Genomic DNA, 115,343 nt, shown 5'->3' with positions numbered 1-115,343 from the left:
AGGATCGACGGTTCATCGTCAACAAAAAGTACCGCGCTCATGATATCTTCTCTATCAGGACAATGGCTACTCCGGGTTGATCAAAACAACGGAACGTCGTGCAACGCACATCATAGTCTTTCCCGCCGTCTGTCCAATCGAAACGAACCATCTGTTCCTCTTCCAACATATCGATTATCCGGTTAAATTCGTCCGGCAGCGCAGCGCGCCGGTCGCTACCGAAGAACCCCCCTTCAACAGAGTTGAAAATCTCCGCGGCTCTACGGCTGCCCTGGACGATCATTCCGTTGATGTCGATACCTACCACCGCCACGGGCAAAGCATCGAGCACGCACTGGGAAAAGGTCAAGGCGTGGTTCCTCAGTTCCAACTCGGAGGTCCGTTGCCGCACTTTCTGCTCCAGTTCATCGTTGGCGCGGGACAACTCTGCCATGAGTTCACGGTTGCGTTTCTGCAGGGCATACCGCTCCAAAGCATTGGCAACGGTAACCCGCAATTCATTATCGTTCCAAGGCTTGGGTATGAACTTGTAGATGCGTCCCTCATTGATGGCTGAGACGATAGCCGCGGTATCGGCGTAGCCGGACAGAACAATGCGCACTGTGTCGGGCCAGCGACGGTATACCTCCTTGAGGAACTCCACCCCATCCATGGCCGGCATGCGATAGTCGGAGATGACAACCTGAAACGGCCCGTTGTTCTCCAAGATGCGCAGCCCCTCTTCCGCAGAGGTGGCGGTAAGGATCTCGTAGTCGTCATCGAGGAAGATCCGCTCCAGGGAACGCAGGACATTCTTTTCGTCATCTACGCAGAGAATAAGGGTTTTTCCCAAAAATTCCATTGGCACCTTTCTACAACCTCAGGGTATAGAAAATATCACTCCTAATCACATCTTAATCCTGAACGCCGTTGATTGGAATCCTGACCGTGAAGGTTGTCCCTGTGCCGATCCCGCTTTCAACCAAAATCTCGCCGTGATGTTTCTTGATGATGTCATAACTGATCGAAAGCCCCAATCCGGTCCCTTTACCTACTTCTTTGGTGGTGAAGAAAGGCTCGAAGATGTGCTTCTGGTTTTCTTCCGATATACCACAGCCGGTGTCGGAGACTGACACGCAGGCTTCGTCGCCATCCTGCCAAGTCCGAACCCTGATCTCGCCCTTTCCCTCGATGGCATGAGCCGCATTGACCAGGAGATTCATGAATACTTGGTTAAGTTGCTGGGGATAACAGAGTACCGGTGGAATATCGCCGTAGTTCTTTGTAAGCGTGGCCACATACTTGATCTCATTCCAGGCGATGCCGATCGTACTCTCGAGACACTCTTTGAGGTCGGCGCGCTTTTGCTCGGTATCATCGACGCGGGAAAAGCTCTTCAGATCCTGAACGATCTTGCGGACCCGCTGGGCGCCGTCCAAGGACTCGGCAATCAACTGGGAAGAATCGTCGAAGATATAATCAATCTTGAGGCTCTTTCGTTGCTCATTCACCCCGGCAAGGTCGGCATCGCCCGCAGTTTCGACAAGCGCTGCGGACAGGATGGCAACAAACTCCTTTGCGCGCTCAAAATATTTGCCCATTGTCGTAAGGTTACTGGAGATGAAACCCATGGGGTTGTTGATCTCGTGGGCTACACCTGCCGCCAATTGCCCAATGGAAGCCAGTTTCTCCTGTTGGAAAACCTTTATCTGGGTGGTCTGCAATTCGTCGTAGGCCTTCCGGAGTTCCTCGGTTACGGAACGCAGCTCGGTCGTGTCCACCAGTGACATAACCCTTCCCGTTACCGTATCGGCGTCAGGCGACGTGATGTCATAAATATACAGATTGTAAAAGCGATTGGACGATTTATGGATAACTTCTCCACTCGTTCCATTCAATAGAGAGAATGTGAAACCTGCCTCGGTGAGGATATCGGGCCAGTCAATACCGATTATTTCATCGTGCGATTTATTGGCAAGCTGGTAGAGAAGACGATTGCAGCGGCGGACCTTGCCGGTCGGGTCGGTCAAAATCACCATATCGCGCAGGCTGTCAAGGGTCTGTTCCCATTCCACCTTGGCTGACTCGACCCACGTGAAAAGCTCCTCAAGTTCGGCGTGCTTGACTTCCAGTTCCGCTTTGCTCTCAGTCAGCGACTGCTCGGCTTGTTTACGCGCCGTTATGTCCCTGAGTATTCCGATCGCATGCCATTGTCCATTGATTTGCACGCTCGACATCGCAAGTTCGACGGGGAACTCATCCCCGTTCTTTCTCAAGCCGAAGAGTTCCAACACCTGTCCAACGGCCGCACCTTCTCCGGTCGTCAAGAATTTTTTAAAAGCCTGGGCGTGCTGGTCTAGGTAACGTTCCGGCGCGATAAGCCGGTGAAAATCCTGGCCTATGGCTTCCTGGGGCGAATAGCCGAAGATGCGAATAGCCGATTCGTTCCACATGGAAATGGAGCCATCGGGGTTAAGCATGATAATGGCATCCTGGGCAGAGTTGACGAGCTTGTTGAGACGCGCTTCGCTCTCGTTGAGCGCCATCTCCACCGCCTTGCGCTCGGTTATGTCCTCCTTGCTCGCCAAGTAGCCCGTGATCAGGCCCTCCTTGTCGAAAAGCGGCGATATTGAGGCAAACTCCCAATAGAGTTCGCCATTCTTACGCTTATTGTGAAACTCTCCGTGCCATTCGTTACCGGAGGATATTGTTCGCCATAATTCGACGTAACGCTCCGGTGATGTCTCTCCCGATTTCAAAATGCGATGTGTCTGGCCGACAGCCTCTTCCCGGGTGTAACCAGTAACCTGACAGAACCGAGGATTGACGTATTCGATGCGGCCCTCCGTGTCGGTAATCACGATGCTGACCGGGCTCTGCTCGACAGCCAGCGACAGCTTGCGAACTTCCTCCTCCAGGGCATGGCGTTCCGTGATGTCGATGAAGGTTCCCACCAACCCGGTCGGGTTGCCCTTTTTGTCGAAAAAAGGGGCCTGGGTCACGATGATCCTGCGCAGGGTGTTGTCGGCGCGCTCCAGAAAGGACTCATAGGTCTGGGGGACAGCCGAACGGATGCACTCGAGGCTTGTCCGGAAGCGTTCCTCGGCATATTCGCCCGGAATAAGATCGCATATGGTCTTACCGAAGATATTTTTCTTCGGGCGGCCGATGAACTCCTCGAAGGCACGGTTTGATCCAATATAGCGCCCAAGGCGATCCTTGTAATAGACCGGGTTGGGGATGGTATCGATAATCTCTTGCAGGAAACGGAATTGGTCGTTGAGTCTCTCCTCGATGCGTTTGGTATCGGTAGCGTCCTCGAAAGTCTCCACCGCGCCCACAACCTCTCCGGTGCCGTTCCTGATGGGCGCCGCGTTGAAGCGGAGATAATGGCGGCCGGCGCTGCCCAAATGGTACCACCCCTCGGCCTGAAAGGCGCCTTCTACGAGGGGTGAAGGGCGATAATTGTTGTAAAGATTCGGGAGCGACCCCTGGGCGTGGTCCAGAACCACATCCGCCAAGGTGGGACGCTTTTCCGGGTAGAAAACCTCCCACTGCCGCGTGGTCCCTTTCATATCATCGGCTTTGTATCCGCTCAGCTTTTCCAGGGCCTTGTTCCAGTAAATAATACTGTGTTCCCTGTTCAGGACAAAGATCGGCGCGGCCGAATTCGTGACCAGACTCTCGATGAATGAAATTTCCTCGATTATTTTGTCCTGATGTTCGTCGATCTTTTGAATCATGGCATTGAATACTTGAGCCAATTTGCCGATCTCGTCCCGCGAGTCGATACGGACTAGGCGGCCTTGGCCCTGCTTTGTGTCGATGGCGACAACATGCTCGGTCAGCTTGATAAGCGGTGCCGTTATGCGCTTCATAATGTATCGGATGACCAGCGCAGAGATGACTCCGACACACAGGATGATCAGCAGGAAGTAGAACACTGCCGTATAAAGAGGCTGATAGGCTTCGTTGATCGGATAAAAGGTGCCCAGTATCCAGGGGGCGGCACTGAGACTTTTGTAGGAACTCAGGCCTTTCACGCCCTTTGAATTTACATTCTCCATGGTACCTTCGAAACCTTTGAGGGCCATTTCGAGTCCCCGGTTGCTGCCCGGTTTAAGCCTTTCGTAGACCCTCTTTTTGTCGGGATGCATCACGATGTCGCGGCCCTTGTCAATTATGACAAAGTACCCTGATCTGCCAATGCGGGCGTCGGCCAGTCCGCCAAGGAACTTGTCGGACCACAGCTTTTGCCTGCCGACCAGTATGGCGCGCAACGTGCCGTCCCCGCTCAGGATCGGGACCGTAAATGCGATCACCGGCTCTCCGGAGAGCGTATCCCGGTATGGGGAAGAGATGTACGGCTTTTTGCCGGCCAGGGTTTCCTGAAAATATTCGCGGTCCCTGGGAATAGTCGTCCCGATCCGCTCGGGATGGAAGGGATACTCGGCCATGACCTTTCCGCTTTGGTCGATGACGAGCATGCCGGCATTGAAGTAGACGCGCAGGTCATCTTCCTCATTGATCTGGCGTTGCAGTCTGCGGGGGTCGTCAAACATCTCCGTATTCAGCTGTGCAAAACGCTTGAGTTGCTCGTGGACCAGCGCCAAGCGGTCATCCAATTGCTGGCCGAGGGTGTTTATCAACGCGGCCTGCTGAGCGGTGATGGATTTCTTAAGTTCAGCATGGGAGTAATGGTAGGTCAAAGCCGCAATGGAGGAAAGTATCGCCATTCCCAGGAGGGTAAAGGTCAGGGTTATCTTTGCCTTGAGGCTCGAATTGAATGGCATGGCAACGGTATCCTTTCTCCATTCTTGAACCTAATCATCCTGGTTGAAAGCGAGGAAATGGCTGTCTAAATACCACTGAATCGGCATACTGGGAGAAAAATGACCGTAAAGTAAAAAAGAGCATAAAACCGAAGCTTTATACTCTATTTTTTACACTTTTATAATTGGTATCCTTCAAAATGGAATATCATCATCCTGAAAGGGTGGTTCCTCGAATCCTCCACCATTAACCGGTTCCGAGGTCACGTCTCCTCCACGGCGCTCGCCCTTGGGCGAAAGCATCTGCATCTTTTCGCCGACAATCTCGGTGGTGTAGCGTTCATTACCGCTGTTGTCCTGCCACTTGCGGGTCTGCAGGCGTCCTTCAATGTAAACGGTCTTGCCCTTGGAGAGGTATTCGCCGGCGATCTCGGCCAACTTCGACCAGAGGGTGACCCGGTGCCATTCGGTGCGCTCCTCCCATTCGCCGCTCTTGCTTTTGAAGCGCTCGCTGGTTGCCAGGTTAAAGCTGGCAACGGCAACCCCGGCCGGGGTATAGCGCACCTCCGGGTCCTTACCCAGATTTCCGATCAGCATGACCTTGTTCAGGCTTGCCATGTTCGTGCTCCTTTTGTGTGAATTAGTAAAAGTTAGTGTCAAAATGGTAAAAGTTATTGTCAAAGTTGCAAATGTTATTGTCAAATCCTATTATTTCAACATGTTACATGTGCCACACTTAACGTGAAATTTGATTTTGAATGCTACATCAAATCTTATAAGTCGCAAAGCAATATTTAACATAACCATACCTGAAAATAATGGATTGGGTAAGCGGTGATCGATCGGACTACCCCGGGGCCAAGTAAATCTCTAGCTGGACCCGCGTGCGAGCTCACTCAGGATGTCATTGCGATGCCACCTCGAATTTGCCAATATCGCTGATATTCCACGGCTCATAATCCTTATGGCGCCGTCCATATTGGCATGACCGGCTTTGCCGCACCATAGATAGGAGAATGTTTCCAGAGTTTGATGGATTCGATATGTCGAGATTATTTTCTTCATGGGATAATCTGTCCGAGCCAGCAACCTTTATGTAAATAGTCATATTCATGTCATTTGCCAAGCGCTCGACAACTTTCTGGTGGAATCGAACATATCGATCATCCCTCAAACTTCGATAATTTTAGAAATTTTTGGTTCCCGATACTCCGCTCCCGCCGTGTGAACTCGCAGATTTGCCAGGATCTCTGCCTCTCCCTGGCTGTGCACATGCCCACAGTAGACATCTATTTGTGACATCGGCTTCTCCTCGGCGAACTTTCGCAGAACATCACCCGTGGCTTTGCAGCCGAAGTGTGGGAGGTAGTAGTCGTCTGTGTTGTGCCCCATATGCCAGCAGGCCTCCGGAAACGGGGGCACGTGCAAGGCCACGAGAATATGAGAGTATCCAGCTGTGGTTGCCATCTCCAATTGATGCAGGAGGTGTGCGGCGGCCTCATCGCCCAAGTGGTGTTGGACCTGCAACCGGGCTTCCTTTGTCGGCTGTACCAACTCTTGAATATGGTAGTAATCATTCAAAATTACTGTTGACCCCTCAGGATTACCCAACCGCCCGTCGGCCAAACCCTCGTGGCCTATCAGGCACGTATCAGGTGAAAGTTCAATAGGACCATGACACACCGATAGCCAGGTCAAATACAGGTTTTCAGACGCCATTTTCCTTACAGTTTCATTCACCTCACGCACCGAACTGCCGTAATAGTCATGGTTACCAAGCACAAAGAAGATCGGCATTTTCATGTTATCTGCGAGTTCATCGAGGTAGCGAGTGAGGTTGTACGATGTGGCAATGTCGCCGGTAATGAGCGTAGCGTTGGCGCTAGACGTACGGAGAGAAGCGCATAGATGACTAAACTCATCGCGTCCTACAAAATTGAGGTGCATGTCTGTTAGCCACGCTATTTTCATTTTTTGCCTTTCACGTTGTCCATCCAGTCTCTTAGCCCCCTACGTAGCCGGGAGCAAGGTGCAAGTTATCGACGCCATAGAGAGCTGGGGAGTTGCGCAGCCAAAGGTGGAACTCGTGGCCTCTGCTGCTGTGATCTGGAGAACAGTCAACGGACCATCTCCTGAGTAGGTAGCCTACCAGCGCGGCCCGGACCTTGAGATTCAGCACTCCGTCCGTTAGACCATAGTCGGCTTCAACGGTAGCCGCATATTTCACGTTCTCGGGATGGGGGACCAATTCGAGTTCCACAATCCGATTCCATTGAATGTCCTGATCTGAAGTTTCAAGTTCATCTATTTCTCCATTTATAATATGCGCTTCCACTATCCTGGTGAGAATCAGGTCGATAAACCCCTTATTATTTCTATCGAACCCCCTTACATGCCAGCGGAATCCATTGTCGGCAAGAGCAAACGGGACGAACTCCCTTGTCGAGAGACCGCTGGTCATCGATCTGTAGGACATCTCGACTGCCTTCTTCTTGTAGATTGCCTGGGTCAAAACGGAAAGAGTGAAGAGCGATATGGAATTTACCGGCCCGAATGACGCAGACCTGACCAAAGGTCGTTCCCGCTCGGGGTAGCCATCTCCGTAGCCCCGCGAAAGCCAGGCAAGAACTCTATCCGCGGAAAACTTAAAAATGGGCTGGAATTCCCTTCCCTGCTTATAGACCCTCACCTTTGCATCATACTCCAGGTTTCCAGGAGCAAGATGTCGGTATAACGAAAGGTCGCGGGTCGCGGCAGCGACCTGAATGCCGAATCGCGAAATAAGATCTTGCCGCTGAATCTCCCCGAAAAAACGGATGCGCAGCTCAATGAAAGCCAGCCGGTCGCGTTGCGATTGCACAAGCTCTTGTATTTCCATTAGTTATCCCCTTTTAAGATAAAAACCACGTCGCCTAATTTCAACTATACAGCGAAGCACAAACAGTGTCAATCATTTTTATCTTGTATTAGAATCTTTTTGATGATATAATTAAATTATTAAGATCGCAATAGGGAGTGGGCGATGGGAAGCAGAAGCCGGAAACCGACGATGAAACTCGTGCAAAAATGGATAGCCCGGGGGTATGGGCAAGGAGAAGGTTTAAACTATCGTCCCTTTTTCCACGTACGGGACGTTCCTTCAAAAGGACGGTCAGCAATAGTGGAAGGTCTCAAAACGGGCCGGATTCACCATTACCTGTCCGATGTTGAATACCAGCACCATGTTTTGGCGGAATTTTCACAAGAGGTTGTGGACATCCGGGAGCAATATGCGCTGCTACCGTGGGAAGAGACCCAGGAGATCGCCAGGGAACTCGGAATACAACATCCCGTCTATCCTTGCACGAATACCCCGATCGTAATGACTTCTGATCTTGTGCTGACCTTACTGGACAGTAATTTGGCGGTGATTTCGGTCAAACGCGCTGCTGACGTGAGAGGAGCGGCCAGCGCTCAGGAACGGACATTGGAAAAATTGCGTATCGAGCAAGAATATTGGAAACGGCGCCGCATCCCGTGGGTGTTGTCGACGGAACTGGACATCTGCCAAGCGCGAGCAAAGAATCTGGCGGCACTCCGAACCGCTATGGTCTCAAGGGAACTCGACCCGGTAATGGCACACTTCCACAACTTTGTTGCCGTCTTCTTGGAAAAGTGGGAACCGAACAAAAACTTGAACTGTATCCTTGCCGAAACCGCGGAAGCTTTGGGAGGGCTGTCCGCTGACGTCACTTTCTGTCTATTTGGACGAGCCGTGTGGCTGCGCCGGCTCCCAGTGAACCTTGACATCCCAATTAATCATTTTTTACCGGTTGCTCTCGTCTGGAGTTGAAAAGGAAGAGATATGCTCGACAAGAATGCGATATTTTTTATCTCGCCAAAATGGATTGGACGACCTTTTGTAGGGCTCGGCAGATTTCTCGCTGTTGACGACGAAGGTTTCGTTGCCTTAATCAAAATTCCCGTTGAGTCCGGCGACTCCAAGAAAGCAAAGCCTAAACCGCTTTGTGGCCCTGTGAAGGTTCCTCTTGCCGAATTTCTTCTTCAGATAGAGCAAGGTCAGGTTACTCCTGCACAATACAGTCCACCAAGATTGATCGCGAGCGGCCTATCCGAGGCGGAGAACCGGGAATTCGAGAAAAACAAAGCCATTATCTGCTCACTAGACCTAGACGATTCCATCCTTTTCAGCACTGAAGCAATGGCCAGGCTTTTGAGAAAGGCGAGCGAGGGGAATAAGGTGTCGGAGCGGAAGATCAGGAGATTGTTGTACACGTTCTATGCGCTTGGGCAGACAGAGCTTAGCCTTATTCCCCAACTGAATAGGCGAGGAGGTCCAGGGCAGGAGCAGAGGGCAGGTACCGCCAAGCGCGGCAGGCGCGCGGCTAGCATGGCATTGGAGGGAAGAGACATTCCTCTGCCCGTGGTCAGAAAAGAACTAAGGGATGGAGTTGAAAAGCATTATCTGCCCGGAAAGAACACTTTTCGTGAAGCTTTCGTAGAAACCTTGAAGGAGCACTTTCACCGTGAAGGCGCCGATCTTAAATCAAAAGAGTTGAACGCCATACTCCTTCCAAAGGAACAGCTGCCGACAAGATGGCAGTATCTCTACGTCATTCAGACTATGGAGAAGGAAAACAAAAAACGGGCCGCAATTCCGGGGAGAATGCGTCAACCGGATGAGCCCGAAGAAATACGTGGCCGGGCAACCGACGGTGTTCTTGGGCCAGGTCATCGTTTTGAAATTGATGCAACAAAACTACAGGTACAGTTGGTGTCGAGGTGGTCGAGGACGGAAGTGGTGGGTAATGCCACGCTTTATATAGTGGTCGATGTATGGTCAAGTGCAATAGTCGGATACTATTTCTCTCTCGAAAATGCGAGCTGGAGGGTGGCTGCCTCGGCATTGGCAAACACTTTCAGCGGCAAATGGCAAGTTTTCGAAAGATTGGCGCTCGACTATTCAAAGGAAGACTGGCCATGTCATCATCTTCCCAGCATCTTAATGGCTGACCGCGCCGAACTACTGACCGACAGCAGCATAGGCGTCCCGAAGGTGGGGATGAAGGTAGAAATTGCTTCTTCGTGGTGCCCTGAGATGAAGGGGACCGTGGAAAGCAAATTCTCAGAGATAAAGAAAGCACATTACAGGCTCCCCGGTTCTTACCCGAAGGACAGGCAACGCGGGGAAAAGGATGGCAAAGACAATGCAGTCCTGACGATCGACGAAGCTGAGCGGATTCTGGTCCAGGCAATTATTGCCATCAACAGGCAGCCGGTATCATCCACGCGGATCCCACCGGAGCTCTTTGAAAGCGGTGTTGAGGATATATCCCGAATAGGATTGTACACTTGGGGCCTTAAGTGCAAACCTGGGCTTACGCGGACCATGTCGGAAGACGATTACAAATACTATCTGCTCTCCCCTGGCACGGCATCGATTGACCATGAAGGCATAAGATTCAGATCCCATGTTTTCAGACCCATATGCTCAATGCTTGAGATCTTATCGATGAAAGAAAACAAGGTCCAAGTACGCTACAACGAGCACAACGCGCAAAGCGTCTATTTTTTCAACCGTTCCTCAGGAGCATGGGAACAGGCATTCAACATGAACCAAAACATCATGAGGAGAGCCTTGGCTTTCTATGAGTGGGACCTCTTCAGGAAAAAATACGAGACATTGGAAGAGGCAGCGAGGATGCAGAACGCTCATGAGGTGGCAAGGAACAGGGATGATGCCAACGGCATCATCCGCATAGCAAAGAAGGAGAAGAAGGCACAAGCCGCCATATCGAAACCTAGCAAAAGCCGTCGTGCGATCAGGCAACATAAGGCTGAAGAGAAAAACGCGGTTCGATCAGACGCCACCCACCAGCTATTACCTGGCTCAACTCCAGAGCCACTGAAACCAATAGTGATTGATGCTAAACCCCGGCCAGCCACAAAATCTGTCGCAGCGATAACTGCGGACCTTTGGGAGGACGAATGAGCGAACTGATTTATACCCCACACCCTTTGCCTGAATTTGCTGGCAATCCACTTGTAGAGGTTCTCAAACCCCTTCCGGCTGATGTAGTCGACAAGATAAAGTTATTAAAGCGTCGGCCGGATTTTAACGAGCATGAGTTGAACCTTAACAGTTCAATGCGGAGACTGTGCACCGCCAGGCTGAAGAACTTCATGTTCCCCATGGATAAACATGTTGAAATTTTCACCAACATTCACAGCCTCATCGTCGGCGGATACAAGGATAGAAATCCGTTGACCGCACAAGGCCAGCAGTCACTGTACCAACAGTCAGCATCGCCATCGACAGTCACATTCTTAACGGGTCTTTCTGGTGCGGGAAAATCCGCGTTGATCCGAGCGATTATGAGGACCATGGGACCACAGGTTATCAATCACAGTGAATATAACGGCAAGCCGTGTCCGTACACCCAGATTTTGTACGTCATGCAAAATGTGCCGGTGAATTCGACAGCGAAAAACATGTGCATGACCCTTGGCAGCGAAATGGACAATCTCCTCCAGAGAGAGATTGTCACCCCGATATTTTCAAAAAACAGGACGCACACCGACTTCATCCTCGGGCTAAAGAAGTCGGTGAAGCATCTGCGTCTCGGGGCTATAGTCATAGACGAACTACAAAATGTGAATCTGAGAAGGGGCGCCAACAAGGATGAATTTCTGGCCATGGTCAGTAATTTCCGCGATGAGCTGGGTGTCCCGATCATATTGGTTGGTACAACGGCTGCGAAGAAGATTTTATTCGCCAATAAGAATATTAGTGTGCAAAGGCGGTTTTGCGACGGAGGGTTTGAAGAACTCGACCCCCCAAAATCCGCGCAAGAGGATGACTGGTACAAGTTTTGTAAAACGATGTGGCGTTACCAATGGGTCAAGGATCCGGTAGGATTTTCCGATGAAATATGCGAACTCCTGTACGACCTGACCCAAGGCGTCACGGGAATCCTCCTCACTCTTTTCATTAACTGTCAAATGGCAGCTATTGGAGGACAAGAGCGTGTAGACGGGCGGTTGGTGGAAAACGTCTATCTGGAGCAAATGAAACCACTCCACGCGGCGCTGGACGCCTTACGCTCGAAAGACCCAGTGATGATTGCCAAATTTGACGATCTCTATTTCAGTGCGGCAAACGAGGTCACGAATTTTGCTGATTGCAGAATGGGCGAGGTGAGCAAATTCGAAAAAGAGGCCTTTGTGGAAACCTCCGCCGTCGAACCAAAATTTTCTGGCGCTCGAAGAAAAAAGGCGAACCCGGAAAGAGTTGCCCAGTTGCGGAAGGAACTGATAGGCGAACAGCAGCACCATCAAAAATTTGACAATATTCTCAATGGATAGGCCCACAATGACTCGTCATTTCCCATCCTTTCCACTACCTGCGGAAGGAGAAACCATTTTCTCCCTCTTTACGCGCTGCAAGGCGACGTCAGGCTTTCCCGCCGATGCGATAGTTCGGGAACTGACGGGGCAGAAACTGAAGTCGCGCCTCATAGCGGCACTGCCTGCGTACCTCCCTACCATGGCAGCGAAAGTTCACAAGAACCATCCTTATAGTGATTCACTCAATGTCGTCAGACATTACAGCCTGTTCCCCTACCTCTCGTATTTTATGCCTGCGCCGATACGTACGGAGCTCGAAACGAAAATAGCTTCGACTGACGTGACCCAGCCAATAGGTCTTGGCATGGGGCTAGCGAAATATCCTGCCAACATCGCGACTGCACCCCGCTATTGCCCTTCTTGTATCGAGGAAGGGATCAAAGCGGAGGGGTTTCAGTATTTTCGTCGCGAACACCAACTTCCTGGCGTTTATATCTGTTGGAAGCATAGACAGCCTCTTTACCATGGATGTAAACTGTGCGGGGAGTATCCGCTCCGTAACAAGACTCTCACTCTCGCGGGAGAATGCAATTGCGAGTCAGGCATAGAGCCTCTCCCAGCCGCTTTGGTGGAAAGCCCTCCATCTCCTTCGCTCTTATGGTTGGCAGAACAGAGCGCTTACCTTCTTACTTCTTCCGGCACGAGGTTCGGCAATTCATCGGCTGCGATCGGGCATAAGTCCGCATCGCAGGCAAGCAATCGGCATGGCACAGTCGATTATCGCGCTGTTGCAGTAAAAATAATGGATTTCTTTGGGGACAATACCCTGAGGTTGCTGAACGTCAATGTGCTAACGAGCGGCCAGCCGGCTCCCTGGATACGAAAATTTTTTTATGGAGATCGCGGACATCGGCCTACGCTGCTTTACCTGCTCCTCATTGGCGCTTATTTCGATTCGGTCAGCCATTTTGAGGCCGAGGGATCAGAGAAAGCAGGCGCGAAGCAGATCGCCCCAAGAAAGGTTGTAAATGCAGCCGGCCTCCTCAGCAAGCATCGCGGGACGCTGACGAAATTGATAAAGGAAACACCCGGGTTATCCCGTAGTGATTTTCAGAAATATGCACCAGGGGCTTACGACTTTCTGATTCGGTATGATAAAGACTTCTTCCAATTACAGCTTCACCGAGCGATGGCCGTAGATGCCCCGCGCGGGCGCAGTATGGGTTGGGCCGCCTTGGACTCGACGAAGGCTTGCGAACTCGAAGAACTTTTTACGCAGGAATATAACAAGATCGAAAAACCTGTTTATATCACTCCGACTTCAGCTCTTCGTTCATGCCGAATTTTCGAAAAATTTCGGGCGGACTCCTCGCGTTTCCCGGAGGTCACCAAGGTCCTGACCAAGAACCTTGAAGACAGAGACAGTTTCCATAAAAGGCGGCTGCGTTGGGCGATTACGGAGATGAGACGGACAGGCACACCGATATCGGCGAACAGGCTACGAAGGGTAGCGGATTTCGAGCTCAAAGTGTTGCACCGTCACCGGGATTTTATTCTCGCTACAATCCAGGAACTAGGCGCGGATGTTGATGATAGATCTTTTCTTGCTTGATTAGAAAATGTCAACATGCCCCGTCTCCTGTCATTCAAACAAAACTAACAGTGATTGACTTAGGACCTGCTTCTTAAATAGCAAATATACAAAATAATAATAGAAAAATCGTTCACAATATTTTTGATAGCCAAATATCATATTTTCTAATATTATTTTGTATTTATACTTATTTGTTTCTATAAGTATGTTTAACAACATTATTTACAAATATTGTTTTAATATATTTATAATTTTAAACATGTTTATACATTATTTTTGATACAAGAGAAGTATAATCACTTGGGGTATTCACGTTATAAAATGACAACTCTACATTAGATATTGAGTCTAGTTTATCAAAAGTAACAAATCTAGTCCGAATACGGTCCAATAAGTTCAGCAGTTTTCGGTCGTTCTGTTTAATGGCCTGTTCTACAGCCAAAAGGCAACGTCGATTATAAAGGGCATATATGGGTTCTTTGCCATCTGAACTAATCGGCACTATAGCGTCATATTCACCCATATCAGAACAGAGCAATCGTATCACATCTGGATTAATGAAAGGTACATCGCAAGCCGTAACGAATAACCATGCATTAGAACTAGCTGTCAGGCTCGCATGCAATCCAGAAAGAGGGCCGAAACCATTATGAATATCATTAACTTTATGGCAGGGTAGAAATGAGTAAACTTCTGGAGTATTAGTAACCAGTATCACGTCCTTAAAAATCTGGGCCATGGTTAGATAAATAATTTCTATCAGGGATAACCCACAAACCTTCAGTAGAGCCTTATTTGTCCCCATGCGACTGGAGGCTCCACCGGCCAAAATCACTCCAGTAATGCTATCATATAACTTCCCAGTGCCACCTTGCACACAACCAACTATTTCACCTAGCTCATTTGCCCGTATGCCGGGCAATTTGCATGAAAAACGCCCTCCGCAATCGCTCTGGTCGCCGCAGATCTTCTCCACGGCATGGCCGATGACCGACCAGAATGCCTCCAGGTTCTCTAGGGCCCCTTTGGGGCTGCCCGGTAGGTTGATGATGAGCGTCTGGCCGCGAACCCCCGCAACCGCCCTGGAAAGGGACGCCATGGGGGTCTTCTCCAGGCTCCTCAGGCGCATCAGCTCGCCGATGCCGGGGATCAGGCGCTCCACGACCTTCATGGTCGCCTCGGGGGTCACGTCCCGGGGCGAGACCCCGGTGCCGCCGGTGGTCAGAATCAGGTCTACCTTGCCCCCGTCTGCCCAGGCGCCCAGCACGGCCACGATCTGCTCGAAATCGTCGGAGATCACCTGGGCCTCCACCGTGCTCACCCCTTTCTCCGCCAGCCAGGAGGCCAGCGCCGGGGCGCTTTCGTCAACCCGCTCGCCCCGCGACCCTTTGTCGCTCAAGGTCAGAATGGCCGCTCTCAACGTTCCTCATCCCGGCGGTATGCTCCACTTTTGCCGCCTACCTTGTATAAGAGCCGGATGTTGTCGACGGTGACGGATTTGTCGCTCCCCTTGCACATGTCGTAGATGGTCAGGGCCGCCACGGCCGCGCCAGTCATAGCCTCCATCTCGACCCCGGTGCGTTCGAAGGCGCGCACGGTACACATGACCTCGATCCTTCCGCCGGCCTGGTCCTGTTCGAAATCCACCGCCACGGAATGGAGGGCCAGCGGGTGGGAAAGTGGGATCAACTCCGGCGTTTTTTTTGTCGCCATGATACCGGCCAGCCGCGCGACCCCCAGCACATCGCCCTTGATCACGGCACCGGTCCGGATGGCGGTCAGCAGTTCCCCCGACATGCGCACCTCCGCCGCTGCCGTGGCGGTCCGCATAGTCGCCTGCTTGGCGCTGACATCCACCATGACGGCATTACCCCGAATATCGAAGTGGTTGAATTCCATATTAGTTATAAATTTTCCTTAATATAAGGATTACACATAGGCTGCCATAGCTCCTTATGTGAGAATGTGAGATGGGATTTGAATCACATTTGATCTATATGATTCCCATAAAAGTGTGCGTCAATCTCATCACCAATGGCAAAATATGTCTTCTCGAGTGAAAGAACGGCAAGGGCTTCGGCATCCACCATGGTCCTAAGGATTGCGGTTTGCTGATTCCCGGCCGACGTTGCGTACCAGCGGCCGTCTTCCCGTTCAAGACGGATACGTGCGATCTGGACCTTGCCTGGTTTTTTGTGCAACTCTTCTCGCAAGATGGCCTTGAAGAGCGGACGCAACACCCTACGATAGCCCTGCATCTTGAGTAAAGCCGGCCGCACGAATTCCTCAAATGTAATCATTGTGGAGACCGGGTTGCCGGGCAGAGAAAAAACTGGGGTTGAGCCATGTAAGGCAAAGGCCGTCGGTCCGCCGGGTTTGACGCCCACTTTCCAAAAAAGCTGCCGCGATCCAAGTTCTGCAAGGACATCACGAACGAGATCTCGGTCACCAGCAGACACTCCAGCTGAAGTAATCAAAACATCGGCTTTCAGCCCTTCCAGAAGTTTCTCCAAATGGCTTTCACGCACATCCCTTGCAATGCCAATGACCAACGGTACCGCACCAGTTTCCCGCACCGCTGCGGCCAAGGATAGGGTATTGCTATTAACAATTTCGCCCACCCCTGGAGTGGTGCCCAACTCCACTAACTCGTCACCCGTAGAGAGAATTGCTACGGAGGGTCGTCTATAGACAGGCACCAGGGCAATCCCAAAAGAAGCCAGCATATTTATTTCAGGAGGTCGGATGATCGAGCCAGCTTGAATAAAAGCAATACCTGCGTGGACATCCTCACCCTTAAATCGGATATGCTGCCCCTTTACAACCGGCTCCCGCAGGGCGATCTCGTGGTCGTTTTTATCAGTTTCCTCCAGTGGTACTATCGCATCACACCCATCGGGGATCGGCGCGCCTGTCATGATCCTGATGGCGCATCCTTGCTCCACACACACGCCACCAGCATTGGTGCCGGCAGGCAAAAATGCGTTTACCCGCAACATTCGGGGTACAATGTCGCAATCAGCGAATTTGACCGCATAACCGTCCATCGCTGAGTTATCCCACAATGGCATGTCCCGTGGTGCTATCATGTCCTCAGCAATTACACGTCCAGTGGCGTCCAATAAATGTACTCGCTCTGTACCAACAGGAGACACAGAGGATAAAATGATGTTTATTGCCTCATCGAATGAAACCATCCAATTTCTCCTGATCATGCTTGTAATCTGATACACATATCGGCCATGCTAACCCGCTGATACCAATATTCAGGCCTCGCAAAGCTACAAAGCTGTCCCAATATAATTAACTTGAAAACTCTGCAACCAAATTGTCGTTTAATTTTCATTTTTGTCAGAATAGGCTAACTTCCGTAAGTTCAGACTGACAGTAACCATCTCAACTTTAAACTATTGGCTGACTTATATATTCTTCGAAGGTCCGGTCATACATTTTTATATGTACGAGCCAGAGCAAGCGAATATGAGCTAAATCAGCGACCAAAACTTCGTGGCCAACAATGGAGCGGTGGTGAAGTTCAGCGGTGCTGCTGAAGATGAATCGATGATGGGCACAATGTTCCATGGTTCTGGGAAAGCCAACCATATCCATGCAAACATTCTCGGAAGAAACATGGTTCACTATATTTCCCAACAAAAAATCAAACTCAGTTGTCAAATTACGTCCTGGTTGGTTACTGAGAAGTTCGATCATTTCATCCAGTTTGCCGATGATGCACCTATATCGGCTATCGCTGATGCTATTTACCTCGCAAATTTCTTGTACATCCCTCAGCATTTCCTGTGTAGGTTTGCTATATTCTACGTAAGTATGAAATTCCATGATCAATGCCCTTTGGCTTGAATCGAAATTCCCCGTTAGATAGCCAGGTGCTGCCGTCTGGTAATAAAATATCGGGAAATATGGCCTGAAGTTATGCTCTTTAATAGGCTGCATAGCAAAATTATCTGAATATGGATTGTGTTATTAATCAATACACCTCACCTGATCAACAGGGCGAATAGTCCCGCCAATAAGGACCTTGGCGAAGATACCCTCCCTGGGCATAATGCAGTCTCCAGCCTGGTTGTAAATGTTGCAATGAGTATGGCAATCCTTACCAATCTGGGTAACCTCCAGTAAGGTTTCACCCACCTGGAGACGGCTCCCCACGGGGAGCACAACCAGCTCAATGCCCCTGGTAGTGATATTTTCAGCGAAATCACCCGCGCTCACATCCAGTCCTAGCGCCCGCATCTTGTCAATGCTCTCCTCGGCCAACATGCTTATCTGGCGGTGCCAGTCGCCGGCATGGGCGTCCCCCATGATTCCATGATTTTCCTGGACTTGGACCTCAGGCACCGGCGTTTTGCGCTCACCCTTTTTTTCACTGATGCAGATAGCGACGACCTCCGCCATTCTATCCTCCAATCTGTGCCATCATAAAATTCTCGTACCCGTGCCCGATAAAGGAGATATTATGCCGCACAGGTTTAGCCTTGACGATGTCCCTAATGGTATTTTTCAGTTTCAGGCTATCCAAAGGACGCAGACAATGGAGCAGGTCAGTCTTGTCGTCAGAGAACAGGCATCCCTTGGCCTGGCCGGTGGAGGTCACCCGGATACGGTTGCACTCCTCGCAGAAATGGTCCGACACGGCGGTGATGATGCCGATGGTGCCGCGGGCGCCGGGGATTCGGAAGTCCCGGGACGGGCCGGCATAGGCGCCCTTGCATACGTGCTCCAGCGGGTAGCGCGCCGCGATGCGCCGGAGGATCTCCTCGCCGGGAATGGAGTAGCGTTGCCACCCCTCATCTTTGATCACCGGCATGTATTCGATGAAACGCACCGAATTGCCGCGGTTCCGGGTCAGTTCGGCAAAGTCGAGGATCTCTCCGTCGTTGACCCCGGCCATGACGACCATGTTGATCTTGGGGGGCGGGAAACCGGCTCGTTCGGCCGCATCCAGTCCCCGCAGCACCGCATCCAGATCGCCGCCCCGGGTGATGGCGCCGAAGGTCTCCCGGTTAAGGGAGTCGAGGCTGACGTTCAGGCGTTGCACCCCCGCCGCGTGCAGGTCGGCGGCCATTCGCTCCAGCAGGAGGCCGTTGGTGGTGAGGGCCAGGTGGCGGAGGCCGTCGATCCTGGAGAGGCGGGAGAGGAAGTCCACGATGCCGGCCCGAACCAGCGGCTCGCCGCCGGTGATGCGGATCTTCTCGATCCCCAGGCCCACGGCGGCCTCGGCGATCAACAGCAACTCCTCGTAGCGTAGGACCGCGTCGTGCCCCTGGTCGGCAACACCCTCTGCGGGCATGCAGTAGGAGCAGCGCATGTTGCAGCGGTCGGTCACCGACAGGCGCAGGTAGTTTATGGTTCTCCCCAGGGAGTCAGTCAGTTGCACGGATGATCCGCTCCTCCACGAAATCCGCCACCTGTGCAGGGTTGTTCAGGTCCAGCACCGGCACGTCCAGGTTCAAAGGTTCATCGCTGGCCACCGCCAAAAGGCTCGGGTCGTGTTCCTCGCCCCGGCAGAGCAGGGTATCGCTTCGCTCCCGGCGATGGACCTCGATCTTGGGGAGGCCGCTTTTCTTGAACCCCTCGGTCAGGACCAGGTCCACGTCGCCGAAATAGGTGGCGATCAACTCCTCGATGGGTGGGGAGGCGTCGTGTTTCTTGATGACGGCCAGTTTTTCCGGCGAGGAGATCAGCATGGTGTCGGCGCCGGCCTGGGTCAGGCGGTGGCTGTCCTTGCCCGGATGATCGATATCGAAGCGGTGGGCGTCGTGTTTGATGACCCCCAGCCGGTAGCCCCGGCCCTTGAGTTCGGTAATAACCTTCTCCAGCAGGGTCGTCTTGCCGGTGCCCGATTTTGCGACGAATGAAACGGAACGGGTGGTCATGGATTCCTCTTAAGCCGTCTTAAGCCGATTTAATATCGGCATTCACGAACAGGGGTAATAGAAAACACTTAAATCATTAGAAAACGTTCTACCACCGCCATATTCAGCTATTTATCGCTACACTTTGAATTGCCCCATATACATCTTCAGATCTTCTGCTAGATTTGAAAGTTGATTGGTAGCAACTACGGACTCGTTACCACTTTGAGCGGAATGCTGCATCGCCTCGCAAATATGCTGGATGTTCCTGCTAATTTCGGCCGTGGTGGCGCTCTGTTCCTCAGCAGCCGTGGCAATCTGGCTGATATGGGTGTTCACTGAGTTTACCTGTTCTTGGATAACCCGAAGCGCTACACCAGATTTTGCAGCTTCATCCATTCCTCTCTCCACCTCTGAAATCCCCTCATTCATGGCGAACACTACCTCAGCTGTCTCGCCCTGGATGGCCTTGATCATATCGCTGATCTCGTGGGTTGCAGTAGTCGTTCGTTCCGCAAGAGCTCTGACCTCGTCGGCTACAACTGCGAACCCACGACCCTGTTCACCTGCACGTGCAGCTTCAATGGCGGCGTTCAGAGCCAAAAGGTTGGTCTGATCAGCAATATCTTCAATTGTACCTATAATTTCACCTATTTGGTCGCCACAGCTCCCTAAGCTTTGTACTGTTTTTGCGGTTTTCTTCACCCGGTTAGCGATGCGGTTCATGACCCGAACGGTATTTTCAACGACATTCACACCATTTTCGGCAGTTTGGCTAGCCTGTAGCGCCTCAAATGCTGCGGTCTGGCAATTCCGAGATATATCGCCACTAGTGGTAGACATTTCCTCGCTGGTTGTTGCTAGCGAATCAAATTGTGTGGCAATCCCTACGGCTTCGGCGGTCATCTTATCGGCAAGGTCAAGCAACCTGGCGGCTTCAAAAGCCACGCTGTCGCTATTAATTGAAACTTTAGAGATGATGCAATTCATTTTTTCAATGGTACTGTTCGCCTCATAGGCCAACATACCAATTTCATCCTTTCCAACGATGTTAGAACGGGCTGTAAGATCTCCCCCTGCCGCGGCCTGAAGTGTTTCTCGGGTTGTTTTGAGTGGTCGAGTCATTGAATTGGAAATCATATTGCCAGTGATGATGGATATAACTATCAGTATGACAACAATAGCAAACAGCATAACGTTCATACGTGAAAAACTGAGAGCTCCCAAGGTAGCAATTAGTAACAATCCGATACAGTTAATTATCGCAAAGGCCATAATTTTGTTTCTTGTCTTTATATTAATTAATACATCCAATTTTAGTTCCTCGCATCTGATATAAATACAATTTATTAACAAGAAATAAGTATTTAAACATTACTTATAAATAATTCTGTTTTGTTATTTGATAAATTTTGCTAAATACTACTTTAATTTGTTATTTATCCTGATTTATAAATCGTTTTATTATTTATATATAATATACTTTATTAAAAATTGTTTGCGGCGTAATAGGCTTTTGATATTGCTAAGTTTTTAAATTCTTGTGCACGATCAGGATAAGCATCAACGCCTTCGATCACGATTGCTTCAAAGCTGTCAACCCCCAAAAACTGCATTAATGATTTAAGATACGGTACTGAGTGGTCCTCATCTTTCCCATAATGAAAACCGCCAGAAGAATGAATATGGAAACACTTTTTACCCTTATTTTTCAGAAGCCCTATAGGGCCAGTTGGTGTATAAGCAAAAGTTTTACCGGCCACACAGATCGCATCTATATACATTTTGAACTCAGCGGGAAACCCAAGATTATACATTGGAGTCACAAATACATATTTGTCTGCCGAAATGAACTGGTCAGCATGATTCGAAATCTGTTCAATTTTTTGTTGTTCAGTCTGCGTTAGAGAATCAAAGTTTCCGCCGCATCGCATTTTTTTCAAGCCATTTAACACATCAGCATCAATTTGTTGTATCTTGTCACGATAAAGATTCAGAAATTGCACTTCATCCTCAGGATTGTGCTTGATGTATTCTTTCAAAAACTCTTTTCCAACCGTAAGGCTGCAAGATAATTCTTCAGATTTCAAATTACATGTAACATAAAGTAGTTTTGCCATATTTTTCCCTATCAATATTATGTATTATTACACAATAAAACAGTTTGCTCTGTACTTATTTTGTAGATATTCCAAACATTTTAAAGCTAAGCCACATACAAATCGGATCGACAATGATGCTCACGACATAGCACGGACCCCACAAGAAGGGAATTGGTCGAAACCATGCATTAAGTAACAAGTCAAGGTCGGTTGGAGGCCTCAAAACCGACGCTCCCATCATAGCTTTCGCTCCGCTAAATGGGGCGCCAAAATAATAATGAGTGATTGCCGTGATGGCAAAATTCATGATCAACAACATGATGGTAATGACGGCCATATTACGAATAAGGACCTCGCCGGGGGTTCCCGGCTTTGCTCCAAGCTTGTGTGCCACTACAGTACAAAATCCTCCCACATTAAATATAGTTGCAAACAACGATCCGACAACAGTACCTATTGCCGTACACATAGGAACAACCATTTTAAATGTTGTAATATCTACAAAACCATCAAAAGCAACAGCCATATATATACTAACTACAACTGAAATTATAATAGATACCCAAACATTAATTGAAAGTATGAAAAACAATTTTTTAAATCCTGTCATCATTAAGCCCCCCGAATTTGATAGTTATGATATTCATTCAGTTACAATTAATTATTAATATTGATTTTTTATATTGAGTTTTTTTGATGTACTTTATGCTCTTTGAGTTACGACGCTGACGGTTGCCTTTGTGAGTACCACAACATCGAAAGTGGCGTAAGCTTATAGCTTCATTCCTGGAACTACGGCTATACAAGAGCTTTACCGATCTACTTAGTTCATTGAAGTGTTCAGACCAGCAGGCGACAGAGTGCAGATTTACCATGTACAACCTCCTCCCCCGCCGCAAGCAGCGGGGGTTTGCAGACTTGGTTGATATTTGAATTTTCACTAGCGTCTGATAATCTGGCCCACTAATATTCCATCCCTAAAATGGTATGGCGAACTCCGTGAACACCATATCGCCCTTTGCGTGGTTTCGAGCTTCAATATCATGCCACCAAAGAATATTCACAAATGCTCCAGGTTTGATAAAGGGAAGCATAATTCTTGAAGCAGGACCTATCCCTGTAGCCCCGTATAGGTTATCTTTATTCCACCCGACATCACTGCCAGAGTCTTTTGTGATCTGCTGAACATTATAAACAGTGCCGCCTAGGTTAAAATTCGGAGTGAGTTGGTAACCAAAACCAGCCTCAGTGGTCAGATTGTCACCTGGTTTTATATCGTAACTAGACATCTTTGTTGATGTTTCATAGGTTTCCATCAACGATAAAGATAAATCCCTATTCTTATCAAGCCAGTATGTCCCGCGGAGTTGGAAATCAAATGACCAAAAATCTTTTGCATAATTGCTTGCTCTTGCTTTGCTGTAATTGCCAATGCCTGCGAATAAACCAGCGCGAGTACTGATGGCAAATTTGTCAAACATCCACCCCTGCATGAATTCGATACTCGGGTCGCCTATGCTCATTGTGTATTCATCTTTTAATGGTGCGCTACCATTAAACTTGGTTGCCGTATAGGCAGCAGTGGCTGCGACGTTGAAGCCTGTAGTGCCACCAAGCAGGCCTTGTTTGAACATATGTATATATCGCAACGTTACAACCGCAGCATTAAAGTCTGGACCCGGTGTTAAGTCTCCGCTATTTTTTGTCGACTTATCGAACGTATAATATGGCAGTGCGATTAAAAAATAATCACCCGGAGGGTTCATAGCTCCGTTGATAGCATTTGGTCCGATATTGTAGTGGCCCATTGGTTGTGCCATCAGTGAACTAGCAAAAACTAAACCAGTATTAGATAACAATATTGTTAGTGCTATACTGATATTTATAACTAGATTTTTCATTTTATCTCCTGTCAATTTAATATTTATTACATATTAAATATTACTATTTCATAATTATATTTTTATATTTTCAATATATACACTTTTGTTCAATTCTACATTAACTGATTTTGCTATTTTATTATCTACAATAATATCCAAAGTATATTGTCCGCTATTTTCATCAAGCTTATCGAATTTAAAATCACCATAATTATCTGTAAATATGCTAGCTAACACAGTTTGTTTTCTTTTAAGAACAATTTTAGCACCTTTAACACAATCCACCTTGTCCCCGCTTTTCATAGCAACACTGCCTGCTATAAATGCTTTAGTGAATCTGTACAGATTCTTATATAGAGTCAGTGGGCCCGTTTTCAAATTCGGCTTATAGGCTTCCAGCTCCTGAGACTTTATAAGGTTTGAGCGTTCTTCATCGGTCATATACTCAAGACGCAGTGCACCTGTTGGGCACACCTGGGCACAACGCGTAGTTTTCCACCCGTCATCAAGCAAGTGAGCACACAATGTGCATTTTTGCGGTAGTTTTTCCGCATCATTCCAAACTATCGCGTCATAGGGGCACATTTTCACCAATTCAGGCTGCATTTTAGCTCTGATCGGATCAATAAGAACAACACCGTCGGGGCGCCGACTAATTGCGTTGTTTTTTGCTTTAGTGGTACATGGGGCTTCAGCACAATGCATACAGATGTGTGGTCTGAATACTACGTCTATAAGAGAGCCATGCCCCCGCTCGTTACGCGGCAACTTTATCCAAGCATGATTGTTTCTTGGTTGTTTTGCGCTATACCCTGGAAAAGTGTTGTCACTGTATTCATCCTTACATGCGAGGTAGCAACTGCCACAATCCTCACAGAGAGCTGGATCAATAACCATAAAATGTTTTTTTGATGACATAGTTAGGCTTTCCTTTCTTTCCAGTGTTCAATCTGTACTAAACAAGTGTTAGCGGCATGAGAGTGGCTGTTCGTCACGATGTGGCGCTTGGATGTCAGAAGATTCAGGCAACCGCCTTTATCAGCAGAAAAGCCTGGCTCACCAATCGGATCATAAGTTGCACAGGATTCGTAACCATGTACGGCGCCTGGACGAATACGATTTGTAATCTGTGCGGCACAGATAACTTCACCACGATCGTTGAATACCCTAATGAGATCTTTGTTCTTGATATTTCTTTTCTCAGCATCTTCGGGATTCATCCTGAGACTCCAATAGTAATAACCGTCGACAAGGGTGCGATGATCCTCTATGTCATTTATAAAACTGTGCTTGCCGTCAGAATGCGAATGATAGGAATAACGTGGGTGGGGCGTCATCAATTGAAGTGGATATTTTTGAAATATTTCGCCGCTGTGAGCACCTTCCCATGATGGAATCCAAGAGCACATTGGCGGGCGTTCCTTATCGTTCGGGTCAAATGCCATCAAACTTGACGATATGAACTCCACTTTCCCGCTCTGCGTCGACATGCCTTCTTGAAATGTATCGTTGTATTCTGACGGGAACGGTGTAGGTTCAGGGGTATTTTTCTTTTTGCCCTCATAATACCAACGCGTTCCAACTGGATCCCGTTGAGCATTGTTTGGTGCAGGCAGGATGTAATAACCTTTCTTTACAAAGTCCTTCCACTTGATATCGTGGACCAGGTCTGTACCTTCAAAAAGCCTGCGGCACCAATCGTATTGCGACATCCCTTCCGAATAGTACGCTGAGAGCCCAAAACGTTTTGAAAGCTCAAAAAGGATATCGTAATCTGATTTTGATTCTCCCAGGGGCTCAATACATTTGTGCTGCATAATAAATGTCCTGTAGTTCATACCGAGGAAACTATGTTGGACGTATCCGCCACAGTTGGCAGCTTCACCTATGTCCCAGCGCTCAAAGTTTGTGCAGGCGGGCAGGATAATATCGGCAAATTTTGTTTCTCCCTCCATCCAGACGGCTTGATTGACCACGAACTCCAGGTTGTCATTGCGATAGGCTTTTACAAAGCGGTTTGTTTCATTCATTGTTCCGATGAACGAACCGCCATACCGGTAATACATTTTGATCTTTGAATGTCCCGGCGTTGGATACATTATTTTACGGAACTGGCCGCGTATAGTCATGGAGTCGGTCATCCAGGCATCTACCGGTTCACCCATCAATGCTTCTGGAATCTTAAGACGCGGAATAGCCTGATACACCGTGTTGACACTTGGGAGCTGGGGCATTTTTTGGTATAGGTTGAAGATCATGCCCGAAGCAAAAAGGTCGCCTGACATCCCACCTTCCGCATAACCAGGGAAGTAAAATTTGGTATCCAGTGGCGTACCCATCTGCATACCGCCCATATTGACCCCCGGCTTGCCGATACCTTGCATGGCCATCAGCAACACCATGGATCGGGCCCATTCAATACCGGTCGCACAACGGCATGCGCCACCGACCATGTTGCCTGTTCCACCGCAGCTCAGATAGGTTTTTTTGCTGCCCCACTCCCTGGCAAGGGCACGTAGATCCTTAGCCGGCACCCCTGTTTCCTTCTCCTGCCATTCCGGAGTTTTGGCAATGCCGTCCTCCCCCTTGCCCAAGATGTAGTCCCGCCAAATTTCAAACCCGGTAGTACGATTCTCAACGTACCACTTGTCATACAAATTTTCGGTAATCCAGACATATGCGATTGCTAGCGACATTGCTGCACCTGTATCCGGGCGCGGTGAAAACCATTTACCGCCGGTGAGCTTGGCCGTGTGATTGAGATATGGATCGATATGCACAACCTTGATGCCGAGTTCCTTCAGCCACAAACGACGCGAGGTCCCTTCCATGGAGTGGTAAATCCCGGCGGTTGACTCAGGGTCGCTCGACCAGAAAACAACCATCTCGGCTTCCTTCATAAGGTCTTCTACAGTGCTATATGGCTCGGCACACCCTAAACGCGCCGCATACCCCCAATGGTGCATAGCTCCCCAGTGCCACCCTTCCCAACTGTCGGGGTTATTCACAACTGCGGTATGCCCCAACGCATTCATCATCCGCCCAAAGGCGCTAATCCAATATCCTGTCGATCCCCACATATGGTGCGAAGGGTGGCAGGCCAACAGTGACCCGGGCCCATATTGCTTTTTGCCACGTTTTATCTCATTGGCTACGATATCGAGGGCCTCATCCCAGCTGATTCTTTCGTAACCCGAAATTCCGCGATTTTTGCAGTTACGCTCACCATTTGGGTCAAAATCCACGCGCTTCATGGGATAAAGCAGCCTATCCGGCGAATATATTGTGGATTTCATATTCATGGTGTGGTTGTTGATGGTAACTTTCCGGGGGGGAGTGAAGGTTTTGCCGCGTGCCTGAATGCTCCAGCCTGGAGCGTCTTTATCGTCCAAATCAATCGGTGTGATTCGAAGAATTTTATCGTCTTTCACGTAGACAAACACCGGACCGCCATTGGTAAGGTTGGTATAACGCTTAACCCCCTTACCCATGTCGATGCCATAGCCCCCACCCAAAAGAATCGGAGCTTCAGCCATTAGATTCAGAATCTCGGAAAACCAAGCAGCAACCTCATGTGAACCATCTGCACTCAACTGAAAGTTTTTCATGGCATGAATACGTTCCAAAAAATCACGCGATTTCAAAAAAGAGCGCATAGCTACTGCGGGAGTCTCCCAACATATTGTCAAATCGGGATTCGGATGAATGCCTGCGGTTGAACTGAGCTGCCCACGTTTAAAGACCAAATACCTGCCTGCCTCGGCATTCTTGACACGCATTTGAACAACAGCATCACGTTCCTTCAATTTTTCCGCAAAAGCCGGGTACTTACGTGCAGTCATACCTATGGCTTTAGGTATGGCAAACAGCACTAACTTAAACCCCTTCATTTCAAACATCATAAATTCCCCCCGTTCATTTTTGTTAACCGGTTAACAATTTATGTATGCGCTATTTTGGGTTTTGTCAAGTTTTTTTACGAGGGTTCAAATCAAGGGGCAAACATGAGGGATATTGGATGGTTATGCTTTTATCTTTACTTTTTTTGTTTACCAGTTTACAATATTAAATGATTCAAAAAAATTGTCAAGAAATTTATGCTGATTTTTTACTGTTAATGGGAGGGAGTGGGCTACGGCTTAATATGAAAGCAGATATAGCAAGATAGTAACTGCCGGTTCCATTATGGTCTTCTGAAGCTGCCACTAATTTTGACGGTATAATCATATATATTATTGTTAATGTGAATTAGTTATAAACCTTATTTAATGTTTATTCCTTTTATACTATTAAATTTAATATAAAATTAACTTACACAATCATTAATAATATATAAATTGTTTTAAAGTATAACTACATCAATTGGGGGTATTTAACTTGACAATATCAGTCAAACGTGAAGAGATCGTAAGAGTTGCATTGGAACTAATAGCTGAAAAAGGCTTTCATGGCGCTCCAATTGCGCTCATTGCAAACAAAGCAGATGTTTCGGTAGGAACAATCTATAATTATTTTGAAAGCAAGGATGACCTCATCAATGTACTATTTCGCGAAATTTACGATAAAATCGTAATTTTTCTACGTCACGGCTATTCCTCCCAAAAACCGATTAAGCAACGCTATCTCCATCTCGCTAAAGCCTTACTCTGTTATTTTACCACTCATCCTCTTGACTTCAGATATATGGAGCAGTTCTACAATTCTCCATATGGTGTTGCTTATCGCAGAAATCAATTGGCAGAAAATACGTATTACAATAATATATGCAATAAACTGTTACTTGAAGGCATCAAATTCAATGTATTAATTGATTTGCCAATACAGGTATTAATTAATTTAGCATTCGGCCCTATAATTACATTAACACGAGATCATATACTTGGTTTTATTGAACTTGATGATAACATCATAAATATATGCATAAATTCATGTTGGAAATCCATAACGTTGTAGTAAAATATACAACTTATTCTTTACTCCAGCGTAATTTTCGGCATTAATACTAATTATTTATTATTATATTTCATTTAAAAAACGAGTTATCGATTTAAGTTCTTCACCACTAAACTTTTTAAATACGTTGATATATTTTTTTACAATTTGACCGTGCACTTGTTCGTGTGCTAATGCTAGTTCAGCACCACTTTCAGTCAAAGTATAATATTTTTCTTTTTTATTATCAGCTAACATTATCTCATCAATAATTTTTTCAGATAATAGTTTTTTAATTATTTTAGTTACAGCTGCTCTTGATATATTAAGACTGTTTGTCAGCAATGCATTATTAACTTTATTTTTCTTTTTTATAATTGCAATAGTGTGGAGTTGAGTAATATTCCACAAACGAGGATCTACAGGACTTCCCTTCTTGTTTTTTATCTTTATTCTTTCCTTATTACGAATTTCTTGTGTTATTATAAAGTGTTCCATCGCCTTTAGTAAATCATCATAGTTTTCCATATAAAAATACTCTCCTTTCAGACACCCTGATCACCCACATATTTGGTGACCTAAGAAAAACCTACTTCGAGGGCTGGAAACAATAGATCAATGAGATGTTCAACGACATCCTCTTAGTTAAAAGTAATCACTTGAATCGTTATGTAAAATTACAATTCTACATGCCGGATTATGTTAAACGACTCAAGTCGAGCGATTGGCTATTATGAAAACTTCCTTTAGATGCTTCCCTTACGCCACGTTGTAGTGGTTTCGCTACTGAATCTCGAAAACATCTATTGCGTTAACCTCGCTAAGATACATCTATCGGGACATTACCAAGCAGCCTAATAACCCTATATTTAGGGATCTTTTTATATGCTAGCTTAGCATTTATAATGCATCCCCGTGTTACAACTCAATGATTTTGTCTGTAATCTCCGTGAAGGCAATGTCGTGGCTGACCAGAAAGAGCTGATCGTACCAATGTTCGGTCAACTCTTCGCGCCCCACGTCGATGGCGCGGAAGGCGTGGGCAAGGTTCTCGCGACGGACGGCGTCAAGGTTGGAGGTCGGTTCGTCAAAGAAGGCAATCCGGGCGCCGATGGTCTGAAGCAGGGCCAAGCGTAATGCCACAACCGCACTCATCATCTGCCCTCCTGACAATTGATCATCGCTCCGCTCCCGGACAACCTCATCCTGCATGTCCCGCAGGGTAATTTGGTAGTTTTCGCCCCAGTACAACTCCTCATCCGAATCAGCAATGGTGCGGTAGATGCGGTCGGCATGAAGGCTGATCTCTTCCCGGAAGCGCTCCGAGAGTTGGGCAGAGACATTTTTGAAGACCTGGTTGCGTAGGAACTTGACCAGTTTTTCCTTCTCCACGAAACCTTTGATCTCGGCCTGTTTGGCCTCGATGTTTTCTTTCAGCCGAATGAGTTGGACTATCTCCGCTTCCAGTCGCTTGACATTCCTAGCCATGTCAATGATCTGCTGACGTAACGTTGCTGTTTCAGCAACAAGGCGTTCCTTTTCCTGACGGGCCTCCCGGTGCCCATCTGGCTGATAGGATTCCTTCTGCTGGGAGAGGCTGGCCTGTTTAACTTTAAGCTGTTCCTTGAGCTCTCCCAGCAACTTCTCCATATCCTTCAGTTTCTGTGTACGGTTGGCAAGTTCGAGGGCATCCTTCTGGTTAGCATTGAAGGCATCCCTGGATGCTTGATGCTGTGAACGTTCGTTCTCGGCCCGCTCTATCTCCTGGTCCAGTCCAGCAAAGGCTTGCAGCGCACCCCTGCGGGTGTCTGCCAGCTTTGTCGCGCCAGCTTGCTGGGTTATCAGCCGTTCCATGCCGTCAGATCGTTCCTGGTTCTTTCTGCGTCGCTCATCAAGGGCAAGGACCTGTTTGTCGAGTTCCTGGAGTCGGATCATGCCAACGGCCAGTTCTTTTTCGGCTGCCTCAGCCTCCTTGATTCGACGTGACTGATCTTCAATCTGGTCCTCTAATCCCTTCATCTGGCGGTCCAGGTCACTGATACGGCTGGTGAAAACGTCGCGGGGTGCGGTGCCGGCGATGTTTCGGCACTCCTCCTGGAAAAATGGACATACACCTTCGGCCAGCTTGTCTTTGCCCTCCAGCAGGCTTTCGCGTCGTCCTTCCAATAAGGAGCGTTGTGCACTCAGACGTTCGGCTTCCTGCCGCAATCCGGGAAGTTTGCTAGCTAGGTCAGTGAATTTAGCATCTATCTGCAATTCCTGGCGTGCCTGATCTAGCTTGGTCTGCTCCTCGGCCAATTGCTTGCTGGTTTTCCCGATCTCGGTGCGTTCGTGCCCAAGCATCTGGGTCAGGCGAAGAGCCTCTTTTTCCAGGTTGGAGACCTCCAACTCAATGACTCTGCGCTCCTGAACTCTTCGGTGCAGTTCTATCAGGAGAGCCTCAGCCTTTTCGAAGACTTCTTTTCCAGCCTTGGATTCATCAAGAATCTTTTGGGCCTTTTCTGATTCCACAATCCGAAACTTTTGATCAGCAATCTTCCCTTCGCCGTCCTTGATGCGGTTTTCAAGAATTTGTATCTCGCTGGAGAGGGCGATGATGGCCTTCTCCCGGTTGTCCAGGTCAAGGAGTTGTTTTTCAAGCTCCTTGAGGCCGGCGTCCCTGTCTTTCAAGTTTTGTTCCTTGACGGCGATTTCACCGGTGATTGTTTTGAACTCGGCTTCTTTCTCGGGCAGCATGGCAAGCTGTTCCTGTTTCGAGGCTACTTCAGCGGCAAGAATATTGATCCGCTCCTGAACAGCCGAAAGCAAGCCGCTGGTCCCTCTGTAGGTCTTACGCCAGGCATCGATGCCAAGGATTTCGTCAAAAGCCTCCTGCCTCTTGGTAGGCTGCTTGATGACAAAGGGACCAAGAAAGTCGTTCTGGAATGGGCCAATCACCAGTTTGAACTGATCCGCCAGGGAGCGGCCGTTATCCAGACCGAGCAACCCGGCAATACGCGCCTCGGTCTCTTCGACGCGTGCGTGGTCTTCCACCTCGAAGCTGCCGCAGACCTCTCTGGCCAGTAGCCACTTAGCCCCTGTCCCAACAGTGCGGCTCACCCGCCAGGCCTCATCGTCATCCGTTCGGAAGACAACATTGATCTCGCCCTTCTTGGCGCCGATAGTGAGGAAACGGTCAACGTTGGAGACAAAATCTTTAGCGTCCACCCCAAACAGGGCATAGCCGATGGCCTCGAAGATTGTGCTCTTGCCAACCCCGTTGGGACCAGACAACACATTGATCCCGGAGGTGAAAGACAGTTCAGTGTCACGGTGTGACTTGATGTTTTTGAGATGTATGGAAAGAATCTGCATGACTATGGCTCACGCGAAAGGAGGCTCAGCAGTTCATCTCCTTCCACGTCCCCCTTCAATACGTGATCACGGATGGCCAGGGCCAGGCTGACCAGTTCAGCCTTCCGCTCCTTATAAGCACTGTTGGCGCTGATCAACTCCCCAAGCACATCCTTTTCGATCTCGGCTAAACTCTTTTTGACCTCTTCGCCATTTCCGCTGCGAGTGACCAGCGAGAGATGGTTCTTTATCTCCACGTGCAGTGGGTTGCAGATTTCATCCAGAACCAATCGCAAGCGTTCGCGGCCCAGCTCGAAAGGATGGAAAGCAACCCGGCCGGCAAGCCTGATCTCCAGCAATGGTTGGCGACCGTCTCCATCGATCAGTTTTTCCGCTATCTGGATGCGAAAGCTCTCCAGGGCCTGTCCGGCATTTTCTGCTCCGTCCAAGCTGATGGTTGCCACCAGCATTGGGCGAGGTGAAGTTTTGCGGAATTCGTGGCTGAACGCCCCCTCCTCCACAGTAACCAGGAAATAGCCCTTGTCATGTTTTTCCTCACCGAAGTTGACTCGCTCCGGCGCGCCGGGATTGTAAGCGTAGTTGCGACCGTCGAGTGTGGCGATGACATAGGATTTATGCCCATGACCCAGTGCCACATAGGCGAATTTGTCCGCAAGGGGCAGCGCTTCGTCCGGCTGCATGTTACCGATCTCCACCGGCGAGTAGGTCCAGACGCCCACATGGAACAGCAGCAGATTGTTCTCGGTCGTTACCGCTTCGCAGATACGGGCCACGTGGTTGCCCGCCTGGGTGCCGATATACCCCAGGCCGTAAATATTCAGCCCCTTGATCCCGATATGGCCGCCCATGCCGGTCTCGGGATCAAACGGCTCGAAACAATAGCCGCCGCTCTCCGTGCGCGACGGCCGCAGCAGGCAGATGTAACCCATCTGTGAGAGCGCCTCCATCCATGAAATGCTGTCGCGGCGGTGAATCCAATCATGGTTGCCTTCCACAGCAATACAGGGGATACCGGCATCCTTGAGTGGTTGCAGGGTTTCGATGGTGCGGGCAAAGGTGCGTGGGAGAATCTGACCGGTATGGAACAAATCGCCGGCGATCAGGACGAAATCCACCTGTCTGGCGATGGCATCGGCCACAATACTCCCGAGCATGCAAAAGAAGTCTTCGTAGCGTTCGGACTCGTTAGCAGAAGTGCGGTATGTTTTGCCGAGGTGGATGTCGGCGGTGTGGAGGAAGGAAATTTGCATATTTATGTCTTTGCATTAAGTAATTGTTTGACACCGTTTTGAATTTCGAACTTATAGTTTGATAAATGGGTATCGGCCCTTGATATTGGCGTTAAGGTATTGGCCCTTTGAATCCGCATTCATCATACTCTCATACTCATGCTCTGGAACTCCCGTGTACTGGTACACAGAACCATGGTTGAATTCAATTTCGAGAGTCTGGCTGTCCGGGTCATATCCGATTGCTCGAATATTGCTTGAGGTAACAGGTATTCGTTCCATTTTTCCTCCCTCCTCTCATATTTTTTTCTTGTCTGGTTTTGCTGTTGGTGCCGCAGCCTCCTGGTGCGCATCCTGTTTCCGCCAAGCCTCAACAAGAGTTTTGTAGTTCTCATCCTTGACTATTTCTGTCCACCCGCCCGGCCTTAAACGCTTTCCGTCTGGCCCCTTTGGCACGACAACCAATGGGTCTTCGCTATCCGGCCACCTTCCAGCAGGCGGAAGGTTAATCCTAGCCCTAATTGGCATATTCACGGCCTCGCCTACGATTAAGGCTTCATGTGTTCGCAGAATTGGGAGCATCGAGAACAAACCTTTGAGACTATCGGATGATATGGATGAGATTTGGCTACGATCCGCCTCATTTGTTAGCCGAAGTGCTACCGTCGTTCCACACTGAGATAGAATTGTTGTGTCAACCTCCGATGGCCGCTGACTGACTAGCATGAGGCCCACACCATACTTCCGGCCCTCTTTCGCTATCCGGCGAGCTGCGGCGGCAGCCCCACCCCGTGCTACCCCAGCATGCTCCATGTTGCTCTTGCTGAGATACCTATGAGCTTCCTCAAGTACAACGAGCAGCGGTCGCAAGCGTCCTCCAACGGGTAGGGCACGTCCCCAGAATGCAGCGTCAAACAGGATGCGCAGAACAGCACCAATGAGATGGTCCAGCACTGAAGAGGGAATCCCAGAAAGGTCCAAGACCGTTATCGAACGCTTGTTGCACATCCAGGATGCAAGCAACGTATCGAGATCCTCTTTCGTAACTCCTTTGGAATCGGGCGTCCAGTTGCCTGGCGCAAACAGGAACTGAAGTTGCTGATCTCTAAGACGTGAGTGAAGAAGTGTCATCTGTTGGCGTAGGTTGGACCCTTCATTCGCTGATGATACGTGCTGCTCCTTAGGGCCAGTGCTCTTATACGTCCGAAATTTTGGTTGAATAAGATTTTCTGCGTCACCCGGTTGCTCCGCTTTACCCCCTTCACTCAGAAGAACCAAAGCATCGACTACGTCATCATCCGATCCACCTTGTTTTTTTGTCACCATCCGATATTCACGGTAGTGCTGGCGAAACCAGAGTTGCTTTAGACTGAACGGTACCGGTGTATCAACGGTAACTTCTTCGGTAGATATCTCCATCGATTTGCCTGTAGCGACAGCAGCGGCAATCGCGTCCTGTTTGAGAGCCACCATTAGGTCCGCTATCACAGAGCGCTGTTTGTCGTCAACACCGCCTAAACATATGGGCACTAATTCATCAAAGGCCAGTGCCCAAAACGGAATACACAGTTTCTGTTCCTCCGTGCCCTTTCGAGGGTTGAGTCGGAAGACCGTCGCATTTTCACCGAGTGCCTTTGCATACTCCCCGTGTAGGTCAAGCAAAACGACGCGCGCACCAGGCAGGTTGCCGGAATCCGAAATAGCAGCCAATAAACTTGCAACGGCTGTGGATTTCCCTGAACCGGTGCTTCCTACCACAGCAGAGTGACGACTGACAAGCCGGTTCAAGTTAAGATATGCACGGATGGACTCTGCACTCGCCACTCTCCCAACCGCGATATACCCTTCCTCGTCACCTGGCGCATATATGGTTTTTAGGTCCGACTCTGTCATCACATGGACTGGATCACCGATTGAAGGGTATTGCGATATGCCTCGCTCAAATCTCGAACCTCTCCGACCTTCCCCAATAAGTTCTACTCGAAACCACCTATTTCCAAGCTGAGGCGCAAGTTCCGGTGGTCCGGGGGCTGCGCCCGCACCAACCTCCGAGATCAAGCCATACAGATCGACATAGCCCGACGGAATACGAATGAATCCTCCAACTTGGCCAACCCTATACGCCTCCCCATTGACAAACAATAAACCGCCTGGTGTATTTTCAGAGAGCTTTACGCTAATGCTCGAACCGTTAACGTCCTCAACGGTTCCAAGCCTGGAGGGGTCTGAGCTAAAGGGACGTGTGTGCATTGTAGCTGTGCCCCCCTCCGCAAAGCTGTTCGAGAAAAAGTCCAAAGTAGTGAAAGTCCCCCAAACAGCATTTTGTAGACTTATCAGGTTTAGTGGAGTCGGTAGTACTAATATCCTCCTCATATAGCCATGGTCTGTGTTCGTCACCTCCGGCGGTTTCTGGTCGATACAGACCCACACGAGTCCCTATGACCGCACCGTCCTTTGCGAGAACAGTGAGATTCCCCTGCTTCATCGCATATTCAACGGCCCGTGGATGATCTGATAGGTTTGAGTACATCAGTGCAAAGCACTGAGCATTACGATTACCGCGCAAACCATCGAGCAGAACTTCGTTGATATGCTCATCAAGGAAAGAGTAGCCACACACTATCATCCGCGGTGCATCCTCATCCCTGTTTGCAGCATCACCACGTTTCCTTATCACCTGCCCATGGAAAAAAGCTCGGAGCCTGTCAAGCATTGCTAAATATGGCATTCGCCGACTCTGATCGTATTTGAGGTGTGATGGGAAAATCATCACCTTACCGGCTTTTGCTTCACGCGTGACACGTACAATGCGTGTAACATGGGTACCATTTACTGTTTCTTCAACCTTCTCCCAATTTATGGACCCGTGGAGTTTCCATAGCCGCGTCCATCGAGCGGGAATAGCATCGTGTTCGATAGAGGCAAGATCAAACCAAGGTTCTCGCGAGCCAACAAACCCATCGAAGTGCGGGAGGGGGTGTTGTTCAAAAGCCTGCTCAAAAAGCAGGTCATAGTTTGGAGTAAAAATCTCTATTGGCGAGAGGCTATGTAGACCACCGATCCACGATGCGAAACGATGATACGAACAGCGATACGCAGGGAGAGACTTCCTCATGAGTTCCGTAACAAGGTCACAAATCTTCATGTCGAGATCCGTTAAGACTTTTTTCGTCATTCCAAGAACCAATGAACTGCCTCGGCGGTTGGTTAGAGTGCGAAGTTCAGTAAGTATGTCCTCAATAGTGGGTGTTTTCCCATCGGCTGACTTGCATTCTTCGCAGAGCGAGTCCCAACTTTTTCTGTAGGTTGAAGTTGATCCATCGGCCTTATCACAGGCATCTAGACTATTTGCTACCCGTTTCGTGAGTTCCACGATTGAAGGTATGAGGACGACACTCTCCTTTCCTTCTACGTCGTAAATGCCAAGAGGACAACCGGCACCGAGGAAACAACCAATGCGTAGTTTATCGTCTTGGAGTACTTGGCGCAGATTTCGAGCCTGCTGGGCGGCATCGTGGATTGCAGCAAGCGATGGTTTATCTGGTGCCACTGCGGCAAGTGGCGATGCTCCGGGAGCAGAAGTAGTCACTGAAATGGAACCTTTGACCATGTGTCTCATCCTCCCTGCTTGATTCCGATCTTGGGCATTTTCATGGCAGCTTTTCCCTAACCGTGCTTCTACTCCACCTAAAAACAAATTTCAACGTAATATCAAAATGTTAAAAAAACTAACATTTCATGGCAAGATGGACATCTCCTTAATATCAAAGCAAAAAAGGCACTTGAAACATGTTCAGGTGCCTTAATTTGCGCCATTATGATACAAAAATATCGCCATCTGTCCCCGCTAAAAATATCCAAAAGACAACACCATTTATTATTCATTTATTAATCTGCAATATAATATAATACATTGAAATATAATAAAATATTGTGAATTTTATTATTCAATAATTACCCATCTCGCGCGCACAGCACTTTTGGTCGCAGCGTAGATCCGTTGTGGCCGACATGTTCTATTTTGTGCGGGCATAAGCTTCAAGTCGCATAGGGGCAAAGGAAATGACAGCGGAACGTGCTTGATGACGCCTCTAGCTAAGATTTCACTTTACGCGCCTTGATTCTGTCAGGCTAGGACTGATTTCTGCTCTGCCTGACGCTTTCGGCGCGATTCCCTGGGCTTTAATCTGACACGCCAGCCGTTAGCGTGCTTTATTTTCCGAATTCTGAAGCGCCCCCAATCATCGTTGACAAATCACGACAAGCTAACATGTACCATTAAGCAATTTATGCAGTGTGCTTAAGGCTCCGTTGCTGTCGAGCTTTGAGGCCGCATAATCAGCGCTTAAAAGCTCATCAGCAAGAAACAGATCGTATTTCTCGCATGCCTTATTTGCCACCGTCCGGGCTAATTCGTAGGCATCCGGTAACCCCTCTTTTATCAATGTCTCCAGGTTGTTCCGCAACTCATCCGGCGAGGCATCGTGAGCGACAACCGCAATCCCCTCATTGGCAGCCTTCGTGCCTTTTGAGCGGAGCATAGCAGCTAGGGTATCCAGAACCCGATCCCCCATCCAGCAGAACAGATACGTGGTACTTCCCTGCACAAGCATACTCCTATTGGTCAGGCCATAACGTTTGAAGCTTTCCCGTGCTTCCACCAGCATTTCTTTCGCCTGAGCATCCAGAAATACCGGGATATCTTTCTCCGTATAAACAGCGAACATCTCCTGGCGAATACGGTCGTGGGTCCAGCCTGCCTCTCCACCAAAGACCGGCGCCTTTCCTCCCTTAGCTGGTTGCAGCACAATGACCTTTTTAGGCGCATCAACCTCCAAAACGAGCCAGCGTTTTCCGCCGAAGATGAGTAGAGAGCCTTCAGCCACTGGACGATCAATAGGGAGTGTCCCAAGGGTCCGGTCACCGGATACCAACCGATACTCTTCTAGGGTCGTAAACGCAGTATAAAACGAAAAGTGGTTGACAATTCTCTCCCCCAACTGACCATGGAGAATCAATCCATCACTTGCCTGCATGATGAGTTGCTGGTTACCAAGGCTCCGCAAGAAGTCAGCAAACATCTGCTGAGTAACAAGCGGAAACGGGCCGTTCTTACACAAGACATGGTACGCCTGGGCTGCTGTCACCCCACCGTACTGGGCTATCAACGATAGCATCTGCTGCACCATGGTCGAGAGATGCAGGCCACCTGTAGGCGGAGGTTCGTACCACTTCGACAGCAGAAGCCTCACCATGGCAATAGTTTGTACCAGGCCAGCCCGAAGGCTGTCGGAAGGGGTAGATTTCTCGGTCAGTTCCTCTTCCTGGATGAAAATCCTCAGGATGGCAGGGTCGCCTTCCCGCCGCCCGGAGCGGCCAAGTCGTTGGCGCATGCTCGCCACGGAGGGCGGAACTCCAACCTGAGCAATACTAACCACCGACCCTATATCGATGCCCATTTCCAAGGTCGAGGTACAGACGATGCTCACAGGGCGAGACTTGTCCTTTATAGCTGTTTCCGCATCCTCGCGCAGCTCTTTCGAGAGGCTACCATGGTGGGGCCAGAATTCGTTCGGCAGGTGTTGGTCTTCACACCTCCTCCGCAGATAGTCCGCAAAAAACTCAACCTGGTTGCGACTGTTGGGGAAGATAAGATTGCTGCTCCCCCGCAGGGTCTTAAAGAGGTGGTCCCCAATATCTAACAGGCTTCCGTCAACTTGTACCTCTTCTTCTTGCTCACCTGTTTTTGTAAGGACTGGAGGCTTCTGGAGATATCCTTTGAGCAGGAGCCGCAGTTCTTGAGCAGTGGCTGTGGAGACAATCATCTCCACTTCGGAGTCGTTGTCAGGTCGGAGGAAACGTGCAGTGAGCGGCATATCTCCGATAGTGGCGCTTAGACCAATGCGGGGGACTTTTCGTTTGATGGCAAATTCGATGCGATGAAGGAGTGACTGTAACTGCTGGCCCCGTTCGGAGCCGATAAATGAGTGGAGTTCATCCACGACGATGTAGAGGAGACCACTAAAAAGCTGGGGTATGGCGGTACCGTGATTGACGAACAAGGATTCCACGGATTCCGGCGTGATAAGGAGGATACCACGTGGAGCGCTCAGGAATTTCTTTTTCTTGCTCCCTGAGATATCGCCATGCCATGGGTGTACCGGAATATCCAACCGTTCACACAACTGTTCCATGCGGGAAAACTGGTCATTGATGAGGGCCTTCAATGGACTCAGGTAAACAACGCAGGCGGTTTGCTCTTCTTCCGATAGTAGCCTTGAACAGATAGGGAGAAAGGCCGCTTCAGTTTTGCCGCTGGCAGTCGCAGAAGCAATGATGACATCGGTGTTCCCGGCCAGGATAGGAGGAATGGCCCGCTCCTGGGCGTCGCGAAGATTATTCCAGCCTTGGCCCCAGACCCAGCGCCGGATCCTTTCGTCGAGCAGATAGAACGCCTGAGATTCAGAGCTTGAAGGTTGCAAGGCTCTCCTCTTCTTCTGCTGGCAGCAAGGCAGCAGAAGGTGTCTGTACCGCTGTTTCCTCCTGCGGGATATCCAGGTCCGGGTTGATGTCGGGCTTGATATCCACGGTTCCAAGGACGCCCTGCCACGTTGCTTGTCTGTTTTGCTCTAAAACCGACAGAAAGTTGACGAAGGAGGTAATGGTATTGCGGGGCGTCCTGAAGTATGCATCGCCGATTTTCTTGGAACAGTGCTCCATAAAAGCCTTCAACGCTTCATCAGGAATAAGATAGTCGGCAGGATTGCCGTATGCAAAGACGTGCCGGATTTTTCCTAAAAGGATATAGAAATCTTCAGGGCTTAGGTTGCTGAGACGCAGAACCGGCCCGCTGTAATCCACCAATCCCTTTACGGCAAATGTATTCTCAGCCAAGCGTGACTGGAGCGCGGAATAACTGTAGAGGCCCCGACGAGTATCCATGAGAAAGTCAGGGGTACCCCCCATGATGACGCCGAGTCCCACTGAGGTACCTTGTAACGAATCGTTCAGGATACGGAGAATTTGTTCATAGTTGGCGTTCCGGGACTGCACATTCGACAGCTTGTAAAGGTTCACGAGTTCATCCAGGCAGGCCAGCAGGCCCGCAAAACCTGCCAGTCGAACGAACAAGGCCATCAGCTTGAGATGGTCATAGAAAGAGCCATCATCGATAATGGTCCTCACCCCAAGGGCATTGCGAGCATCGGTTTTCGTGGTGAATTCCGCCCTGAGCCAGCGTATCGCATCTGCCTTTAACTGCTCGTTGCCCGAATCATGCCCTTTCCAGTAGGCCGCAATCACCTGAGCAAAGTCGTAGCCGCCAACCATCTCGGAGAGGATATTCATCTTTTCGTGAATTACCACTTCCGGGTCTCTACCTGAAGCTTTCGCTTCCTTTAGGGCTTCAGTGACAAACCGCTCGACAATGCTTTGCATTGCCCCGCCATCCGGCTTGGAGCGGGTCGAGATGTTGCGCATCATTTCGGCATAGAGTGAGCGGGCCTGGCCGCCAGTGGCATGTAACCGCCGGTCAGGGTTGAGGTCCGCATGGATTGTTACCAGGCGTTTCTCAAGTGCGATGGCCCTTACCAGATTGAGGAAAAAGGTCTTGCCTGAGCCGTACTCCCCGATGACGAAGCGGATGCACGATCCGCTGTCGGCTACCGTTTCTATATCCTTATTGAGTGCCGCGATTTCATTGAACCGTCCAACCTGAATTAGGTGCTGGCCGATGCGGGGAACGACCCCGGCCCGCAGTGACTGAATAACAGCATCCCGATCTTTCGGACGTATTGCGGTGGTCATACTGCTATCTCCTTGGCATAGTCGGCATTGATTTCAATGGGGTCTTCACCTTCGAAAAAGGGTCCCCCGAAGTAGTCAAACGATGCATCATTAATGCTGTCGAGGGTACCGTCCAGCATCAGGTTATAGTCTACAGCCAACTTCTCCAGTTCCTCACGTGCCCAAGTATGCTTTGAGGCCAGTACCCGCATAAAGGTGAAATGTTCTGGGTCGAGTCCGGCTATGGTCACTGTATCAAGTTCAGGTTCGGCAGGCGCAATTTGTGACATTTCGTCGTCTGTGAATATATCCTTCAGCAGTGCCGAGACGGCAACTGTTTCCGCCATTTTTGCCTCGACGGCCCCCATATCCAGACTAACCCCATGAGAAGCGGCCTGCTGGGGTGGCATAGGTATGGTAAATGTTGGTTTGACAATGTCCGCAACCTGCACCGTCACTGGCTCAACTGCGGCGGCATGAGCATGGCTGTACAGATTTTGAGTGTCGAGGCCCAGCAGGTCATAGATTTTGGTCAACATTTTTATTTCAGTGGGATCGATATAGCCATCGGCCTGAGCCACGCCGACCAGGAATCTCCCAATGGAATCTTTTTGTTGCTGATTGAGCGATTCCAGCCGTTTCTTAAGTCCGTTCAGCCCGGGGAAGGACTGGAGAAGCCATTGTGTATGCGCCTTAAGTCGAGTTCTTTCGTCAGGGGAAAGATGAAGCCAAGTTTCCAGGTACTCTTCCAGGTGACGTTTTTCTTCTGGAGCTACGGAGCCGTCAGAATGTGCCACTGCGGATGCCAGATGCAACAGAATGGTTGCAACTGAATACTCTGAGGACGGTGCAAGCGGTGCTTGGTCAGATAACTTGAACAGGACGACTTCCTGACCGTTTTTGGGCAAAAAATTGCCAAACCGGGCATCAGGCTCTATCCCGGTACCCATACTGGCGAGAACTTGCGCTAGGGCCGTTGCTTCACGCTTTCCAAAGGAATTTCCACCTATAGACGGTACAAGTTGCAGCAGCTCTGAAAAATTAACTATTACCGGCTGCTCTTCAATTCTTTGCGCTTGCAGCCATGTCGAAAGGTTTTTGTACTCATTCCCACCATGTCTTTCACGCAACACTTGGGGGAGCAATATCACCCCTTCAATGGAATCTCTTCCAGAGGTCTTGCGCCCCAGGTAGCGGCTGTACGCATCCAGTTCATTCGAACATGCGTCGGCGATCATTCGAAGCGTCGTAACGGGTTCTTTCAACACGGTCACGTCGGAAAGGCCATCCAGAGGCACTTCGAGTTGCCCCCCGAACGATGCACTCGCCGGACGATAGTAGTATTTGATCTTCGTTTTGTTCTGCTTGAGCTTAGCCCCTTCGCCATATTTTTCAGCATATTTGAGGCAAAAGAGCTTACCAAATTCCTCACGACAGCGATGAACTGGGGTCCGGCGCGGCGTCAATGGGTCGGTCAATACCCAGGCGAGTGCCCATTCTGCCGGGAGGAGTTTCCCGTCAGCGGCCATTTGTCCCAAGCCATTTTTTACTGAGAGAGGAATTTCGCAATTATAGGAAGGAAGGCTATAGGCTGGCGATTTATCGTACAACCGCTCTTTCACGGCTGATGACTGGATGACATCAATGAACCTGGAACAGTACCCAGCGAAGGAGCCGTTTTTCCCGTAGATTGAGAGAAGGCGCTTCGCTTCCGCAAGTATGATGTCGGTTTCAGCGCGAGCTGAGACTAAATTCTTGGCATCGGCCAATACCCGCCGTTCAAGGCCATAGAAATAGATGAACACGTAGCCAATGCATGCATTTGGGTCTTTTCGTCCAGTGGATAACCATTCGAGAAACGCCGCCCTTGACGAAGGAGGGATTTCATAATAGGAAGGCCAGTAGGACATGTTCATGCCTTCCTTGTCGGGGTTGTTCCTGTCTATTGTAAGAGTTGGGTCAATGAGTGCCGGTTCCGGCCCCCATCCTCGAAAATTCTTAAGACCGGTACCAGAATAAATGAGCCCCCCAGAGATGGAATAACCTTGGATTGAAACGGCCTGGCCTTGGGGTATCCAGACGGAATCAGGAGAAACACTCTGGGCGCTAGCGCCGTATATTGCAGAGTCGTATTGTTCGTATGATGATTCTTGTGGGCGGGAATAATTGGTGGTTACTTCAATTTTAAGAGTCGGGATAGGAGCAGCGACTTTCTTTGGCTGAGTTGATTTAAGGGCGTCGAGTGAAGAGTTCTTTGCGCTTATTACCGGCTGTGTTCCGGATGAACCTTTTATGAGCTTTACGATACCCCACACTATCAAGACAACACTTCCAATCGATAGGAAGGCTTCCCAGTATTTTATTATCATGCCGAGAAGTATTAGACCAACAATGGCCACTCCGCCACTAGCTGAATTTTTTGCCATTTTGATTGCCCTCTAGGCTCATTCCACACCTCCCGGCGAGATCAGGAGGGATTTCATTTAGGGGAATTAGGGGGAAACCTTCTTAATTTTGTATTCAATTTAGGTCAGACCAGCCTTTTGAAAACATGGTGCACACAAAATAGGCCCCTCTTTCTTCTACATCACGTAAACACAAATATCAACGCGATTTCAGAGTGTTAATAGAATTAACACTGGAACAGCAATAGCCTTATCCCCTTGTAATTACATCAAAAATGGCACTTAAAATCCGATCAAGTGCGGTTTTTTGTATCATTTTGACACAAAATTTATTCTAGCTCGGTCGATGGTCATGAAGTGAAAGGGGTATTCAAAACGCATAACCCAAGGACTTCTTACAGTATAATACTTTAATATCAATAGGTTATGCCTTGACAATAACTTTTACTACCAATTTTTGACAATAACTTTTACCATTAATAAAATTTAATCCATTAAGATGGCGTTATCGATTTTGGAATCGTCGGAAATTAAGATCAAGATAGGAATTGATTTAGAGGCGTTGGCAGGCTGGCAGGGGAATAAAAACTATATATATTAAATAGTTATAGCATGACAATAACTTTTACTACCCAAATTTGACACTAACTTTTACTAATCGTCATTTGGTGAAATGTGACTGTCGCAGGGTAGGCAATTCGAATACCCAACGTATTCCTGTCAAGCGGATGAAGAATACATCATCTCAGCCGCCAGGGCAAGGATTCGTATCCGAGGCTGGTCTCACCCAATTTCATGTCCCAAAAACCGCCCAGCATTTTGAGGGCGGTTCAAAAATAGAAAAAACAGTGCGTACACGATATGCAAGTCGATATAGCCCTTGAAGCCACGGCAGTTTTGACTTACAGTTGTGTCACGTGTTTACAGTATCCATAATTCCATAAATACGGGGTCTGCCCATGAAAAAACCGCTTCTCCTGATGATCCTCGACGGCTGGGGGATTAACGCCAATCCCGCGAATAACGCTGTGGCCCTGGCCCATCCCCCCAACCTGACCAGATTGCTGGCGGAATATCCCCATGTCCAGATTCATACCTCCGGTATGGCGGTTGGACTGCCCGACGGTCAGATGGGCAACTCGGAGGTCGGTCACCTCAATATCGGCGCCGGGCGAGTCGTGTATCAAGATCTGACCCGTATCACCAAATCGATCCGGGACAGCGACTTCTTCGCCAACCCGATCCTGCTGGAGTGCCTTGCCAAGACCAAGGCCAACGGCGGCAGGCTCCACTTGGCAGGTCTGCTTTCCGACGGCGGGGTACATTCCCACAACAGCCACCTGTATGCCCTTCTGGAGTTGGCCAAACGGGAAGGGGTGAAAGAGGTCTTCGTGCATTGCCTGCTGGACGGCCGCGACACCCCACCCCAGAGCGGTATCGATTATCTGGCCCGGTTGGAGGCGGAGATAGGACGGATCGGCACCGGACAGATCGCCACGATTATGGGGCGCTACTATGCCATGGACCGGGATAATCGCTGGGAGCGAGTCGAAAAGGCTTACAACGCCATGGTGTACGGCGAGGGAGAACGATGTGCCTCCCCCCGGGAAGGCATCGAGGCCAGCTATGCCGCCGGGGTACACGACGAATTCGTCGTCCCGGCAGTGATCACCAAAAACGATGCGCCGGTAGGCACAATCAAGGACGGCGACGGCTTTATATTCTTCAACTTCCGCTCCGACCGAGCCCGGGAGATCACCCGCGCTTTGGCCCTCGACGAGTTTGACGGTTTTCAACGCCGTTCCCGCCCGAAGCTGGCCGGTTATGTCTGCATGACGGAATACGACGCCACCTTCGACCTGCCCATAGCTTACGGACCCGAGCAATTGACCAATATCCTGGGTGATGTGCTGGCCCGAACCGGATTGAAGCAACTGCGCATCGCGGAAACCGAAAAATACGCCCATGTAACCTTTTTCTTCAACGGAGGCGTGGAAACACCGTTCCCCGGCGAGGAGCGCTGCCTGATACCCTCCCCAAAGGAGGTGGCCACCTACGACCAAAAACCGGAGATGAGCGCCTACCCGGTGACTGAGGAGTTGCTGAAACGTATTGACCAGGATCTCTACGATGTGATCATCCTCAACTTCGCCAATTGTGACATGGTCGGACACACCGGTATTCTGGACGCGGCTGTCAAAGCGGTCACGGTGGTGGACGACTGCGTGGGGAGGATCGTGGCCAAAGTGCGGGAAAAGGAAGGCGCAGTGCTGATCACGGCCGACCACGGCAATGCCGAACAGATGGCGGACGACAACGGCGAACCCTTCACAGCCCACACCACCAATCCGGTGTGGCTGCTGCTGGTGGACGAAAGCCGCAAGGGGACTACGTTGCGTGAAGGAGGCCGACTGGCCGACATTGCACCGACCATGCTGAAGATGCTGGGTCTGGCCCAACCCACGGAGATGACAGGAGTAAGCCTGCTATGAAAACCGCAAAGATACCCGCCACGGACAACGAATATCTGATCGGCAAGATCCTCTGCATCGGCCGCAACTATGTGGATCACATCAAAGAATTGGGTAACGAGACCCCAACTGCGCCGGTGGTCTTCATGAAACCTGCCACCGCCGTTGTGGATGACGGCGGCACCGTGGTCATTCCCCCGTACAGCACGGAATGCCACTATGAGGCGGAACTGGCGGTACTGATCGGTACGGACGGCAAGGACATCCCTGAGGTCGAGGCACTGTCCCATGTGGCCGGTTATGGCGTTGCCATCGACATGACCCTGCGGGATGTGCAGGACGCCCTCAAGAAGAAGGGGCTGCCCTGGGAAATCGCCAAGGGGTTTGACACCTCCTGCCCCTTATCGGAGTTTACCCCGGCGGCACAGATTCCAAGTCCGCAAGACCTGACCATCAGGCTGTTGCTCAACGAAAAAGAACGTCAGAACGGCTCCACCGGCCTGATGATAAATCCGGTGGCCAGGATTATCAGCTATCTGTCCACCATCTTTACGCTTGAAGAGGGAGACGTGATCCTCACCGGCACCCCTTCCGGCGTCGGCAAGGTCCAGACGGGAGATCACATGGTTGCTGAAATTGCGGGAGTAGGGCGACTTAGCGTTACCGTCAAATGATCTCCTCTTACGGGCATGCGGGGCACCATGGCAAAGGGTACTCCAATCCGGCATAACAAGCGCTTGGTGCGGATGTTGCGCCTGTTCAAACACATCCGCTTCGTGGGTCGGCCGGCCACCTACCGGCGCAACCGGGTGGTGCTCCAACCGGACGGCCCTCATTTCTTTCAGGCCCTCTTCAGCGCAATCCGTTTGGCCGAGCGCTACATCCTCCTGGAATATTACTTGATCCGCAACGACGCCACCGGCTCCGCCTTCGCTGCCGAACTTGCCGATGCGCACCGGCGCGGCGTACAGGTATTCCTGATCTACGATTACATCGGCTGTGTCGAAACCCCCTCCGCCTACTTCAGAAGCCTGGCCCAGTACGGCATCAGCCTCGTGCCCTTCAACAAACCTTCGTTCAAGCGGGGTATCCACTGGTTTGATAAACGCGACCACCGGAAAATGGCTCTCATCGACGGCCGTGAGGCATTCCTGGGGGGCTTCAATATCGGTGACGAATACGCCGGCCTTATTTCAAGCCCTTTCACGTTCCGTGATGTTGGTTTCAGCATCACCGGCAGCGCTGTGCGCGAGCTGGAACGCATCTTTTCCGAAACGTGGCAGATGGAGCGGAACGAACCGCCCCGGATACCCGTCGGCGGTGAGGAACCTGGCGCGCTCCACCCAGGACAGGCCAACGTCATTATCGTCAGCGGGGGGCCGCACCACCGCAGCTCCTACATCCGTAGTGCCTTTCTGGCCGCTATCACGTCCGCCTCGGAGAGTGTCCTCATCGTCACACCCTATTTTGTCCCCGGCCCACGCATCATCCGCTCCCTGTTGCGGGCGGTCCGGCGCGGCGTGCTGGTGCGCATACTCCTCTCGGCCAGAAGCGACGTGCCGCTGATGCGGCTGGTGGGACGCAGCTACTATTCTGCCTTGCTCAAGGAAGGGATTCAGATCTACGAGTTGGAACGGCAGATACTGCACGCCAAGGTCATGCTGATCGACGGCGAGCGGACGGTGATTGGTTCGGCCAATATGGACCAGCGTAGTTTCCACCGCAATTTCGAGATTAACGGAATTATTGACAACAACTCCTTCGGCAGGCAGATTGGCCGGATGTTGGAGCAAGACTTCCGGGATTCGAGGGCTGTCATCCTGGAAGATCACGAACGCCGAGGCAAGCTTTCGCGACTGCTGGAGAAAATGGTTAACCTGTTTGCCTGGTTTCTGTAGCCGGCCTCCGGGAACTTCGGAGAAGCATGTAACGGAACCAGATCCGGACCACTGCCGCTGCCGTCACTGCTGCGGGAAAGGTGCTGAAAAACCGCTTCAGGCGGCCTTCATACAGCCGAAGCCAATGGGATTCCACCTCCCCCACCCCCTTCCCTCCAGCAAAGGCACGGCGGGCATCCTGCCAAAAGAATAGCTGCCAGGCGTTGGCCGCCACATGATGGCCCGTGGTGCGCCAAAAGGCGCGGCGCCAGCCCCTTGAGCGGCGCGACAACAACACGCGAATGCCGTCAAGGATCGGGTAGAGTGAGAGGCGGCCGGTATTGGCATCAAAGCGATACAACCCGGAAAGGGCGGTGAAAAACTCCGTCCACTCCGCCACAAGGCAGTTGACGATAATGGCGTTGAGCACCTGCCGCTCCCAGAGCCCTTCCGTTTCAAAACGACGGGCAGAGGTGCCGATCTCAGCAGGGAGCAGCAGCCAATCTCCCCGTGCCGCCACCGCCTCCACGAAGCGGACGTCTTCCAGGAAGGGCATCTGCTCGTCAAAACCGTTGAGGGACCGGAAAAAGGAGCGGGAAAGCATGAAAGCCTGATCGCCACGGATACACTCCTTTCGGGGAAGCCGAGTCTTTGCCTCGTAGAAGAAATAGGCCAAGGACGGATCGTCGTTACTCCGGCGGAAGCGTAGCGCAAAACGCCCGGCGACCCTATGGGACCCAACAACGGCCTGTTTGGCCTGAAGCGCTGAAAGCCCGCGGACCAAGGTATCGTTCGTAGCAAACGTCGAGTCGGCGTGCAGAAACAGTAGCGTATCGGCGTGGGCAGTGCCAGCGCCGGCATTCATCTGGCGGCCGCGACCGCGGGGCGCCCGGATGACCTCTGTGGTGAACAGGGCCTGTAGGGCCAGTTGAGTCGCCAATTGCAGGGTGCCGTCGTCCGAACCGCCATCGCAGAGGATCAGTTCAAAGCAGAGCCCCTGCTGAGTGGACAGTATTGCAAACAACAATGGCAGTTGGGCGACCTCATTGAGGACCGGCACAATAATGGAAAGTTCAGGTGTGTGACCGTGCGTCATGGGCGACTCCGGGAGAAAGAATATCAGTGTATCCGAATCAGTTACATGCACAATCCGAAATCGGTACGGGATTGATCGATACCCACTGCCACCTGGATTTGGCACCCCTTATCACGCACCTGCCGCAGGTGCTTGCAAGGGCTCACAAAGCCGGCGTGCAGCGCTTCGTGGTGCCGGGTGTACACCCTGACGGCTGGAGCCGGATCATGACACTGGCCGCAGTGCATCACGAAATCGTGCCTGCCGTCGGCGTCCATCCCATGTATGCTGCTCTAGCTGACGATGGCGTGCTCACCACCCTGGCAGGGGCGGCCACCGGCAGCGCCGCCATCGGCGAGATTGGCCTGGACCCGGCATACCCCGTCCCCCTCGAAATTCAGGAGATGGCATTCCGCCAGCAGCTCAGGCTGGCTGTTTCCCAGAGCCTTCCGGTGCTGGTGCACTGCCGTCGGGCTTTTCAACGGACATTGCAGATTTTGCGGGAGGAAAAGGCCGATAATGTGGGGGGCATCATGCATGCCTTTTCAGGATCGCCAGAGATGGCGCGTGAGTTTATACGCCTCGGGTTCGCCATCGCATTGTCCGGTACCCTGACCTGGCGGGGTGCAGTACGTCCCCCGCGCCTTGCCCGTGAAATCCCCTTGGAACATCTCGTCTTGGAAACAGACGCTCCCGACATGCCCCCCCAAGGGCACCGGGGGGAGGCCAACCAGCCTGCCTGGCTGGTCGAGACGCTGTCCGCCCTTGCCGCGGCCAAAAACATCACACCGGATACTGTTGCGACTGCCACGCACGAAAATAGCGTCAGGGTACTGGGCCTCGTTTGAGAACGCAACGATTATTGACTCGCTTTATCCCGTAGCCGTACCGTCCGGCGAAACGGTAAAAGATTGCACACTTTTGTGTTATTGAACAGTTATGGAAGGCTTCCCTCTCAGCAATCGTTACCCTACACGTGATTTAGCTGGACCGCACCGATTTATCTATCCATATTTGTTGCACAATCCACAAATATTGACAAATCTCTTTTTGCACCTATCCCACAGGCACCGTTAAAACCTTACGTCCCGCATAATTGCAATATTTATTGCAGCCCCATCTCGGCCGCCACCCACTCCCTTCGATAACAGCCTTATATCATTGCTTTAATTATTTTGGCCTGATAACTGCAATTTTATTCGCAAAAATCAAAAAAAGGCTGGGGCTGTTGTCCTCCAGCCAACCTCTACGATCCAACAAAAACAGTGGGGAGGTACTAGCATATGACAAGGGAAAGATTTGCACCTTTGGTGATAATGTCGCTTGCCTGCGCGACACTCATATTTGGAGGATGCGGCGGCGATACAACCAACAATTACAGTTCAGGGGGTTCCACAACCAGTGCCTCACAGAATCCGCTCAACGCCAAAACCCTGGTAAAATTCAAGACTCCGCTCATCGAAATCCCCATAGCTCCGGTCACGACTGCCGACACCTACACGGTAACGGCACGCCAGAATGCCGATTGGGACTTCGGCCTGCGGGTCGTGGACGGCGTGACCGGCCAGACCATACGGCCCAAAGACCCAGTCACCGGCCAGACAATAACAACACCGACGTGGTATTATGATGTCAACGATGCCCCTCTCGGAATTTATGGTGCCACCATCGAGTCGACGAGTAACAATCCGGTGACTGTCACCTACGTGAATGACCTGCGGGACGAACAGATCAACCCCAACGCGACTGGACTGGTCAAAGGAATCAAGGGCACCGGCCCGCTGCTCACTAAACACCTCCTGACAGTGGATGCAACAGTAGACGGTATGAATCAGGGAGAACCTGAGGTACGAACCGTACCCCACCTCCACGGCGCGCATGTTGATTGGCGCTATGACGGCCATCCCGAGGCATGGTTCACCAACATTCCGGCCAGCCAGCAGACCACCGTCAAGTACGGGCTGGCCGCCGATCCTTCCCGGGGGTTTCCCGGGCGACCGTCCGACAATCGGGTCGTCTACACCTATGCCAATGACCAGGATGCCACTACCCTCTGGTTCCACGACCATTCCTACGGCATCACCAGGCTCCAGGCCTATGCAGACTTGGCTGCCTTCTACATCATCCGGGATGACTTTGAGAACACCCTTACCCCCGCTCTTCCCAAAGGGCCACTCGGCCCTAATCCGGTGGTCCCAACGCTCAAGTCCTACAAATATGACCTTCCCGTCGTCATCCAGGACAAGGCATTTACCGCCGATGGGCATCTGATCTTCCCGACCTTTACCAACCTGGGGTTATATACCTTTAGCGCTCTGCGAGACAAAAACGGCAATACAACGGACACCATACGGCCCGAGATGTTCGGCACCGTCAATGTCGTCAACGGGTCTGCCTGGCCGGTCAAGACGGTGGAACAGACAGCCTACCGATTCCGCTTCCTGAACGCTGCCGATTCCCGGGTCTATAATCTTTGGCTCCAGGATGCCGATACCGGAGAGGTCATTGATCAGGAGATGGCCGACACGGCGGCGCAGGCGGCCGGCCAGCCGGGACTCGCATGGCCGATCATCCAGATCGGCGCGGAACAGGGACTTTTCCCCAAGGCCGTACCGGTCATGACCGGTAGCCGCAGCCTGGGGCTGACCCTTGCCAATGCCGAGCGGGCTGACATTGTGATTGACTTTTCCCACCCTGTATTCAAAAACAATGGCGTCGGGCGCCGACTTATACTTCGCAATGACGCCCCCGCCCCCTTTGGCGGCCTGTTTGGCCCCGCCAACGAAGACATGTCTACCCTGGATCCGAACACCACCGGCAAGGTCATGATGTTCGCGGTCGATGCCGGAACCGCCTCGGCATCCTACGACACCCAGATAAAATCATGGGATGCTTCGTTGCGCCCCTTCAATCAGCAGGGCGGAGACCTGAACAGCGTGGTTCCCGACAGGGTCAGGTACATAGACCTGCAAGAACGCAAGGACGAGGCCTACGCTTTTTTCGATCCGATAGCGAACAGCACTGTTTACCGCACCGAACTACTCATCAACGGCCTTCAGTTTTCAGACCCGATCACGGAGGTTGTCTCGAAAAATTCGGTTGAGGAGTGGGTGATTATAAACACCACCCCCGACATGCACCCGATCCATCTCCATCTGGTCAAGTTCCAGATTATCGAGAAGGGGCACATCAAGGCCGGACCGGGCGGTACACCGCTCACGGACGCAGAGCTTGCGATTCTGGGGCTGCCGCCGCAACCGGCTCCTCCTGACCCACCAGCTTCCCCTCCAAACTACATTCGAGCAGACGGTGTGGGGGCCTTGCCGGAGCCGGTTTCCAGTTACACGGCCTACATGCCGAATACTGATCCGCGCGAAGATCCGTCGGGCACCCCAACCGGCACGTTGACGCCAGATACGCCGGGCAACTCGCTCTATGCCCGCTCAGGCAACGAAATCGGTTACAAGGATATGGTTAAGGTACCGCCGGCGATGGTCGCCTACGACCCGAATGGCGGCGGCGAAGTGGTAAATCCGGGCTATGTCCGCATCCGGGCCAAATTTGACCTCCCGGCTGGCGCCCAGGCCCCTGCAACCTACATGTACCATTGTCATATTATTTCCCACGAAGACATGGAGATGATGCGTCCCTTCACGGTCAAATAGCAGCGGTACTGATATGACAACACCAGCCGGACCGGGTGGACCTCGGCCCGGCTGGTTAGCAAAGAGGGAATATATGATCAAGGAAGGTTTCGTGTATCGGAAAACTGGGCTATTCATGGTGGGGTGTTTGCTAGCAGGGCTTTGCGGTTGTTCAAACAAGGCCGATTTGAGCGGAAAATGGGGGGGCAGGATGACGCTGCCGGAAACCGGCAAATCCCTAAGCGACTTGGAATTTGAGCTTACCCAGAAGGCTGGAGAGATTCACGGGATTATGAACTTTACCAAGGTGGCCGGCGCAAAGGTGAAGCTGAGCGGGACGCGAAACGGTGACGAGTTGAAGTTTACAACCGAACACAAACGAGGCCTTTCTGTCAGTTTTACCGGAACAGTGAAGAGCGGTTCCCGGATCAATGGCAAAGCCATCCTCGCCTATTCCGATCCGAAAGTCCCGGTCAAACAGGACTCCGTTACTCTGGAAATGACCAAAAAATAGTCTTGGAGACCATGCCAGCATCGCTAATGAGCGACGGGAGACACGAACTTCCGGCGTTCATTGCTTTCGTGGTCTCACTCTTTCCCACCCGGTCTTTTCAGGCCCGGGGGCCTGCAGAGGACCGGCTCGGCCGGAGTCTGCCGCGCCGCAGGTCGCGCTGCTTCATCAAAACAAAGATCACCGGGGTCATGACCAGGACGTGGATGGCCGAGGTGACCATCCCGCCGATCATGGGCACGGCGATGGGTCGCATCACATCGGCGCCGGCGCCGGAGGACCACAGCAACGGAGCCAGGCCGAGCAACGCCACCGCCACGGTCATCAGCTTGGGTCGCAGCCGCAGGACCGCCCCCTCACAGGTAGCGTCGATGATGTCCTGAGCGGTTACCGCCCCCTGTTGCAACTTGCGGTCAAGGGCCTCGTGCAGATAAATGACCATGACCACGCCAGTCTCCACCGCAATACCGTACAGTGCGATGAAACCGACCCATACTGCCACCGAGAGATGGTAGTGCATGAGGTACAGCAAGTATACCCCCCCCACCAGCGCAAACGGCACTGAGAGCATGACCATGGCCGCTTCCAGGGCCGACGAGAAGGTGAAATAGAGCAGCACGAAGATGACCAGCAGGCCGAGCGGGATCATGACCTGCAACCGCTCCCGGGCGCGAACCTGATTTTCCCATTGCCCTGACCAAGCGATGGAATACCCCGACGGCAGGTTGATCCCACGGTTCAGGGCCTGCCTGGCCTCTTCCACAAAGCCCCCCATGTCCCTGCCCCGAACATTGAGGAATACCAGCGAACGGAGCATACCCCCCTCGCTGTTGATCTCGGGCGGCCCGGACAGGGTGGTGATCTGGCTCACCAGCGAGAGCGGCACCAGAGTACCACCCGCCCCCGCCACCAGGACATGCCGAATTTTCTGGATGGTGTCACGCTGGTCGCGGTTGTAGCGGACCCTGATAGGGAAGCGCCCCCTTCCACCCCCCATACCCATTGCCTCGGAAATCATCGCGCCGCCGAGCGCTGTTTCAACGACATCTTGCACATCCTGTACCTGAACACCATACCGAGCAGCCGCCAAGCGATCAATGGTGATGTCCAGGTACTCGCCGCCGGTGACCCGCTCGGCCACCACATCGGCCGCGCCGGGAATCTGCTTTAGGATCGTCTCCGCCTGCGTGGCCAGGTCCCTCAGAACGTTGAGATCATTGCCATATATCTTTACCCCCAAATCAGTCCTGATTCCGGTAGAAAGCATGTTTATCCGGTTGATAATCGGTTGGGTCCAGCCGTTGCGCACGCCTGCCTGTTGGAGCTTGCCGTCCAGTTCGGCCACGATGTCATCTTTCGTGACGCCGGGCCGCCACTGTTCCCGAGGTTTGAGATTAATGATGGACTCAAACATGGAAACTGGCGCAGGGTCGGTGGCGGTCTCCGCTCGTCCCACCTTCCCAAGTACCGAAGAGACCTCAGGCTGCCCTTTGATGATTGCATCCTGTACCTGGATCAGGCGCTTCGCCTCGGTGATGGCAATATTGGGAAGCGTGACCGGCATGTAGAGCAATGACCCCTCGTCCAGGTTGGGCATGAACTCGCTGCCGAGGGAGAAAAAAAGCGGAATAGCCACGAGTAGTGCCGCGACGTTGAGGAAGATGACCGTTTTCTTACAGTATAGTGCCCAGCGAATGACCGGGTCGTACAGCCGGATAAAAAATGATGAAACCGGATTGGCACTTTCCGGAGACATTTTTCCTCGCAGCAATACGTACATCAGAACCGGCACCAACGTAATGGCGCAAACCCCCGATGCCAGCATGGTAAAGGTCTTCGTGAATGCAAGCGGATGAAAGAGCTTCCCCTCCTGGCCTTCCAGGAGAAATACCGGGACGAACGAAAGGACAATAATCGCCAAGGAAAAAAATATCGCTCTTCCGACTTGGCACGACGAAGAGATGATGACCCCCAGTCGGCGCTCTTTTCGCTCCTCGGGTGGAAGTTCCGCAAGATGGCGATAACCATTTTCCACCATGATAACACCGGCGTCTACCAGTACGCCGATGGCAATGGCGATACCACCCAGAGACATGATGTTGGAGCTGATGCCCATCAGCTTCATGGGGATAAAGGCGCAGATGACGGCTACCGGCAGCGTGAGGATAATAACCAGGGCGCTCCGCAAGTGCAGAAGGAATACTAGCACGACCAGCGCCACGACCACAGACTCCTCGGTCAGCACCCTCTTCAGAGTGGCAATGGCCCGGCTGATCAGTTCCGAGCGATCATAGGCCGTAACGATCTCAACCCCCTTGGGAAGTCCTTTTTGCAGGGAGGCGATCTTTTCCTTCACCTGCCTGATGACTTGAGCAGCATTCTCACCGTAGCGCATAACGACGATACCACCCACCGCCTCGCCTTCGCCGTTCAAGTCGAGCAGGCCGCGACGGAACGCCCCTCCCACCTGCACGATCCCCAGGTTTCGGACCAGAACCGCAACGCCGTTTTGGCCGATCATAACAGGGGTATTCCCGATATCTTCAACGGATGCGGCAGCGCCCTTGCCCTCGATAATGAATTCCGCGTTAGCCTGTTCCACGACCCGGCCGCCAGCTTCGCTGTTGGAACGTTTGAGCGCTCTGATCACATCAGCCGTCGTCACACCGTAGGCAAAGAGACGCTTGGGGTCCAACTCGACCTGGTACTCCCGCACGAAACCGCCGATGGAAGCCACCTCCGCCACCCCCTGGACCGTGCCAAGTTGATAGCGCACAAACCAATCTTGCAGGGTACGTAGCTGCTCCAAGGTGTACCCTCTGGCACGAAGGGTATACCAGAACACATGGCCAACGCCGGTGCCTTCGGGGCCGATCCGGGGGGCAACGCCGGGGGGAAGAAATGCAGAGGCGTAGGCGAGGCGCTCCATGACGCGCGTCCTGGCCCAATAGATATCGGCCTGATCATCGAAAATGACATATATCATGGAAAAACCGAAAGCCGACGAGGCCCGGACCGCTTTGACCCGGGAAAGCCCCTGAAGGTTGGTCGCCAGTGGGTAGGTCACCTGATCCTCAACGACTTGAGGAGAACGCCCGGGAAATGCGGTGTAGACGATCACTTGGTTGTCCGACAGGTCGGGAATTGCATCGATGGGAGTCGTGCGGAGCGCCCAGACACCCCAGCCGATGACAACGGCAAAAGCGAGCAGGACGAGGATTCTATTCCGGGCCGAAAACGCTATAATTCGCTCAATCATGCCGCATCATGCCCCGTTAGCGCTGCTTTGCTTTTTTTGCGCCCTGCGACGTTCCGGAGGAGGGCGGAGACATGTCCATGTCATCCATATCCATGTCGTTTTTTGTGCCGGACAAAGGGTTGCCGCGCCGTACCACAGGGTCGTGACCGGGGGAGGAAACTATTGCCGGGACGGTATCCTGGCTACCACCTATGCGAGTGCCGCCTGGCCTGAGTTGGGCCTCCGAATCAACCAGAAAGGCCCCGTTGGCGGCCACGGCATCGTCCTTCTTAAGGCCGGCCAAGATCTGGACATCATTGCGATAACGCACACCTATCGTTACCTCATGGGGAACGAAGACTCCCTGCTTTATCTGCTGCCAAACGAGATTCCGGTCACCGGTATTCACCACAGCCTCGGCAGGCACCGCCAGACCGGTGCCGAGCGGCACCTGGATCGTCGCATTGATAACCATGTCCGGCTTAAGCAGTAACTGTTTGTTGGTCACCGCTACCCGTACACGATTCGTCCTGGTCTTCGGGTTGAGGAAAGGATACACATAGGTGATACGGCCAGTGAATTCCCGCGAAGGATATGACCTGCTGAGCAACGCTACCTGCTGGCCTACCTTTAGATAAGGGAATTCATCCTCGTACACGTCAAGCTCACCCCAGACCTGGGAAAGATCGGCAACACCGAACAGGGCGTCTCCCACCTTGACATACTGCCCCTCTTGAACGTTTTTTTCCGTCACAACCCCGTCCATGGGAGGATAGACCGGAATGCGTACCACCGGCTTGGATACCTTTTCAAGCTCTCTGAACTGGGCATCCCCAAAGCCTAGCTGGACAAGACGAAGTTTTGCCCAATACAATGGAAATCCAGTATTTCTGAGCCGTTCTACGCGCTCCTGCTGATCCGCCTCCATGAACAGACTGAGATATTCCTCTTCAGCGCTGGCAAGTTCAGGAGAAAAGATTTCGGCAACGGGCTTGCCCTTTACCACACGCGTTCCAACCATATCAGCATGAAGTTTCTCAATGCGGCCCGCAACCCATGCGGAAATCCTTGCCTGGCGGGTCTGATCGTAGTTTACGATTCCTGCTGCCTCGATTGATTTGAAGAGCGGCTTGTATATGACCGTTACCACCTCAAGGTTTGCCATCACCTGTTGCGACGGCGAGAGATAGACGTGTTCCTTGAGATTCAGATCCCTGACGTCGGCGTTCCCCGGGACCTTCCGCACCAGTTCCATATTACAGATCGGGCAGACCCCCGGTCGGTCCTTGATGATGAAGGGGTGCATGGGGCAGGTGTATTCCACAGAGGTTTTCCCTACCGCCGCCGTAAACGTCGTTTGATGTCCACTACGGATTAGGATAAAGAAGGCAGCAACGGCGATAAGCACCAGAGACAGCACGAGAAGTAGTCTTCGTTTTGTGATGACGGCCATGGTTCCGGCTCCCGTTGCTGGCGTATACCCGTGGAGAAACGAGGTGACCCTCACCTTCCAGGCGATGATGAAGAGATATCTTATCATAGCGGTGTCGAATTACAATAGAACCAAGCTCTTTGAGGGCAATATTCGTGCTGCTTAGGGATTAAAGCCGGGCGGGAATTGTGGACGGTCTGACGTACGTGCGGATAGTATGCGCTTTTCTCCTTTATCTTGCCGAAATGACTTGCGCAAGCATGGATCAGGAGGTAATCTCTATAATTATCGTGCCTGAGGAGCTTCATCATGAGAGTGTTTGTTGCCTTTGCCGCATCGGCCCTAGGTATGGCCCTCTGTGGCTGCACCATGTTCAATGCTTGGAAAAGCATCCCGCCGCCCGGCGGCTGCGACCAGTGCCATACCGTAGCGATCTCCGCAAATTGGCAGGTCACCTACCAACCTGCCATGGTGTCTGACGAACGCGGACGGCAATACTTCCAGACTCCGGAATACAATCTCGCCCTGAAGGGCAAGCAGGAATCGCCGCTCGACGCCAAAAAAGTCGAGGAACTAGCCTGCTTTGATTGCCACAAAACGCCGACGCCGGCACACCAGGGTCGTAAAGGGCGTTTTCATCATTGACTCAATGGAGTATTCTCAGAGATGATTTTCAATGGGCATATTTAGTTTGTGCTCTAATTATTTTTTCTAAAAAACAGCCCTATTTGCATCAAAAAAATATTGACATAAAATTTTTAGCGAGTATATTTCGTGTTTGATTTTCAAAACCATGCGCTTAGCGTTCAAATGGTGAATTCTAACAGAAAGAGGTGACACAAATGAAAAAACTGATCTCCCTGACACTGGTCCTGGCCCTTGCTACCGTTTTTGCTGCCGGCTGCAAGAAAAAAGAAGAAGCCCCGGCTCCGGCCCCGGCTCCGGCAGCTGCTCCGGCTCCTGAACAGAAGCCGATGTCTTCTGCTAAAGCTCCGGAAGCTCCGGCTCCGACTGCTCCGGCTGCTCCGGCTGAGCCCGAGAAGAAGTAATTCGCTTTCCCTGTGTGGATCGCATAAAAGCCTGCGAGGTTTCCCTCGCGGGCTTTTTTTATAACCAAGCCAGTTTCTCCAAAAAAGTAGCAAATTCAGGATGAATAACCACACCCATCCGAAGGAGCCCCCATGCACGAGATGTCCATAACCCAAGGAATCATCGAGATCTGCGAACAACACGCCAGCGGCAGGCGGGTACTCTCATTGGATGTGGAGATCGGTGAACTGAGCAGTGTCGCCCCCGACGCGGTGGAGTTCTGTTTTGAGGCATGCAGTCACGGTACGCTGCTGGAGGGAGCGCGTCTGAACATCGTGCGTATTCCGGGCCGGGGGCATTGTCTGGATTGCGGGATAGACACGCCCCTGACGGCGGCCTTTGGATCATGTGCCCGCTGCGGCGGCTACCGGGTAACCATAGAGGCGGGCGAAGAAATGCGTGTTAGGGAAATAGAGGTCGATGAATAAAAGCGGGCGGTGCCGATGGCAGCGCCCGCTTTTGTCATGATTCCCCGAACGTCTACAGAACCTCGGCAACCTCCTTCGGAACAGAGGCCTTATATTTCTCGAAATTTTCCCTGAATAGAGCGACGAGCCTCCCAGCAGTTTCATCGTAATGAGCCTTGTCAGCCCACGTGTTACGCGGATTTAGCACCTCAGCCGGCACCCCGGCGCAGGCAGTGGGGATATCCAGGCCAAAGAAGGGATCCTTCTCGTAGCTTCCGGAGACAAGGGTGCCATCAAGGGCGGCATTAACCAAGGCGCGAGAGTAGTCGATCTTTATGCGGGAGCCGACGCCATAGGGGCCACCGCTCCAACCGGTATTGACCAGCCAACAGGAAACGTTGTGCTGGACGATTTTTTCCCGTAGCAATTCACCATATACCGCCGGATCAAGAGGCATGAATGGACCGCCGAAGCAGGTGGAAAAGGTGGCCGAGGGTTCCTTGACTCCGGCCTCGGTGCCGGCGACCTTAGCGGTGTAGCCGGAGAGGAAGTGGTACATGGCCTGCTCCTTGGAGAGCCGCGCAATGGGCGGCAGCACACCGTAGGCGTCGCAGGTCAGCATGATGATATTGCTGGGGTGACCGGCCGTCCCTGAAAGCACGATGTTGGGTATGTGGGTCAGGGGATAGGACGCCCGGGTGTTTTCGGTAAACGAGTCGTCGTCCAGGTCAATCCTGCGGCTATGGGTGTCGATGGCGACGTTCTCCAGAATGGTGCCGAACCTTCGGGTTGTTTCATAAATCTCCGGTTCGGCCTCCTTGGAAAGCCTGATGATCTTCGCGTAACACCCTCCCTCAAAGTTGAAAACCCCCTTGTCATCCCAGCCATGCTCATCATCGCCGATCAACGAACGGTTGGGATCGGCCGAAAGCGTGGTCTTTCCGGTACCGGACAGGCCGAAGAAGATGGCCGTATCCCCCTTGAGCCCCACATTGGCCGAACAATGCATGGAGAGGATCTTTTTTTCGATGGGGAGGAGATAGTTAAGGATGGTGAATATCGACTTCTTGTTTTCACCGGCGTAGCCGGTTCCGCCGATGATAATCAGCTTCCTGGCGAAGTTGACGATGATGAAGGTCTCCGAGTTCGTGCCGTCCACCGTCGGTATGGCGTGAAAATTCGGCATATTGATGACGGTAAACTGGGGGCGCATGGTTTCGAGTTCTTGCGGGGTGGCGCGCACGAACATGTTGCGGGCGAACAGGGAGTGCCAGGCCTTCTCGGTGATAACCCGGATCGCGAGGCGGTGCTCACAATCGGCGCCGGCAAAGCAGTCCTGCACGAACAGGTCCTTTCCGTGCATGTAGGCCAGCATGCGGTTGTAGAGAGCGTCGAACCTAGCCGGGGCAAACGGCTTGTTGACCTTGCCCCAGGCAATATTGTCGTGGGATGCGGGTTCATCGACGATGAATTTTTCATTGGCGGCACGGCCGGTGTAGTGGCCGGTTTTGACGGCAATGGCCCCCAAGTGGGAGACAAGCCCTTCTCCCCGCTTGATGATCTGTTCGTAGAGGACCGCCGTGGGCGGGGTCCAGAAGATCAGGTTCGCATTGGTGATGCCGTGTTCCTCCAGCCCGCTGCCGCGGGTGACATCGTTGAATTTCATCGTTCCACCTCCGGTATGGCAAATGGCGACCATTTCGTGCGGGAACGGAAAAGCCGGACAAGAAACCATAGGAGCATGGTTTCTTGTCCGGCTTTTCCATTAAAGGCCTTAGTCCATCGTTACCTCAAGACCAGGATTCAGCAGCCATAGAGGCTCTTATCCCTATTCATTCCACCCTTCGGGATTGACTTCACCAATCTGCTCCCAATGCTCCGGGGAACGCCACAGGCTGGAGAGGATCAACTCGCGGATATGGAGGAACTCCTTTGGTAGTCGGTCGTACATCTTGACAAACAGCTCCTCGTGGGAGATGACCTCATTCTGCCACACATCCCGGTCAACCGACATCAACTCATTGAACTTCTCGCGGGACATGTCCAGCCCCTCCCAATCCATATCCTCGTAACGCGGCATCCAGCCCAGTGGGGATTCAACGGCGCCCCCCTGGCCCTGAACCCGCTCGACAATCCACTTCAGGACCCGCATGTTGTCGCCGTAGCCGGGCCAGATGAACTTGCCGTTGGCATCCTTGCGAAACCAGTTGACGCTGAAAATACGCGGCGGACGGGGCACTGTACGGCCAAACTGTAGCCAGTGAGCAAAATAGTCGGCCATGTGGTAGCCGCAGAAGGGGAGCATGGCGAAGGGATCGCGACGGACATTGCCGGTAGCGCCGACTGCTGCCGCCGTGGTCTCGGAACCCAGGGTGGCGGCAAGGTAAACGCCGTAATTCCAGTTGAAGGCCTGGTAGACCAGCGGCACTGTATCCTTGCGGCGTCCGCCGAAGATAAAGGCGCTCATCGGAACCCCTTTGGGGTTTTCCCAATCCGGGTCGATACAGGGGCACTGGGAGGCCGGCGAGGTGAAGCGTGCATTGGGGTGGGCAGCCGGACGGCCGCAGCCGGGCGTCCACTCGTTCCCCTGCCAATCGGTAAGCTTTGCAGGAGCCTCGTCGGTCATCCCTTCCCACCACACGTCGCCGTCCTCGGTCAAGGCAACGTTGGTGAAGATAGTGTTCTTCTCACAGGAGATCATGGCATTAGGGTTGGTCTTGTAGTTGGTGCCGGGGGCCACGCCAAAATAGCCATATTCTGGATTGATGGCGTACACCTGCCCATCGGCAGCCGGTTTAATCCAGGCTATATCATCACCGATGGTAGTGATCTTCCATCCTTTTTCCTGGAACGGTTTGGGTGGAATGAGCATAGCAAAGTTGGTCTTGCCGCAGGCGCTAGGGAAAGCGGCTCCGACGTAAGTCTTCTCGCCTTTCGGCGACTCCACGCCAAGGATCAGCATGTGTTCGGCCAGCCACCCTTCATCCTTGCCCTGCTTGGAAGCGATGCGCAAGGCGAGGCACTTCTTGCCCAAGAGGGCGTTGCCGCCGTAGCCGCTGCCGAACGACCAGATCGACCGTTCTTCCGGGAAATGGACGATATATTTTTCCTTGTTGCAAGGCCAGACGACATCCTTTTGGCCCGGTTCAAGCGGGGCACCCACGGAATGGAGGCAAGGGACGAACTCGCCGTCGCCAAGCACGTCCAGGACGGCTTTACCCATGCGGGTCATGATCCGCATATTGACGGCAACGTAGGGGGAGTCGGATATCTCAACCCCGATCTTGGCTATATTGGAACCCAACGGTCCCATGCTGAACGGGATGATGTACATGGTGCGCCCCTTCATGCACCCCTTGAAGAGCTTCTGCAGGGTTTCCTTCATCTCCTTGGGAGGCGTCCAGTTATTAGTGGGGCCTGCATCCTGCTTGGAAAGGCTGCAGATAAAGGTACGATCCTCCACACGGGCCACGTCGATTGGGTCCGACCAAGCGAGATAGCTGTTGGGGCGTTTCTGATCATTCAGCTTTTTGAAGGTGCCGGATTTGACCAGAAGACCGCAAAGTTCGTCGTACTCCTCTTGGGAACCATCGCACCAGTGTATCCGTTCCGGCTCGCAGAGGGCGGCGACCTCTTCAACCCATTTCAGCAGCCTTTCGTTCTTCGGAACTTCGTAACTCATACCACTTCCTCCTCATGTCGTTAAGTTTCATACCTAAAACCGAAAAAATCTTGGTCACGATAGGCAGTATGAACTGATCGTACTGACGTTTAGCAGTGCATGTGCGGTGGGAACGGCACCAGGAAGAAGGGCGGACAAAAACAGTCATGCTCAAACTTGTCAGGGCAATTGACCGGGGTTCCAGATGAAAACCAGTTACAGGTCTGCGCGACCTCGCGACCACAGGTAAACACCGTTGAATTTTGCTGTCCTGCTCCCCATAAAACAACATCAAAAAATTTATCGGTAATAAATACCACAGGGATTCCGAAAATGCAAAAGCGTTTTACTAAATAAATAGCGTAAAGAACTCATCCGGTCCCGACAGATTTAAGCCGTGGAATCCTTTTGCGGAGGTCCAAACTGCTGTCAGAATAGTCGCCGACCGGTTTTAGGCAAAATAAAGGGAACGGACATACTACGACAAGTCTTCCCATTCCCCGTACAACTCCTCCAATCGGCTATTCAGGGCCGCGTGACGCTCTCCAGCCTCGACGCCCCGCTGTGGGTCGTCGAAGAATCCGGGGGCATTCATTTCCACCTCCAGACGGGAAAGTTCAGCCTCAGTACGGGAAATTTCGCCCTCCACAGCGGCCAACTGTTTCTGGCGCCCCTGTTCCTCCCGCTTGCGCTGCTTCTCCTCCTCGCGTCCCTTCTTCCGCTCTTCTCTGGTCACCTCGGGGGGCGGTAGCGGAGCAGCCTCGACGGGAACGGACAGCCGATGGGTAGCACCGGCGCGTGCCGCGTCCAGGGTTCTGGCCTGTACCCCTTTTTCCTTTTTTTCCAAGTAATATTCGTAATTGCCATAATAGCTGGTCAGAGTCCCTCCCTCAACCTCTACGATACGGGTTGCCAGGCCGTTGACAAAATAACGGTCGTGGGAGACGAACACCACCGTGCCGTCAAAAGAACGCAAAGCGTCAAGGAGCACCTCCTTGCTGAACAGGTCCAGGTGGTTGGTCGGTTCGTCCATCAACAGGAGGTTAGAGGGCCGCAGCAGCATCTTGGCCAAGGCCAAACGATTGCGCTCGCCGCCGGAGAGAACGCCGACCTTCTTATGGATGTCGTCCCCCGAAAAGAGAAAGGCGCCCAGAATGTCCCGCAACCTGGGAACCATCTCATAGGGGGCACCGGCATAGAGCTCATCGTAGGCCGTGCGCGTGACATCCAAGACACTAGCTTGGTCCTGGGCAAAGTAATCCATGATCGCATTGTGCCCTTCGACCCGTTCACCGCCCTGGAATTTGGCGCCGGCCAGGACCGACATGAGAGTAGACTTGCCAGCCCCGTTATGGCCCACCAGAGCAACACGCTCACCCTTTTCGATAACCAGATCCACTCGGTCGAGGACTGCATGGTCGCCGTAGGCCTTGGTCAGCCCTCTCAGTTCCATGACGATCTTGCCGCTTTTAGGGGCAGAGGGGAAGTAGAAACGTATCTTTTTCCGTTCCGGAGGGAGGACGATCCGTTCAACCTTTTCCAGTTGCTTGATACGTGACTGCACCAGCGAGGCCTTGTTGGCCTGGTAGCGGAAACGGCGGATAAAATCCTCGGACTTCTCGATTTCTTCGTCCTGGCGACGCTTTGCCTCCCGCTGGGCCGTGACCCGCTCCTCCCGCTGGACGAGGTAGTTGGAGTAACTGCAATGGTAGTCGGTGATGGCATGGTTCCAGACCTCGCTGATCCGGCTGCAGACCCGGTCCATGAAGAAACGGTCGTGGGAGACCAGGACCACCGAGCCGGGGTAGGAACAGAGGTATTCCTCCAACCAGTTGCGGGCTTCGATATCCAGGTGGTTGGTCGGTTCGTCCAGAAGCAGTACGTCTGGCTTCTGCAAAAGTAACCTGGCCAAGGCGATGCGCATTTGCCAGCCGCCCGAGAACTCGCCGCAATCCCGCTGCCAATCAGCTTGGGAAAATCCCAGTCCCTTCAGCACCGTCCCGATCTCGGCCTCCATCGTGTAGCCGCCCTGGTGGCGGAACTGCTCTTGAAGTTCCCCGTAACGCTGGAGGGCAGTCGCATGTTCACCAGAATCATGTGGGAGCCTCTCCAATTCCTGCCCCAAGCGGTGCAACTCCTCTTCCATAGCCAGCAGTTCCGAAAGCGCCGCCCGCGCCTCATGGAACAAGGTGTGTCCGCTCGTGACGATGCCGTCTTGGGGCAGATACGCAGCCTTGGCACCCCTGGCAAACTGAATCTCGCCCGAGGAGGCTTCATTGAGCCCTGCAATGATCTTCATGAGGGTGGATTTGCCCGCGCCGTTCTCGCCTACCAGCGCAACCCGTTCACCCTTTTTCAGGTGCCAGGAGATGGCCGTAAAGAGCGGGGTGCCAGCAAAGTCTTTGGAGATATCTATGAGTTGGAGCATGGCACTGTTGTAACACAGCAAAGGCATCATCGGCAAGTGACGCGCGTGGTCCGGGGGACAGATCAGCCTTGGTGGTCTTGCAGCGTTATTTTGCATTCGCATTCTTGGCGATACGATGATAAAGTTTAGAGATCTATGCACTATTCCGACAAGCCGACCAACAGGCGTCCACTCGACGAGTTACGCTTCGGACGCGGACGAAACCAGCCATGAACATGCCATCGCTCACAAAATTTTTCCTGGGACGCCAGCCAATCCTGAACATCAACCAGGAGATCGTAGGCTACGAACTTCTCTTCCGCTCGACCGAGAAAAATTACAGCGAATACAAAAACCAGGACCAGGCCAGCATGAGCGTAATCTCCAGCGCCTTGGCCAACTTTGGCCTCAATAGCGTGCTGGGAGACAAGGATGGCTTCATCAACGTCACCCACGACGTACTCTTCTCGGACATGGTCGAAGTCCTGCCGCCCAGACAGACCATCCTGGAACTGCTGGAATCAGTGGAGTTGACCGACGTGGTTAAAGGGCGCTGCATCGAACTCAAGGCAAAAAACTATCGCCTGGCCCTCGACGATCACGTTTATTCACCGGAGCATCACGACCTGTACCGCTTCGTGGACATTGTGAAGATCGACCTCCTGGAGACAGACCCCGCCAGCCTGCCCGAGGTCGTGGCCGCGCTTCACCATTTCCCGGTCACCCTTCTGGCGGAACGTATAGAAACGCAGGAGCAGTTTCAGGATTGTCTCGAACTAGGCTTCGAACTGTTCCAAGGATACTTCTTCGCCCGGCCGGCGGTGCTCAAACGAAAAGGGCTTGAGCCATCCAGACTGGCAATGCTGCGGTTGCTCGGCTATCTTCAAACTGAGACGGATTTCGGCAAAATCGAGGAGATATTCAGGGATCATCCGGAATTATCGTACAACATGCTGAAACTGGTCAACTCGGTGCATATGGGTCTGCGGGAGAAGATCAACAGCCTGCGGCACGCCATCATGCTGCTCGGGCTCGACAAGCTGCGACACTGGGTTCAACTGGCCATCTTCGCCAGTGCCGACAGCCGGGGAATCAACAACCCCCTGCTGGAGATGGCTGCCGTTCGTGGACGTCTTCTGGAGTACCTGGTCATGGAACGTTACAACCTGCCTCGTGGCTGCGAACAGGTGGAGTCGGCCTTCATGCTCGGCATCCTGTCACTGGTTGATGTGCTCTTCGAAACGTCCGTCGAAGGAGTTGTACGGGAATTACGGCTTAACGACGAGATCGCCGCTGCTCTGGTCAACCGCGAGGGAACTCTGGGAGCCCTCCTGGCACTGGCCGAAACGCTTGAACAAACCAATTTCGGTGAGGTTCATCACTTGACCGAAACCTGTGGCATCCCCATCTCCACCCTGCTGACCGCACAAATGGACGCCTTCAACTGGCGAACCAGCATCTCAAAAAGCGAATAGGAGACCAGCCCGCCCCCTTCAATCCAACTCCATCTTCAAAGAGACCGCGGCACGCTGATAGACTTGAAACGCTTGTTCATTATACACAACGAAGACTATCCGTTCCAGCGCCGGGTTATGCCCGGCGGCCTCCTGGGCCACAGACAGCGCTATCAGTGCTCCTGCCTGCATTGGATAACCGTAAACGCCGCAACTGATGGCAGGGAATGCGATACTGTGCAGGCCATTTTCCGCGGCGACCTCAAAACAGCGCTGGTAGGCGCTCCTCAGAAGTTTCGGCTCTCCCTGGTCTCCGCCGCGCCAGACAGGACCAACGGTATGAATGACATGACGCGCCGCCAACCGGTAACCCCCCGTTATCTTGGCGTCGCCGGTCTCGCACCCCCCTAGGCCGGCGCATTCCGCCACCAGTTCCGGCCCCGCCGCCCGATGAATGGCGCCGTCTACCCCGCCGCCCCCCAGCAGGGTGTTGTTGGCGGCATTAACGATGGCGTCCACCGCCATTTGCGTGATGTCTCCCCGTATAATCTCGATTCGTGGGTTCATGGCCTTGCCCCCGGTAGCTGGATATATGCTTTACGGGCAAGTATACCATAAACAGGGAACAGAAACGACCCGAAGGCTTTCCCCGCCATCGGGCCAGCCTCTTTTTCCGGGCAGGAATTATTTCACTCCCACCCTTGGCCGGTCCGCTCCGAAAAACACCATCAAAAAACTATCCCTTGATCTGACCCTGGATGCCGATGGTAACCTCGTTGTAGGGTATCTGCTTGCCGCTGGCGACGATGGCCTGCCGGGCAGCCACGGCGATCCCTCCGCAGCAGGGCACCTCCATCTTCAGCACCGTGACACTCTTGATATCGGAACGGGTGAACAGCTCGGTCAGTTTCTGCTGGTAGAACTGGTTGTCGTCCAGTTTGGGGCACCCCATGACAACGGCGCGCCCCTTGAGGAAATCCTCGTGGTAGCCGGCATAGGCCACCGGCACACAGTCAGCCGTGATCAGCAGGTCGGCACCCTGGAAATAGGAGGCACTGGTGGACACCAGGTGCAGTTGCACAGGCCATTGGGCCAACTGGCTCTGGCGACTGCCGGAGGGTTCCGAAACGGCGGCCTCCTGCGTGCGGGCAAAGCTCATGGCGCGGGAGCCGGGACACCCGCCCCCGTGGTGGTGATGGCCGGCCGCAGGGGCCGAGGCTGTATGGTTATGGGTCGGCGCGGGTCGGCCCTGGGCTGCCAGGTGGTGCGCAACGGCCGCTTCATCAAATCCGTCGGCCTCCCGCTCCTCGACGGTGATGGCGTCCCGCGGGCACTCTCCCAGGCAGGCGCCCAGGCCGTCGCACAGGTTTTCCGCCGAAAGCTGCGCCTTGCCGTCAACGATCCTGATGGCGCCTTCCGCACAGGAGGGGACGCATAATCCGCAGCCGTCGCATTTGTTCTGGTCTATCTTCACGATCTTTCTCAACATGATTGTTCTCCCCTTTTTTCAGAATTTCCGTGTGGTTATTTTAGATTCAAGCTTTATCTCTGTGTTCCTCTGTATCTCAGAGTCTCTGCGGCAGGTTCTGATCTCGATTTCAGAAAAAATAGTGCCAGATGTAATCGAGCCTCCCCCTCAGCATCAATTTTTTACCGGAGTAGGCCATGATCTCCTTCACCTTTGCCAAGTTCGTTTTGTTGTAGCAATGGACCCGACAGTGCTTGCAGGTCGGCTTTTCGGCCTCTAGCGGGCACTTTATCCGCCTGGCGACTGCATACGCCATAAATTCGGCGCACTCGGCGCACATCCGGCGCTCCCCCAACCCAGCCGGAAGGCAAAACGTCGAATGTTCGCCGGCACCGTGTTTGCCGGCGCAGTAGACCTCGACGAACTTGCCGATCAGCCTGATATCCTTTTTCTGAAGCTTTGTAAGCGTTTCCATGGTTGTCATCTTGACTCTTTATTTCTGATCATTACATGACAAAGGTCAAATAAATTCCTTTTGCGGCGCCGTCCAATTTTTCCTTTGCCTCTCCCCCCGAATTGCAGGTAATATGACCTGATTTCATCACTACACGGATTGTGAATTCGAGCCTTATAAACCCAATGGCAGAGCAAAAAAAAGAAAAACTCACCAAAGAATTGCAGGGAATGGCGCTCGCCACGGTTGGCGTCTTTATTCTGCTGGCATTCACGACGTTCAACGCCGGCGACGTATCCTTCAACAACTACTCCAGCGAGGGCGCCATCCACAATCTGGGGGGACGCTTGGGAGCCCAAGTGGCCGACCTATTCTTCATCTGCTTCGGCCTGGCCTCCTATCTGGTCCCCCTGGCACTCCTGTACATGGCCTACACCCTGTTCCGGTTTAAGGAAATCCGCCTGCGCTCTTACAAGCTTTTGGCGTTTTTCGGACTGATATTCACCCTTGCGGCCTTGTTCGCCTTCTTCCGAGACAAGACCCTGTTCCTCGGCCAACAGGTACCCACTGGCGGCGCCGTGGGGGTGATCACCGCACGCCTACTCAGGGGGACGGTCGGCATAACCGGCTCCATGCTCGTGCTGCTGCCGATGCTGGCGGCTTCGATCATGATCCTGTCACGTTTTTCCTTTATCCTCTTTGCCGGATGGTGGCTGGAAACCCTCAAGCACAAATGGCTTGCCTGGCAGGAGCGTCGCGCCCACGGGCGCGAGGAGCGCCACCGAGAAAAGGCCAAACAGGAGGGAATACCGGTGGTGGCCGCCTCTGCCGGACCGGTCATCAAACCGGGCGCACCGCCCCCGGCCCGGGCCAATACCTTTAAAAAGGAGAAGGCCCGGAAAAAGGAAGCCGAAAAGAACGCCTCGGTCCAGGAATCCTTCGAGTTTATCAAGGCCGACGGCGACTTCCTTACCCCCCCTTTCTCCCTGCTGGACGTCCCACCGGCCACCGAAAAGCAACTGGACCGGGACGCCCTGACCATGAACGCCCGCCTATTGGAGAAAAAACTCAAGGATTACGGTATTGACGGCGAGGTGGTGGAGATTTGCCCCGGCCCGGTCATCACCATGTACGAGTTTTCCCCGGCACCGGGCATCAAAATCAGCCGGATCGCCGGGCTGTCTGACGATCTTACCATGGCGTTGCAGGCCATGTCGATCCGCATTGTGGCTCCCATTCCCGGCAAGGGGGTGGTGGGGATCGAGGTTCCCAATCGCGACCGCGACATGGTCTTCCTCCGGGAGATTTTCAACTGTGAGGAGTTCCATCACCACAAGATGAAGCTCCCGCTGGCCCTGGGCAAGGATATCGCCGGTACGCCGGTGGTCACCGATCTGGGCAAGGCGCCGCATCTGTTGGTGGCCGGTTCCACCGGATCGGGCAAATCGGTTTCCATCAACACCATGATCCTGTCCTTGCTCTACACCGCCACACCCCATGACGTGCGTATGATCATGGTCGACCCCAAAATGCTGGAATTTTCCATGTACGAGGGCATTCCCCACCTGCTGCTGCCGGTGGTGACCGAACCCAAAAAGGCATCCCTGGCCCTGAAGTGGGCGGTCAACGAGATGGAACGCCGCTACAAGCTGATGGCCGACAAGGGTGTGCGCAATATCGAGTCCTACAACAAGAAGCTGGCCGGCGAGGCTCAGGAACTGGAAGACCTAGGTGCCATTCCCGAGGCCGAGATCATCGAAGAGTTGGAGGAGATCGTCGAGGACGGGGAAGCTATTGTGGACCCGATCCCCTTTGTCATGGACGCTGGAGAGGAGTTGGAACACAGCCACCTCCCCTACATCGTGGTCATCGTGGATGAGTTGGCCGACCTCATGATGGTGGCCGGACGCGAGGTGGAAGAGCATATCGCCCGCCTGGCCCAGAAGGCCCGTGCCTCGGGCATCCACCTGATCCTGGCGACCCAGCGCCCGTCTGTGGACGTGATCACCGGCCTGATCAAGGCCAACCTGCCGTCGCGCATCTCCTTCCAGGTATCATCCAAGGTCGATTCGCGCACCATCCTGGACTGCAACGGCGCCGAGAGCCTGCTGGGTGCCGGTGACATGCTCTACATGCCACCCGGCACCTCCAAACTGCAACGCATCCACGGCGCCTTCGTCTCCGACGCCGAGGTCCAGCGGGTGGTGGATTTCCTCAAGAAACAGGGCAAGCCAGTCTACGAAAAATCGATCCTGGAAATGAAGGACACAGACGACAAGGCCGGTGACGGAGAGGAAGAGGAACAGGATGAACGATGGGAAGACGCCCTGCGGCTGGTGGCCGACACCAGACAGGCCAGCATCTCAATGGTCCAGCGCCGTCTACGCATCGGCTACAACCGTGCCGCGCGCATCATCGAGATGATGGAACGTGAGGGTATGGTCGCCCCCAGCGACGGCACCAGCAAGCCCCGCGAGATCTACACTGACATCATCAATGCCTATCTGAGCTCCCAACTGACGAGGTGAAACGAAAATGAGTTCAATACGGGCAACTGCCATCCAGTTCAACGTCAAGCAGGGGGACGTTGAGGCCAACTTGGCTCACGTCCGCAGGGCGTTACAGCGTGCCGCGGCGCAAGGCGCCAACCTGGCCGTGCTGCCGGAGATGTGGTCCAGCGGCTTTGCCTACAAGACCCTCAACGAACTGGCCCTGCGCACCGCCGGAATCGTGGAAGAACTTCTGGCCCTGTCGCGGGAGCTTAAGTTGGTGATTGTCGGCAGCATGCCCGAACCCAACGGCGACAAGGTTTTCAACACCGTATTCCTGGCCGACAACGGCACCTTGGCCGGAGTCTACCGCAAGATTCATCTCTTCTCCCTTTTGGGCGAGGACCGCGCCTTTTCCGGCGGCGACCGCTGGCTTTTGGCCGAGACATCCATCGGCAAGATCGGTGTAATCATTTGCTACGACCTGCGTTTTCCCGAACTCTCCCGGCGGCTAGCCGTGGAAGGGGCACAGGTGATCTGCATCCCGGCCCAGTGGCCCAAACCGCGTGAGGAACATTGGCGCACCCTGGTCCGCGCCCGCGCCATCGAAAACCAGCTCTTCGTGATTGCCTGCAACGCCTGCGGCCCCATCGGCAAGCTGGACTTCTTCGGCATGAGCATGATCATCGATCCCAAAGGCGAGGTTCTGGCCGAAGCGGGCGATGGGGAGGGTGAAATCGCAGCCGACCTGGACATGCAGGCCATGGCCGACTGGCGTGCCCAGATACCCTGCTTCAGCGATCGCAGGCCCGAGTTGTATTGATATAATGCCACGGAGCCACAGAGGCGCAGAGAAAATCAGAGAGAGTAATACTCAGGGCCTTTAACCCAGAATCCCTGCCTTGCGTTTCGGTTTTCTCTGTGTTCCTCAGTATCTCTGTGGCAGATTTTCAAATTTAATCTTTCTTGGGAGTTAGTGACATGTCCGTAGCAGAACAGATGGCCGTCATCAAGCGCGGCGCCGTTGAGATCCTGATCGAGAAGGAGCTGGAGGAAAAGCTCGAAAAGTCCCTCAAGACCGGCGTTCCCCTGAAGATCAAGGCAGGCTTCGACCCGACCGCCCCGGACCTCCACCTGGGCCATACCGTACTGATCCACAAGCTACGCCAGTTCCAGCAGTTGGGGCACGAAGTAAACTTCCTGATCGGCGACTTCACCGGCATGATCGGCGACCCCACCGGCAAATCCGAAACCCGCAAGGTGTTGACCCGCGAGGATGTGCTCAGGAACGCCGAGACCTACAAGGAACAGGTCTTCAAGATCCTCGACCCGGCCAGGACCAAGGTGGTCTTCAACTCCGAATGGCTTAACAAACTGGACGCCGGCGGCATGATCGGCCTGGCCTCCAAGTATACCGTGGCCCGCATGCTGGAACGCGACGACTTCCACAAGCGCTTCACCACCCAGCAGCCGATCAGCATCCACGAATTCCTCTATCCCCTGATCCAAGGCTACGATTCGGTGGCGCTCCAATCGGACGTGGAGTTGGGGGGCACCGACCAGAAATTCAACCTGCTCATGGGACGCGAGTTGCAGCGGGAATGGGGCCAGCCGCCCCAGTGCATCCTGACCATGCCGCTTCTGGAAGGACTGGACGGGGTTAACAAGATGTCCAAGTCCTTGGGCAACTACATCGGTATCAGCGAGACTCCCGACGAAATTTTTGGTAAGGTCATGTCCATCTCCGACGACCTGATGCTGCGCTACTACGAACTGCTCTCCGACATGCCGCTGGCTGAACTGGAACAGCTGAAGGCGGGGCTGAAGGACCATTCCATCCATCCCATGGCGGCCAAAAAGGCCTTAGGCCGTGAGATCGTCTCCCGCTTCCACGGCGCCGGGGCCGGCGAGGCGGCGGAAGAACATTTCGTCAAACGCTTCAAGGAGAATGAGATTCCAGAAGAGATGCCCCAGGTAAGCTACTCCCTGGCCGACGGCCCGGTGCTTTTGGTTAAGGCCATGACCGAGGCGGGCCTGACCAAATCCAATGGCGAGGGAAGGCGTTCCATCGACCAGGGAGGCGTCAAAATAAACGGCGAGAAGGCCAGCGACACGAATCTGGAGTTAACCGCCAACGGCGAGTATATCGTCCAGATCGGCAAGAGAAGGTTTGCAAGGATTCTGGTCGGTTAGACGACTACGACATACATGAATGTCATGACGACAGGGGAGGACCGATGAAAAGGTTGTGGACTGCACTGGCGACGGTAATGCTCTGTGCCGGGTGCACCTCGGTAGGCAGTGTGGGCATGGTGACCAAAAACATGGGCGACCCCGGCGCCTTGCTGAGGAACGGCCAGCCGTACACAGAGATCGGCACCGCCGAAGGTGAAGCATGCCGTTTCTTTTTATTGAACGTAGTTCCCTTTGGCAACTCTTCGTTTTCCGCCGCCGTGGAAGAAGCATTGGAGGACAGCAAGGGTGATGCCTTGTTGAATGTCACTGTTTCCAGTAGTCTTTATGGCTTCATACCAATCTACAACATCTTTTCCTATACCTGTACCAATGTCAGAGGCACAGCTATCAAATTCGAGAAGAAACCTTGATGCCCAGGATCCCGGTGCCCTTTCACGGGAAGTTTCATGCTCTCCCCTTGCTCCTCCGTGGTAAAATGATGAGTAGCCGTAGAACGTGAGAAAGGGGGGACATGTATGACCACGCGTATCGAAAAAGACACCTTCGGTGAGATGGAAGTCCCGGCCGAAGCGTATTACGGCGCCCAGACGGCACGGGCAGTGCGTAACTTTCCCATCTCCGGCCTGAAACCCCACCCCGCCTTTGTGTGGGCCACGGTTGCCATTAAGAAGGCCGCTGCCAAGGCCAACATGGCCGGCGGCAGGCTTTCCGCCGAGATCGGCGGCGCCATCGTGGCGGCGGCCGACGAGGCGTTGGCGGGGAGATTCGACGAACAGTTCGTGGTCGATCCTTTCCAGGCAGGGGCCGGCACCTCCCACAACATGAACATCAACGAGGTCCTGGCCAACCGGGCTCTGGAGCTTCTGGGGCGCACGCGGGGAGACTTTTCCATCCTGCACCCCAACGACCACGTCAACATGGCCCAGTCCACCAACGACGTGATCCCCACCGCCATCCGCCTGGCCTCGCTCAGAATGCTCGACCCGCTGCTGGAGGTGCTGGAAGGGTTGGAAAAAGCCCTGGCCGGCAAGGCGCGGGAGTTTGATCCGATCCTCAAATCCGGGCGCACCCATTTGCAGGATGCGGTACCGATCCGCCTGGGCCAGGAGTTCGGCGCCTATGCGGAGGCCGTGCGCCGGAGCCGCGAGGGATTGGAGGGGTGCCTTCCGGCGCTTCTGGAACTGGGTATCGGCGGCACCGCCGTAGGCACCGGCCTGAACGCCGAGCCGGATTACATCAAGCGCGTCATAGAGGAGTTGGCTGCTGATACCGGCCTTCCGGTCACTGCCAGTGGGAACCTGTTCGAGGCAATGCAGAACATGGAACCCTTCCTGGCCCTCTCTTCGGCCTTGCGGGGAACAGCGGTCGCCATCGGCCGCATCGCCAACGACCTGCGCCTGCTCTCATCCGGCCCGCGCACCGGTCTGGACGAGATTCGTCTGCCGCCAGTCCAGCCCGGTTCCTCGATCATGCCGGGCAAGATCAACCCATCCATGGCCGAGATGGTCAACATGGTCTGCTTTCAGGTGATCGGCTGCGACCAGGCGGTAATGCTGGCGGCCCAGGCCGGACAGCTGGAGTTGAACGTGATGATGCCGCTGATTGCCTACAACGTGCTGTTCGCCATGGAACTGCTTACAAACGGCGTGCGCAAACTCACCGAATCGTGCATACTGGGGATACGGGCCAACGAGGAGCGTTGCCGTCGCTATCTGGAAGATTCACTGGGGCTGGTCACGGTGCTGGCGCCCTACATCGGCTACAACGCGGCGGCCGACGTGGCCAAGGAATCGGTGGCGACCGGCAGATCCATTCGGCAGATCGTCTTGGAACGCGGCCTGATGCCGGAGGCGGAACTGGAAGCAGTCATGAAGCCGGAACATCTGACCGAGCCGGGGCTGCCATTGCGCTGAAAGGGCCTAAGCGAGGAAACACAGGGGTGAAAACAGTTTTGCAAGGATACACGGGATGAGAGGCGTGAGGCGGTACAACCTTGCCCCATCCTGTCCTGGTGGTTCGGTTTTCATGATTTTGTGGCATTACACATACCAAAAAGGAGAGCAACGATGAAAGCAGAAGTCGAAAAGGTACTTGAAATGGTGCGGCCCGGCCTGCAGGCCGACGGCGGCGATGTGGAACTGGTGGAGGTGACCGACGACGGCGTCGTCAAAGTCCGCCTGAAAGGGGCCTGCGGCAGTTGCCCCATGTCCACCATGACCCTCAAAATGGGTATCGAGCGGGCCGTGAAGGAACAGGTCCCCGGCATCAAGGAAGTGGTGCAGGTATAGCACGGCTTAGGCCACGGAGACGCAGAGGAAATCACAGGATTTTCCTCGTAACGCCATAATCACCGGAATAGAGAGACTTCAGGGATTGTGGCGTTACATTTTTCTTTTATTACCCCTGTGACTCTGCGGCTCTGTGGCAAATACTTTTTTCAGGCTCGGCGGTAGGAAACGATCAGCACCGCCAATAGAATCACCCCGCCCCCGGCAAAGAACGACAACGACAGATGTTCTCCCAGCACCAGCCACCCCAAGAGCGCCCCCACCACCGGCTGCAGGAAGAAAAAGATCGAACCGGTACCGGCTTCCACCAGGCTCATCCCCTTGTTCCAGAGATAGAAGGCCCCTGCGGTTGAGACGACCCCGAGGTAGAGCACCGCCCCCCAGAGCAGAGGATTGCCCAGGCCGCTGACCGGCAAGAAGCGCCATTCGATGATCATGGCCGGGGTCGTCATCAGGGTAGCCCAGAAGATGGCCCACGTAGTGATGACCAGAGGAGACAGGCCTGCCGAGAATTTTCGGGCCAGGACCGATAGAAGCGCCCAAGTGACGGCGGCGCCGATCAGGGCCAGATTGCCGGCCAGCACCCGGCCGCCGGTCGCGGTGGAGTCCCAGCCGACGACGATGAGAACCCCAATGCTCGCCAGAAGGACGGAGAGCAGCTTGCGGGGGGTCAGGCGCTCCCCCAGCATGAACCACGCGAACAGCAGGATAAAGGCCGGGCTGGCGGAGGTGAGGATGGCGCCGTTATGTGCTGAGGAAAGACGCGTTCCGATGAATTGCAGGCCAACCGAGACGAAGTAGCCCACAAATCCGATGGCGATGAAGGCCCGATGGTCGCTACGATTCAGCGGTGCGGCCTGCTGGCGCCGGGCCAGCGGGTAGAGGGTGGCAAATGCTGTAACATACCGTAACCACAGGAGAGTGAAGGGAGGAATGTAGTCCAGGGTGTACTTGCTGACCACGTACATACCGCCCCAGATCGAGGCTGCGGCGGCCAGTGCGCAGCATCCGCGGAGGGCTTGACGGTCGTTCGAAGGCATAGGTTTCATATTACGTTTCATGTTACGTTTTATATTACGGTAACCTTCCGTTTTGGGTTCTGTATAGCACGGAACGCTTTGCTCAAATCAAACAAAATCGAATTGGTCAAACAATTCGCTTGCAGACATAGTGTTTACTGTGATAAAAAGCAGTGCCCTTCGTTGTAAAAGATTCATTTAATCAGATACTTTACTCCTTGACGGGATGACCTGCATGTTTCTGCAACAACTCATCAACGGTATCGCCCTCGGTTCCACCTATGCCCTGATCGCCCTGGGATACACCATGGTGTACGGCATCATCGCCCTGATCAACTTCGCCCACGGCGAGATCTTCATGATGGGCGCCTTCGTCGGCCTGCTCATGGTGGGCGTGTTCAAGCTCAACATCTTCGTGGCCATGGCCTGCGCCATGATCTTCTGCATGGTCCTGGGCGTGGTGATCGAATTCATCGCCTACCGTCCCCTGCGCAAATCCTCCCGGCTCTCGGCGCTCATCTCGGCCATCGGCGTTTCCATCTTCCTTTCGTCCCTGGCCCTCATGATCTTCGGCGCCAACGCCAAGGGCTTCCCCGACCAGGCCTTCCATTCGCGGCAGGTCCACATCGGCAAGGCGGACATCTCGACCCTGCAGATCCTCATCATCGGCGTTTCGGCGGCCCTCATGATCGGCCTGGAATTCATCGTCCAGAAGACCAAGATCGGCAAGGCCATGCGCGCCACCTCCGAAGACTACAACACCGCGGCCCTCATGGGGGTCAACGTCAACTTCGTCATCTCCTTCACCTTTGCCCTCGGCTCGGCCCTGGCGGCCGCCGGCGGCGTCCTGGTGGGGATGCTGTTCAACGCCGTCTCCTTCAACATGGGCCTCATGGCCGGCCTCAAGGCCTTTGCCGCCGCCGTCCTCGGGGGCATCGGCTCCATACCGGGCGCCATGCTGGGCGGCCTCCTCCTGGGCGTCACCGAAGTCTTCGGGGTCGCCATCGGCTACTCCTCATACCGCGACGCCATAGCCTTCGCCATCCTCGTCCTGGTGCTGCTGGTCCGGCCCACCGGCCTTCTGGGCCGCAAAATCCTGAAAAAGGTCTGAACATGCTGCACGGCCTCGTCAACTCCATAGACCCCTATTTCCTCCAGATCCTGGTCAACATCGGCATCGGCATCACCCTGGCCCTGGGTCTCAACATCATCACCGGCCTCACCGGCCAGCTCTCCCTGGGACATGCCGCCTTCATGAGCGTCGGCGCCTTCACCGGGGCGCTGCTCACCCTCAAGACCGGCACCCCCTTCTACCTCAACCTGCTTGCGAGCGGCCTCTTCACCGCCCTCGTGGCCGCCGTCATCGGCTGGCCGATCCTCAGGCTGACCGGCGACTACCTGGCCATCTGCACCCTGGGCTTCGCCGAGATCGTCAAGGTCGTCTTCCTCAACCTGGAGATCACCAACAAGGCATTGGGACTCACCGTCCCCACCCCGCAGACGTCGCTGCCCATGCCCGTAATCGTGTTCATCGTCGCCGTCCTCATGATCATCGCCTCCACCTTCATCCAGAACTCCCGGCTCGGCCGCGCGTTCAAGGCGATCCGGGACGACGAGATCGCGGCGGAATCCATGGGCATCAACATCGCCCGCTACAAGGTCCAGTCCTTCGCCATCAGCGCCTTCATGGCCGGGGTCGGCGGCTGCCTCTACGCCCACTTCCTGGGCTACATCAACCCGTCGGACTTCGGCTTTCTCAAATCCGTGGACATGCTCAGCATGATCGTCCTGGGCGGCCTGGGGAGCATCCCCGGCGCGGTCTTCGGCGCCTCCATCCTCTCCGCCGCGCCCGAATTCCTCCGCTTCATGTCCCAGTACCGCATGCTGGTCTACGGCGCCCTCATGGTCTTCCTCATGGTCTTCCGGCCCAACGGCCTCCTGGGCGGCGTCAACTTCACCGACCTGGCGCTGCGCAAGCTGGGGATCAAGCCGCGCGGCGCGGTCCGCGTCCGGGAGGAGAAACACTGATGGCACTGCTCAAACTCGATAACGCCACCATCCGTTTCGGCGGCCTGGTCGCGGTGAACGGCGTCAACCTGGATGTGGAAGAGGGCGAGATCATGGCCCTGATCGGTCCCAACGGGGCCGGCAAAAGCACCATCTTCAACCTCATCACCGGCATCTACCCCCCCACCGAAGGCGGCATCAGCTTCAAGGGCAAAAGCATCGCCGGGCTGCCCCCCCACGTCATCGCGGGCGGCGGCGTCGGCCGCACCTTCCAGAACATCCGCCTCTTCAACGAGCTGTCCGTCCTGGAGAACGTCCTCATCGGCGCCCACACCAGGGGCACCTGGAACCTGACCGGCGCGCTGCTCAAGCTGCTCCCCCCGGTGCGCAGGGAAGAGGGACGCCTTCTGGAACTGGCCATCCGCTGCCTGACCCAGGTGGACCTGGCCCACAAGGCCTACGAGCAAGCCTGCAACCTCCCCTACGGCGAACAGCGCCGCCTGGAGATCGCCCGCGCCCTGGCCATCGAACCGGCCCTGCTCCTCCTGGACGAACCGGCCGCCGGCATGAACCCCCAGGAAAAGCAGACCCTCCTGGAGATGGTGCGCAAGATCCGGGCCACCGGCGTCACCGTCTTCCTGGTGGAGCACGACATGAAATTCGTCATGGGTCTCTCGGACCGCATCGCCGTCCTGGATTACGGCGTCAAGATCGCCGAAGGCAAGCCCGAGGAGGTCCGGGCCAACCCGGCCGTGATCGAAGCCTACCTGGGAAAAGGAGCCAGCCACTGATGCTGTCGGTCGAGAACCTTTCCGTCAACTACGGGGCCATCCGCGCCCTGCACGATGTCTCCTGCCGCGTGGAGCAGGGGGAGATCGTCGCCCTCATCGGCGCCAACGGCGCCGGCAAGACCACCATCCTGAACACCATCTCCGGCATCGTCCCCTCCGTGGGCGGCGTCATCGCCTTCGAAGGCACCGAGATCACCCGCATGGCCCCGCACCTGATCGTGCAGAAGGGCATCTGCCAGGTCCCGGAAGGCCGCCGCGTCTTCGCCCGCATGAGCGTGCAGGAAAACCTGGAGATGGGCGGTTTCATCCTCCCCGGCAAGCACGAGGTCGCCCAGGGCATCGAACGCGCCTTCGCCCTGTTCCCCCGCCTGGCCGAACGCCGCAAGCAACCGGCCCGCACCCTCTCCGGCGGCGAACAGCAGATGCTGGCCATGGGGCGCGCCCTCATGTCCAACCCGCGCCTGCTGCTGTTGGACGAGCCCTCCATGGGTCTGGCCCCCATGCTCGTGGAGAAGATCTTCGAGATCGTCGTGGAGATCAACAAGGCCGGCACCACCATCATGCTGGTGGAGCAGAACGCCTCCATGGCCCTCTCCATCGCCAACCGCGCCTATGTGCTGGAAACCGGCGAGGTCGTCCTCTCCGGCGACGCCGGGGAACTGGCCCGCAACCCCGAGGTAAGGAAGGCCTACCTGGGGGAATAACCGCCCTTTGCATATCGATATTGACGCCCTGCCGGGACACCGGCGGGCGTTTTTTGTTTGTTACGTATCCCCTCCCCCAGCGGGGGAGGGTTAGGGAGGGGGAAGAGGGGCTATCTACCACCCCCTGCCCCCTTTAGGCCCCAGAGGGTCCTCCTGAACCAGGAGGGGGAAGCGTTGGGCGGTGCTTTCCTCCCCTCCTGGTTCAGGAGGGGCCGGGGGTGGTCGCCGTCCTCAAACAACCCTCAATACCGCGATTGTCCACGAGAAGCACGAAAACCACGAACAACCATAACGCTTGACGTTAATAACGGATAGAGTTATGCTTTTCCCATGATCCGCAGTTTCGCATCCAAAGAGACAGCCGCCATATTTACCGGCCTTGCCGTTCGTCGCTTGCCGCTCGACATGCAGCAAACGGCGCGTCGCAAGCTCAAGCAGTTGGACGCCGCCCGGATGGTCGACGACCTGCGCATCCCTCCCGGCAATCGGCTGGAGACGTTGAAGGGCGACAGAAAAGGATTATGGAGCATCAGGATCAATGACCAATGGCGTATCTGCTTTCGCTGGGAGGATGGGAGCGCCGAAGACGTGGAAATCGTGGATTATCACTAGGAGCAGCCGTAATGACAATCAAGCGCGAAGATTTGGAAAAAATGGATTATTCGGATGTATCGGACGGGACGAAACTCGCCCCTGTTCATCCGGGAGAGGTGTTGCAGCATGACTTCATGGAGCCGTTGGGGGTGACCCAGCACCGGCTGGCGGTGACTATCGGGGTGCCTCCCCGCAGGATCAACGAAATCGTGCACCACAAACGGGGCATAACGGCGGATACCGCCTTGCGTCTGGCGCGGTTCTTCGGCACGACGCCGGATTTCTGGACATCGTTGCAGGCGTCCTACGACATGGAACGTGTCCGCCCCGCTATTCTGGAGCTGCTTGACGCCATCCCCCGGCTTGTTCAAAGCCCCGCTGCAAAAAATCAGAGAATGGCAGCGTAAAACCTTCCTGCCCTGCGTACCAACGCCCTGCCGGGATACCGGCGGGGCGTTTTTGTTTTTGGGGTGGTAGCCAGCCTTAAAACCAAGGCCGGTCCACGAAAAGCACGAAAGACACGAACAAGGCCTGACGATTATGGACAAAAGCGGCTAACCTTTTCGTGTGAACGGTCGATTTTTTCGTTCATCCTCGTGGTTCGTTCGCGTTCGTGTTTTTCGTGTCTTTCGTGGACAGATGGTGTTTTGGGTGCGGCGCTTGTGTGGGAGGGTGTGGGTCAATATGATACAAAGGCGGGCTTCCGAATGGGATTCGGGGGCTTTTTTTGTGTGATGTCGGGGGGTTGGGGGCAAGAGGGCTGAAATGGTCTTTTTATGTTAATTTTTTTAACATTTTCGGGGGAGTGTTAATTATTTTAACATATTGATTTTGTTGTTGAAACCTGTGCTTGTGGGTGTACAATTGAATCGATTTTATTAAGGTGTCTTTATAAGAGCGAGGTTGCAAATGGCAGACCTGCGATGTTTCATTCCATTAGGCATGCCCTCGGAAGCCGCTCTCATGATGGAGAGGTGGCTATAATGCCTTCACAATATAGTCCTCCCCTTGCGATTCACTTCATTTGGCACCCGTCGGACAACGATGTTATTGATCCAATCCTCAAAGCAGTCTCAAAATACCTTTCTAGAGATATTAATCGACCATTTTCCCGTAACTTGAATATCCCCATCTTTTTTTATAGCTCCAATAATCCGATTATTGTACCAAACAACAACCCACAGGAACTCGCAACACGGAATATATTATTTGTATTTACAAGCGTAAACACGAGAGGACGTGCTTCGTGGGACAGCTATATAAGCAATCTTCCATGTAATGAGACAATGCGAGTTGTTCCCGTAGCGTTAACTCGCGAAGGGCTCGGGCACGGCGGAGAGGGATGCCTTAAGGATATTAATTTCATTCGCGCATACGAATGGCATTACGAGTCTGTGGTTCAAAATACGATACTTACCATGGCACATGAAATTTACCGTCACGGGTTTGTTGAAATTGGAGAAGGTGACAAGGGCAAATCGTCTTCCATAAATATATTTCTTAGCCACGCCAAAAGTGGGAACACTGGCCGCCTTCATGCGGAGACGATCAAGCGGTTTATTGAAAACACAAACATGTCGCACTTCTTTGATGCAACAACAATTTCCCCTGGATTTAAGTTCAATGAAGAGATAATCAAACACATTGAAGACTCAACAATGGTGGCAATTTGTAGCGATGACTACTCTTCACGATATTGGTGCCAACGGGAAATTTTGTGTGCAAAAAAGTATCACCGGCCAATGATTGCTGTTAACTGTTTGGAAAATTATGAAGACAGAATCTTTCCAGCAGGTTCAAATGTGCCATGCGTACATATATCGCCTAAGCCGCCGCTTAGTGAACCAGAAACTCTAAAGGTTCTTACCACTGCAATTTTGGAAACTATTCGTCATTGCCATGCTCTGAAATCGCTTGAGCACTATCAAGTACGTGGGTGGATTGGTGACGATTGTGCAATCTTTTCTCGCCCTCCGGAAATTCGTCAAATCCTTGCGTTGAAAGCAGAAGGTACGTTTACGAAAATCTGCTATCCAGAACCTCCTATTTACTCTGAGGAGGCAGATTGGCATCACCAGCTTGAAATTGACACGTTTACTCCTCTATGGAGTAGCTCTGAAGATCACTCTTTAAATGGTTTGAGAGTAGGCATTTCCATATCAGAAGTTCCAAGTGATGGATTCCAGGAAAATCATCTTCCATTAAATCAATCTATAAGACTTGCTCAAGACCTTGCTCGGCACCTGCTTGCCAGATCAGCAACTTTGATTTATGGAGGAGACTTGCGTAAGAACGGTTTTACAGAGTTTATCCTTGACGAAGCTATTGCATTAAAAAACCGCCTAAACACCGACGTCATCCATGTAGAGAACCACTTGTCGTGGCCAATCCACAAAGCTGACAAAGAAATGACCGCGTGGCGCGCAAATTATAAGGCAGTCATGGATACTGTTGAATACGACATTCCGGATGATATTGCCAACGATATCGATAAGGATAATTTCCTGCCACCGTCCACGCCTCAAAATAAATATATCTGGTCGCGATGTCTCACAGAGATGAGAGTGTTATCTATAGACTCCTCCCATGCTCGTATTTGTGCAGGTGGAAAGCTTTCGGGATACAGCGGGAAAATGCCGGGGGTTTTAGAAGAAATCCTTATCGCTATTGACAAGAGCAAGCCCATTTACCTGCTGGGCGCTTTTGGTGGTGTCGTGGGCGATGTTTGCAAAGTGCTACGCAAAGCGCCATATCCAGACTCACTTACAGAAGCATGGCAGAACAGCCACAACGCCGGATACGTTGATGTCCAAACAATCGCATCAAAATATGGTATGCACGCGGATTACAGACAGGTGAAGACGGCCCTTGAGGGAATCGCCATCCCCACTCTATCGAAAAATTCTGGGCTTGATGAATTAACCTATTTGCGATTGATGGAAACACCCTTTGTCGATGAATGTATTCATTTGATTATGCAGGGTCTAAAAAACTTATCTCTTTAAAAGTTATGGGTGAAATGCATCTGATTTCATAAATGGAGAAATAAAAATGAATCAGACAAGAAATGTATTTATTAGCCATCATCACAAAGACGATAAGCATGTTGATAGTTTAACTGATTTGCTTGCTAATAATGGATGCAACATTCGAAATAGCTCCATTCGTGCTAAACCAGCAAATCAAGAACGATTAGATAAGGGGCTTGTAGAAGATTCAACCATCAGGAGACTACTCAGGATGAAAATGTCGTGGGCGGGCACAGTGATAGTTCTCATTGGAAAGGAGACTCATGAAAGAAAATGGGTCAATTGGGAGATTACTGAAGCCGTTAAGCAGGGCAAAAACATAGTTGGAGTTTATGAACAAGGACTTAAAGACAAACCTGATATTCCCGAAGCATTGTCTGCCCTTGGGACATCAATAGTTGAATGGAACCCCAAGTCAATTATTGATGCAATTAATGGTATTACTTCTTTTCAAAACCCAGACGGCAGCCCAAGCCCGAGAAAGGACGGCGCTCACGTGAGGTGCGCATAAACATGATGAATTATTTATACATCTATGTTGTTGATAGAGATTTTGGGTTTGCTCCAAATCCATTTCACGGGTATTGCACTCTTGCAACTTGTAAAGCCAGGATAAGGAAAAGCGCACAACTTGGAGATTGGATCGTTGGAGTTGGTGGCGACCGACTGAACGCAGTTGGTAGATGCATTTATCTTATGAAGGTTACTGAAATACTGAGCTTTAATGATTATTGGTTTGACTCACGTTTTCAAAGGAAAAAGCCTCAGAGAAACGGCAGCTTAGTGATGATGGTTGGTGACAATATATATCATAAAGAAGAAGGAGATGAATCTTGGAAACAAGAGGATTCACAGCATAGCAATCCTGACGGCTCACTAAATCATGACAATGTTAGAATCGACACCTTCTCGGATAATGTATTGATTTCAGATTTTTTTTATTACTTTGGTGAGGATGCCCCGACGGTAAAATTAGAATTGATAGAATACCAAAACGGAAGAAATTACCAAAAAATGCAACTTAGTGATAATAACATAGTTGCCTTTATCGATGATATAGAGCAGCGCTATTCCAAAGATAGGAATCGGGTTATCGCTTTCCCGTTTAACTTTTTAAAAGCAGCAAAAAGAGTTGATCAATCAACCAGTAAAATCATTTGATAAAACTAATGGAGTGTTCTGATATATGGCTTTTTGGGGTACTGATACTATAAGAATCAGACAAGTTTCAGACTATTTAGTACTGCCATTTGATAATACCAGAATAAGTAATGGCCAATACCTATTGAGTGTTGGCCCTGAGTCATTTATAACAGTAAATGAAGTAAAAACTGTTATGAACAGTAATTACGGTCAAATTAGTATCGAGCCTGGTCAATTCGCAATAATATTGACTGAAGAGACCGTAACAATTCCTAAAAATTCGATAGGATTTATATCAATTCGTGCTGCCATTAAATTTCGCGGATTAGTTAATGTTTCAGGATTCCATGTGGATCCTGGCTTTACGGGACGGCTAAAATTTGCTGTGTACAACGCAGGCCCGAAACCAATTGTTCTAGAAAGAGGTCAAGCCGCTTTCCCAATTTGGTTCGCAGATATGGATAATGGTAATTCTGATGAATACAATGGAGTCCATAAGGACCAACGTCACATTACAGCAGACGATGTAAATATGTTACGAGGCCAAATTGCTTCACCCAATGCACTTAAAAAAGAAATCGATGATCTCCGGCATGAATACGAAAAAAAATACATAAAATTAGAACATTATATTACTATAATATACAGTGTGGGTGGTTCTCTGTTAGCAATATTGAGTGCCATTATTTTAAAGTTTCTATTTGCTAAAATTAAATAGTAGGTGAACATTTTGGACATGCTCAGTGGCGATTTATTTGTTTTTGAAGGGCCGGATGGCACGGGAAAAACAACTTTTTCCAAGCAGTTTTCTGCCCATCTAAATTCAACAGGTAAAAAATGCAGCTACTTTTCTTTCCCTGGCAGCAGGTCAGGCACACTCGGCAAGCACGTCAATGAAATTCATCACAAAATTTATGATGGTGATATCAACACCATAAATGCAACAAGTTTGCAGATGCTCCATGTTGCAGCCCATATAGATGCAATTGAGTCAGAGATTTTACCCTCATTACGTGCCGGCAATTCAATTGTACTGGATAGGTTCTGGTGGTCAACGATTGTTTATGGTAGTCTATTTGGAGCTAATTTCGACTCACTCAAAAAACTAATCGAAATCGAAAAATTGCACTGGGCCGAATTTCAGCCAGTATGTATTTTTTATTTAAAGCGTCAAAATAGCTTGAAGCCCTCAGAGGTCAAACACTGGGACCAATTATTAGACGCATACGAAAAGGTTGTTGCGCATGAGCGTAACCACTCAAAAGTTGAGATCATAACAAACGAATTATTACCTCAGGACACATTAGCACAAATAATCGAAGTATATGAAAACTTCGCAAAGGAAAACCGTGATTAGGAAACGTTCACCTGAACAATATCAACTGAGCCTTGACCCGCATGTAGCCATCCCGCCACCAAAAATTGAAATCATCAGTAAGTTATTGCCAGCAAGGGCAACTGTCGTCTACGAAAGTTATTGGCGCTTTGCCGCTGAGAGGCAGGAAATTTTTTTTGCACGAATGAAAAACTCACTTCCTCCTTGGACCTCTGACCCAATTTTGCGGGTACACAAATTTACCAATTGTTACCGCGCTTCTGATCGCGTAAGCCAGTATCTTATAAAAAACGTCATATACTCAGGCGATCAAAGTGCTCCCGAAGTTTTCTTTCGGACCATGCTTTTCAAGTTCTTTAACAAAATTGAAACGTGGGAGCGGCTTACTCATGCGTTTGGGGCTGTATCCTTTGCTGAGTATTCTTTTGATCGTTATGACGCTGTCCTGACAAAAATCATCGAAAGTGGCTCAAGAATATATTCGGCAGCTTACATCATGCCATCAGGCGGCCCCAAATCACCATACTCAAAAAAGCATCGAATGCATCTCAAGTTGCTCGAGCAAATGATGGCAGACATACTTTATGCCAAGTTGTCGGATGTACAGTCTATGGCAAAAGCGTTCGCATTGTTGCGTTCTTATCCTTCTATTGGAGATTTCCTTGCCTATCAGTTCGTTACTGATTTAAATTACAGTCCTTTACTGAATTTTAGCGAGATGGAGTTTGTCATGCCAGGGCCTGGCGCGCGTGACGGCATTCGCAAGTGTTTCAGCGATCTGGGAGGGCTTGATGAGTCAGATATTATTAGGATGGTGACGGAAAGGCAGGATATCGAATTTGAACAACTTGGGCTATCATTCAAATCGCTTTGGGGGCGACCCTTGCAGTTGATTGACTGCCAGAATATATTTTGCGAGGTTGACAAGTATGCGCGAGTAAAGCACCCAGAAATTGCAGGAATAACGGGTCGCTTGAGGATTAAGCAAAAATTCACTCCGATAGCAAAATCTATTGACTATTGGTATCCACCGAAGTGGGGCTTAAACCATAAGATAGGACTAGGCACAACCCCATGATAAGGGCCTTTTCTGGAAAAACTGCTGATGACGTTTGGCGTCAGGCAATCAGCACATTGCAAAGTGACGAACTGAGTTCTTTTGAGCAAAGCCGTTTGGGAGCAATGCGTGAAATTCTTCATGCAAACTTGTACATAGAGAATCCAAGACAACGATGGGTTACCTCAAGATTGCCTGCGATGAACCCCGCCTTTGCAATTGCTGAAGTGTTTTGGATATTGTCAGGCAGCAACGATGCTAGCTTTATAAATTTTTGGAATCCTGCGTTGCCCAAATTTGTGGGAAACTTCGAAAAATACCACGGAGCATACGGATATAGAATAATAAACCACTTTGGCGTTAACCAGCTTGAACGTGCTTATCATGCCTTAAAAAAGAATCCTACCAGCAGGCAAGTCGTGATCCAGATTTGGGATGCCAAATCAGATTTGCCAAATGAAGACGGTGTTCCTGTTTCGTTAGATATACCGTGTAACTTGTTTTCAATGTTGAAGATCAGAGAGGGTAAGTTGGAATGGACGCAGGTGATGCGCAGCAACGATCTTTACAGAGGAACCCCATACAATATCGTTCAATTTACGATGCTACAGGAAATACTTGCAGGGTGGCTTGATTTAAAATTAGGCGGTTATTATCAAATTAGTGATAGTCTCCACATATATGAAAAGGATTGTATTGAATTAAAAGCTTCAATTAAAAAATCAAATATTGAAAACTCTGATAATTTATCAATTAGTAAAAATGAATTCGATATTATTTTTAAAATATTGCTGGATAAATTTATTATTTTATCAAAAAAATATTTAAGTATTTCTGAGTTCAAACAAGTGGTAGAAACAAACAATATTCCAGATTCTTATAGAAATTTATTGTTGACTGTTGCTGTTGATAGCGCGCGTAGAAGAGGTTATTTTCCAGAAATGAATCTATTATTGGATCAGTTTACAAATCCAATGCTTTTTTTATTATCTAATTCATGGATTGAGAGATTTAAGAAAGGAAATAAGCGAGGGTCAAGTCTACATCCTACACAAAAAGAGAAAATCTAGGGGCAGGCCCGCCTCTTTTTCCTTACCCGAAAAAAACATGAGGGAACTAAAACAGGCACACTCCCCATTTAACTGAATTCGTCTGCACCAGGGATGACGAGACGGATGCGGGCATACAGGGTGTAACGTGGTTGCGGGGGTGTCGGGCATACAGCCTTCTTCAAACGATGATACATCAAAAGCCGCTCTCAATGATGAGACCGGCTTTGCACATAACTGCATAGTTACATGATCTTGGGACGTTGTTATTCCATCTCAAGTTTCGTCTGTATGTTTTTGGTCGCTGCCCTCGAAGCCGCCCTCAATTCATGGCAACTGTTGTGAGTAACCGCTGAATCCAGGCAGCTCTTGACGTTGGCAGGTATTTGACCTCTCCCTATTACAACGTCAACCCCGCTTCCTTTGGTGATGTGCAGCGATCCACCGTAATCGACCTTGAAGCCGTCTTTATATTCGCACCTCATATGTTTCACCTCTTTCCTTCTTACATTATAGTGAATCGCGTACAAAAAATCCATGAGGGCCAATCAGGGGTCAGGCACCAAATACGTCCAACCTGCCTCCCCACTGCGGCCTCTCCACCCCGCCCCCACCGCCGCGTCACCTGACGCGGCAACCACCATGCAGAGATACATGGAACCCACAATTCTGTTGACAAATAGCTACCCTCAAATTATTTTGTTGATACTATCAACAATATGCGGCGGGGTAACGAAATGTCCCAGATATCCAACATCAGAAGCGAATTGCGTTTTTTAGTCAGGGAGTTGGGTTTGCTTGGCAAAAATTGCTGGCAGTCGAACCTGTCCTTGTTGCAGGCGCATATATTGACCTACCTGGAGCGCAACGGCGCCACATCTTTTTTCGAATTGTGCAAACAGCTGAATATCGAAAAGGCGTCGTTAAGCAGGGCGCTTAACGCTCTGGAGGCAAAAGAGTATCTCGCCATGATCAAAAGCCCTGCCGACAAACGGCAAAAACAGCTTTCTCTTCTTCCGCACGGCAGAGACATGCTTGCGAAGGCAAATCATGCCGCCGACCGTGAGGTTTCGGCACTATTGGATGGACTCGACGGGCACGAGATTGGGATCATTCTGGACGGGTTGCGCCTGCTGCGCATGAAGGCGTTCAGGCGAAATTTTGTCGAAAGCGGAATGCGCCTGACGCTTGAGAGGATGCAACCGACATATCGCGATGAAGCTATTGCGTTTATGGCCGATGTTTTCTCGAAGGAACAGGGTATTCCCGAAGATCTCATACCTATTCCCCGTGAATATCCCGTGCAATGGTGGTGTGCTCGCGCCGGCGAGTATGTTGTCGGTGTCGTCGCGTGCTGGAACGAACAGGGGCAATGGCACTGGGGGAGGTTTGCGGTCGAACCAAAATTCCGCGGCCTGGGGGTCGGAAAGCAGCTCGCCCGTTACTCGCTCGACGATTTCTTCTGTCATACCGGCGATTCGCTTGTCAGTGACGCCCGCGATACCACGGTCGCGATCTTAACGAATCTGGGCGCAAAGATACGTGCCCAAGCCTCCGATTTCTACGGGATGCCGGTCACACCGGTAACACTCGATAAATCCGACTTTTACCGGGCCGCCGCCAACACAGGGGGTACCTGAAAGGATCAGTTCCGACATTTGGAACCAAGGCGCCAAATACGTCGCGAATCGATCATGTCCCCTTATGGGAGAAACTAGGGACACTCCCCATATTTCCACCACTCAATCGGTAAATCCTTTCACAGCCATTGCCTCGCTATTCTTGAACAACGCCATGCCGGTCTTCATCGTGCGCATGCCGAGGGTGCGGTAGAACGCCTCTTTGCCGATGGAGGCGTACAGGATGACATTGCAGTGGGAGACGCGGGAAAGGATGTTGGTCATTATGGCGCGGCCCAGGCCCTTGCCCTGGAATTCCGGCAGTATGGCCACATCATAGACGGCCGCCTGGTAGACCCCATCGGAGATGGCCCGGCCAAAACCGACCAACCGGCCCCCGTGGTAGGCAAACACGACCGTATGGCTTGCCTCGAACGCCCTTCGGTGGGCGTCCGGCTCGAAGTGCGCCATGCCGACTTTTTCGAGGGTTTCCGCGACCAGCGGCCAATCCACCCCATTGCAATCAAATCTGATGTCGAATTCCATCATACGCCTCCGTAAGGTAACAGGATCGCCGCCCGCCTGTGGCAACGCGCGCCTCCACACCCACCAACCGGACTCTGCAAACGGACAAAGCCCCTCCGATGCAGAGGGGCTTTGCCGGGTAATCCGGGGTAATGCCGGGGCCGGGCTGCCGGGCAGGCACACACAGCCGGTGGAAAGTCGGCAGCCCGTTAGTAGAGGTACGCCGCTCCGCCGTTGCTGGCCGAGATGTCGGCCTGGTTGCCGCCGATGCCGGTGGCGCCGCCGTGCTCATGGATGGCCCCGGCCGCCAGGGTGCCGCCGTCGCCGGAAAGGGCGATGCTGCCGCCGAACCAGTCGTCTTTCCCGGTGTTGGAGGCTTTCACATAGGCCTGCTGGCTCCAGGCGGTGCCGTTGCGGGTGAAGACGTAGGCCGCGCCGCTATTAATGTAGTTAGAATTGTCGGTCTGGGTGCCGCCTATGCCGGTGGCGCTGCTGGACTCCCCTATCGCCCCCACGGCCAGGGTGGCGCCGTCGCTGGACAGGGCGATGCTGTAGCCGAACAGGTCGCCCGTCCCGGTGTTGGAGGCCTTGACATAGGCCTGTTGGCTCCAGGCGGCGCCGCTGCGGGTGAAGACGTAGGCCGCGCCGCTTTGACCGGCCGAGTTGTCGGCCTGGTTGCCGCCGATGCCGGTGGCGCTGCTGTCCTCATAGGCCGCCCCGACCGCCAGGGTGGCACCGTCGCCGGACAGGGCGGCGCTGTAACCGAACCGGTCGTCCGCCCCGGTGTTGGAGGCCTTCACATAGGCCTGCTGGCTCCAGGCGGCGCCGCTGCGGGTAAAGACATACACCGCACCGCTGCCGACGGCCGAATTGTCGGCCTGGTTGCCGTCGCTGCCGGTGGCGCTGCTGGACTCGCCGACCGCCCCGACCGCCAGGGTGGCGCCGTCGCCGGACAGGGCGACGCTGGTGCCGAACCAGTCGCCCGCCTCGGTGTTGGAGGCCTTCACATAGGCCTGCTGGCTCCAGGCGGCGCCGCTGCGGGTAAAGACATACACCGCGCCGCTTTGACTGGCCGAGTTGTCGGCCTGGTTGCCGTCGATGCCGGTGGCGCTGCTGCCCTCATAGGCGGCCCCGACCGCCAGGGTGCCGCCGTCGCCGGACAGGGCGACGCCGATGCCGAACCCGTCGCCCGCCCCGGTGTTGGAGGCCTTTACATAGGCCTGCTGGCTCCAGGCGGCGCCGCTGCGGGTAAAGACATACACCGCGCCGCTGCCGACGGCCGAATTGTCGGCCTGGTTGCCGTCGATACCGGTGGCGCTGCTGGACTCGCCTACCGCCCCCACCGCCATGGTGCCGCCGTCGGCGGACAGGGCGATGCTGCTGCCGAAGTTGTCGCTCACCCCGGTGTTGGAGGCCTTCACATAGGCCTGCTGGCTCCAGGCGAGGCCGCTGCGGGTGAAGACATACACCGCGCCGCTGCCGACGGCCGAGGTATCGCTCTGGTCGCCGCCGATACCGGTGGCGCCGCTGGACTCACCTATCGCCCCGACCGCCATGGTGCCGCCGTCGGCGGAAAGGGCGATGCTGTAACCGAAGAAACTTTGGGCCCTGGTGTTGGAGGCCTTCACATAACCGACCGCGGCGGCCAGGGTGCCGCTGACGGCAACCGGCGCGGAGTCGGTGCACGCGTCGCTGTTGCACGCCCGCAGGATATAGCTGGCGTTGATGCGGCCGGGCAGGGAGGCCGCCAGGTCGTAGCTGGTGGCGGTGACGGCGGGGGCGCCCACCTGGGTATAGCCGGAGCTGCCGTCGGGGTTTTCCAGCAGCCGGTACTCGGTCGCGCCGCTGCCGCCGGTCCAGGTGAAGTGAAAGGTCTTGACGCTTTGCGGGGTCAGCGTCAGGGTCGGCGCGGTCAACGTGGTGCTTCCGGTGCCCCCGGTTCCCCCGCCGCCGCCACCGCCGCCGCCGCCGCCGCATGCGGCCAGAGTTGCGACAACAGCGATAAGCGCTCCGATTGCCAGACAATTTTGTATTCGTTTCATCGGTTTATCCCCCCAAAGTCGGCACCTGTACCGTTCAACCGGGGCAGCTTCCGGCCCAGGGCCGAAAGAGTGAAACATCCCGAAAGCTGAAAATCGGACAGCGATCGCTCCTCTGAATAAAACTTTTCCCGGCTCCCTTTGCGGGCATATCCCCGTATGTGCCCGTTCGTTGAGACTGATGTCTATTTAAGTTTACCTCGACACGCAATAATTTCAAAAAAAATTTCAATATGTTAATAAAATATTACCATTCAAAAACGCACCGGAAAACTGCCGCGCCGGGGCGCCGCCCGACCCGCCTCCCCCCGGCATCTCCGCCACCCTCCACGACCGGACGCTTCAAACCGCCGGAAAAAGAGCGGAAACCGCGCCCGGCATCTTGACTATTCCCTGGCGCGCTGTAGATTTTCTTATGCCGCGAAGCGCCCGAGCCTGGATAATTGTCACCCTCTCACCGATGCTATGGAGGTCGTATGCCGCATCTACAATTCGAATTCAACCGGAGTCTGACGGACGCGCAAAAAGGCGCTTTCGCCCAGCAGGTCCGCACCCTTTTCTCCCAGGTCATGGATACGGGAACCGACCATATCAGCATCTCCATCCGGGAATTCGGCACCTACAATCTGTCCATCGGCCGGGTCAAGGAGCCTGAAAAGGGCGTTGCCGTCGTGAATGCGGATATCCGCGAAGGGCGGACCATGGAGAAACGCAGGGCCCTTACCCTGGGATTCATGGAACTCATCAACAGGTCGTTCAACATCCCGGTGACGAACATGTACGTCACCCTCACGGAACACAAGGGCGAGGACTTCCACCTTTTCGAGAAATACCTTGCGAGCTGGCAGACCGGGGAAGACCCGCTTGCGGATCTGAAATAAGCGACCGTACGGCACGAGGGGCGGGGGAGGGGATATGGACAGGCTACTGCACCAGGTGGTGAACGATGCGCCGGACGCGATCCTGGTCGCGGACCGGGAGGGGGTTATCCGTTTCTGGAACCGCGGGGCGGAGCAGATCTTCGGCTATTCTTCCGCCGAGGCCGTGGGGCAATCGCTCGACCTGATCATCCCGGAAAACCTGCGCGCCCGGCACTGGGACGGCTACCGGCGGGTGATCGCCTCCGGCGAGACGAAGTACAAGACCGGGCTGCTCTCGTCGCCGGGCGTGCGCAAGGACGGCGCCCGCGTTTCCCTGGAGTTCAGCATGGTCCTGCTGCGCGACGCCGCCGGGCGCATGGAGGGGTGCGCCTCCATCATGCGGGATGTGACGGAGCGGTGGAAGAAAGAGAAGGAGACGAGGGAACGTTTGGCCGCCTGCGAGGCACGGGCGGCGTGAGCGTGGAGCGGGACGGGATGAATCCCGGAGACGGCCGGCCCTGACCGGCGGCCGCGTTTTGCCTGCAACCCTCCTCCCCACGGTGCGCACCGCGCGGCTGGCGGCCGGCGGAACCGCCGTCGTCAAACCGTAATCCTTCAGGTCCTCGTTATATCCGTCGGCATCCCCGACCTGGCCTTCGCCGCCGCCGCCAGCTTCGCCAGGTCGGCCCGCGCCAGCAGGGCTTTCTCCGCAAGCAGATCGATGACCTCCTGCTCCAGGTCGCACCCCGCCTCATCATGGACCTCCACCAGGAGCCGCCCGTTCACCACGGCGGCCTTGACCGGCTGCCGGACGATGGTGACGCGGGTCCCGACGGACACCTTGCGGAACAGCCGGTCGATATCTTCGGGATACAGGTGGATGCAGCCGTGGCTGACCTTTCTACCGATGCCGTAGGGGTGGTTGGTGCCGTGGATGAGCACGGTGCCGAGGGAAAGACGCAGGGCGCGGGCGCCGAGGGGGTTGTCGGGACCGGGGGGTACGACCGGGGGAAGCTCGGGGCGCTGCCTGCGGATGGAGGGGGGCACGTGCCAGGCCGGGTCGGCGATCTTCTGGATGATCGTGTACGTCCCGGTGGGGGTATCCCACCCCTCGTCGCCGATGCCGACGGGGAAGGTATCCACCGCATCTCCGGCACGGGGGGGGAAGGAGTAGAGGCGCATCTCCGCCAGGTTGACCACAATCCCGCTGTGCACGGGGACGTCCGGCAGAAGCGCGCTCCCCGGTATCGTGACCGGGGTCCCCACCGCGGGGATAAAGGGATCGATCCGGGGATTGGCGGCGGTGATCTCGTTGAAGCCCACATCATAGCGCCGCGCCAGCTCGACCAGGGATTCGCCGGGGGCGACGGTGTGGACCGCGACCGCCCCGCCCGCGCCCTGGCTGAAGACAACTTCCGCACCGCTCGCGTGGGTTTGCCCGTGACCCGCCCCGCCGACAATGAAAAGAACCGCCAGGGTGCGCACAAGACCCGGCCGGAACAGGGCATGAACCCCGCAGCGACCGGACGGCGGCCCCGGACGGGGGGAGGTGCGCCCGTCGGGAACCAGGCTATTTCTTCTGCTCAAGTTCAAAGATCTTTTCCGATTTCTGCGCCCCCTGCCGGGCTTCGCCGGCAGCCTTCTCCGCGTCGCCGGCGGCTTTTTCCGCGTCACCGGCGGCCTTCTCGGCTCTCAAGGCCGCTGTCTCGGCCCTCATGGCCGCAGCCTCGGCGTTCCTGACATCGCCGTCCGCCTTCACCACATCGACCACCGCCTTGTTGGAAAGATCGAGGGCCTGCTGCGCCTTGTCGTTCGCCGCCTTGATGGCCGCCGCATCGTTGTCCGTCACCCCGTTGAGCCGGGAAACGGCCGCTTCGAGCTTGCCGATGCGCTCGGCCAGGGGATCGACCTGGGTCTGGACATACCCCTTGGTTGCGCAGCCGGTCAGGCCGGCAAGTGCAAGCAAGGCAAGAATTCCGCTGATCCGCTTCATGGTGCACCTCCCTGTTTATTACCAATTATTTAACCAACCGGGTAATTGTCAAGGGAGGTCCTTGAATGATTCAAGCCCCTGCAACCACGGGGACAGCCTGTCTGTCAACCGGGCGACTCCCCTGCGCGAAATGCATGGTTGCTCTTGGTATCCCGCACCCCACGGCCGGCGGTGAACGGGAGGGAAAACCTGAATTCCCCGAACGCCTCCTGCAACGCGCGGCAGGGACGCCCCCCCTTTTCCCCAGGGGAAGGACCGCTGCTACGCTCCTTCGGTAACGATCACCCGGTAATCCGCGCCAAGAAAGCGATGCGCCCTCGCTTCCCGGTATTCCGCGCTGTCATACCAGGCCATGGCCTCCTCATAGGACGGGAACTCCAGCAGCACGACCCCCTGGGACTCCGGCCCCTCCAGCGTCTCAGACTTCCCGTAGACCGCCAGGAGCTTCACATCCCGCCCGGCCATTGCGGGGGGAACCAGCTTGTTGTATGCCTCGATCTCGTTCCGATCCTTGACCCGTTCCCTGATAAACAATACGTATGCCGGCATGATGCCTCCTAGAGGGTTTGGATGGTTCCGCCGTCTATTCTGTACTCGACGCCCGTTATCCAGGCCGCCCGGTCCGATGCCAGAAAGGCCGCAAGCTCCGCCACCTCTTCGGGACGCCCGGTCCTTCCGAGGGGAATGCCGCCGATGAAGTCGATTATCCCCTGGCGCGCCGCGTCGAGGGATATGCCTTTATCCTCTGCGATCTGCCGGATGTATGCGCCGGCCGCCTCGGTTTCGATGAACCCGGGAGAAATGACGTTCACGCGCACGCCGTGCCTTCCGACCTCAAGTGACAGGGCCTTGCTGTAGTTGTTCAACGCCGCCTTGGCAGCCGCATAGGCAAGGGTCGATTCGTAGATGGGTTTATGGCTCTGGATGGAGGAGATGTGGATGATGCTCCCGCTCCCCCTCCTGGTCATAGCCGGCAGAAAACCCCTGTCCAGCCGCACCGCACCGAACAGGTTCAACTCAAACATCTGGTGCCATTCGTCGTCGGTGTGGTTGATGTACCCACCCGTGGGGGACTTTGAGCCGCCGACATTGTTGACCAGTATGTCCAGATCGCCGTGCACGCCTTTGACATACTCGATGATCCTGTCCGTCCCTTCGGCGGAGGACACGTCCGCCGCAATGCTGTTCAGGGGGAAGTCCGGCGGGATCTCCCGCGCGGCGGCGATCACATCCGCCCCGCCCTCGGCAAGGCGTAGCGCGATAGCCCGTCCCATGCCCTTTGTGCCCCCGGTAACCAACGCTTTTTTCCCGGAAAATTCGCCTTTCATGGTCTTACCTCCTTGGATTCGCTCCCCACTCCGAACCTACGCTTTGACTTTATTCAAGTTTCATATTAGGGTGCGAATATGTCAAGTACACACAAAAAAGTCGGGTACTCACCGGAAAGTAAGCAGGAAAACATAACGCCGACCGCCGCGGCCGTGGGGCTGGAAGACGCGCTCAGGGTCCTTGAGGGCAGATGGAAGCTGCTGATCATCATGAACCTGTTCTCGAACGGCATCATGCGCTTTTCGGAATTGGAACGGGCCATCCCCGGTGTTACGCAAAAGATGCTCATCCAGCAGCTGCGTGCTTTGGAAGCCGATGGAATCGTTCAGCGAACGATATATCCCCAGGTCCCGCCCAAGGTTGATTACGGACTGACCGAGCAGGGAAAGGGGCTCTGTCCCGCTCTGGACGCCCTGCTCGACTGGGCGGCCAGGCGCAACCCGACGTCGGAATACGGGCACTACCGTCCCAAATATGAGCCCGAGCCTTTATAAATAGAGGAATCCGGGGCGACTGTGGCACCACGTGTGGTGTTAGCCGCATGTGTGCGACCAACGTTACAGCCCCTTTTTTGTTTGTCATTATCAAATGCACCCTGCTGAAAATAAAACAGCTTGACTTTGCCGAATTATTCCTTTTATGATGAAGAACATTTGAAAGGCAACGAAGAGGAGTAGTAGTCGTTTCGGGCTTCCCAGAGAGCCGGTGGTTGGTGCGAACCGGTAAGCGCGAATGATGAACTCGCCTCAGAGCCGCTCCGGTGAACCGCTGGCTAGCCGAAGCCGTACTCCCGCGTCAAGGGTGAATCGAGGCCCGGCAGGCTGATGTGCGCCGGGTGAAAAGGGTGGTACCGCGAATGCGCTTATAAAGCCTTCGCCCCTGTTTGGGGCGGAGGCTTTTTTTATTTTCGATCACCATACCACGACGCCGGAATTATCGTCCCGGCAAAGCGCGAGGCCCGAAAAGGGATATACTTTCACCGGGACGGACGGCGTTGTGTACAACCAGGAAAGGAGCGTAGCGAGACATGGCAAAGGCACCGACGAAAAAACAGAAGCAGGACGACCGGCAACTCATCAGGATTTTTGACACCACGCTGCGGGACGGCGAACAGGCCCCCGGCAACAGCATGAATATCGAAGAAAAACTGCGGGTGGCCAAACAGCTCCAGAAGATGAACGTGGACGTGATCGAAGCCGGCTTCCCCATTGCTTCCGACGGCGATTTCGAGGCGGTCAGGCTGGTGGCCCAGCAGATCAAGGGACCCCAGATCGCCGGTCTGTGCCGCTCCAGCGAAAAGGATATCGACCGGGCCTGGGACGCGCTGAAATACGCCGGGGAGAAAGGACGCATCCATACCTTCATCGCCACCTCCGACATCCACATGCAGTACAAGCTGAAGATGGAGCCGGCCAAGGTGCTGGCGTCGGCCGTCAAGGCGGTGAAGCGCGCGGCCTCCTATACCCCCAACGTGGAGTTCTCCTGCGAGGACGCGGTGCGGACCCGGCTGCCGTTCCTGGCCGAAGTGGTGGAGGCGGTGATCGACGCCGGGGCCACCACGGTGAATATCCCGGATACGGTGGGCTACACCATCCCCTTCGAGTATTTCAACATCATCTCCTATCTGAAGGAGAATGTGCGGAACATCGAAAAGGCCATCATCTCGGTCCACTGCCACAACGACCTGGGGCTGTCGGTGGCTAACTCCATCGCCGCCGTGCAGGCCGGGGCGCGCCAGGTGGAGTGCACCATCAACGGCATCGGCGAGCGGGCGGGCAACTGTTCCCTGGAGGAATTCGTCATGGCCCTGCGCACGCGCCACGACATCCTCCCCTTCACCACCAATGTGGCCACCGACCAGCTCACCCCGGCCAGCCGCCTGCTGACCAACATCACCGGCATCGCGGTCCAGCCCAACAAGGCGATCGTGGGGGCCAACGCCTTTGCCCACGAGGCGGGCATCCACCAGCACGGCATGATGATGGACAAATCCACCTACGAGATCATGACCCCGGAATCGGTGGGGCTGTCCGCCAGCGCCCTGGTGCTGGGCAAACACTCCGGCCGCCACGCCTTCAAGCAGCGCCTGGAGCAGTTGGGCCACGACCTGGACGACGACAAGCTGAACCGCGCCTTTGAGCGCTTCAAGACCCTGGCCGACCTGAAGAAGGAGGTCTTCGACGAAGACCTGGACGCCATCGTGGTGGACGAATCCCGCGACGACGTGAAGTACAAGCTGGGCCACATCACCGTCACCTGCGGTTCCTTCGCCGTGGCCACCGCCACGGTGCAGCTGGAGATCGACGGCGAGCCGGTGCGCACCGCCGAGCTGGGCGACGGACCGGTGGACGCCGCCCTCAAGGCCATCAAGAAGCTGACCAAGACCAAGGCCAAGCTGGTGCAATACAATGTGGGCTCCATCACCGGCGGCACCGACGCCCAGGGCGAGGTCACGGTCCGCGTGGCCGAAGGGAACAATATCGTGGTGGGCAAGGGCTCCTCCACCGACATCATCGAGGCCTCGGCCAAGGCCTACGTCCACGCCCTCAACCGGCTGAACTACAAACAGAAACGTCTCAACGAAACCGTCTGACCCATAATCGCCAGCCTGTTTTCACCCAAAAGGCCGGGCGGCAGTTGCGCCCGGCCTTCGGTCGTTTGAAGGGTCCGGTTGTGGGGTGGAGGGGTTGGGGATGTTTAAATGTCGAACATGCCTCCGAGCGAGCCACCTTAAAAGCATATCAGCAAGTTTGTGCCCCCTCGATAATCCGGGAGGTGCCTTTCAGATGATTATCAGGCCTACAGATTTCAAAAACGTTCGCTGGCTCTCGCTGAAAATTTGAAATTTGTAGGCCTGGCCCCCTAGTAGTCCCGACCTCCCATTAGCCCCCGCATCCTGACACCATACGGGGGCCTTTTTTCTGTCTGCGGCTGTCGCAAAAACGTGACGTATTGTTAGCGCATCTCAAATGTTGCGATGATGTAAAATATTTATTTGTGATTGGCGGGGTTCGCCGCCTGTTCGGCGTTACGGCCGGCAAAAACCTAAAAAAGTGTTTCATGTTCGTTAACTGCCCTCGAAGCAACAGGTTAGCGTGTTTACAGACCTTTCCCATCGGGCCGGCTCATCGGGATTTCAGAAAAATATCCGTATGTTACAGACCTGTTACATGAAAATTTTTCGTTGACTATGGCAGGGTTACGTATTTTAATGAGAAAAAATCCGACGGGCGCGCTGTTAATGTGCGCCCGGTTATAAACAGACAAGGAGCCGTGACCATGAAGTTTTCCGATCTGAAGATTGGGGTACGATTAGGTCTGACGTTTGGGGTTATTCTGGCGGTTATCGCCATATTTGTGATCATCTCCACGATGTCGCTTTCGCGGATGAAATCCAGGTCGCTCCAAATCAAGAACGAAAGCGTTCCCTCTGCTCTTGTTGCCGCAGACATGGCCTTCAACGTCGTCCAGGTGCAGCAGTTCCTGACGGATGTCAGCGCCACCCACGATCCGGGCGGCTATAAGGATGCCGAAGAAGCGGCGAAGAAATTTCTTGCAGATACGGCCATATTTGAGGAGATGTTTCGCAGGGAAAATGATGCAAAGTCCTTGAATCAGATCGAAGAGCTTAAAAAGACCTTCCTCGCGTTCCATGGGCTGGGTAAAAAGATGGCAAGTGCCTATGTCAGCCAGGGCATTGAAAGCGGCAACAAGATGATGGAGGAATTCGACAAGGTATCCAAATCCCTCACGGAACAGACCAGAGTCTTCAAGGAAGCGCAGATAACCGAGGCAAACGACTCGACGAGCAGCATGGTCGCGTCCATCGGCTCCATGAGACTGACCCTGCTGTCGGTCGGCTTGTTTACCTTCCTGTTCGCATTCATCATGTCGCTGATAATCACCCGGAGCATCACGAAACCATTGAAAGAGACGGTTGACATCGCTGGAGAGATCGCCGAAGGCAATCTTACGGTTTCCGCCGTTGTCCGATCCAGGGACGAAACCGGCCAGTTGATGGCCGCCATGAATACCATGGTGCTCAAACTCAGGGATACGCTCTCGCAGACGTCCAACATTTCCACCGGTATTGCCTCGGCTTCCAGCCAATTGCATTCGACGTCCGCCCAGATTGCCACGGGGGCGGAAGAGGTGGCTTTCCAGACCAACACCGTCGCCACCGCCAGTGAAGAGTTATCCGCCACATCGACCGACATTGCCCGCAACTGCTCCATGGCCGCCGAAGCATCCCGCAAGACCACCGAGTCGGCCACTGCCGGTGCGGAGGTGGTCAACGAGACCATTACCGGCATGAGTGTCATTGCCGACCGGGTACGTCAGACGTCACTGACCGTCGAGGCTCTGGGCAATCGCTCCGACCAGATCGGGCAGATCGTCGGGACCATAGAGGACATTGCAGACCAGACCAACCTGCTGGCCCTGAATGCGGCCATCGAGGCGGCCAGGGCCGGCGATCAGGGTCGCGGCTTCGCGGTAGTCGCCGACGAGGTCAGGGCGCTCGCCGAGCGGACCACCAAGGCGACCCGCGAGATCGGCGAGATGATCAAGGCGATCCAGACCGAAACCAAGGCTGCGGTGAAGGCCATGGAAGAGGGTGTCCGCGAGGTAGAGAAAGGGGCGGCATCGTCCCGGAAGTCGGGCGAGGCCCTGGAGGAGATACTGGAGCGGATCAACGAAGTGACCATGCAGGTGAACCAGATAGCCACGGCCGCCGAGGAGCAGACGGCCACCACCGGCGAGGTAACCGGCAACATCCAGCAGATCAGCGAAGTAGTGAACCAAAGCGCCCGCGGAGCGGAGGAGACGGCCTCTGCCGCCTCGCAACTGGCGAAACAGGCCCAGGACCTGCAGAGCCTGGTCGGCCGTTTCCAACTGGCCTGAGAGGGTATCGAAGCCTGATCCGCCAATGATGGGGGGCGGGCCAGGCTTCACTACCAAGGACGGGAGTAATAAACAGGCTACTTATTTATCCCCTAATAACTGATTTAGTATTTGTCCCCTTATTAGTCCCCCGGTTGAACCATAATCGCCAGCCTGTTTTCACCCAAAAGGCCGGGCGGCAGTTGCGCCCGGCCTTCGGTCGTTTAAGGGTCCGGTTGTGGGGCGGAGGGGTTGGGGATACCAGGGGGGATTTTCAGCCTTAACCGGCGCGCAGTTTTTTTGAGCGCCCGGACGGGCGCTGTTGCGACTGCACATCGGCATAGCTGTCCAGCAACTGGCGGATCATGCGTTGATACTGGGTATGATGCTTTGCCGCCTCGTTCTTGAAGAACTCGACACTCTTCCTGCTCAGGGAGATCGTCACCTTTACCGATTCCTCGCGAAACGCCAGCTCTTCAGGGGAGGGGAGGAAATCGGCAACCACCCGCACATCGTCCATCGGTTCATCCGTGTATTTTATTTTCGCGCTCATACAGTGCCTTGCCTTTCCGCCAGTACCCGGCTCCAAATATCCGAATGACATTTTCCCGGTACGTAAAACGTACCGTCATAATTCCCTCTCCGACCTTGCCGAAGCAGTAATAACGCTTTTCGTCTTCGCTATGGTTCACGTCTTCGGCGATCACACGGTGAAGGTCGGCAAAGGCATACTGCGCCTCAACGAAAGAGACGCCTTGGTCATTGTTTTACCATAGCAGGGAATGAAATAAAAAAGCCATACTATTGTATGGCTATAAGTATGGCTTATAAGATATTTATGTTCTCTTGTACCGGCTTGAGGTCTGACTCCGATGGACTTCCTAGCCGAATTTAGGCGATCAAAGCAATAGTATCTTCAAATGTTTAAATGTCAAAATTGACCCTTATGGGTTCTCCTTTACAGGCTTGATCCACGATGATCCAACCCTGTGTTCATTTGTACAAGCTCCATTAAAGATGCCTGTTCACTTTGTGGTCTGGCTTTCAGCATTAATTCAATGGTCTCAGTATAACGAGCAAGCGCCCCCCTATTCACAAGCTCATCAACTAAATGATGTATGTCATCACTCATTTTCGACAACAAAATAAATGCTCCTCTCCAAAAAGTTTTATCCAAATAATCCAGCAATTTTATAGATCTGTTCTCTTTCAATTCACATGCGACTAAATACTCTTGAAATCTCAGATGGCCAAAGCCATATTGGCCATCATCCGTCATAGGCATCAGGATATTACAAGGATCAATCAGCTCATTTACAGCAAGCGCAATCTTATCTGGTGCAATTGAAGATTGGTAGAAATCGCACATTTTTTCAACTATTTCATCTTTGCCTGAATATCGTGCCTCTTTGCGGTGCAATATAAAGGCAATTTTTGACGCAACTTTAATAAGGTCTCGATAATGTGACTTCAATCGGTTGCTGAGCTTTTCTTTATCGTATGAACCAAGCAATAAACTCATTCTCTCTTCATACAGTCTAATTTCTGATTCAGGTAAAGGTATATCATATTCTGCTATAACACATAAAATAGTAGCAAGAAGTGGGTTTCTAACGATATCGTTCAAATCAGGTGTATTATGTAAGTGATTTACTACAGCCTGTAGTTTTTGAGGATCATTAAACCATGATCGAAAAAATGCCTCACGTTGCTCATCATCAAATGGCAACAAGGTTAGCCCAACAAATGGGATATTATTTATATAATTTCCACTTAATCTTGATGATGTTAATATTTGTATTTTAGGATTTTGTTGTTTGAATGATATAATTGCATTAATTATCCAAGGTATTTTATCAATTATTTCATCTATTCCGTCAAAAATAAATAAAGTAGATTTATTGTCTGCTATATCTCTAATAGTAGTGATATCAATTACTATTTCTTGTGACATTAAATGTTTAATAATTGCTTTATATAGAAATTCAACATAATTAAATTCAGTGGGATTTATGATCTCTAATCTATAGAATGACCTTGCTAATGGTATATAAAAAACCACTTCTTTCCTACTGGTTTCAATTGTTTTTCTGGCATAGGACTGTAGTGTCGTAGTCTTACCCGCACCAGCTTCTCCAAATATGACAAAATCCTGTCCTGAGTCAAAAATTTCATGAACAGAAAAATTTATCCTATCTAGTTTGTCAATACTTACGAACCGCATATCAGACGATAATCCCGCGGCTTCTGATAAATATTCGTAATTTAATAACTTTTCAGTATTTTTTAATATTAATTCGCATTTTGTAATAAATTCTAATACCTTGGATGGCGTTCTCTCATTTTTCAATAAATTCGATACTTCTTCTTTCAGGTGTTTCTGGTTGTCTGCAATGGCACTGCATAGGCTTGGTCCATTAATAGTCGCAATATACCTAACATCATTTACTTTTCTTTGCATATCAGATAATTCATTCTCTATTTTTTTTGATTTTTTCAAAGTTTTATCGTAGAAAGCAAGATAATTTAAAAGCTTGGTGCCCACTATCTTTTTTGTTATTTTTTTTAGTTCATATATTTCATCATCTATTTGATTAGTATACTCTATATAATCATCAAGATTTTTTGAACCAATTCGATAATAATTAGATGTTATCTCCTTCATTCTATATGCTATTGATTGTATGCAATCATTTTCTTCGTCAGCAACTAGATCTGTAATTGAATTTATCACATTACTAACACCTATTTCATCTAAAGCATTTTTAAGTTTATTAACTTTTGTTACAGCTTTATTTATAGCCAAAATATCTCTGTTATATCTTTTTTCAATATCTTTAATTTTTTCAACTAAAATATCAATACCCATTTCGTGTTTTAGTTCTTCACAAAAACATTTAAAATGTTGCCATCTTTCTTCTGTGTAGGTTACTACAATATTACTTGGCTTCAATTTAAAAGATAACAAAAGTTTAGTAGTAATATTCCCAACCGTAAAATCAAGGTCGCAATAGACATCATCCAACTCTTTTAACTGGTACACGTTTAACGCATTCCTTAAATCAATATTATTTAAGGACCTTGTCATTATGTCGTTGACCATCGGTCCACTACCTATTAATTTCATGACAAGTTTTGGAATATGTTTCCTTAAATTTTTTATAACGTATATTCCGTCGACCACTTTTATTTTATAATTCCTAATAGCAGTTTGAGTGTAAAAAGCAGTTTCAAGAGCCCTAGTATCAACCACAAATGGTGTAACTATTTCAATAGATATTGGCTTGTATTGATTGCCGTCTAGGTGTGGGATCGGGGTTTCTGCAGCCTGTAATATTTGCCTAACAATTTCAATAAAACTTTTGTCGTCCGATGCCCTTCCAGATGGCTCGTAGCACTTTGCCTGTACAACAACTAATTCTACATCCTCCCATGAATCTCTCCTCCAGCATATTAAATCTTTACCGTTTTCATAAGGTCCGCCATAGAAATCAACTTTTTCATATCCGGAACTTCTATACAGCGGCATTAAAACATCTCTTGTAAAATCATTTTCATTTAGAGATTGTATTTTTACCAATAGCTTTTGTTCTGTTTCGGTTACTGTCATAGTTTCTCCAAAAATTAAATATATATACTGGGGTATCCCCGCTTATATACATATCATTAACTTGGCCAAATTTTGATGGTTTGCGAAGTGAAAAGAGAGCAGACGATTTTTAGACGGTCTTCAACAAAAACAGCTTTGCCCCATAGCTGTGCTTCTACACTTTAGCAACATCAATTTGATATCCTGCCGCCGCCATTTCCTTTGCTAGGAGTAGTCCGGCGTCTTTCTCAAGGTTATCTTTAAAAGGTATGTAGATAAGACCCTGAATATCCGAAGGTCGCTCCATATTTTCTTGCTGCCCTAAAAGAATGGCAACATGTGAACGGCCGAGCCGGGAAAGCAGCATGCCCAATTCAAGCACGACATTTTGACGAGCACGGTACGCCTTTTCGTCGGGATGACTCGCACGATAGCCTACATCGTCTGGAGTAGCCAGAACCACGCCAAAGCTTGCCTCACCAGCATACTTCACAAGCTTCTCAATGATAGTCTGACCTTCAGATGGCAATTGATCGAGAATTAGCGGTTCAAGCCCCCATCGGCGCAACATTGCATCAAGCCTTGTTCTCGCTTGTTCGTCATGTCCGTAAACAACAAATACCTTGTTTTTACTCGCGGGCTTTATTACCGCAACCGGCGCCACCACATTATTACCTCCAGGTGCCAGGCCCAAGAGCTTCTTTACAAGTTCAATATCTTTGCCTTGAGGAGTAATTGTGCCTTTATCAAATACATTCACGACCGAGCCATTTGAGAATTTCAGCTGGGCACCATATTGAAGGGGCTTCTCTTCATCGAGAATAAACCCATTAGATTGAAGAATTTCTAAAACTTGATCTTTTTTCATAGCGATATCTTCTCCAATTCAAAAGAATCATATAGAGGCCGCATATTCATTATCCATGCCTCCGGCGAGCCATCTTGGAAACAATAAAGGGCCAGGCCGCTTACCTATTCATTTATTTAATTACTAATCGACTCACCAGCCCCAAACACCCCTAAAACCACTTCGCCTCAACATACGGCACCACACCCCGACATTCAGGGTACCGGGTACACACCCAAAACTTCTTCCCCGCTTCCTCACCGGATTTCTTCTCTCTTAGCTTCATGTCGCTGCCACACGTAGCGCAACTCTCACCATCATTCGCCGGTGCCGGTTTGGCTATCACCGGCTCAGGCTCTGCAACCTCCATAGCCTTACCCGCAACCGGCTCTTGCGCCGCTACGACAAAACCGCCCAACTTGGCTTGAAGCTCTCGCAGGGTATACGCCCGCTTGGCCGCAAACCTGACGAACGGAACATGTGCGGCCTCCAGCGCTGCATCCAGAAAATCATCCCGGTCGATCCGATCCCTTCGCTCGTGGCTACGGTCGTCAAGCTCTATCACCATCTCAATGGCAAGGCTCCGCGCATTGCAGATCACGAAGTCCACATGCTTGGCTCTGATCTTGTTGAAAGCTCTCTGTTGCGTGCTTTTGTCCAGATTGTTCTTTGTCTCAATGATGTCGCACAAGCGCACCATGCCGTAGACTTTGAAATCTTCTTTGAGTGATGGTTCCAGGGTATTCAGGAAATTCAATTCGGCGGGGGTAAAAAGGACTTCTCTGCTTTTATAGGGTAATTCGTTTTTTGGGGTTGTTTCTCTCTGGGGGAATTTTTCTCTGATTAACGAGAAGAGCAATATGGCAACCATCGCCAGCGAAAACAGGTTGGCGACAGTGGGCGCCGCACTTTGAATCGCCGGGCCTAAGAGCCCCGGCGTTCTCGCTCCCGAGTACCATGCGGGAACGGCAATACGGATTATGACGTTTCCCGCCACCAACAGGATTGCGCTTACCCACCAGGGCGCTTTGATCAGCGTTTCAAGAAAGCTCTCCTTTTTCGCCATTCCATGATCCTGTTGAAGGAAATGCATTACATTAAGAAACTCATACCCTTCTACTCTCCGCTCCCATAAAATTCAATCGCAAAATCAATATGTTAAAATAATTAACACTCTCCCCGAAATGTTAAAAAAATTAACATAAAAAGACCATTTCAGCCGTCTTATCCTCAACCCCCCGACATCACACAAAAAAAGCCCCCGAATCCTCTTCGGAAGCTCTGATTTGTATCATATTGACCCACACCCTCCCGCGCAAGCGCCGCACCCACAACACACATCTGTCCACAAACCCAAAAACGGTTTCACGGGAGGGGGCCGTCGAGAATACTTATATGTCGAACCTGATCCCGTAGCCCCCGTGGCGGACAAGAACTCCTCCACCGATATCATCGAGGCCTCGGCCAAGGCCTGCGTCCATCCCCTCAACCGGCTGGACTACAAACGGAAACGCCCCAGCGAGACCGCCTGGCCCGTAATCGCCGCCCTATTTTCACCCAAAAGGCCGGACTTTTCTGTCCGGCCTTTTTCCGTACACAATACCGTTAAATAAGACTAAAACCATCCTTTTTATTTGCCAAATTTAAAACCTGTGGTATAGTTCCTTCGATTTCCCATAACGGCGTTCTTATTTTCCGTACAGGAGCATGCCCATGAAACAGACCATCTGCCGCCTGCTATCTGCCGCTTCTCTCCTGACCCTCCCCGCCGCCGCCCTGGCGGCCGAAACCGCCGTCGACGCCACCACCATCTTCCGTTTCGAGCAGCGCGACATTTCGGGGTCGCCCAAGCAGGACCTGATGCCAGCCACCCAGTTTTTGGGCCTGGATGTGGACAAGCTGGCCGACGGCAATCTCTCCCTGCATCTCTACGGATGGGGCCGCGCCGACCTGGCCGACAAGAGCTACAACAACGACAAGGTGGACGGCAGCTTCACCTATGGGTATCTCCAGTACCGTTTCAAGGAGGCCAATGCCGATGTCCGCCTGGGCCGCCTCTTTGTGCACGAGGGGATCGCCAACGAGCAGGTGGACGGCGTGAGCGCCCGCACCGACCTGCCGCTGGGCTTCAGCCTGTCGGCCTTCGGCGGGGCCACGGTGCATACCAAACACCTGTACGGCGAGAAGACCGACGGCAAGGGGGATTCGATCATCGGCGGCCGGGCGGGCTACCGCTACAAGGGGATGCTGGACCTGGGGTTCTCGGCGGTGTACGAGGATAACGCCCCCAAACTGACCAGCACGCTGGACGACGGCGTGACCCTGCGCTACAGCAACGTCACCCACCGCCTGATCGGCGGCGACATCTGGCTGAGCCCCTTCCGCATGGTGGAGTTGATCGGGCATTCGAGCTATAACACCGAGACCCGGACCGTGGCCGAGCACAGCTACCTGCTCAACGTCAAGCCGATCCGCGGCCTGGTCGTTTCCGGCGAGTTCAACGAGTACCGCGACCAGGGCTACCTGGCCTCCTGGGCCATGTTCTCCAATACCTTCAATCCGGGCGACAAGTCCCGCTCCGTGGGGGCGAGGGCCTCCTACGACCTTGCCAAGGCCATCGAGCTGGCCGCTGATTACAAGCACTATACCCGCGAGCTGGGCAACGCCGACCGTTACGGCATAAACGCCCGGGTGGGCTTCCTGGACAACACCGTGCGCGCCGGGTTCGGCTACCACTACCTGCGCGCCGGTTCCGGCTTTGCCATCGGCACCAATCCCAGCGCCTCCTATCACGAACTGCACGCCTATGCCCTGCACGACTCCAAGACCTACTTCGCCGCCATCGACGGTGTGGATTACATCTTCAAGGACAAGATCTACAACGAGAAGAGCGCCTGGGAGGGGACCGCGTCCCTGGGGTATCACATCACCCCCGCCCTGGCCCTTTCCGGCGATTTCAGCTACGGCAGGGACCCCCAGTTCACCGAAGAGATAAAAGGGCTCGTCCGCCTGACCTACAATATGACCTTTGACCTCAAGGGAGGTAAGAAATGAGATTCGTGCGACCGATGCTTCCCGTGGCGCTCGCGGCGGGGCTGATCATGCTCGTGGCGGCCTGCGCCCAGATGAAGGGGCTTCCCAGCCTGCCCGCCTGGCACCCCGAAACGCTGACCGTGGGGCAGCAGACGGACTGTTCCGAGTGCCATGACGATCAGGCCAAGGGGACCATGAAGCCCCTCACCGCCTTCAGCCATACCCCGACCTTCGTCAAGGACCACCGTTTCTACGCCGCCTCGGACGACCGCCTCTGCTCCGTCTGCCACAAGAGCTCCTTCTGCAACGATTGCCACACCAACAAGGTGGAGATGAAGCCGTCCTACAAATTCGGCTATCGCCCCGACCGGGAGATGCCCCACCGGGGCGATTTCCTGACCCTGCACAAGATCGAAGGCAAACTCGACCCGGCCAGTTGCTACCGCTGCCACGGCAGGACCAACAACGAACGCTGCGTGGCCTGCCACCGCTGACGGAGGTTAATCCATGAAATACCTGTTCAAGCCGGCCCTGTGTGTACTCGTCGCCGTGACCCTCTTCGCCTGTTCCAAGGGCAACGACAAGGCCTCCAACATCGATCCGAGCACCGGCAAGCATCCCGCCGGCTGGGCGGTGGCCGATACCGGCGGCGCTCACCTCGCGGCCTTTCTCAGCGTGCCCAGTTCCTGCTATGAATGCCACGGCAAGGACCTGAAGGGGGGCATCAGCGGCGTGAGCTGCTTCACCGCCTCGCGCAGCGGCATGACCTGCCATGCGGGCGGACCGTCGGGACATCCCTCCGGCTGGGCCTCGCCCAACGTTCACGGAGCCGCCGCCAAAGCCCTTCTGTCGGGGCAGAACGGCATGGCCCATTGCCAGATCTGTCACGGCGCGGATTTCTCGGGCGGCATCGCCAAGGTCTCCTGCCTGAACACCTCCGGCTGTCACGGCGCCGGCATCATGTCGGCCCATTCCCCCAAACCGTGGCTGTCCCGCATCGGCGGGCGCACCCATAGCTCAGCCGATCCTTCCAACGCCGCCGCCTGCGCCGTCTGCCACACGGGCGGGGCCAATTCGTCCCGCACACCCTCGCCCCCCGCAGCGGCGGGGACCGCGCCGGGCTGCTTCAACAACACCCTCTGCCACGGCGTCGAGGGGCATCCCTTTGCCAGCTGGACTTCGGCCTCGTTCCACGGCGCCGCAGCCAAGGCGGCGGGGGGCGGCATCACCGTCAACGGCCAGTACAGCCCGGTCAGCTCGTTTGTCAACTGCGTGGCCTGCCACGGGACGGATTATGCGGGCGGGACCGCCCAGCAGACCTGCCTGAGGACCGCCGGATGCCACGGCGCCAATGTGGCTTCGCCGCACCCGGCCAGACCGTGGCTCTCCTCGACCGGCGGCGTGACCCACACCACCACCGATACCAGTAATGCCGGGCAATGCGCCGTCTGCCACACGGGCGGCGCCAACTCGACCAGGGTGCCCCGGGCCGGCGACGCCACCGGTTCGAGCGGCTGCTTCAACAACACGCTCTGCCATGGGGCGGAAGGGCATCCCACCGGCTGGAACGCCGCGGCCCAGCACGGGGCCGCGGCCAAGAGCGCTCCCGGCGCATCGACCGGCTTCTCGTCCTGCCAGTTGTGCCACGGATCGACGTTCAGCAACGGGTCGGCGCCGTCGTGCACCAACACCCTCGGGTGCCACGGCCTGACCGTAGCCGCCCCCCATCCGGCCAAGCCCTGGACATCCACGGTCGCCGGCGCATCGACCCACACCAGCACCGATCCGGGTAACGCGGCCACCTGCGCGGCATGCCACACGGCCGGCGCCAACTCCGACGTCGTACCCCCCAACCCGGCCAGCGGGACCGCCGGTTGCTACAACAATACCCTCTGCCACTTCCATCAGATACCGTTCGCCCCGCCCACGGTGGACCCGTCGGTCCACGGGGGACTGGCCAAGCAGGATCTGACCGTCTGCCAGAACTGCCACGGCATCAAAGGGACGCCCGCCTTCGACGGCCTGACCATCACCGGCGGCGTCACGACCGTCGCCTGCTCCAGTTGCCATACCTATGCCAAGGCCCACCCCACCGCCTGGCAGGGGAGCACCACCAACCCGGGGGAAACGGTCATCTACTCGCACCGCACCGCCGGTAACATCGCCGGCGCCTGCTCGCTGTGCCACGACGTCACCCAGGGGCGCACCGCACCGCTGCCAGCGGCACCCAGTTGCTTCAGTGCCACCTTTACCAACGGCCTCGCCCAAACCGGCACCTGCCACGCCAACGGTCCGGGGGCTGCGCCGCACAGCGTGCCCTATCCCAACCACAACGCCACGGCGCGCACCAACTTCAACTACTGCCTGGGGTGCCATCAGGTCGCGGCCAACGCCGCCGGCTCGAAACCGCCGGGATGCCAGAACTGCCACCTGACCAGCCCGGTGGCGACACCAACCGGCTGCACCTCCTGCCACGCCAAGCCGCCGGCCTCATCGGCCTATCCAAACACCGCCGGGGTGCATGCCTCCCATGCGGTTCTGAACGTCACCGAGAACGCCACCCTGACGGCCGTATGCGACCAGTGCCACAGCGGGCTGGGGCTGGGCACCCTCGACCACCTCAACCGGGCCCGGGCGCGCACCACGGCGGTCCAGGCCAGCCCGGTCGTCTTCGGCGCCCTGGCCAAAACCGGCAGCCTGACGCCGACCTACACGGACGCAACCCAGACCTGCGCCAATACCTACTGCCACGGCAACACCCTGGATAAACCGGCGTCCGCCATCCTCTCGCCGTCGTGGACCTCACCCTTCCTCACCGGCAGCGCGGCCAGCGACTGCATCAAGTGCCACGGTTATCCGCCCACCTCTCACGGTGCGATTACGGCGACCCAGTGCATCAACTGCCACACCCACGTCAACAGCAGCGGCACCGGCTTCACCGACGCCACCAAGCACATCAACGGCGTGGTCGATGTCACCGGCACCCACAGCGTGCCCTACCTGACCCATAACGCCGTGGCTGCGGCCTCCTGCCTCTCGGCCAACGGCGGTTGCCACAGCACCGGCACGGCCGCCTCCCCCTATCCGGCCGCCACCGGCGTACCGCCGGACTGCATGGCGTGCCACACCCTGGCCGACCCCCTGAGCACCGGCAACGGCCTGGGCAACTGCAAATCGTGCCACGGCACCGGCGGAACCGGCACTGCCGCCGCCCCGACCGGCACCACCTGGCCCAACATCCGGGGCAACAACACCAGTGCCCGCCACCCGAGCCACCAGGGCTCAAGCTGCGGCTACTGCCATCCCAATGTGGACACCACCGGCAGGTACACCGGCACCACCGCTGCTGGCACCGTGGCGGCAGGTTCGGGCGCCGGGGTGAACCACGGTCCCAACAAGACCATGACGAGCGGCACCAGCCAGACGAATGTGGTCAACACCGCCGCCGGCATCGTGCCGAAGACGCCGCGCGGCACCGGCGCCAACTGTACCCACGGCAGCATCACCGCGGGTAACTGCCACACGGGGTCCGGATCACAGACGTGGTAGTTGAATGACCCGTAGCCCCTGAAACAGCGAAGGCCGGGCAGCGATTGCGCCCGGCCTTCGGTCGTTTGTATACTACGCAAGCCCATCCTGCCTTTTACCGTGAACATCTGGTTTGTCATCCGGCAATAGAGTTCATTGTCCTGCCGGACCAGGTTTTGGCATTGACCATAAAGAGCGCCACGGCGCCCAACCCCATGATCCCCGCGGTATAGAAGACCGCCGTCAGCCCCAGGGTATTTTGCAGTCCGGCCCCCAGGAGCGGGCCCGAGACAAACCCCAGGTTGAGCACCGCGTTGAAGGTTCCCACCGTCAACCCCATGCCGTGACGGCTTCCCTCCTCCACCAACAGCGCCGTACTGGCGGGCTGCGACAGGACGCTGAACAGGCCGATCCCCACCCCCAGGATGAGTATCTGGGAGAAACCGACGGCCACCGGGATCAGGAAGTAGAGCAAAGAGACGATGGTGCCGCCGGCAACCACCAGGGATTTGCGCGGCGCCCGGTCGGAGAGCATGCCCACCGGACGTAGGAAGAGGGTCATCACCAGGGTGGAAGAAGCCATGACCAGGCCGGTCTGGGTGCCGCTCAGCCCCAGTTTGGTGGTGAGCATGATCGGCAGAAAGGCGCTTAAGAGGGAGATGCCGCAGGCCCGGCCGAAGATGAAGGCCAGAAGGCCTCGCAGGGTGCTGTGGCGGGTCACGCTCAGAATGTTTCTGAAATGTTCCGTGCCACCGTGTCCCGTTCGCCGGGAGGTGGTCCTTTGGGAAGGGATACAGATCAGGGCCAGGGCCAGGGCCAGGATGCACAGGAGTGTGAGGGTGGCGAAGATGCCTTGGAAGCCCCACTGGTCCTTGAGGATGCCGCCGACTATGGGCCCCATGCTCAGGGCACCGTAGAAGGAGATGTCGAAGGTCCCCATGACGGTGGCCCGCTTCTTGTCGGAGGTGCAGTCGCTCACCAGGGAAACCACCACCGGCCGGAACATGGCGCAGCCGATCCCCTGGAGCAGGCGCAGGATGGTGATCAGGGGCAGACTGGTGGTGAAGCAGTAGCAGACCGACACGAACAGGTAGAGGCCGAGACTGATGGCGGCGACCCTCCGGCGGCCGATCCGGTCGGCCCAGGCGCCCATGAAGGGGCTGAGGATGATCTTGGAGAGGGAGTAGAAGACCAGGGGCAGGCCCAGAAGCAGCCCCCTGGCCCCCAGGCTGAAGACATACATGGAGAAGAAGGCATCAGCGATGCCGAAGCCCAGGGTAATGGCGAAGTTGATGAGGAACAGACCCCGGAAGAGGTTGCGGGTTCCCATAGTATTCGTTCCTTTTACTCGATTCGGCTCTTTATGGCCCTTTGACGATATATCGGGCACGATTCGAAATCATCGCCACAAAAAGTAATTATGTTGGGAATATTTTTACTCGATAACTTTGAACAGTGGCATTCGGGAAAGGGCTTCATCACGAACCGGCACATATCCGACCGGATCAAATCGCTGCTCTCATTATTGGTTATACAACTGGTATCAGTTTTCATCGCTGTGAACCCGCCATTCGCAGTTAGCAAGCCAGGAACTTTTCGAAGGCCTGGTCATACATCTGGAAATGCACTAACCACAGCACGCGTACATAGCCCAAATCTTCAGGCAACACCACCTCGCCCTTGCTGATACGATGACGTAACTCGGCCGTTCTCGTGCAGATGAACTGGTGGTGGAGGTGGTGTTGCACCGCGTGGGGAAAGCCCACCATCCTCATGTAACCATTTTCGTTATCTATGTGCTCCATCATGGTCCCGAGCAACCGGTCAAAGTCTGCCCCAATATCTCTGTCCGGCTGACGCAGGATTTTTTCGAATAGGGCATTCAGCCGGCTAACGATGTTCCGGTAGCGGCTGTCGCTGGCGGGTATGTCTTCGCTGCTCAGCATGCGTAAATCATTGTTCATGGTCTTAAACTGTCTATTGAATTGACGGTGGTTTTGAGTTTCCATACCACTTTCTCGCTTTACAGGTTTGCCAGGAGATGGCCGAGCTTCTCCTGCTTGGTCTTCAGGTAGCGGATGTTGGACCCGGTGGCCGTAATCTCCAGAGGGACACGTTCGACGATCTCCAGGCCGTGGCCCTGAAGGCCGACCATTTTTTTGGGGTTGTTGGTCATAAGCCTGATCTTGCGGGCGCCGAGTTCCCGTAATATCTGGGCGCCGATGCCGTAGTCCCGCAGATCGGCCTTGAAACCGAGTGCTTCGTTGGCCTCAACCGTGTCCTTGCCGCATTCCTGGAGGGCATAGGCCTTGAGTTTGTTGACCAGGCCGATGCCGCGGCCTTCCTGGCGCAGGTAGAGGATGATGCCGCTCCCCTGGGCGCCGATCATCTCCATGGCCCGGTCCAGTTGGCTGCCGCAGTCGCAGCGAAGGCTGCCGAAGACGTCACCGGTCAGGCATTCGGAATGGACCCGCACCAGGACCGGCTGGTCCTCCCGGATCTCGCCCTTGACCAGGGCCAGGTGCTCCTGGCCGTCCACGTCGTTCCCGAAGGCGATGATGCGGAATTCGCCGAAGCGGGTCGGCAGAGTGGCCTGGGCAATCCCGCGCACCAGGGTTTCGTGCCTGAGGCGGTAGGCCACCAGGTCGGCCACGGTGCAGATCTTGATGCCGTGCTCCAGGGCGAATTTCTTGAGCTGGGGCATGCGGGCCATGGTGCCGTCTTCGTTCATGATCTCGCAGATCACGCCGGCCGGCTTCAACCCCGCCAGGCGGGCCAGGTCCACCGAGCCTTCGGTCTGGCCGGTGCGTACCAGGACACCGCCGTCACGGGCACGCAGGGGAAAGATGTGACCGGGACGGCACAGGTCGGCGGCGGTGCTGTTTTCGGCCACGGCGACCTGGATGGTGCGGGCGCGGTCGCCGGCCGAGATGCCGGTGGTGACGCCGTGCC

Annotated in this window: 94 protein-coding genes, 3 pseudogenes and 1 other annotated feature (1 of these 98 running past the window's edge); of the genes and pseudogenes, 44 read left to right on the top strand and 53 right to left on the bottom strand. The window is 53.5% G+C overall.

The genetic code is table 11. From position 1 onward, the window contains the following. The 6 genes from LDN12_RS01195 to LDN12_RS01170 form a co-directional block, all read right to left on the bottom strand. Positions 1 to 41, bottom strand: partial view of an HD-GYP domain-containing protein gene (locus tag LDN12_RS01195; protein WP_223920828.1) — the 5' end (the start) only. The gene continues 910 nt to the left of window position 1, outside the view; the window shows 41 of its 951 coding nt (coding positions 1-41); the start codon lies at positions 39 to 41; its stop codon lies beyond the left edge, outside the window. After that, entirely contained in the window at positions 38 to 841 is an 804-nt protein-coding gene (locus LDN12_RS01190) for a response regulator (protein WP_223920826.1), read from the bottom strand. The genes LDN12_RS01195 and LDN12_RS01190 overlap by 4 nt, the downstream gene beginning before the upstream one ends. 52 nt (positions 842 to 893) lie before the next feature. Then, positions 894 to 4,772, bottom strand: a complete 3,879-nt coding sequence (locus tag LDN12_RS01185) for a PAS domain S-box protein (protein ID WP_223920825.1) — start codon at positions 4,770 to 4,772, stop codon at positions 894 to 896. A gap of 174 nt (positions 4,773 to 4,946) precedes the next feature. Further along, complete coding sequence (locus LDN12_RS01180; protein ID WP_223920824.1) at positions 4,947 to 5,369, bottom strand: single-stranded DNA-binding protein; 423 nt, start codon at positions 5,367 to 5,369, stop codon at positions 4,947 to 4,949. Between the two features lie 552 nt (positions 5,370 to 5,921). Then, a complete protein-coding gene (locus LDN12_RS01175) occupies positions 5,922 to 6,722 on the bottom strand; it encodes a metallophosphoesterase (RefSeq protein ID WP_223920823.1) in 801 nt (266 codons plus the stop codon). Between the two features lie 31 nt (positions 6,723 to 6,753). After that, a complete protein-coding gene (locus tag LDN12_RS01170; RefSeq protein WP_223920822.1) occupies positions 6,754 to 7,629 on the bottom strand; it encodes a WYL domain-containing protein in 876 nt (291 codons plus the stop codon). 171 nt (positions 7,630 to 7,800) lie between these two features. On the opposite strand from LDN12_RS01170, the gene LDN12_RS01165 reads away from it, so the two are divergent. From LDN12_RS01165 to LDN12_RS01150, 4 genes are read left to right on the top strand one after another with little or no spacing between them, the layout of a single operon-like run. Then, positions 7,801 to 8,583, top strand: coding sequence for a TnsA endonuclease N-terminal domain-containing protein (locus tag LDN12_RS01165; RefSeq protein ID WP_223920821.1), 783 nt, complete (start codon positions 7,801 to 7,803; stop codon positions 8,581 to 8,583). 12 nt (positions 8,584 to 8,595) lie between these two features. Further along, positions 8,596 to 10,743, top strand: coding sequence for a hypothetical protein (locus LDN12_RS01160; protein ID WP_223920819.1), 2,148 nt, complete (start codon positions 8,596 to 8,598; stop codon positions 10,741 to 10,743). Continuing rightward, positions 10,740 to 12,116, top strand: coding sequence for an ATP-binding protein (locus LDN12_RS01155; protein WP_223920817.1), 1,377 nt, complete (start codon positions 10,740 to 10,742; stop codon positions 12,114 to 12,116). The genes LDN12_RS01160 and LDN12_RS01155 overlap by 4 nt, the downstream gene beginning before the upstream one ends. Positions 12,117 to 12,123: 7 nt before the next feature. Next, on the top strand, positions 12,124 to 13,710 hold the full coding sequence (locus LDN12_RS01150; protein ID WP_223920815.1) for a TnsD family transposase: 1,587 nt from the start codon (positions 12,124 to 12,126) through the stop codon (positions 13,708 to 13,710). Positions 13,711 to 13,945: 235 nt separating this feature from the next. On the opposite strand, the pseudogene LDN12_RS17930 reads toward LDN12_RS01150, so the two are convergent. From LDN12_RS17930 to LDN12_RS01080, 14 genes and pseudogenes are all read right to left on the bottom strand, one after another. After that, positions 13,946 to 14,518: pseudogene (locus LDN12_RS17930) on the bottom strand (molybdenum cofactor guanylyltransferase); the annotation flags it as partial. Positions 14,519 to 14,632: 114 nt separating this feature from the next. Beyond that, positions 14,633 to 15,112 (bottom strand): annotated as a pseudogene (locus LDN12_RS17925) (molybdenum cofactor biosynthesis protein B); the annotation flags it as partial. Next, positions 15,109 to 15,591, bottom strand: a complete 483-nt coding sequence (gene moaC / locus LDN12_RS01135; RefSeq protein ID WP_223920810.1) for a cyclic pyranopterin monophosphate synthase MoaC — start codon at positions 15,589 to 15,591, stop codon at positions 15,109 to 15,111. The pseudogene LDN12_RS17925 and the gene moaC, both read right to left, overlap by 4 nt. Positions 15,592 to 15,674: 83 nt before the next feature. Next, positions 15,675 to 16,889, bottom strand: coding sequence for a gephyrin-like molybdotransferase Glp (gene glp / locus LDN12_RS01130; protein WP_223920808.1), 1,215 nt, complete (start codon positions 16,887 to 16,889; stop codon positions 15,675 to 15,677). A 205-nt stretch (positions 16,890 to 17,094) separates the two neighbouring features. Beyond that, on the bottom strand, positions 17,095 to 17,646 hold the full coding sequence (locus LDN12_RS01125; protein ID WP_223920806.1) for a hypothetical protein: 552 nt from the start codon (positions 17,644 to 17,646) through the stop codon (positions 17,095 to 17,097). 30 nt (positions 17,647 to 17,676) lie between these two features. Further along, complete coding sequence (locus LDN12_RS01120; protein ID WP_223920805.1) at positions 17,677 to 18,108, bottom strand: MOSC domain-containing protein; 432 nt, start codon at positions 18,106 to 18,108, stop codon at positions 17,677 to 17,679. A 1-nt stretch (position 18,109) separates the two neighbouring features. Beyond that, positions 18,110 to 19,090 carry a GTP 3',8-cyclase MoaA gene (moaA, locus tag LDN12_RS01115; RefSeq protein ID WP_223920804.1) on the bottom strand — a complete coding sequence of 327 codons (981 nt, stop codon included), beginning with the start codon at positions 19,088 to 19,090 and terminating at the stop codon, positions 18,110 to 18,112. Further along, positions 19,077 to 19,589, bottom strand: coding sequence for a molybdopterin-guanine dinucleotide biosynthesis protein B (gene mobB, locus LDN12_RS01110; RefSeq protein ID WP_223920803.1), 513 nt, complete (start codon positions 19,587 to 19,589; stop codon positions 19,077 to 19,079). Before mobB ends, moaA begins: the two co-directional genes overlap by 14 nt. A 117-nt stretch (positions 19,590 to 19,706) precedes the next feature. Then, positions 19,707 to 20,882, bottom strand: coding sequence for a methyl-accepting chemotaxis protein (locus tag LDN12_RS01105; protein ID WP_223920802.1), 1,176 nt, complete (start codon positions 20,880 to 20,882; stop codon positions 19,707 to 19,709). A 173-nt stretch (positions 20,883 to 21,055) separates the two neighbouring features. Continuing rightward, a complete protein-coding gene (locus LDN12_RS01100) occupies positions 21,056 to 21,688 on the bottom strand; it encodes an FMN-dependent NADH-azoreductase (protein ID WP_223920801.1) in 633 nt (210 codons plus the stop codon). A 55-nt stretch (positions 21,689 to 21,743) separates the two neighbouring features. Then, entirely contained in the window at positions 21,744 to 22,283 is a 540-nt protein-coding gene (locus LDN12_RS01095) for a hypothetical protein (protein WP_223920800.1), read from the bottom strand. A gap of 364 nt (positions 22,284 to 22,647) precedes the next feature. Then, positions 22,648 to 23,571: a transporter gene (locus tag LDN12_RS01090; RefSeq protein ID WP_223920799.1), complete on the bottom strand. Its 924-nt coding sequence runs from the start codon at positions 23,569 to 23,571 to the stop codon at positions 22,648 to 22,650. Positions 23,572 to 23,625: 54 nt separating this feature from the next. Continuing rightward, positions 23,626 to 24,471, bottom strand: coding sequence for a 4Fe-4S dicluster domain-containing protein (locus LDN12_RS01085; protein WP_223920798.1), 846 nt, complete (start codon positions 24,469 to 24,471; stop codon positions 23,626 to 23,628). 2 nt (positions 24,472 to 24,473) lie between these two features. Continuing rightward, positions 24,474 to 27,455 (bottom strand): molybdopterin-dependent oxidoreductase, encoded by a 2,982-nt coding sequence (locus LDN12_RS01080; protein WP_223920797.1) that lies wholly within the window; start codon positions 27,453 to 27,455, stop codon positions 24,474 to 24,476. Between the two features lie 475 nt (positions 27,456 to 27,930). Between LDN12_RS01080 and LDN12_RS01075 the strand changes: the two genes are divergently transcribed. Beyond that, positions 27,931 to 28,506, top strand: a complete 576-nt coding sequence (locus LDN12_RS01075; protein ID WP_223920796.1) for a TetR/AcrR family transcriptional regulator — start codon at positions 27,931 to 27,933, stop codon at positions 28,504 to 28,506. Positions 28,507 to 28,569: 63 nt separating this feature from the next. Here the strand turns inward: LDN12_RS01075 and LDN12_RS01070 are convergent, their stop codons facing one another. From LDN12_RS01070 to LDN12_RS01030, 9 genes are all read right to left on the bottom strand, one after another. After that, positions 28,570 to 29,013 carry a MarR family transcriptional regulator gene (locus LDN12_RS01070; RefSeq protein WP_223920794.1) on the bottom strand — a complete coding sequence of 148 codons (444 nt, stop codon included), beginning with the start codon at positions 29,011 to 29,013 and terminating at the stop codon, positions 28,570 to 28,572. Between the two features lie 390 nt (positions 29,014 to 29,403). Further along, positions 29,404 to 31,839, bottom strand: a complete 2,436-nt coding sequence (locus tag LDN12_RS01065; RefSeq protein WP_223920792.1) for an AAA family ATPase — start codon at positions 31,837 to 31,839, stop codon at positions 29,404 to 29,406. A 2-nt stretch (positions 31,840 to 31,841) separates the two neighbouring features. Next, a complete protein-coding gene (locus LDN12_RS01060; RefSeq protein WP_223920790.1) occupies positions 31,842 to 33,089 on the bottom strand; it encodes an exonuclease SbcCD subunit D in 1,248 nt (415 codons plus the stop codon). Between the two features lie 51 nt (positions 33,090 to 33,140). After that, positions 33,141 to 33,350, bottom strand: coding sequence for a KTSC domain-containing protein (locus LDN12_RS01055; RefSeq protein WP_223920789.1), 210 nt, complete (start codon positions 33,348 to 33,350; stop codon positions 33,141 to 33,143). A 15-nt stretch (positions 33,351 to 33,365) separates the two neighbouring features. Further along, positions 33,366 to 34,961 (bottom strand): ATP-binding protein, encoded by a 1,596-nt coding sequence (locus LDN12_RS01050; protein WP_223920787.1) that lies wholly within the window; start codon positions 34,959 to 34,961, stop codon positions 33,366 to 33,368. Between the two features lie 337 nt (positions 34,962 to 35,298). Then, positions 35,299 to 36,678 carry an SIR2 family protein gene (locus LDN12_RS01045; RefSeq protein WP_223920785.1) on the bottom strand — a complete coding sequence of 460 codons (1,380 nt, stop codon included), beginning with the start codon at positions 36,676 to 36,678 and terminating at the stop codon, positions 35,299 to 35,301. 655 nt (positions 36,679 to 37,333) lie between these two features. Next, complete coding sequence (locus tag LDN12_RS01040; RefSeq protein ID WP_223920783.1) at positions 37,334 to 39,550, bottom strand: DEAD/DEAH box helicase; 2,217 nt, start codon at positions 39,548 to 39,550, stop codon at positions 37,334 to 37,336. Next, entirely contained in the window at positions 39,531 to 40,874 is a 1,344-nt protein-coding gene (locus tag LDN12_RS01035) for an ATP-binding protein (RefSeq protein WP_223920782.1), read from the bottom strand. The genes LDN12_RS01040 and LDN12_RS01035 overlap by 20 nt, the downstream gene beginning before the upstream one ends. Then, positions 40,871 to 43,279 carry a TerB N-terminal domain-containing protein gene (locus LDN12_RS01030; protein ID WP_223920780.1) on the bottom strand — a complete coding sequence of 803 codons (2,409 nt, stop codon included), beginning with the start codon at positions 43,277 to 43,279 and terminating at the stop codon, positions 40,871 to 40,873. Before LDN12_RS01030 ends, LDN12_RS01035 begins: the two co-directional genes overlap by 4 nt. Before the next feature lie 938 nt (positions 43,280 to 44,217). Between LDN12_RS01030 and gpmI the strand changes: the two genes are divergently transcribed. The 3 genes from gpmI to LDN12_RS01015 are packed head-to-tail and all read left to right on the top strand — an operon-like array spanning position 44,218 to position 47,627. Beyond that, entirely contained in the window at positions 44,218 to 45,750 is a 1,533-nt protein-coding gene (gene gpmI, locus LDN12_RS01025; protein WP_223920778.1) for a 2,3-bisphosphoglycerate-independent phosphoglycerate mutase, read from the top strand. Further along, on the top strand, positions 45,747 to 46,403 hold the full coding sequence (locus LDN12_RS01020) for a fumarylacetoacetate hydrolase family protein (RefSeq protein WP_223920777.1): 657 nt from the start codon (positions 45,747 to 45,749) through the stop codon (positions 46,401 to 46,403). The genes gpmI and LDN12_RS01020 overlap by 4 nt, the downstream gene beginning before the upstream one ends. 27 nt (positions 46,404 to 46,430) lie before the next feature. Continuing rightward, entirely contained in the window at positions 46,431 to 47,627 is a 1,197-nt protein-coding gene (locus tag LDN12_RS01015) for a phosphatidylserine/phosphatidylglycerophosphate/cardiolipin synthase family protein (RefSeq protein ID WP_223920776.1), read from the top strand. On the opposite strand, the gene LDN12_RS01010 is transcribed toward LDN12_RS01015, so the two are convergent. Further along, positions 47,602 to 48,702, bottom strand: coding sequence for a TIGR04283 family arsenosugar biosynthesis glycosyltransferase (locus LDN12_RS01010; protein ID WP_223920775.1), 1,101 nt, complete (start codon positions 48,700 to 48,702; stop codon positions 47,602 to 47,604). The two genes, LDN12_RS01015 and LDN12_RS01010, sit on opposite strands and share 26 nt — an antisense overlap. 26 nt (positions 48,703 to 48,728) lie before the next feature. On the opposite strand from LDN12_RS01010, the gene LDN12_RS01005 reads away from it, so the two are divergent. From LDN12_RS01005 to LDN12_RS00995, 3 genes are all read left to right on the top strand, one after another. Further along, positions 48,729 to 49,529, top strand: coding sequence for a TatD family hydrolase (locus LDN12_RS01005; protein ID WP_223920774.1), 801 nt, complete (start codon positions 48,729 to 48,731; stop codon positions 49,527 to 49,529). A gap of 435 nt (positions 49,530 to 49,964) precedes the next feature. Then, complete coding sequence (locus LDN12_RS01000) at positions 49,965 to 52,346, top strand: multicopper oxidase family protein (RefSeq protein ID WP_223920772.1); 2,382 nt, start codon at positions 49,965 to 49,967, stop codon at positions 52,344 to 52,346. 13 nt (positions 52,347 to 52,359) lie between these two features. Further along, positions 52,360 to 52,839, top strand: coding sequence for a hypothetical protein (locus LDN12_RS00995; protein WP_223920770.1), 480 nt, complete (start codon positions 52,360 to 52,362; stop codon positions 52,837 to 52,839). 97 nt (positions 52,840 to 52,936) lie between these two features. Here the strand turns inward: LDN12_RS00995 and LDN12_RS00990 are convergent, their stop codons facing one another. Together LDN12_RS00990 and LDN12_RS00985 are read right to left on the bottom strand one after the other, a co-directional pair. Further along, complete coding sequence (locus tag LDN12_RS00990) at positions 52,937 to 56,095, bottom strand: efflux RND transporter permease subunit (protein ID WP_223920768.1); 3,159 nt, start codon at positions 56,093 to 56,095, stop codon at positions 52,937 to 52,939. Between the two features lie 16 nt (positions 56,096 to 56,111). Then, on the bottom strand, positions 56,112 to 57,614 hold the full coding sequence (locus tag LDN12_RS00985; protein ID WP_223920766.1) for an efflux RND transporter periplasmic adaptor subunit: 1,503 nt from the start codon (positions 57,612 to 57,614) through the stop codon (positions 56,112 to 56,114). Between the two features lie 201 nt (positions 57,615 to 57,815). Between LDN12_RS00985 and LDN12_RS00980 the strand changes: the two genes are divergently transcribed. From LDN12_RS00980 to hypA, 3 genes are all read left to right on the top strand, one after another. Next, a complete protein-coding gene (locus LDN12_RS00980) occupies positions 57,816 to 58,151 on the top strand; it encodes a cytochrome C (RefSeq protein ID WP_223920764.1) in 336 nt (111 codons plus the stop codon). A gap of 197 nt (positions 58,152 to 58,348) precedes the next feature. Beyond that, complete coding sequence (locus tag LDN12_RS00975) at positions 58,349 to 58,555, top strand: hypothetical protein (RefSeq protein WP_223920762.1); 207 nt, start codon at positions 58,349 to 58,351, stop codon at positions 58,553 to 58,555. Positions 58,556 to 58,687: 132 nt separating this feature from the next. Continuing rightward, the gene (hypA, locus tag LDN12_RS00970) at positions 58,688 to 59,023 is read left to right on the top strand and encodes a hydrogenase maturation nickel metallochaperone HypA (protein ID WP_223920760.1); all 336 of its coding nucleotides are present in this window, start codon (positions 58,688 to 58,690) and stop codon (positions 59,021 to 59,023) included. A 52-nt stretch (positions 59,024 to 59,075) separates the two neighbouring features. Here the strand turns inward: hypA and pckA are convergent, their stop codons facing one another. The 3 genes from pckA to LDN12_RS00955 form a co-directional block, all read right to left on the bottom strand. Further along, positions 59,076 to 60,668 (bottom strand): phosphoenolpyruvate carboxykinase (ATP), encoded by a 1,593-nt coding sequence (pckA, locus tag LDN12_RS00965; RefSeq protein WP_223920758.1) that lies wholly within the window; start codon positions 60,666 to 60,668, stop codon positions 59,076 to 59,078. Between the two features lie 162 nt (positions 60,669 to 60,830). Then, complete coding sequence (locus LDN12_RS00960; protein WP_223920757.1) at positions 60,831 to 62,684, bottom strand: phosphoenolpyruvate carboxykinase (GTP); 1,854 nt, start codon at positions 62,682 to 62,684, stop codon at positions 60,831 to 60,833. 457 nt (positions 62,685 to 63,141) lie between these two features. Then, positions 63,142 to 65,091, bottom strand: a complete 1,950-nt coding sequence (locus tag LDN12_RS00955) for an ABC-F family ATP-binding cassette domain-containing protein (protein ID WP_223920755.1) — start codon at positions 65,089 to 65,091, stop codon at positions 63,142 to 63,144. 209 nt (positions 65,092 to 65,300) lie between these two features. Here LDN12_RS00955 and LDN12_RS00950 point away from each other — a divergent pair, with 209 nt between their 5' ends. Next, complete coding sequence (locus tag LDN12_RS00950; RefSeq protein ID WP_223920753.1) at positions 65,301 to 66,545, top strand: EAL and HDOD domain-containing protein; 1,245 nt, start codon at positions 65,301 to 65,303, stop codon at positions 66,543 to 66,545. A gap of 18 nt (positions 66,546 to 66,563) precedes the next feature. Here LDN12_RS00950 and LDN12_RS00945 read toward each other — a convergent pair whose 3' ends face one another. The 3 genes from LDN12_RS00945 to LDN12_RS00935 form a co-directional block, all read right to left on the bottom strand. Further along, positions 66,564 to 67,091: an O-acetyl-ADP-ribose deacetylase gene (locus LDN12_RS00945; protein ID WP_223920751.1), complete on the bottom strand. Its 528-nt coding sequence runs from the start codon at positions 67,089 to 67,091 to the stop codon at positions 66,564 to 66,566. A 169-nt stretch (positions 67,092 to 67,260) separates the two neighbouring features. Then, complete coding sequence (locus tag LDN12_RS00940) at positions 67,261 to 68,013, bottom strand: ATP-binding protein (RefSeq protein WP_223920750.1); 753 nt, start codon at positions 68,011 to 68,013, stop codon at positions 67,261 to 67,263. Positions 68,014 to 68,122: 109 nt separating this feature from the next. After that, positions 68,123 to 68,467 (bottom strand): nitrous oxide-stimulated promoter family protein, encoded by a 345-nt coding sequence (locus LDN12_RS00935; protein ID WP_223920748.1) that lies wholly within the window; start codon positions 68,465 to 68,467, stop codon positions 68,123 to 68,125. Positions 68,468 to 68,631: 164 nt separating this feature from the next. On the opposite strand from LDN12_RS00935, the gene LDN12_RS00930 reads away from it, so the two are divergent. The 6 genes from LDN12_RS00930 (at position 68,632) to LDN12_RS00905 (ending at position 75,419) form a co-directional block, all read left to right on the top strand. Next, positions 68,632 to 70,974 carry a DNA translocase FtsK gene (locus LDN12_RS00930; protein WP_223920746.1) on the top strand — a complete coding sequence of 781 codons (2,343 nt, stop codon included), beginning with the start codon at positions 68,632 to 68,634 and terminating at the stop codon, positions 70,972 to 70,974. A 7-nt stretch (positions 70,975 to 70,981) separates the two neighbouring features. Then, positions 70,982 to 71,758: a carbon-nitrogen family hydrolase gene (locus LDN12_RS00925; RefSeq protein ID WP_223920744.1), complete on the top strand. Its 777-nt coding sequence runs from the start codon at positions 70,982 to 70,984 to the stop codon at positions 71,756 to 71,758. 158 nt (positions 71,759 to 71,916) lie between these two features. Continuing rightward, positions 71,917 to 73,128, top strand: a complete 1,212-nt coding sequence (gene tyrS, locus LDN12_RS00920) for a tyrosine--tRNA ligase (protein ID WP_223920742.1) — start codon at positions 71,917 to 71,919, stop codon at positions 73,126 to 73,128. 44 nt (positions 73,129 to 73,172) lie between these two features. Next, positions 73,173 to 73,541 carry a TRL-like family protein gene (locus LDN12_RS00915; RefSeq protein WP_223920741.1) on the top strand — a complete coding sequence of 123 codons (369 nt, stop codon included), beginning with the start codon at positions 73,173 to 73,175 and terminating at the stop codon, positions 73,539 to 73,541. A 105-nt stretch (positions 73,542 to 73,646) separates the two neighbouring features. Next, a complete protein-coding gene (locus LDN12_RS00910; RefSeq protein ID WP_223920740.1) occupies positions 73,647 to 75,044 on the top strand; it encodes an aspartate ammonia-lyase in 1,398 nt (465 codons plus the stop codon). Positions 75,045 to 75,197: 153 nt separating this feature from the next. Continuing rightward, positions 75,198 to 75,419 (top strand): NifU family protein, encoded by a 222-nt coding sequence (locus LDN12_RS00905; RefSeq protein ID WP_149211774.1) that lies wholly within the window; start codon positions 75,198 to 75,200, stop codon positions 75,417 to 75,419. Between the two features lie 149 nt (positions 75,420 to 75,568). On the opposite strand, the gene LDN12_RS00900 is transcribed toward LDN12_RS00905, so the two are convergent. Beyond that, positions 75,569 to 76,468 (bottom strand): DMT family transporter, encoded by a 900-nt coding sequence (locus tag LDN12_RS00900; RefSeq protein WP_223920739.1) that lies wholly within the window; start codon positions 76,466 to 76,468, stop codon positions 75,569 to 75,571. A gap of 205 nt (positions 76,469 to 76,673) precedes the next feature. Here LDN12_RS00900 and LDN12_RS00895 point away from each other — a divergent pair, with 205 nt between their 5' ends. The 14 genes from LDN12_RS00895 (at position 76,674) to LDN12_RS00830 (ending at position 89,788) form a co-directional block, all read left to right on the top strand. Continuing rightward, a complete protein-coding gene (locus tag LDN12_RS00895) occupies positions 76,674 to 77,549 on the top strand; it encodes a branched-chain amino acid ABC transporter permease (protein WP_223920738.1) in 876 nt (291 codons plus the stop codon). Positions 77,550 to 77,551: 2 nt separating this feature from the next. Beyond that, on the top strand, positions 77,552 to 78,466 hold the full coding sequence (locus LDN12_RS00890) for a branched-chain amino acid ABC transporter permease (RefSeq protein ID WP_223920737.1): 915 nt from the start codon (positions 77,552 to 77,554) through the stop codon (positions 78,464 to 78,466). After that, a complete protein-coding gene (locus LDN12_RS00885; protein ID WP_223920735.1) occupies positions 78,466 to 79,236 on the top strand; it encodes an ABC transporter ATP-binding protein in 771 nt (256 codons plus the stop codon). Before LDN12_RS00890 ends, LDN12_RS00885 begins: the two co-directional genes overlap by 1 nt. Beyond that, entirely contained in the window at positions 79,236 to 79,940 is a 705-nt protein-coding gene (locus LDN12_RS00880) for an ABC transporter ATP-binding protein (RefSeq protein ID WP_223920733.1), read from the top strand. The genes LDN12_RS00885 and LDN12_RS00880 overlap by 1 nt, the downstream gene beginning before the upstream one ends. Positions 79,941 to 80,270: 330 nt before the next feature. Then, positions 80,271 to 80,552 (top strand): type II toxin-antitoxin system RelE/ParE family toxin, encoded by a 282-nt coding sequence (locus LDN12_RS00875; RefSeq protein ID WP_223920731.1) that lies wholly within the window; start codon positions 80,271 to 80,273, stop codon positions 80,550 to 80,552. A gap of 11 nt (positions 80,553 to 80,563) precedes the next feature. After that, entirely contained in the window at positions 80,564 to 80,941 is a 378-nt protein-coding gene (locus tag LDN12_RS00870) for a HigA family addiction module antitoxin (RefSeq protein WP_308464297.1), read from the top strand. 576 nt (positions 80,942 to 81,517) lie between these two features. Beyond that, positions 81,518 to 83,539 carry a TIR domain-containing protein gene (locus tag LDN12_RS00865; protein WP_223920730.1) on the top strand — a complete coding sequence of 674 codons (2,022 nt, stop codon included), beginning with the start codon at positions 81,518 to 81,520 and terminating at the stop codon, positions 83,537 to 83,539. A 46-nt stretch (positions 83,540 to 83,585) separates the two neighbouring features. Beyond that, positions 83,586 to 84,074 (top strand): TIR domain-containing protein, encoded by a 489-nt coding sequence (locus tag LDN12_RS00860; RefSeq protein WP_223920729.1) that lies wholly within the window; start codon positions 83,586 to 83,588, stop codon positions 84,072 to 84,074. Positions 84,075 to 84,076: 2 nt separating this feature from the next. Beyond that, positions 84,077 to 84,724: a hypothetical protein gene (locus LDN12_RS00855; RefSeq protein WP_223920728.1), complete on the top strand. Its 648-nt coding sequence runs from the start codon at positions 84,077 to 84,079 to the stop codon at positions 84,722 to 84,724. A gap of 25 nt (positions 84,725 to 84,749) precedes the next feature. Continuing rightward, entirely contained in the window at positions 84,750 to 85,424 is a 675-nt protein-coding gene (locus tag LDN12_RS00850; RefSeq protein ID WP_223920727.1) for a hypothetical protein, read from the top strand. 18 nt (positions 85,425 to 85,442) lie between these two features. Continuing rightward, positions 85,443 to 86,063: a hypothetical protein gene (locus LDN12_RS00845; protein WP_223923999.1), complete on the top strand. Its 621-nt coding sequence runs from the start codon at positions 85,443 to 85,445 to the stop codon at positions 86,061 to 86,063. Continuing rightward, on the top strand, positions 86,056 to 87,120 hold the full coding sequence (locus LDN12_RS00840) for a nucleotide kinase domain-containing protein (RefSeq protein WP_223920726.1): 1,065 nt from the start codon (positions 86,056 to 86,058) through the stop codon (positions 87,118 to 87,120). Before LDN12_RS00845 ends, LDN12_RS00840 begins: the two co-directional genes overlap by 8 nt. Then, complete coding sequence (locus LDN12_RS00835; protein WP_223920724.1) at positions 87,117 to 88,169, top strand: thymidylate synthase; 1,053 nt, start codon at positions 87,117 to 87,119, stop codon at positions 88,167 to 88,169. The genes LDN12_RS00840 and LDN12_RS00835 overlap by 4 nt, the downstream gene beginning before the upstream one ends. A 773-nt stretch (positions 88,170 to 88,942) precedes the next feature. Further along, positions 88,943 to 89,788: a bifunctional helix-turn-helix transcriptional regulator/GNAT family N-acetyltransferase gene (locus LDN12_RS00830; RefSeq protein ID WP_223920722.1), complete on the top strand. Its 846-nt coding sequence runs from the start codon at positions 88,943 to 88,945 to the stop codon at positions 89,786 to 89,788. A 102-nt stretch (positions 89,789 to 89,890) separates the two neighbouring features. Here LDN12_RS00830 and LDN12_RS00825 read toward each other — a convergent pair whose 3' ends face one another. After that, positions 89,891 to 90,313 carry a GNAT family N-acetyltransferase gene (locus LDN12_RS00825; RefSeq protein WP_223920720.1) on the bottom strand — a complete coding sequence of 141 codons (423 nt, stop codon included), beginning with the start codon at positions 90,311 to 90,313 and terminating at the stop codon, positions 89,891 to 89,893. A 188-nt stretch (positions 90,314 to 90,501) separates the two neighbouring features. Further along, positions 90,502 to 92,334, bottom strand: a complete 1,833-nt coding sequence (locus LDN12_RS00820; protein ID WP_223920718.1) for an FG-GAP repeat protein — start codon at positions 92,332 to 92,334, stop codon at positions 90,502 to 90,504. A gap of 473 nt (positions 92,335 to 92,807) precedes the next feature. Here LDN12_RS00820 and LDN12_RS00815 point away from each other — a divergent pair, with 473 nt between their 5' ends. Together LDN12_RS00815 and LDN12_RS00810 are read left to right on the top strand one after the other, a co-directional pair. Continuing rightward, on the top strand, positions 92,808 to 93,212 hold the full coding sequence (locus LDN12_RS00815; RefSeq protein WP_223920717.1) for a tautomerase: 405 nt from the start codon (positions 92,808 to 92,810) through the stop codon (positions 93,210 to 93,212). A gap of 34 nt (positions 93,213 to 93,246) precedes the next feature. After that, complete coding sequence (locus LDN12_RS00810; protein WP_223920716.1) at positions 93,247 to 93,669, top strand: PAS domain S-box protein; 423 nt, start codon at positions 93,247 to 93,249, stop codon at positions 93,667 to 93,669. Between the two features lie 137 nt (positions 93,670 to 93,806). On the opposite strand, the gene LDN12_RS00805 is transcribed toward LDN12_RS00810, so the two are convergent. The 4 genes from LDN12_RS00805 to LDN12_RS00790 all read right to left on the bottom strand — a co-directional run bounded on the left by LDN12_RS00805 (position 93,807) and on the right by LDN12_RS00790 (position 96,512). Next, a complete protein-coding gene (locus LDN12_RS00805) occupies positions 93,807 to 94,778 on the bottom strand; it encodes a L,D-transpeptidase family protein (protein WP_223920715.1) in 972 nt (323 codons plus the stop codon). After that, positions 94,762 to 95,184, bottom strand: coding sequence for a lipoprotein (locus LDN12_RS00800; RefSeq protein WP_223920714.1), 423 nt, complete (start codon positions 95,182 to 95,184; stop codon positions 94,762 to 94,764). Before LDN12_RS00800 ends, LDN12_RS00805 begins: the two co-directional genes overlap by 17 nt. A gap of 261 nt (positions 95,185 to 95,445) precedes the next feature. After that, complete coding sequence (locus LDN12_RS00795) at positions 95,446 to 95,733, bottom strand: DUF1330 domain-containing protein (protein WP_223920713.1); 288 nt, start codon at positions 95,731 to 95,733, stop codon at positions 95,446 to 95,448. An 8-nt stretch (positions 95,734 to 95,741) separates the two neighbouring features. After that, a complete protein-coding gene (locus LDN12_RS00790; RefSeq protein ID WP_223920711.1) occupies positions 95,742 to 96,512 on the bottom strand; it encodes an oxidoreductase in 771 nt (256 codons plus the stop codon). A gap of 78 nt (positions 96,513 to 96,590) precedes the next feature. Between LDN12_RS00790 and LDN12_RS00785 the strand changes: the two genes are divergently transcribed. The 3 genes from LDN12_RS00785 (at position 96,591) to LDN12_RS00775 (ending at position 101,415) form a co-directional block, all read left to right on the top strand. Beyond that, positions 96,591 to 97,007, top strand: coding sequence for a helix-turn-helix domain-containing protein (locus LDN12_RS00785; protein WP_223920709.1), 417 nt, complete (start codon positions 96,591 to 96,593; stop codon positions 97,005 to 97,007). Positions 97,008 to 97,167: 160 nt separating this feature from the next. Beyond that, positions 97,168 to 97,397, top strand: a binding site (T-box leader). Positions 97,398 to 97,540: 143 nt separating this feature from the next. Beyond that, the gene (locus tag LDN12_RS00780) at positions 97,541 to 99,106 is read left to right on the top strand and encodes a 2-isopropylmalate synthase (protein WP_223920707.1); all 1,566 of its coding nucleotides are present in this window, start codon (positions 97,541 to 97,543) and stop codon (positions 99,104 to 99,106) included. Between the two features lie 686 nt (positions 99,107 to 99,792). Further along, positions 99,793 to 101,415, top strand: coding sequence for a methyl-accepting chemotaxis protein (locus tag LDN12_RS00775; protein ID WP_223920706.1), 1,623 nt, complete (start codon positions 99,793 to 99,795; stop codon positions 101,413 to 101,415). A gap of 259 nt (positions 101,416 to 101,674) precedes the next feature. On the opposite strand, the gene LDN12_RS00770 is transcribed toward LDN12_RS00775, so the two are convergent. From LDN12_RS00770 to LDN12_RS00750, 5 genes and pseudogenes are all read right to left on the bottom strand, one after another. Then, positions 101,675 to 101,947 carry a hypothetical protein gene (locus LDN12_RS00770; protein ID WP_223920705.1) on the bottom strand — a complete coding sequence of 91 codons (273 nt, stop codon included), beginning with the start codon at positions 101,945 to 101,947 and terminating at the stop codon, positions 101,675 to 101,677. Continuing rightward, positions 101,919 to 102,149, bottom strand: a pseudogene (locus LDN12_RS17910) (BrnT family toxin); the annotation flags it as partial. The gene LDN12_RS00770 and the pseudogene LDN12_RS17910, both read right to left, overlap by 29 nt. A gap of 203 nt (positions 102,150 to 102,352) precedes the next feature. Next, positions 102,353 to 105,004 (bottom strand): NACHT domain-containing NTPase, encoded by a 2,652-nt coding sequence (locus tag LDN12_RS00760; protein WP_223920704.1) that lies wholly within the window; start codon positions 105,002 to 105,004, stop codon positions 102,353 to 102,355. A 154-nt stretch (positions 105,005 to 105,158) separates the two neighbouring features. Continuing rightward, on the bottom strand, positions 105,159 to 105,851 hold the full coding sequence (locus LDN12_RS00755) for a TIR domain-containing protein (RefSeq protein WP_223920703.1): 693 nt from the start codon (positions 105,849 to 105,851) through the stop codon (positions 105,159 to 105,161). A 151-nt stretch (positions 105,852 to 106,002) separates the two neighbouring features. Next, positions 106,003 to 106,896 (bottom strand): DUF2726 domain-containing protein, encoded by an 894-nt coding sequence (locus LDN12_RS00750; RefSeq protein ID WP_223920702.1) that lies wholly within the window; start codon positions 106,894 to 106,896, stop codon positions 106,003 to 106,005. A gap of 355 nt (positions 106,897 to 107,251) precedes the next feature. Here LDN12_RS00750 and LDN12_RS00745 point away from each other — a divergent pair, with 355 nt between their 5' ends. From LDN12_RS00745 to LDN12_RS00730, 4 genes are all read left to right on the top strand, one after another. Beyond that, complete coding sequence (locus LDN12_RS00745) at positions 107,252 to 107,443, top strand: hypothetical protein (RefSeq protein ID WP_223920700.1); 192 nt, start codon at positions 107,252 to 107,254, stop codon at positions 107,441 to 107,443. 100 nt (positions 107,444 to 107,543) lie between these two features. Further along, positions 107,544 to 108,884: a hypothetical protein gene (locus LDN12_RS00740; protein ID WP_223920698.1), complete on the top strand. Its 1,341-nt coding sequence runs from the start codon at positions 107,544 to 107,546 to the stop codon at positions 108,882 to 108,884. After that, positions 108,881 to 109,357 (top strand): cytochrome C, encoded by a 477-nt coding sequence (locus LDN12_RS00735; protein ID WP_223920696.1) that lies wholly within the window; start codon positions 108,881 to 108,883, stop codon positions 109,355 to 109,357. Before LDN12_RS00740 ends, LDN12_RS00735 begins: the two co-directional genes overlap by 4 nt. Before the next feature lie 13 nt (positions 109,358 to 109,370). Beyond that, a complete protein-coding gene (locus LDN12_RS00730; protein WP_223920694.1) occupies positions 109,371 to 112,412 on the top strand; it encodes a CxxxxCH/CxxCH domain-containing protein in 3,042 nt (1,013 codons plus the stop codon). A gap of 115 nt (positions 112,413 to 112,527) precedes the next feature. On the opposite strand, the gene LDN12_RS00725 is transcribed toward LDN12_RS00730, so the two are convergent. The 3 genes from LDN12_RS00725 to ribA all read right to left on the bottom strand — a co-directional run. Then, complete coding sequence (locus LDN12_RS00725) at positions 112,528 to 113,721, bottom strand: MFS transporter (RefSeq protein WP_223920693.1); 1,194 nt, start codon at positions 113,719 to 113,721, stop codon at positions 112,528 to 112,530. A gap of 247 nt (positions 113,722 to 113,968) precedes the next feature. Continuing rightward, positions 113,969 to 114,337: a hypothetical protein gene (locus tag LDN12_RS00720; RefSeq protein WP_223920691.1), complete on the bottom strand. Its 369-nt coding sequence runs from the start codon at positions 114,335 to 114,337 to the stop codon at positions 113,969 to 113,971. Positions 114,338 to 114,414: 77 nt separating this feature from the next. After that, positions 114,415 to 115,343: GTP cyclohydrolase II (gene ribA, locus LDN12_RS00715; protein ID WP_223920689.1), on the bottom strand; the 929-nt coding region annotated here is incomplete at its 5' end.

This window comes from Geobacter sp. AOG2 (assembly GCF_019972295.1).
Classification (GTDB): domain Bacteria; phylum Desulfobacterota; class Desulfuromonadia; order Geobacterales; family Pseudopelobacteraceae; genus Oryzomonas.
Note: the sequence above shows the minus strand (reverse complement) of the source record. Positions and strands in the feature narration are given on the sequence as shown.

Coding starts and splice junctions, on each gene's coding strand:
- LDN12_RS01190 (WP_223920826.1), bottom strand. CDS start 841: ATGGAATTTTTGGGAAAAACCCTTATTCTCTGCGTAGATGACGAAAAG.
- LDN12_RS01185 (WP_223920825.1), bottom strand. CDS start 4,772: ATGCCATTCAATTCGAGCCTCAAGGCAAAGATAACCCTGACCTTTACC.
- LDN12_RS01180 (WP_223920824.1), bottom strand. CDS start 5,369: ATGGCAAGCCTGAACAAGGTCATGCTGATCGGAAATCTGGGTAAGGAC.
- LDN12_RS01175 (WP_223920823.1), bottom strand. CDS start 6,722: ATGAAAATAGCGTGGCTAACAGACATGCACCTCAATTTTGTAGGACGC.
- LDN12_RS01170 (WP_223920822.1), bottom strand. CDS start 7,629: ATGGAAATACAAGAGCTTGTGCAATCGCAACGCGACCGGCTGGCTTTC.
- LDN12_RS01165 (WP_223920821.1), top strand. CDS start 7,801: ATGAAACTCGTGCAAAAATGGATAGCCCGGGGGTATGGGCAAGGAGAA.
- LDN12_RS01160 (WP_223920819.1), top strand. CDS start 8,596: ATGCTCGACAAGAATGCGATATTTTTTATCTCGCCAAAATGGATTGGA.
- LDN12_RS01155 (WP_223920817.1), top strand. CDS start 10,740: ATGAGCGAACTGATTTATACCCCACACCCTTTGCCTGAATTTGCTGGC.
- LDN12_RS01150 (WP_223920815.1), top strand. CDS start 12,124: ATGACTCGTCATTTCCCATCCTTTCCACTACCTGCGGAAGGAGAAACC.
- moaC (WP_223920810.1), bottom strand. CDS start 15,591: ATGGAATTCAACCACTTCGATATTCGGGGTAATGCCGTCATGGTGGAT.
- glp (WP_223920808.1), bottom strand. CDS start 16,889: ATGGTTTCATTCGATGAGGCAATAAACATCATTTTATCCTCTGTGTCT.
- LDN12_RS01125 (WP_223920806.1), bottom strand. CDS start 17,646: ATGCAGCCTATTAAAGAGCATAACTTCAGGCCATATTTCCCGATATTT.
- LDN12_RS01120 (WP_223920805.1), bottom strand. CDS start 18,108: ATGGCGGAGGTCGTCGCTATCTGCATCAGTGAAAAAAAGGGTGAGCGC.
- mobB (WP_223920803.1), bottom strand. CDS start 19,589: ATGACCACCCGTTCCGTTTCATTCGTCGCAAAATCGGGCACCGGCAAG.
- LDN12_RS01100 (WP_223920801.1), bottom strand. CDS start 21,688: ATGGCAAAACTACTTTATGTTACATGTAATTTGAAATCTGAAGAATTA.
- LDN12_RS01095 (WP_223920800.1), bottom strand. CDS start 22,283: ATGATGACAGGATTTAAAAAATTGTTTTTCATACTTTCAATTAATGTT.
- LDN12_RS01090 (WP_223920799.1), bottom strand. CDS start 23,571: ATGAAAAATCTAGTTATAAATATCAGTATAGCACTAACAATATTGTTA.
- LDN12_RS01085 (WP_223920798.1), bottom strand. CDS start 24,471: ATGTCATCAAAAAAACATTTTATGGTTATTGATCCAGCTCTCTGTGAG.
- LDN12_RS01080 (WP_223920797.1), bottom strand. CDS start 27,455: ATGATGTTTGAAATGAAGGGGTTTAAGTTAGTGCTGTTTGCCATACCT.
- LDN12_RS01070 (WP_223920794.1), bottom strand. CDS start 29,013: ATGGAAAACTATGATGATTTACTAAAGGCGATGGAACACTTTATAATA.
- LDN12_RS01065 (WP_223920792.1), bottom strand. CDS start 31,839: ATGCAGATTCTTTCCATACATCTCAAAAACATCAAGTCACACCGTGAC.
- LDN12_RS01060 (WP_223920790.1), bottom strand. CDS start 33,089: ATGCAAATTTCCTTCCTCCACACCGCCGACATCCACCTCGGCAAAACA.
- LDN12_RS01055 (WP_223920789.1), bottom strand. CDS start 33,350: ATGGAACGAATACCTGTTACCTCAAGCAATATTCGAGCAATCGGATAT.
- LDN12_RS01050 (WP_223920787.1), bottom strand. CDS start 34,961: ATGACAGAGTCGGACCTAAAAACCATATATGCGCCAGGTGACGAGGAA.
- LDN12_RS01045 (WP_223920785.1), bottom strand. CDS start 36,678: ATGGTCAAAGGTTCCATTTCAGTGACTACTTCTGCTCCCGGAGCATCG.
- LDN12_RS01035 (WP_223920782.1), bottom strand. CDS start 40,874: ATGACCACCGCAATACGTCCGAAAGATCGGGATGCTGTTATTCAGTCA.
- LDN12_RS01030 (WP_223920780.1), bottom strand. CDS start 43,279: ATGGCAAAAAATTCAGCTAGTGGCGGAGTGGCCATTGTTGGTCTAATA.
- gpmI (WP_223920778.1), top strand. CDS start 44,218: ATGAAAAAACCGCTTCTCCTGATGATCCTCGACGGCTGGGGGATTAAC.
- LDN12_RS01020 (WP_223920777.1), top strand. CDS start 45,747: ATGAAAACCGCAAAGATACCCGCCACGGACAACGAATATCTGATCGGC.
- LDN12_RS01015 (WP_223920776.1), top strand. CDS start 46,431: ATGGCAAAGGGTACTCCAATCCGGCATAACAAGCGCTTGGTGCGGATG.
- LDN12_RS01010 (WP_223920775.1), bottom strand. CDS start 48,702: ATGACGCACGGTCACACACCTGAACTTTCCATTATTGTGCCGGTCCTC.
- LDN12_RS01000 (WP_223920772.1), top strand. CDS start 49,965: ATGACAAGGGAAAGATTTGCACCTTTGGTGATAATGTCGCTTGCCTGC.
- LDN12_RS00995 (WP_223920770.1), top strand. CDS start 52,360: ATGACAACACCAGCCGGACCGGGTGGACCTCGGCCCGGCTGGTTAGCA.
- LDN12_RS00990 (WP_223920768.1), bottom strand. CDS start 56,095: ATGATTGAGCGAATTATAGCGTTTTCGGCCCGGAATAGAATCCTCGTC.
- LDN12_RS00985 (WP_223920766.1), bottom strand. CDS start 57,614: ATGATAAGATATCTCTTCATCATCGCCTGGAAGGTGAGGGTCACCTCG.
- LDN12_RS00980 (WP_223920764.1), top strand. CDS start 57,816: ATGAGAGTGTTTGTTGCCTTTGCCGCATCGGCCCTAGGTATGGCCCTC.
- LDN12_RS00975 (WP_223920762.1), top strand. CDS start 58,349: ATGAAAAAACTGATCTCCCTGACACTGGTCCTGGCCCTTGCTACCGTT.
- hypA (WP_223920760.1), top strand. CDS start 58,688: ATGCACGAGATGTCCATAACCCAAGGAATCATCGAGATCTGCGAACAA.
- pckA (WP_223920758.1), bottom strand. CDS start 60,668: ATGAAATTCAACGATGTCACCCGCGGCAGCGGGCTGGAGGAACACGGC.
- LDN12_RS00960 (WP_223920757.1), bottom strand. CDS start 62,684: ATGAGTTACGAAGTTCCGAAGAACGAAAGGCTGCTGAAATGGGTTGAA.
- LDN12_RS00955 (WP_223920755.1), bottom strand. CDS start 65,091: ATGCTCCAACTCATAGATATCTCCAAAGACTTTGCTGGCACCCCGCTC.
- LDN12_RS00950 (WP_223920753.1), top strand. CDS start 65,301: ATGAACATGCCATCGCTCACAAAATTTTTCCTGGGACGCCAGCCAATC.
- LDN12_RS00945 (WP_223920751.1), bottom strand. CDS start 67,091: ATGAACCCACGAATCGAGATTATACGGGGAGACATCACGCAAATGGCG.
- LDN12_RS00940 (WP_223920750.1), bottom strand. CDS start 68,013: ATGTTGAGAAAGATCGTGAAGATAGACCAGAACAAATGCGACGGCTGC.
- LDN12_RS00935 (WP_223920748.1), bottom strand. CDS start 68,467: ATGGAAACGCTTACAAAGCTTCAGAAAAAGGATATCAGGCTGATCGGC.
- LDN12_RS00930 (WP_223920746.1), top strand. CDS start 68,632: ATGGCAGAGCAAAAAAAAGAAAAACTCACCAAAGAATTGCAGGGAATG.
- LDN12_RS00925 (WP_223920744.1), top strand. CDS start 70,982: ATGAGTTCAATACGGGCAACTGCCATCCAGTTCAACGTCAAGCAGGGG.
- tyrS (WP_223920742.1), top strand. CDS start 71,917: ATGTCCGTAGCAGAACAGATGGCCGTCATCAAGCGCGGCGCCGTTGAG.
- LDN12_RS00915 (WP_223920741.1), top strand. CDS start 73,173: ATGAAAAGGTTGTGGACTGCACTGGCGACGGTAATGCTCTGTGCCGGG.
- LDN12_RS00910 (WP_223920740.1), top strand. CDS start 73,647: ATGACCACGCGTATCGAAAAAGACACCTTCGGTGAGATGGAAGTCCCG.
- LDN12_RS00905 (WP_149211774.1), top strand. CDS start 75,198: ATGAAAGCAGAAGTCGAAAAGGTACTTGAAATGGTGCGGCCCGGCCTG.
- LDN12_RS00900 (WP_223920739.1), bottom strand. CDS start 76,468: ATGAAACCTATGCCTTCGAACGACCGTCAAGCCCTCCGCGGATGCTGC.
- LDN12_RS00895 (WP_223920738.1), top strand. CDS start 76,674: ATGTTTCTGCAACAACTCATCAACGGTATCGCCCTCGGTTCCACCTAT.
- LDN12_RS00890 (WP_223920737.1), top strand. CDS start 77,552: ATGCTGCACGGCCTCGTCAACTCCATAGACCCCTATTTCCTCCAGATC.
- LDN12_RS00885 (WP_223920735.1), top strand. CDS start 78,466: ATGGCACTGCTCAAACTCGATAACGCCACCATCCGTTTCGGCGGCCTG.
- LDN12_RS00880 (WP_223920733.1), top strand. CDS start 79,236: ATGCTGTCGGTCGAGAACCTTTCCGTCAACTACGGGGCCATCCGCGCC.
- LDN12_RS00875 (WP_223920731.1), top strand. CDS start 80,271: ATGATCCGCAGTTTCGCATCCAAAGAGACAGCCGCCATATTTACCGGC.
- LDN12_RS00870 (WP_308464297.1), top strand. CDS start 80,564: ATGACAATCAAGCGCGAAGATTTGGAAAAAATGGATTATTCGGATGTA.
- LDN12_RS00865 (WP_223920730.1), top strand. CDS start 81,518: ATGCCTTCACAATATAGTCCTCCCCTTGCGATTCACTTCATTTGGCAC.
- LDN12_RS00860 (WP_223920729.1), top strand. CDS start 83,586: ATGAATCAGACAAGAAATGTATTTATTAGCCATCATCACAAAGACGAT.
- LDN12_RS00855 (WP_223920728.1), top strand. CDS start 84,077: ATGATGAATTATTTATACATCTATGTTGTTGATAGAGATTTTGGGTTT.
- LDN12_RS00850 (WP_223920727.1), top strand. CDS start 84,750: ATGGCTTTTTGGGGTACTGATACTATAAGAATCAGACAAGTTTCAGAC.
- LDN12_RS00845 (WP_223923999.1), top strand. CDS start 85,443: ATGCTCAGTGGCGATTTATTTGTTTTTGAAGGGCCGGATGGCACGGGA.
- LDN12_RS00835 (WP_223920724.1), top strand. CDS start 87,117: ATGATAAGGGCCTTTTCTGGAAAAACTGCTGATGACGTTTGGCGTCAG.
- LDN12_RS00825 (WP_223920720.1), bottom strand. CDS start 90,313: ATGGAATTCGACATCAGATTTGATTGCAATGGGGTGGATTGGCCGCTG.
- LDN12_RS00820 (WP_223920718.1), bottom strand. CDS start 92,334: ATGAAACGAATACAAAATTGTCTGGCAATCGGAGCGCTTATCGCTGTT.
- LDN12_RS00815 (WP_223920717.1), top strand. CDS start 92,808: ATGCCGCATCTACAATTCGAATTCAACCGGAGTCTGACGGACGCGCAA.
- LDN12_RS00810 (WP_223920716.1), top strand. CDS start 93,247: ATGGACAGGCTACTGCACCAGGTGGTGAACGATGCGCCGGACGCGATC.
- LDN12_RS00800 (WP_223920714.1), bottom strand. CDS start 95,184: ATGAAGCGGATCAGCGGAATTCTTGCCTTGCTTGCACTTGCCGGCCTG.
- LDN12_RS00795 (WP_223920713.1), bottom strand. CDS start 95,733: ATGCCGGCATACGTATTGTTTATCAGGGAACGGGTCAAGGATCGGAAC.
- LDN12_RS00790 (WP_223920711.1), bottom strand. CDS start 96,512: ATGAAAGGCGAATTTTCCGGGAAAAAAGCGTTGGTTACCGGGGGCACA.
- LDN12_RS00785 (WP_223920709.1), top strand. CDS start 96,591: ATGTCAAGTACACACAAAAAAGTCGGGTACTCACCGGAAAGTAAGCAG.
- LDN12_RS00780 (WP_223920707.1), top strand. CDS start 97,541: ATGGCAAAGGCACCGACGAAAAAACAGAAGCAGGACGACCGGCAACTC.
- LDN12_RS00775 (WP_223920706.1), top strand. CDS start 99,793: ATGAAGTTTTCCGATCTGAAGATTGGGGTACGATTAGGTCTGACGTTT.
- LDN12_RS00770 (WP_223920705.1), bottom strand. CDS start 101,947: ATGAGCGCGAAAATAAAATACACGGATGAACCGATGGACGATGTGCGG.
- LDN12_RS00760 (WP_223920704.1), bottom strand. CDS start 105,004: ATGACAGTAACCGAAACAGAACAAAAGCTATTGGTAAAAATACAATCT.
- LDN12_RS00755 (WP_223920703.1), bottom strand. CDS start 105,851: ATGAAAAAAGATCAAGTTTTAGAAATTCTTCAATCTAATGGGTTTATT.
- LDN12_RS00750 (WP_223920702.1), bottom strand. CDS start 106,896: ATGGCGAAAAAGGAGAGCTTTCTTGAAACGCTGATCAAAGCGCCCTGG.
- LDN12_RS00740 (WP_223920698.1), top strand. CDS start 107,544: ATGAAACAGACCATCTGCCGCCTGCTATCTGCCGCTTCTCTCCTGACC.
- LDN12_RS00735 (WP_223920696.1), top strand. CDS start 108,881: ATGAGATTCGTGCGACCGATGCTTCCCGTGGCGCTCGCGGCGGGGCTG.
- LDN12_RS00730 (WP_223920694.1), top strand. CDS start 109,371: ATGAAATACCTGTTCAAGCCGGCCCTGTGTGTACTCGTCGCCGTGACC.
- LDN12_RS00725 (WP_223920693.1), bottom strand. CDS start 113,721: ATGGGAACCCGCAACCTCTTCCGGGGTCTGTTCCTCATCAACTTCGCC.
- LDN12_RS00720 (WP_223920691.1), bottom strand. CDS start 114,337: ATGCTGAGCAGCGAAGACATACCCGCCAGCGACAGCCGCTACCGGAAC.